General features: G+C 72.8%; 117 protein-coding genes and 3 riboswitches (2 of these 120 only partly in view). Of the genes, 37 read left to right on the top strand and 80 right to left on the bottom strand.

From position 1 onward, the window contains the following. The 3 genes in view from DPM19_RS21225 to DPM19_RS21235 are tightly spaced (at most 51 nt apart) and all read left to right on the top strand, a layout consistent with a single transcriptional unit that may run on beyond the window. On the top strand, positions 1-266 hold the end of the coding sequence (locus DPM19_RS21225) for a selenium-binding family protein (protein ID WP_111869724.1). The gene continues 1,132 nt to the left of window position 1, outside the view; the window shows 266 of its 1,398 coding nt (coding positions 1,133-1,398); its start codon lies off the left edge, out of view; its stop codon occupies positions 264-266. Further along, positions 263-925: a hypothetical protein gene (locus DPM19_RS21230; protein WP_111869725.1), complete on the top strand. Its 663-nt coding sequence runs from the start codon at positions 263-265 to the stop codon at positions 923-925. The genes DPM19_RS21225 and DPM19_RS21230 overlap by 4 nt, the downstream gene beginning before the upstream one ends. 51 nt (positions 926-976) lie before the next feature. Further along, positions 977-1,765: a hypothetical protein gene (locus tag DPM19_RS21235; RefSeq protein WP_146778934.1), complete on the top strand. Its 789-nt coding sequence runs from the start codon at positions 977-979 to the stop codon at positions 1,763-1,765. On the opposite strand, the gene DPM19_RS21240 is transcribed toward DPM19_RS21235, so the two are convergent. From DPM19_RS21240 to DPM19_RS21265, 6 genes are all read right to left on the bottom strand, one after another. Continuing rightward, positions 1,677-2,096 (bottom strand): PH domain-containing protein, encoded by a 420-nt coding sequence (locus DPM19_RS21240; RefSeq protein ID WP_233510620.1) that lies wholly within the window; start codon positions 2,094-2,096, stop codon positions 1,677-1,679. The two genes, DPM19_RS21235 and DPM19_RS21240, sit on opposite strands and share 89 nt — an antisense overlap. 16 nt (positions 2,097-2,112) lie before the next feature. Further along, positions 2,113-2,988 (bottom strand): ATP phosphoribosyltransferase, encoded by an 876-nt coding sequence (gene hisG, locus DPM19_RS21245; protein ID WP_111869727.1) that lies wholly within the window; start codon positions 2,986-2,988, stop codon positions 2,113-2,115. A 63-nt stretch (positions 2,989-3,051) separates the two neighbouring features. Further along, positions 3,052-3,567, bottom strand: a complete 516-nt coding sequence (gene ribH, locus DPM19_RS21250; protein WP_111869728.1) for a 6,7-dimethyl-8-ribityllumazine synthase — start codon at positions 3,565-3,567, stop codon at positions 3,052-3,054. Between the two features lie 31 nt (positions 3,568-3,598). Further along, positions 3,599-4,822, bottom strand: coding sequence for a bifunctional 3,4-dihydroxy-2-butanone-4-phosphate synthase/GTP cyclohydrolase II (locus DPM19_RS21255; protein ID WP_111869935.1), 1,224 nt, complete (start codon positions 4,820-4,822; stop codon positions 3,599-3,601). 35 nt (positions 4,823-4,857) lie between these two features. Beyond that, positions 4,858-5,451 carry a riboflavin synthase gene (locus DPM19_RS21260; protein WP_111869729.1) on the bottom strand — a complete coding sequence of 198 codons (594 nt, stop codon included), beginning with the start codon at positions 5,449-5,451 and terminating at the stop codon, positions 4,858-4,860. Positions 5,452-5,650: 199 nt separating this feature from the next. Beyond that, positions 5,651-5,781, bottom strand: a riboswitch (FMN riboswitch). 91 nt (positions 5,782-5,872) lie between these two features. Beyond that, the gene (locus DPM19_RS21265) at positions 5,873-6,295 is read right to left on the bottom strand and encodes a DUF6069 family protein (protein ID WP_111869730.1); all 423 of its coding nucleotides are present in this window, start codon (positions 6,293-6,295) and stop codon (positions 5,873-5,875) included. 113 nt (positions 6,296-6,408) lie between these two features. Here DPM19_RS21265 and DPM19_RS21270 point away from each other — a divergent pair, with 113 nt between their 5' ends. The 7 genes from DPM19_RS21270 (at position 6,409) to DPM19_RS21300 (ending at position 12,445) form a co-directional block, all read left to right on the top strand. After that, positions 6,409-6,876 (top strand): MarR family winged helix-turn-helix transcriptional regulator, encoded by a 468-nt coding sequence (locus DPM19_RS21270; RefSeq protein ID WP_111869731.1) that lies wholly within the window; start codon positions 6,409-6,411, stop codon positions 6,874-6,876. Between the two features lie 249 nt (positions 6,877-7,125). Then, positions 7,126-8,199, top strand: coding sequence for a hypothetical protein (locus tag DPM19_RS21275; RefSeq protein ID WP_146778935.1), 1,074 nt, complete (start codon positions 7,126-7,128; stop codon positions 8,197-8,199). Continuing rightward, entirely contained in the window at positions 8,196-9,032 is an 837-nt protein-coding gene (locus DPM19_RS21280; RefSeq protein WP_111869733.1) for an alpha/beta hydrolase, read from the top strand. The genes DPM19_RS21275 and DPM19_RS21280 overlap by 4 nt, the downstream gene beginning before the upstream one ends. Next, a complete protein-coding gene (locus tag DPM19_RS21285; RefSeq protein WP_111869734.1) occupies positions 9,025-9,645 on the top strand; it encodes an acyltransferase in 621 nt (206 codons plus the stop codon). Before DPM19_RS21280 ends, DPM19_RS21285 begins: the two co-directional genes overlap by 8 nt. Positions 9,646-9,655: 10 nt before the next feature. Then, the gene (locus DPM19_RS21290; RefSeq protein WP_111869735.1) at positions 9,656-10,468 is read left to right on the top strand and encodes a hypothetical protein; all 813 of its coding nucleotides are present in this window, start codon (positions 9,656-9,658) and stop codon (positions 10,466-10,468) included. A 299-nt stretch (positions 10,469-10,767) separates the two neighbouring features. Continuing rightward, on the top strand, positions 10,768-11,985 hold the full coding sequence (locus tag DPM19_RS21295; RefSeq protein WP_233510621.1) for a serine hydrolase domain-containing protein: 1,218 nt from the start codon (positions 10,768-10,770) through the stop codon (positions 11,983-11,985). A gap of 250 nt (positions 11,986-12,235) precedes the next feature. Continuing rightward, positions 12,236-12,445, top strand: a complete 210-nt coding sequence (locus DPM19_RS21300) for a hypothetical protein (protein WP_111869737.1) — start codon at positions 12,236-12,238, stop codon at positions 12,443-12,445. A gap of 101 nt (positions 12,446-12,546) precedes the next feature. On the opposite strand, the gene DPM19_RS34900 is transcribed toward DPM19_RS21300, so the two are convergent. Continuing rightward, positions 12,547-13,083: a hypothetical protein gene (locus DPM19_RS34900; protein ID WP_146778936.1), complete on the bottom strand. Its 537-nt coding sequence runs from the start codon at positions 13,081-13,083 to the stop codon at positions 12,547-12,549. On the opposite strand from DPM19_RS34900, the gene DPM19_RS21310 reads away from it, so the two are divergent. Continuing rightward, on the top strand, positions 13,073-13,960 hold the full coding sequence (locus DPM19_RS21310) for a protein kinase family protein (RefSeq protein WP_111869739.1): 888 nt from the start codon (positions 13,073-13,075) through the stop codon (positions 13,958-13,960). The genes DPM19_RS34900 and DPM19_RS21310 overlap by 11 nt on opposite strands. Positions 13,961-14,053: 93 nt before the next feature. Here DPM19_RS21310 and DPM19_RS21315 read toward each other — a convergent pair whose 3' ends face one another. From DPM19_RS21315 to DPM19_RS21335, 5 genes are all read right to left on the bottom strand, one after another. Next, entirely contained in the window at positions 14,054-14,353 is a 300-nt protein-coding gene (locus DPM19_RS21315) for a DUF397 domain-containing protein (protein WP_325050269.1), read from the bottom strand. After that, complete coding sequence (locus DPM19_RS21320) at positions 14,271-14,483, bottom strand: DUF397 domain-containing protein (protein WP_233510622.1); 213 nt, start codon at positions 14,481-14,483, stop codon at positions 14,271-14,273. The genes DPM19_RS21315 and DPM19_RS21320 overlap by 83 nt, the downstream gene beginning before the upstream one ends. Positions 14,484-14,589: 106 nt before the next feature. Next, a complete protein-coding gene (locus DPM19_RS21325; RefSeq protein ID WP_111869741.1) occupies positions 14,590-14,796 on the bottom strand; it encodes a DUF397 domain-containing protein in 207 nt (68 codons plus the stop codon). A gap of 198 nt (positions 14,797-14,994) precedes the next feature. Continuing rightward, complete coding sequence (locus DPM19_RS21330) at positions 14,995-15,204, bottom strand: DUF397 domain-containing protein (protein WP_111869742.1); 210 nt, start codon at positions 15,202-15,204, stop codon at positions 14,995-14,997. A gap of 6 nt (positions 15,205-15,210) precedes the next feature. Further along, the gene (locus DPM19_RS21335) at positions 15,211-16,080 is read right to left on the bottom strand and encodes a helix-turn-helix domain-containing protein (RefSeq protein ID WP_111869743.1); all 870 of its coding nucleotides are present in this window, start codon (positions 16,078-16,080) and stop codon (positions 15,211-15,213) included. Positions 16,081-16,198: 118 nt separating this feature from the next. Between DPM19_RS21335 and DPM19_RS21340 the strand changes: the two genes are divergently transcribed. Beyond that, complete coding sequence (locus tag DPM19_RS21340) at positions 16,199-16,831, top strand: ATP-binding protein (protein WP_111869744.1); 633 nt, start codon at positions 16,199-16,201, stop codon at positions 16,829-16,831. 129 nt (positions 16,832-16,960) lie between these two features. Here DPM19_RS21340 and rpe read toward each other — a convergent pair whose 3' ends face one another. Next, positions 16,961-17,629: a ribulose-phosphate 3-epimerase gene (gene rpe, locus DPM19_RS21345; RefSeq protein WP_111869745.1), complete on the bottom strand. Its 669-nt coding sequence runs from the start codon at positions 17,627-17,629 to the stop codon at positions 16,961-16,963. Positions 17,630-17,783: 154 nt separating this feature from the next. On the opposite strand from rpe, the gene DPM19_RS21350 reads away from it, so the two are divergent. Continuing rightward, entirely contained in the window at positions 17,784-18,299 is a 516-nt protein-coding gene (locus DPM19_RS21350; protein ID WP_111869746.1) for a hypothetical protein, read from the top strand. 194 nt (positions 18,300-18,493) lie between these two features. Here DPM19_RS21350 and DPM19_RS21355 read toward each other — a convergent pair whose 3' ends face one another. From DPM19_RS21355 to pyrR, 31 genes are all read right to left on the bottom strand, one after another. Continuing rightward, positions 18,494-18,727: a hypothetical protein gene (locus DPM19_RS21355; RefSeq protein WP_111869747.1), complete on the bottom strand. Its 234-nt coding sequence runs from the start codon at positions 18,725-18,727 to the stop codon at positions 18,494-18,496. Continuing rightward, positions 18,724-18,903 (bottom strand): hypothetical protein, encoded by a 180-nt coding sequence (locus DPM19_RS21360; protein ID WP_146778937.1) that lies wholly within the window; start codon positions 18,901-18,903, stop codon positions 18,724-18,726. Before DPM19_RS21360 ends, DPM19_RS21355 begins: the two co-directional genes overlap by 4 nt. 226 nt (positions 18,904-19,129) lie before the next feature. Then, on the bottom strand, positions 19,130-20,080 hold the full coding sequence (locus tag DPM19_RS21365) for a phosphatase PAP2 family protein (RefSeq protein ID WP_111869749.1): 951 nt from the start codon (positions 20,078-20,080) through the stop codon (positions 19,130-19,132). 39 nt (positions 20,081-20,119) lie between these two features. Next, the gene (locus tag DPM19_RS21370) at positions 20,120-21,538 is read right to left on the bottom strand and encodes an RsmB/NOP family class I SAM-dependent RNA methyltransferase (RefSeq protein ID WP_111869750.1); all 1,419 of its coding nucleotides are present in this window, start codon (positions 21,536-21,538) and stop codon (positions 20,120-20,122) included. Between the two features lie 31 nt (positions 21,539-21,569). Continuing rightward, complete coding sequence (gene fmt / locus DPM19_RS21375; protein ID WP_111869751.1) at positions 21,570-22,496, bottom strand: methionyl-tRNA formyltransferase; 927 nt, start codon at positions 22,494-22,496, stop codon at positions 21,570-21,572. A gap of 2 nt (positions 22,497-22,498) precedes the next feature. After that, complete coding sequence (gene def / locus DPM19_RS21380) at positions 22,499-23,044, bottom strand: peptide deformylase (protein WP_111869752.1); 546 nt, start codon at positions 23,042-23,044, stop codon at positions 22,499-22,501. A 12-nt stretch (positions 23,045-23,056) separates the two neighbouring features. Further along, the gene (locus DPM19_RS21385; RefSeq protein ID WP_146778938.1) at positions 23,057-23,833 is read right to left on the bottom strand and encodes a LuxR C-terminal-related transcriptional regulator; all 777 of its coding nucleotides are present in this window, start codon (positions 23,831-23,833) and stop codon (positions 23,057-23,059) included. Positions 23,834-23,837: 4 nt separating this feature from the next. Continuing rightward, positions 23,838-24,152: an antibiotic biosynthesis monooxygenase family protein gene (locus DPM19_RS21390; protein WP_111869754.1), complete on the bottom strand. Its 315-nt coding sequence runs from the start codon at positions 24,150-24,152 to the stop codon at positions 23,838-23,840. After that, complete coding sequence (locus DPM19_RS36805) at positions 24,149-24,838, bottom strand: SchA/CurD-like domain-containing protein (RefSeq protein ID WP_158566847.1); 690 nt, start codon at positions 24,836-24,838, stop codon at positions 24,149-24,151. The genes DPM19_RS21390 and DPM19_RS36805 overlap by 4 nt, the downstream gene beginning before the upstream one ends. Positions 24,839-24,881: 43 nt before the next feature. Then, positions 24,882-26,117, bottom strand: a complete 1,236-nt coding sequence (locus DPM19_RS21400) for a beta-ketoacyl synthase N-terminal-like domain-containing protein (RefSeq protein ID WP_111869756.1) — start codon at positions 26,115-26,117, stop codon at positions 24,882-24,884. After that, positions 26,114-27,382: a beta-ketoacyl-[acyl-carrier-protein] synthase family protein gene (locus DPM19_RS21405; protein WP_111869757.1), complete on the bottom strand. Its 1,269-nt coding sequence runs from the start codon at positions 27,380-27,382 to the stop codon at positions 26,114-26,116. Before DPM19_RS21405 ends, DPM19_RS21400 begins: the two co-directional genes overlap by 4 nt. After that, positions 27,379-27,771 carry a cupin domain-containing protein gene (locus tag DPM19_RS21410; protein WP_233510623.1) on the bottom strand — a complete coding sequence of 131 codons (393 nt, stop codon included), beginning with the start codon at positions 27,769-27,771 and terminating at the stop codon, positions 27,379-27,381. The genes DPM19_RS21405 and DPM19_RS21410 overlap by 4 nt, the downstream gene beginning before the upstream one ends. Before the next feature lie 94 nt (positions 27,772-27,865). Next, complete coding sequence (locus DPM19_RS21415) at positions 27,866-28,333, bottom strand: SRPBCC family protein (RefSeq protein ID WP_111869758.1); 468 nt, start codon at positions 28,331-28,333, stop codon at positions 27,866-27,868. Beyond that, positions 28,330-28,587 carry an acyl carrier protein gene (locus DPM19_RS21420; protein WP_111869759.1) on the bottom strand — a complete coding sequence of 86 codons (258 nt, stop codon included), beginning with the start codon at positions 28,585-28,587 and terminating at the stop codon, positions 28,330-28,332. Before DPM19_RS21420 ends, DPM19_RS21415 begins: the two co-directional genes overlap by 4 nt. Positions 28,588-28,832: 245 nt before the next feature. Further along, positions 28,833-29,153, bottom strand: a complete 321-nt coding sequence (locus DPM19_RS21425; protein ID WP_111869938.1) for a TcmI family type II polyketide cyclase — start codon at positions 29,151-29,153, stop codon at positions 28,833-28,835. 256 nt (positions 29,154-29,409) lie between these two features. Beyond that, entirely contained in the window at positions 29,410-31,140 is a 1,731-nt protein-coding gene (locus DPM19_RS21430) for a hypothetical protein (RefSeq protein WP_146778939.1), read from the bottom strand. 41 nt (positions 31,141-31,181) lie between these two features. After that, the gene (locus DPM19_RS21435; RefSeq protein ID WP_111869939.1) at positions 31,182-33,182 is read right to left on the bottom strand and encodes a primosomal protein N'; all 2,001 of its coding nucleotides are present in this window, start codon (positions 33,180-33,182) and stop codon (positions 31,182-31,184) included. 71 nt (positions 33,183-33,253) lie between these two features. Further along, on the bottom strand, positions 33,254-35,596 hold the full coding sequence (locus tag DPM19_RS21440) for an FGLLP motif-containing membrane protein (RefSeq protein WP_111869761.1): 2,343 nt from the start codon (positions 35,594-35,596) through the stop codon (positions 33,254-33,256). A 200-nt stretch (positions 35,597-35,796) separates the two neighbouring features. Then, the gene (metK, locus tag DPM19_RS21445) at positions 35,797-36,990 is read right to left on the bottom strand and encodes a methionine adenosyltransferase (protein ID WP_111869762.1); all 1,194 of its coding nucleotides are present in this window, start codon (positions 36,988-36,990) and stop codon (positions 35,797-35,799) included. A gap of 184 nt (positions 36,991-37,174) precedes the next feature. Continuing rightward, entirely contained in the window at positions 37,175-38,368 is a 1,194-nt protein-coding gene (gene coaBC / locus DPM19_RS21450; RefSeq protein ID WP_111869763.1) for a bifunctional phosphopantothenoylcysteine decarboxylase/phosphopantothenate--cysteine ligase CoaBC, read from the bottom strand. A 75-nt stretch (positions 38,369-38,443) separates the two neighbouring features. Beyond that, positions 38,444-38,713, bottom strand: coding sequence for a DNA-directed RNA polymerase subunit omega (rpoZ, locus tag DPM19_RS21455; RefSeq protein WP_111869764.1), 270 nt, complete (start codon positions 38,711-38,713; stop codon positions 38,444-38,446). 15 nt (positions 38,714-38,728) lie between these two features. After that, positions 38,729-39,421 carry a guanylate kinase gene (gmk, locus tag DPM19_RS21460; RefSeq protein WP_111869765.1) on the bottom strand — a complete coding sequence of 231 codons (693 nt, stop codon included), beginning with the start codon at positions 39,419-39,421 and terminating at the stop codon, positions 38,729-38,731. Then, entirely contained in the window at positions 39,408-39,734 is a 327-nt protein-coding gene (gene mihF, locus DPM19_RS21465) for an integration host factor, actinobacterial type (protein ID WP_111869766.1), read from the bottom strand. The genes gmk and mihF overlap by 14 nt, the downstream gene beginning before the upstream one ends. A 242-nt stretch (positions 39,735-39,976) precedes the next feature. After that, positions 39,977-40,675, bottom strand: a complete 699-nt coding sequence (gene pyrF, locus DPM19_RS21470) for an orotidine-5'-phosphate decarboxylase (protein WP_111869767.1) — start codon at positions 40,673-40,675, stop codon at positions 39,977-39,979. After that, positions 40,672-41,766, bottom strand: coding sequence for a dihydroorotate dehydrogenase (locus DPM19_RS21475; RefSeq protein WP_111869940.1), 1,095 nt, complete (start codon positions 41,764-41,766; stop codon positions 40,672-40,674). The genes pyrF and DPM19_RS21475 overlap by 4 nt, the downstream gene beginning before the upstream one ends. A 40-nt stretch (positions 41,767-41,806) precedes the next feature. Further along, complete coding sequence (locus DPM19_RS21480) at positions 41,807-42,703, bottom strand: dihydroorotate dehydrogenase electron transfer subunit (protein WP_111869941.1); 897 nt, start codon at positions 42,701-42,703, stop codon at positions 41,807-41,809. 17 nt (positions 42,704-42,720) lie between these two features. Next, positions 42,721-46,056: a carbamoyl-phosphate synthase large subunit gene (carB, locus tag DPM19_RS21485; protein ID WP_111869768.1), complete on the bottom strand. Its 3,336-nt coding sequence runs from the start codon at positions 46,054-46,056 to the stop codon at positions 42,721-42,723. Then, the gene (gene carA / locus DPM19_RS21490) at positions 46,056-47,210 is read right to left on the bottom strand and encodes a glutamine-hydrolyzing carbamoyl-phosphate synthase small subunit (protein WP_111869769.1); all 1,155 of its coding nucleotides are present in this window, start codon (positions 47,208-47,210) and stop codon (positions 46,056-46,058) included. The genes carB and carA overlap by 1 nt, the downstream gene beginning before the upstream one ends. Beyond that, positions 47,207-48,490 carry a dihydroorotase gene (locus DPM19_RS21495; protein ID WP_111869770.1) on the bottom strand — a complete coding sequence of 428 codons (1,284 nt, stop codon included), beginning with the start codon at positions 48,488-48,490 and terminating at the stop codon, positions 47,207-47,209. The genes carA and DPM19_RS21495 overlap by 4 nt, the downstream gene beginning before the upstream one ends. 14 nt (positions 48,491-48,504) lie before the next feature. Then, the gene (locus DPM19_RS21500) at positions 48,505-49,449 is read right to left on the bottom strand and encodes an aspartate carbamoyltransferase catalytic subunit (protein WP_111869771.1); all 945 of its coding nucleotides are present in this window, start codon (positions 49,447-49,449) and stop codon (positions 48,505-48,507) included. Continuing rightward, the gene (gene pyrR, locus DPM19_RS21505) at positions 49,446-50,018 is read right to left on the bottom strand and encodes a bifunctional pyr operon transcriptional regulator/uracil phosphoribosyltransferase PyrR (protein WP_111869942.1); all 573 of its coding nucleotides are present in this window, start codon (positions 50,016-50,018) and stop codon (positions 49,446-49,448) included. The genes DPM19_RS21500 and pyrR overlap by 4 nt, the downstream gene beginning before the upstream one ends. 514 nt (positions 50,019-50,532) lie before the next feature. Here pyrR and bldD point away from each other — a divergent pair. Then, complete coding sequence (gene bldD, locus DPM19_RS21510; RefSeq protein ID WP_103935631.1) at positions 50,533-51,027, top strand: transcriptional regulator BldD; 495 nt, start codon at positions 50,533-50,535, stop codon at positions 51,025-51,027. A gap of 408 nt (positions 51,028-51,435) precedes the next feature. On the opposite strand, the gene DPM19_RS21515 is transcribed toward bldD, so the two are convergent. Both DPM19_RS21515 and DPM19_RS21520 read right to left on the bottom strand, forming a co-directional pair. Further along, a complete protein-coding gene (locus DPM19_RS21515) occupies positions 51,436-51,924 on the bottom strand; it encodes an SAV_6107 family HEPN domain-containing protein (protein WP_111869772.1) in 489 nt (162 codons plus the stop codon). A 338-nt stretch (positions 51,925-52,262) separates the two neighbouring features. After that, the gene (locus DPM19_RS21520) at positions 52,263-53,072 is read right to left on the bottom strand and encodes a L,D-transpeptidase family protein (RefSeq protein ID WP_111869773.1); all 810 of its coding nucleotides are present in this window, start codon (positions 53,070-53,072) and stop codon (positions 52,263-52,265) included. A gap of 89 nt (positions 53,073-53,161) precedes the next feature. On the opposite strand from DPM19_RS21520, the gene DPM19_RS21525 reads away from it, so the two are divergent. The 4 genes from DPM19_RS21525 to DPM19_RS21540 are packed head-to-tail and all read left to right on the top strand — an operon-like array spanning position 53,162 to position 55,609. Beyond that, entirely contained in the window at positions 53,162-53,656 is a 495-nt protein-coding gene (locus DPM19_RS21525; RefSeq protein WP_111869943.1) for a YbaK/EbsC family protein, read from the top strand. Between the two features lie 58 nt (positions 53,657-53,714). Next, positions 53,715-54,653, top strand: coding sequence for a hypothetical protein (locus DPM19_RS21530; RefSeq protein ID WP_111869774.1), 939 nt, complete (start codon positions 53,715-53,717; stop codon positions 54,651-54,653). A gap of 10 nt (positions 54,654-54,663) precedes the next feature. Beyond that, positions 54,664-55,002 carry a hypothetical protein gene (locus tag DPM19_RS21535; protein WP_111869775.1) on the top strand — a complete coding sequence of 113 codons (339 nt, stop codon included), beginning with the start codon at positions 54,664-54,666 and terminating at the stop codon, positions 55,000-55,002. Between the two features lie 25 nt (positions 55,003-55,027). Further along, on the top strand, positions 55,028-55,609 hold the full coding sequence (locus DPM19_RS21540; protein ID WP_111869776.1) for a GNAT family N-acetyltransferase: 582 nt from the start codon (positions 55,028-55,030) through the stop codon (positions 55,607-55,609). Here DPM19_RS21540 and metF read toward each other — a convergent pair. Then, positions 55,546-56,481: a methylenetetrahydrofolate reductase [NAD(P)H] gene (metF, locus tag DPM19_RS21545; RefSeq protein ID WP_111869777.1), complete on the bottom strand. Its 936-nt coding sequence runs from the start codon at positions 56,479-56,481 to the stop codon at positions 55,546-55,548. The two genes, DPM19_RS21540 and metF, sit on opposite strands and share 64 nt — an antisense overlap. 104 nt (positions 56,482-56,585) lie before the next feature. Here metF and DPM19_RS21550 point away from each other — a divergent pair, with 104 nt between their 5' ends. From DPM19_RS21550 to DPM19_RS35380, 3 genes are all read left to right on the top strand, one after another. Continuing rightward, complete coding sequence (locus tag DPM19_RS21550; protein ID WP_111869778.1) at positions 56,586-57,650, top strand: polyprenyl synthetase family protein; 1,065 nt, start codon at positions 56,586-56,588, stop codon at positions 57,648-57,650. Between the two features lie 37 nt (positions 57,651-57,687). Continuing rightward, a complete protein-coding gene (locus DPM19_RS21555; RefSeq protein ID WP_111869779.1) occupies positions 57,688-58,713 on the top strand; it encodes a serine/threonine-protein kinase in 1,026 nt (341 codons plus the stop codon). A gap of 74 nt (positions 58,714-58,787) precedes the next feature. After that, entirely contained in the window at positions 58,788-61,292 is a 2,505-nt protein-coding gene (locus DPM19_RS35380; protein WP_158566848.1) for a bifunctional protein-serine/threonine kinase/phosphatase, read from the top strand. A gap of 5 nt (positions 61,293-61,297) precedes the next feature. Here the strand turns inward: DPM19_RS35380 and DPM19_RS35850 are convergent, their stop codons facing one another. Genes DPM19_RS35850 through DPM19_RS21585 form a run of 5 tightly spaced genes read right to left on the bottom strand, consistent with a single transcriptional unit; the run spans position 61,298 to position 64,807 of the window. Beyond that, positions 61,298-61,462 (bottom strand): hypothetical protein, encoded by a 165-nt coding sequence (locus tag DPM19_RS35850; protein ID WP_199485210.1) that lies wholly within the window; start codon positions 61,460-61,462, stop codon positions 61,298-61,300. A gap of 33 nt (positions 61,463-61,495) precedes the next feature. Further along, positions 61,496-62,440 (bottom strand): hypothetical protein, encoded by a 945-nt coding sequence (locus tag DPM19_RS21570; RefSeq protein ID WP_111869780.1) that lies wholly within the window; start codon positions 62,438-62,440, stop codon positions 61,496-61,498. Positions 62,441-62,453: 13 nt separating this feature from the next. Beyond that, the gene (gene thiE / locus DPM19_RS21575) at positions 62,454-63,128 is read right to left on the bottom strand and encodes a thiamine phosphate synthase (RefSeq protein ID WP_199485211.1); all 675 of its coding nucleotides are present in this window, start codon (positions 63,126-63,128) and stop codon (positions 62,454-62,456) included. Between the two features lie 44 nt (positions 63,129-63,172). Then, the gene (locus DPM19_RS21580) at positions 63,173-63,547 is read right to left on the bottom strand and encodes an Rv2175c family DNA-binding protein (protein WP_111869946.1); all 375 of its coding nucleotides are present in this window, start codon (positions 63,545-63,547) and stop codon (positions 63,173-63,175) included. A gap of 57 nt (positions 63,548-63,604) precedes the next feature. After that, positions 63,605-64,807: an NAD(P)/FAD-dependent oxidoreductase gene (locus tag DPM19_RS21585; protein ID WP_111869781.1), complete on the bottom strand. Its 1,203-nt coding sequence runs from the start codon at positions 64,805-64,807 to the stop codon at positions 63,605-63,607. 72 nt (positions 64,808-64,879) lie between these two features. Further along, positions 64,880-64,993: riboswitch (TPP riboswitch) on the top strand. Between DPM19_RS21585 and thiO the strand changes: the two genes are divergently transcribed. From thiO to DPM19_RS21610, 5 genes are all read left to right on the top strand, one after another. Beyond that, entirely contained in the window at positions 64,983-66,122 is a 1,140-nt protein-coding gene (gene thiO, locus DPM19_RS21590; RefSeq protein WP_111869782.1) for a glycine oxidase ThiO, read from the top strand. (Overlaps the previous riboswitch by 11 nt.) Beyond that, positions 66,113-66,313 carry a sulfur carrier protein ThiS gene (thiS, locus tag DPM19_RS21595; RefSeq protein WP_111869783.1) on the top strand — a complete coding sequence of 67 codons (201 nt, stop codon included), beginning with the start codon at positions 66,113-66,115 and terminating at the stop codon, positions 66,311-66,313. Before thiO ends, thiS begins: the two co-directional genes overlap by 10 nt. A gap of 3 nt (positions 66,314-66,316) precedes the next feature. Further along, complete coding sequence (locus tag DPM19_RS21600; RefSeq protein WP_111869784.1) at positions 66,317-67,120, top strand: thiazole synthase; 804 nt, start codon at positions 66,317-66,319, stop codon at positions 67,118-67,120. A 77-nt stretch (positions 67,121-67,197) separates the two neighbouring features. After that, positions 67,198-69,129, top strand: a complete 1,932-nt coding sequence (gene pknB, locus DPM19_RS21605; RefSeq protein ID WP_111869785.1) for a Stk1 family PASTA domain-containing Ser/Thr kinase — start codon at positions 67,198-67,200, stop codon at positions 69,127-69,129. Between the two features lie 340 nt (positions 69,130-69,469). Next, the gene (locus tag DPM19_RS21610; RefSeq protein WP_111869786.1) at positions 69,470-70,321 is read left to right on the top strand and encodes a deoxyribonuclease IV; all 852 of its coding nucleotides are present in this window, start codon (positions 69,470-69,472) and stop codon (positions 70,319-70,321) included. Positions 70,322-70,668: 347 nt separating this feature from the next. Here DPM19_RS21610 and DPM19_RS21615 read toward each other — a convergent pair whose 3' ends face one another. Then, positions 70,669-71,430, bottom strand: a complete 762-nt coding sequence (locus DPM19_RS21615; protein WP_111869787.1) for a LytR/AlgR family response regulator transcription factor — start codon at positions 71,428-71,430, stop codon at positions 70,669-70,671. A gap of 72 nt (positions 71,431-71,502) precedes the next feature. Beyond that, complete coding sequence (locus DPM19_RS21620; protein WP_111869788.1) at positions 71,503-72,108, bottom strand: sulfite oxidase-like oxidoreductase; 606 nt, start codon at positions 72,106-72,108, stop codon at positions 71,503-71,505. A 239-nt stretch (positions 72,109-72,347) separates the two neighbouring features. Between DPM19_RS21620 and aroF the strand changes: the two genes are divergently transcribed. From aroF to DPM19_RS21635, 3 genes are all read left to right on the top strand, one after another. Next, positions 72,348-73,394 (top strand): 3-deoxy-7-phosphoheptulonate synthase, encoded by a 1,047-nt coding sequence (aroF, locus tag DPM19_RS21625; RefSeq protein WP_111869789.1) that lies wholly within the window; start codon positions 72,348-72,350, stop codon positions 73,392-73,394. Positions 73,395-73,724: 330 nt separating this feature from the next. Next, entirely contained in the window at positions 73,725-74,636 is a 912-nt protein-coding gene (locus tag DPM19_RS21630) for a DMT family transporter (protein WP_111869790.1), read from the top strand. 99 nt (positions 74,637-74,735) lie between these two features. Next, positions 74,736-75,629, top strand: coding sequence for a DUF5954 family protein (locus DPM19_RS21635; protein WP_146778940.1), 894 nt, complete (start codon positions 74,736-74,738; stop codon positions 75,627-75,629). Between the two features lie 16 nt (positions 75,630-75,645). On the opposite strand, the gene thiI is transcribed toward DPM19_RS21635, so the two are convergent. The 7 genes from thiI to DPM19_RS21670 form a co-directional block, all read right to left on the bottom strand. Continuing rightward, entirely contained in the window at positions 75,646-76,896 is a 1,251-nt protein-coding gene (thiI, locus tag DPM19_RS21640) for a tRNA uracil 4-sulfurtransferase ThiI (RefSeq protein ID WP_111869792.1), read from the bottom strand. 209 nt (positions 76,897-77,105) lie between these two features. Further along, positions 77,106-78,131 carry a 6-phosphofructokinase gene (locus DPM19_RS21645; RefSeq protein WP_111869793.1) on the bottom strand — a complete coding sequence of 342 codons (1,026 nt, stop codon included), beginning with the start codon at positions 78,129-78,131 and terminating at the stop codon, positions 77,106-77,108. 155 nt (positions 78,132-78,286) lie between these two features. Further along, the gene (locus DPM19_RS21650; RefSeq protein ID WP_111869794.1) at positions 78,287-78,748 is read right to left on the bottom strand and encodes a hypothetical protein; all 462 of its coding nucleotides are present in this window, start codon (positions 78,746-78,748) and stop codon (positions 78,287-78,289) included. Next, positions 78,745-79,641: a DUF692 domain-containing protein gene (locus DPM19_RS21655; protein WP_199485212.1), complete on the bottom strand. Its 897-nt coding sequence runs from the start codon at positions 79,639-79,641 to the stop codon at positions 78,745-78,747. The genes DPM19_RS21650 and DPM19_RS21655 overlap by 4 nt, the downstream gene beginning before the upstream one ends. Continuing rightward, positions 79,638-80,546 (bottom strand): TIGR04222 domain-containing membrane protein, encoded by a 909-nt coding sequence (locus DPM19_RS21660; RefSeq protein WP_111869795.1) that lies wholly within the window; start codon positions 80,544-80,546, stop codon positions 79,638-79,640. The genes DPM19_RS21655 and DPM19_RS21660 overlap by 4 nt, the downstream gene beginning before the upstream one ends. Positions 80,547-80,730: 184 nt before the next feature. After that, the gene (locus tag DPM19_RS34905) at positions 80,731-81,162 is read right to left on the bottom strand and encodes a hypothetical protein (protein ID WP_146778941.1); all 432 of its coding nucleotides are present in this window, start codon (positions 81,160-81,162) and stop codon (positions 80,731-80,733) included. Between the two features lie 110 nt (positions 81,163-81,272). Then, entirely contained in the window at positions 81,273-81,965 is a 693-nt protein-coding gene (locus DPM19_RS21670) for a lysophospholipid acyltransferase family protein (RefSeq protein ID WP_111869797.1), read from the bottom strand. Between the two features lie 251 nt (positions 81,966-82,216). On the opposite strand from DPM19_RS21670, the gene DPM19_RS21675 reads away from it, so the two are divergent. Then, on the top strand, positions 82,217-83,002 hold the full coding sequence (locus DPM19_RS21675) for a hypothetical protein (protein ID WP_111869798.1): 786 nt from the start codon (positions 82,217-82,219) through the stop codon (positions 83,000-83,002). Positions 83,003-83,081: 79 nt separating this feature from the next. On the opposite strand, the gene DPM19_RS21680 is transcribed toward DPM19_RS21675, so the two are convergent. The 6 genes from DPM19_RS21680 to DPM19_RS21705 all read right to left on the bottom strand — a co-directional run bounded on the left by DPM19_RS21680 (position 83,082) and on the right by DPM19_RS21705 (position 87,522). Further along, positions 83,082-83,855, bottom strand: coding sequence for an endonuclease/exonuclease/phosphatase family protein (locus DPM19_RS21680; protein ID WP_111869799.1), 774 nt, complete (start codon positions 83,853-83,855; stop codon positions 83,082-83,084). A gap of 267 nt (positions 83,856-84,122) precedes the next feature. After that, a complete protein-coding gene (locus DPM19_RS21685) occupies positions 84,123-85,070 on the bottom strand; it encodes an ROK family glucokinase (RefSeq protein WP_111869800.1) in 948 nt (315 codons plus the stop codon). Positions 85,071-85,118: 48 nt separating this feature from the next. Further along, positions 85,119-85,451, bottom strand: a complete 333-nt coding sequence (locus DPM19_RS21690) for a hypothetical protein (RefSeq protein WP_111869801.1) — start codon at positions 85,449-85,451, stop codon at positions 85,119-85,121. 66 nt (positions 85,452-85,517) lie between these two features. Next, on the bottom strand, positions 85,518-85,955 hold the full coding sequence (locus DPM19_RS21695) for an SRPBCC family protein (RefSeq protein ID WP_111869802.1): 438 nt from the start codon (positions 85,953-85,955) through the stop codon (positions 85,518-85,520). 49 nt (positions 85,956-86,004) lie between these two features. Beyond that, positions 86,005-86,769, bottom strand: coding sequence for a metallophosphoesterase family protein (locus DPM19_RS21700; protein WP_111869803.1), 765 nt, complete (start codon positions 86,767-86,769; stop codon positions 86,005-86,007). A gap of 60 nt (positions 86,770-86,829) precedes the next feature. Then, positions 86,830-87,522 carry a copper homeostasis protein CutC gene (locus tag DPM19_RS21705; protein ID WP_111869804.1) on the bottom strand — a complete coding sequence of 231 codons (693 nt, stop codon included), beginning with the start codon at positions 87,520-87,522 and terminating at the stop codon, positions 86,830-86,832. A gap of 255 nt (positions 87,523-87,777) precedes the next feature. Between DPM19_RS21705 and DPM19_RS21710 the strand changes: the two genes are divergently transcribed. Continuing rightward, on the top strand, positions 87,778-89,568 hold the full coding sequence (locus DPM19_RS21710; protein ID WP_111869948.1) for an AMP-dependent synthetase/ligase: 1,791 nt from the start codon (positions 87,778-87,780) through the stop codon (positions 89,566-89,568). A 22-nt stretch (positions 89,569-89,590) separates the two neighbouring features. On the opposite strand, the gene DPM19_RS21715 is transcribed toward DPM19_RS21710, so the two are convergent. From DPM19_RS21715 to ctaE, 10 genes are all read right to left on the bottom strand, one after another. Next, positions 89,591-90,811, bottom strand: a complete 1,221-nt coding sequence (locus DPM19_RS21715; RefSeq protein WP_111869805.1) for a DUF1996 domain-containing protein — start codon at positions 90,809-90,811, stop codon at positions 89,591-89,593. 20 nt (positions 90,812-90,831) lie between these two features. Continuing rightward, positions 90,832-91,449 (bottom strand): DUF4142 domain-containing protein, encoded by a 618-nt coding sequence (locus DPM19_RS21720; protein WP_111869806.1) that lies wholly within the window; start codon positions 91,447-91,449, stop codon positions 90,832-90,834. Positions 91,450-91,545: 96 nt separating this feature from the next. After that, the gene (locus tag DPM19_RS21725; RefSeq protein WP_111869807.1) at positions 91,546-93,060 is read right to left on the bottom strand and encodes an NADH-quinone oxidoreductase subunit NuoF family protein; all 1,515 of its coding nucleotides are present in this window, start codon (positions 93,058-93,060) and stop codon (positions 91,546-91,548) included. Next, entirely contained in the window at positions 93,057-93,782 is a 726-nt protein-coding gene (locus tag DPM19_RS21730) for a hypothetical protein (RefSeq protein ID WP_111869808.1), read from the bottom strand. The genes DPM19_RS21725 and DPM19_RS21730 overlap by 4 nt, the downstream gene beginning before the upstream one ends. Next, positions 93,782-95,422, bottom strand: a complete 1,641-nt coding sequence (locus tag DPM19_RS21735) for a M23 family metallopeptidase (protein WP_111869809.1) — start codon at positions 95,420-95,422, stop codon at positions 93,782-93,784. Before DPM19_RS21735 ends, DPM19_RS21730 begins: the two co-directional genes overlap by 1 nt. 592 nt (positions 95,423-96,014) lie before the next feature. After that, positions 96,015-97,136, bottom strand: coding sequence for a glycosyltransferase family 4 protein (locus DPM19_RS21740; protein ID WP_111869810.1), 1,122 nt, complete (start codon positions 97,134-97,136; stop codon positions 96,015-96,017). Between the two features lie 64 nt (positions 97,137-97,200). After that, complete coding sequence (qcrB, locus tag DPM19_RS21745; protein WP_111869811.1) at positions 97,201-98,844, bottom strand: cytochrome bc1 complex cytochrome b subunit; 1,644 nt, start codon at positions 98,842-98,844, stop codon at positions 97,201-97,203. After that, positions 98,841-99,953, bottom strand: a complete 1,113-nt coding sequence (gene qcrA, locus DPM19_RS21750) for a cytochrome bc1 complex Rieske iron-sulfur subunit (protein ID WP_111869812.1) — start codon at positions 99,951-99,953, stop codon at positions 98,841-98,843. Before qcrA ends, qcrB begins: the two co-directional genes overlap by 4 nt. Continuing rightward, positions 99,950-100,822, bottom strand: a complete 873-nt coding sequence (qcrC, locus tag DPM19_RS21755; protein ID WP_111869813.1) for a cytochrome bc1 complex diheme cytochrome c subunit — start codon at positions 100,820-100,822, stop codon at positions 99,950-99,952. Before qcrC ends, qcrA begins: the two co-directional genes overlap by 4 nt. A gap of 25 nt (positions 100,823-100,847) precedes the next feature. Continuing rightward, entirely contained in the window at positions 100,848-101,501 is a 654-nt protein-coding gene (gene ctaE, locus DPM19_RS21760) for an aa3-type cytochrome oxidase subunit III (protein WP_111869814.1), read from the bottom strand. 120 nt (positions 101,502-101,621) lie between these two features. Here ctaE and DPM19_RS21765 point away from each other — a divergent pair, with 120 nt between their 5' ends. Continuing rightward, complete coding sequence (locus DPM19_RS21765) at positions 101,622-102,041, top strand: response regulator transcription factor (protein ID WP_111869815.1); 420 nt, start codon at positions 101,622-101,624, stop codon at positions 102,039-102,041. A gap of 43 nt (positions 102,042-102,084) precedes the next feature. Further along, the gene (gene trpD / locus DPM19_RS21770; RefSeq protein ID WP_111869816.1) at positions 102,085-103,134 is read left to right on the top strand and encodes an anthranilate phosphoribosyltransferase; all 1,050 of its coding nucleotides are present in this window, start codon (positions 102,085-102,087) and stop codon (positions 103,132-103,134) included. 7 nt (positions 103,135-103,141) lie between these two features. On the opposite strand, the gene DPM19_RS21775 is transcribed toward trpD, so the two are convergent. From DPM19_RS21775 to DPM19_RS21785, 3 genes are read right to left on the bottom strand one after another with little or no spacing between them, the layout of a single operon-like run. Further along, positions 103,142-103,423: an Lrp/AsnC family transcriptional regulator gene (locus DPM19_RS21775; RefSeq protein ID WP_111869817.1), complete on the bottom strand. Its 282-nt coding sequence runs from the start codon at positions 103,421-103,423 to the stop codon at positions 103,142-103,144. Between the two features lie 45 nt (positions 103,424-103,468). Beyond that, positions 103,469-104,218: a rhomboid family intramembrane serine protease gene (locus DPM19_RS21780; protein WP_111869818.1), complete on the bottom strand. Its 750-nt coding sequence runs from the start codon at positions 104,216-104,218 to the stop codon at positions 103,469-103,471. A gap of 37 nt (positions 104,219-104,255) precedes the next feature. Continuing rightward, positions 104,256-105,998: a DEDD exonuclease domain-containing protein gene (locus DPM19_RS21785; RefSeq protein ID WP_111869949.1), complete on the bottom strand. Its 1,743-nt coding sequence runs from the start codon at positions 105,996-105,998 to the stop codon at positions 104,256-104,258. A gap of 413 nt (positions 105,999-106,411) precedes the next feature. On the opposite strand from DPM19_RS21785, the gene DPM19_RS21790 reads away from it, so the two are divergent. From DPM19_RS21790 to DPM19_RS21805, 4 genes are all read left to right on the top strand, one after another. Then, a complete protein-coding gene (locus DPM19_RS21790) occupies positions 106,412-107,623 on the top strand; it encodes an NYN domain-containing protein (RefSeq protein WP_233510625.1) in 1,212 nt (403 codons plus the stop codon). A gap of 173 nt (positions 107,624-107,796) precedes the next feature. Next, the gene (locus DPM19_RS21795; protein ID WP_233510626.1) at positions 107,797-108,774 is read left to right on the top strand and encodes a C40 family peptidase; all 978 of its coding nucleotides are present in this window, start codon (positions 107,797-107,799) and stop codon (positions 108,772-108,774) included. Positions 108,775-109,093: 319 nt separating this feature from the next. Then, positions 109,094-109,236, top strand: a riboswitch (cyclic di-AMP (ydaO/yuaA leader). Positions 109,237-109,249: 13 nt separating this feature from the next. Beyond that, positions 109,250-109,954 carry a CHAP domain-containing protein gene (locus tag DPM19_RS21800; protein ID WP_111869820.1) on the top strand — a complete coding sequence of 235 codons (705 nt, stop codon included), beginning with the start codon at positions 109,250-109,252 and terminating at the stop codon, positions 109,952-109,954. Positions 109,955-110,009: 55 nt separating this feature from the next. Beyond that, positions 110,010-110,727 carry the 5' portion of a gluzincin family metallopeptidase gene (locus DPM19_RS21805; RefSeq protein WP_111869821.1) on the top strand. The gene runs 578 nt beyond the window's last position, so 718 of the gene's 1,296 nt are visible here — the first part of the coding sequence; the start codon lies at positions 110,010-110,012; its stop codon lies off the right edge, out of view.

Consider the following 110,727-nt stretch of genomic DNA (forward strand, 5'->3'; position numbering starts at 1 on the left):
ACCTGCCGCTGGCCGGCGGGCCGCAGATGGTCGAGGTCAGCCGGGACGGCAAGCGGGTGTACGTCACCAACTCGCTGTACGGCGCCTGGGACGACCAGTTCTACCCCGACGGGGTCGGCGCCTGGATGGCCAAGCTCGACTCCGGCACCGAGTTCACCTTCGACCAGCGGTTCTTCCCGCACGGCGACGCCTTCCGCGGCCTGCGCCCGCACCAGACCCGGTTGCAGGGCGGCGACGCCTCCTCCGACTCCTACTGCTACCCGTGACCGAGGGGTCGCTGGCCGCCCTGGTCGTGCTGGGCGCCTTCCACGGGCTGAACCCGGGGATGGGCTGGCTGTTCGCGGTGGCCCGCGGCTTCCAGGAGCGCTCCGGCGAGGACGGCCGGCGGCGCGGGCGGGCGGTGGTCTTACAGTCGCTGCCGGCGATCGCCGCCGGGCACGCCGCCGCCATCGGGGTCATCGCGATCCTGGTCGCGGTGACCCGGTCGGTGGTGGCCGGCCGGACGGTGGCGATCGCCGGCGGCGTGGTGCTGGTCGGCTTCGGGCTGTGGCGGCTGCTGTCGCGGCGGCACTTCCGCTGGGTGGGGATGCGCCTGTCGCTGGCGCAGCTCGCCGGCTGGTCGTTCCTGATGTCGTCGGTGCACGGCGCCGGGCTGATGCTGGTGCCCTTCCTCACCAACCTGGACGGCGCCGTCGCAGGCCACCACCACGGCGGGGTCGCCGCCGGGGCGGGCAACGCGCTCTCCGCCGGGATCTTCGTCACCGGCGTGCACACCCTGGCCATGTTCGTGGTGGCCGGGGCGATCGCGGTGGTGGTCTACGAGGTGGTCGGGCTGGCCGTGCTGCGGCACGCCTGGTTCAACCTGGACCGGATCTGGGCCATCGCCCTGATCGGCGCCGGCATCATCACCCTGGCCACCGCCTGAACGCGGAAAAAGACCTGGCGGTTCCGGACAAGCCGGGCCACCCTGGGCGGCATGCGCTTATCCAGGATGCTGTGGCGGCTGACCGGCGTGCTGCTCGGGGTGCTCGCACTGGCCGGCGGCGTCCGGTTCGGCGTGGACGACTACCGGGACGTGATCTCGTTCCGCCGGGCCGAGCCGTGCGCGCCGGGGGTCACCGAACCCTGGCGGGACTGCCTGGTCGCGGACACCGCGCTGGTGCGGAGCAGGAGGACCTACACGACGCCCGGCACCGAGGACTCCCCGCCGGAGACGCACTACCGGCTGACGCTGGAGCGCACGTCCGGGCGGGTGCAGACCAAGAATGTCGGCGAGGGGGTCTACGACGCCGCCGAGCCGGGCTCCCGGGTGGGCCTGCGGCTCTGGCACGGCTCGATCGTCGCCGTCCAGGCCGGCGGGCTGACCAGCAAGGCGAACCCGCCCTCGGCCGGCGGCCTGATGGCCGCCCTGATGCTGGGCTGGGCGGGGGTGGGCCTGCTGCTGTGGAGCCTGGTGTGCGACGGCAGCCCGCACAGCCTGTTCGGCGAGATGGGTCACCGCGCGTTCGGCTGGCTGTTCCTCGGCGGGTGGACGGTGATGATCTGGATCAACGCGCTGGCCTACGGCCTCGACTCCTGGTGGGGGGTCGCCTTCCTTGCGGTCTTCTGGCTGTTCGGCGCGAGCATCGCGATCGGGTTCATCCTTCCCATAGACACCCTGGCGTCCCGCTCGTGGTTCAGCGGTCGGGGGCTTCGCCGTGCGCGTGCATCAGGGTCCGGAGCTCGGCGAGGGCTCGGGCGGCGTCCTCGCGCTCGGCGCCGTTGATGCCCATCGCGCCCAGCGACTCGCCGTCGGCCAGGTCGAGGGTGGGCCAGGGCTCCCCCGTCCCCATCGAGACGCCGATCACCTCGGCCCACTCGAACCGGTGGGTGCGGAAGGCGTTGACGACGGTGAGGCCGTGCTCGTCGGCGGTGACCCGGCACCGCGCGAACATGTGCAGCAGCCAGCCGACGCCCAGGCCGAACAGCACCAGGCCGATCCGGTCGAGCAGGCCGAACTGGGGGGCCACCACGAAGGCGAGCACGATCATGCCCAGCACGATCGTGCCCGCCAGCGTGTAGCCGACGATCCTGGTGCGTCGCGGGCGCCAGGTCACCGGGAGGATCGGAGTCTCAGTCAACGATCTTGGAAATCGGGATCTCGAGGACGTCACGGGCACCCGCCGCCTTCAGCGCCGGGATCAGGGTGTTGACACCGCGCTTGGCGACCACGCTCTCCACCGCGTGGCCGTCGCCGCCGGCCAGCGAGGTGACGGTCGGCGACGCCATCGACGGCATGATCTCCAGGACCTGGTCGAGGTGCCCGGCCGGGACGTTCAGCTTGAGCAGCACGTTGCCGCGGGCCCGGATGGCGCCCTGGAGCAGCAGCGCGACGTCCTCCATCGCCGCCCGCTTCTCCGGGTCCTCGTAGGCGGCCCGGTTGGCGACCAGCTCGGTGTAGCTGGTCAGCAGCGTGGCGAGGATGCGCAGGCCGTTCTTGCGGAGCGAGGACCCGGTCTCGGTCAGGTCGACGATCGCGTCGACGATGTCGGGGACCTTGGCCTCGGTGGCGCCGTAGGAGGGCACCACCCTCGCCTTGACCCCGTGCTCCGCCAGGAACCGGTCGGTCATGGCCGGGAACTCGGTGGAGATCCGGACCCCCCCGGGCAGGTCGGAGACCTCCTGCCAGGGGGCGTCGGCCGGAACCGCGAGGATGACCCGCACCGGGTTGGAGGTGGCCTTGGAGTACTTGAGCTCACCGAGCGAGACCACGTCGGAGTCGGTCTCGGTGATCCAGTCGCGGCCGGTGATGCCGAGGTCGAACAGCCCCTGCTCCAGGTAGGTCGGGATCTCCTGCGGGCGCAGCACCCTGACCCGTTCGATCCGCGGGTCCTCGATCGAGGCGCGGTAGTCGCGGTCGGAGGAGCGGCGCACGGTCAGGTCGGCGGCGTCGAACAGTTCCAGCGTCGCCTTCTCCAGGGAGCCCTTGGGCAGGACGAGTGACAGCACGGTCAGAGCCTTTCGGTTTCGGTTTACGGAGTGTCCGGAACGACTCGGGCATACAGGCAGGCGTCAGCCCGCCTGGAAATGCTCCTGGACGTATCCGGCGTGACCGTGATGCCGCAGACCTCGCAGGGTCAGAGCCGTGTCTAGTGCGGCCACAGTCGCCTCCCAACCTTTGTCCTCATGGCTGCCCGGCAGCCCGCTCCGGTCGATTGCCTGCTCAATGGTGTCACAGGTGAGCACTCCGTTGCCCACCGGAGTGCTTTCGTCGAGTGCCACTCTGGTCAAGCCCGTGGTCACCGAGTCGCACACGTAGTCGAAATGGGCCGTCTCGCCCCGTACGACCGCGCCGAGGCAGACCACCGCGTCGTGATCGCGGGCCAGTTGCTGGGCGATCACCGGCAGTTCCAGCGCGCCCGCCACCCGCGCCACCACCGGCTCGTCGATCCCGCACGCCTTCGCCGCCGCCACGGCGCGCTCCAGCAGCAGGTCGGTGATCTGGCCGTGCCACCGGGTGCACACGATGCCCAGGGTCAGGCCCGCCGCCTCCACCGTCGTGTCGGCCGGCCGTCCGGCTCCGCTCACGGTCGTTCCTCCTCGAACTCTCGGTACGCGCTCACGCCAGCCCCTCGAGGGCGTGGCCGAGGCGGTCGCGCTTGACCGTCAGGTAGCGCAGGTTGTGCTCGGTGACGACGGCCGGCATGGCCACCCGGCCCCGCACCTGGAGGCCGAACCGGGCCAGGCCGTCCAGCTTGGCGGGGTTGTTGGTGAGCACCCGGGCCGACCGGACACCGAGGTCGTCGAGCATCTGGGCGGCGTCGCCGTACTCGCGGGCGTCGGCGGGCAGGCCGAGCTCCAGGTTGGCGTCGACGGTGTCGACCCCGGTGTCCTGCAGCGCGTACGCCTGGAGCTTGGCCAGCAGGCCGATGCCGCGGCCCTCGTGCCCGCGCAGGTAGAGCACCACCCCGCGGCCCTCCTCGGCGATGGCGGCCATCGCGGCGTCCAGCTGGGTGCCGCAGTCGCAGCGCTCGGAGCCGAGGACGTCACCGGTCAGGCACTCGGAGTGCGCGCGCACCAGCACGTCCTCGCCGTCGCCGAGGTCGCCGTGGACCAGGGCGAGGTGCTCGCCGCCGCCGTGCGGGGCGGCGAAGCCGATCGCGCGCCAGGTGCCGTACCGGTTGGGCAGCCGGGTCTCGACCACCCGCCGCACCGTCCGCTCGGTGCGCCTGCGGTACGCCACGAGCTGCTCGATGGAGATCAGCCGGAGCTCGTGCTCCTTGGCGAAGACCTGCAGTTCCGGCAGGCGGGCCATGGTGCCGTCGTCGTTGACCACCTCGGCCAGCACGCCGACCGGGGGCAGCCCGGCCAGCCGGGCCAGGTCCACCGCCGCCTCGGTGTGCCCGCGCCGGGCCAGCACGCCGCCCTCGCGGTAGCGCAGCGGGAAGATGTGGCCGGGCCGGACGAACTCGTGCGGCTCGGCGGCCGGGTCGGCCAGCAGCCTGATCGTGCGGGTCCGGTCGGCGGCGGAGATGCCGGTGGAGACGCCGTCGCGGGCGTCCACGCTGACGGTGAACGCGGTGCCCATGTGGTCCTGGCTCTGCGCCGTCATCAGCGGGATCTGCAGCCGGTCGAGGTCCGCGCCGGGCATCGGCACGCAGATCACGCCGCTGGTGTACCGGACGGTGAAGGCCAGCAGTTCCGGGGTCGCCGCCGCGGCGGCGAAGATGATGTCGCCCTCGTTCTCGCGGTCCTCGTCGTCGACCACCACGACCGGGCGGCCGGCCGCGATGTCCGCGAGCGCGTCCTCGATGCTGTCGAAAATCCCGTGCTCCGCGTCCATCGCGGCCACCTCACCCTGGTTCGTCGTCGTGCTGCTCATGAGCGGGCTCCGACCATCCGCTCGACGTACTTGGCGACCACGTCGACCTCGAGGTTGACCGGTTCGCCGGGGCCCTTGCGGCCCAGGGTGGTCAGGTCGAGGGTGGCCGGGATCAGGGAGACGCTGAAGCGGTCGTCGCCCGCCTCGACCACGGTCAGGCTGACCCCGTCCACGGTGATCGAGCCCTTGTCCACGACGTACCGGGCCAGGTCGGCGGGCAGCGAGATCGTCACGACCTCCCAGCGCTCCCCCGGCTCGCGGGCCAGGACGCGGCCGACCCCGTCGACGTGCCCCTGCACGAGGTGGCCGCCGAGCCGGTCCGAGAGGCGGACGGGGCGCTCCAGGTTGACCGGGGAGCCCGGCTCCAGCGCGCCCAGCGAGGAGCGGTCCAGGGTCTCCTTCATGACGTCCGCGGTGAAGGCGTCGCCGGTCAGGTCGACGACGGTCAGGCAGACCCCGTTGACCGCGATCGAGGCGCCGTGGACGGCGTCCTCGACCACCAGCGGGCCGCGGATCGTGAGCCGGGCTGAGTCGCCCAGTGGCTCGATCTTCGCTATCTCGCCGAGTTCCTCGACGATGCCGGTGAACATGGGCAGGTGCTCCTCTCGGGCGGGTGCCGGCCGCTGGAGGTCCGGCCCGGCGACGGCCAGCGGCGAGGTCCCGAGAGGCATGCGAACGGCCCGCCGCTGCGGCGGGCCGGCAAGGGGATGAGATGTCACCCCGGACCTCCACGAGAATCCTCATGGCTCCGGGGAACACAACAGACAGAGCACCCCATACAGGGGTGTACGGCGCGCTGCCTCCCATCCGGACTTTAACCGTCGGTCCCGGAGTTCCACCGGGTCAACCGGCCGATGGCTTCGGCCGGGTCGCGGACTATCACCGCCGGTTCGGAGTTTCACCGACCCCGGAGCACGCGTTTACTGACTAGTGAACCAGTGTGCCATGTCCACCATTCCCGGTCACATGTGACGAGCGCCACGGCCGGCCCCCCGAGAGCCGGCCGCGATCTCAGTCCGTCGTGCGCCAGAAACCGGGGATGAGCACCGCGGCCACCGCGACGTGCATCAACGCCAGGGCGACCTTGGTCTCGCCGGTGGCCTCGACGTCGAGCACCGGGGCCATGGACACCACCAGCACGACGATCGCCAGGATCGTCCAGATCAGCTTCGCCCGGGCCCTGGCCAGCCGTTCCAGGACGGCCAGCGCCGCCCAGCCCAGCAGCGACGAGACCAGCGCGAACACCAGGACCGCGCCGGCGGGGACCGCGCCGCTCTCCCGGCCCTCCGGCGCGACGACCATGTCGTCGCCGAGTATCGGCCCGGCCACCAGCCAGACCACCAGCGCGGCCACCACCGACCCGGCGACGGCGAGGGCCCGGTCTCTGCGCCGGACGGCGGGGGTGGGGCCGGGGTGGGTTTCGGCAGCCGCCATGATTCCTCCTTGAGCTAGAATATTGTTGACTGACCCAACTTTTGAGGAAGCCTAGCGTTAATACTTGACCGGCTCAACATTCGATACAGGAAACTTCGCTTAGGATTCGGCGTATGAGCACGTCAGCCGCGGGCCCCCGCCCGAACCAGGCCCCGGCCGAGATCCACGACATGGTCCTCCAACTGGCCGGGCGGCTGCGCGCCGCCTTCGAGACGGCCGCGGCGGAACTGAACCTGCCCCCCGTCCAGGCCGGCGTGCTGCTCCGGATGGAGGGGCCCAGCCCGATGCGCGAGATCGCGTCGATGCTGGCCTGCGACCCCTCCTACGTGACCGGCATCGTCGACGGCCTGGAGGAGCGGGGCCTGGCGACCCGGCGGCCCGCCCCGGCCGACCGCCGCGTCAAGCAACTGGTCTTCACCGAGGAGGGCGAGCGCTACCGCCGGTTGCTCCGCGAGCGGGCCGGCGCCCTGACCGCCGCCATCCTCGACCTCCCCGCCGCCGACCGCGAGACCCTGCACGCCCTGCTCACCCGGCTGCTGGCCAACCCGGCCCCGCCCGGCGCCCCGCCCGGCTCCTGCTGATCCCGGCCCGCGCCGCCGACCGGCGCACGGCACGGCCGGCGACGCGACATCTCCGACATAAGCCCGGGCGCCCGCCATTTTCCCGATTCGGTACGCGCCTTATACAGCCTTGGCGAACAATCCGATAACCGGATTCATCAATATCCTGACCATAAGTGGTCAAGGCTCGGTTCGACATCGAAACTTCTGTAAGGCTTGGGCTCCGGTTCGCACCGAATGCCGCCGACAAGCCATGATCGGAAACTGCGCATGTCCGCGACCACCGCCGAGGCCCCGAACTCCACACCACTCCTGCCGGATCACACATTATTACTGGAGTCCCCCCGGCACCGGAAGGGGGCCACCGGAAGTCGATCACGGGTGCAGGCGCGGGAAGCGCTTATCATCATCCCGACCACGGGCCGCCCCGATCTTCTCGCGGCCAGGATCTCCGAACTCCCGGAAGACCACCCCACTCTCGTCCTGGCGAGTTCCCGGGAAGACCTGCCCCCATCGGCCTTCTCCCGCAATGGCGCGGTGCGCGTCGTCACCGGCCCCGAGGAGTACCGCGACCCCGGGCCCGCGCCGTCCTTCCCCACGCCGCACCCGGACCTGGCGGCCAAGCGGAACCACGGCCTCGACTTCGCCAGGGACAACGGCTACAAAGTCGCGATCTTCGTCGATGACGACATCCGCATCAGCCGGCAACTCGTGGCGCGGCTCCTGGCGGGCATCGAACTGCACGAGATCGCCGGGGCCGTCCCCGCGGGATATCCCGACCACTCCACCCTGTACCGGTACCTCCGCCGGCTGGGGCCTGCCACGTCGTTCGTGTCGGGATCCTGCCTGGCGGTACGAGTCAGCCACGATTCCCGCTTTCCCTCGATTTACAACGAGGACTGGTTCTTCATGGTTTCCGCACTCTGCTCCAGGCAGGTCGCGCACGCGGGATTCTCGATCCAGCAGGAACATCGGGACGCCGAATTCGACAAGGCCGACAGAGCGGGCAAAGAAGAATTTGGAGATCTATTAGCAGAAGGCACACTAGTCGCCCTGCATCGGCTTGCCCGCCCCACCGGATATCGCACCGTACAACGAAATGACCTGCTCAACCTGGTGCGCGATGATAGGTTTTGGCGCCACGAGCACGCGCGAAGGCGATCAATATACGAGTGGATCATCGGCCGAACGAAGCACACCCACTGGGCCGACTCCAAAGAAGCCGAGAAAGTACTTTTCTCCGGACTGGAAATTCTGGAGTCGATAGATCCACGAAACCTCGCCCGCTACGCGGAAGAACTGCTTCTCCATGCCTGGCGACCATCTCGGGGGCGAGCCACGTGAGCACCTTCAGCGAAAAGCCCATCACCATGAGGACGGCCGACGACGTGACCCTGGCGGGCACCCTGGTGGTCACCGGCAAAAGCAGCGCATCGGCGGTGGTCATGCTTCACGGGATCAACGCGGACCGGCACGAGCATCTCGGTCTGTACGACCACCTCGCGGAACGCCTGGCGGGCCGGGGCACGGCCAGCCTGCGGTTCGACTTCCGGGCGCACGGCGAGTCCGCCTACCCCCAGGAGGAGATGACGATCGCCGGCCTGTGCCTGGACGTCAAGGCGGCGATCCGGACGATGATCGACAGGCTGCCGGACCTCTCCCGACTGACCCTCCTCGGGACGAGTTTCGGAGCGGCCCCGGCGGCTTACACAGCCGGTACCGAGCCCCTGGTGAAGAACGTCCTGCTGTTCGCCCCCGTGCTCGACTACGTCCTCACCTTCCTGCGGCCGACAACGGAATGGGCCAAAGCCTCGTTCACCCCCCAGACGCTGGCCGCGGTACCGGAGACCGGCCACCTCCTCCTGGACGGTGAGCGGCGACTGGGCGCCAAACTCCTGACGGAAATGGAGATCCTGCACCCCGCCGACGCCGTCCGCGCGGCGCGCGTCCCGACGGTGGTGATCCACGGCGACTCCGACTCGATGGTCCCCGCCGTCCAGTCACGCGGCGCCGCCGGCGCCAACCCCCTGGTCGACGTCCGGATCGTCCCGGGCATGGACCACGGCTACATGGACGTCTCCGACCCGGACGGCGTCTCGGCTCGATCGCTGGAGAACCGGACGATGATCGGAGACTCCCTGGTGTCCCTGGCCCTGGGAAAGGACGGCCATGACTAGGGTCGTCCTCGGCCGCGACTGCGTCATCCACTCCACCAGCAGGCTGGGCGGCCCCTTCCGCCAACTCCTCGACGGCTCCCGGGACACCGCCCGACACGACATCTCCCTCGGCGAGCGCTGCTGGGTCGGCGACTTCGCCTGGCTGGGCGAAGGCGTCACGATCGGCGACGGCAGCGTGGTGGACCACCACTGCCTGATCGAACCCGGCGTCTCCATCGGCGCCGGCGTGCTCGTCACCCACCGCGCCCAGATCTGCAGCGACGCGGTCATCGGCGACTCCTGCGTGATCGGCGGGTTCGTCGGCGACCGGACCCGCATCGAGGAGCGCTCCCGGTTCTTCGGCAAGGCGCTCCACGCCCAGACGGACCCGTCCCGCCCCTGGGACGCCGACGGGTCCCGCGAGGCGGCACCGACGATCAGGGCCGACTCGTTCGTGGGCTTCGGCGCGGCCGTCATCGGGGACGTGGTGGTCGGCCCGCGGGCCTACGTGTGCGCCAACGCGGTGGTCAGCCGAACGGTCCCGCCCGGCCACATCGCCAGCCACGTCAACCGGCTGACGCACTTCACCGACTGGCCGGGGCCCCTCGCGGACTGCCCGATCTTCGCCGGCTGAGGCCGCCACCGTGGAACTCGACTGGCTCGGCGACGCGCTCCAGATCGTCGGCATCGGCGCCAGCGTCGGCGCGTCCACGGTGGCCTCCATCAGCCTGAAGAAGAACTGGCGCTACCGCGCGCTGCGGAACGTCTGGGGCTTCGGCCGCAGGGACCGCGTCATGGTGGTGTGCACGGAACTGGACGATCCGGAGACGCGCCAGTTCCCCGAACCGCGCGAGTTCATCTACTCGTACAAGTACGGCGACCTCGACGCCCTGTTCGAAGTCGTCACGACGCTGCTCCGGCTGTTCCCCGCGCTGGAGCTGCGGGTGGTGTCCTACAACGAGCTCGACCGCAGCCAGCTGGACCTGGACTCCCATCTGGTCCTCATCGGCGGCCCCGACTACAACAAGGTGACCGAGCGGATCCTGGAAGAGGCCGACACCTGCTTCGACTACCTGAGCCCCTACTCCAGGCAGCCGTCCCGGCGGCATCCCGACGAGATCGTCCTGCTCGCCCGGGAGAGCGGCGACGAGCTCTTCTTCACCACCGACAAGCGCGACTACGGGTACTTCGAAACGCTCGACAACATCTACGCCGAAGGCAAGCGGATCGTGCTGATCGGCGGCTGCCACACGCTGGGGGTGACCGGCGCGGCGAAGACGTTCTCCGTGCTCAACGTCGCGCGCCAGGAGACCCGCGAGATCGTGCTGCGCAACGCCAACCGGGTGTGGCGGCACACCCGGCGCAAGAAGCGCTTCGCGGTGCTCGTCGAGGCGCACCGGGTCGGCACGTCCATCAGCACCCCGCAGGTGAAGACCCAGAACATCTGGTCGCCCTGAGCGAAGCGCCCCGGTCCGGCGGGCCACGGCCCGCGGCGAGATCACCGACGATCCCGGCTGGCCGGATCCGGCCAGGCCCGTGCGGCGTACGATTCGCCGCCCCGGCGTGAGCTGCGGTGGAGCGGAACGGCTCCTGCCGGCGGTGGTTTTCGGGCTCCTCCTCACGGTGGGGCGGGTTCGTCCTCTGGACGGGTGACAGCACGGGACGCGGCATCGAAGAATCGCGCCGAACGGACGTCGGCGAAAGGGCGAACGCGATGGCGCGGCAGCGACCCCCCAGGGCGAGAAGGCTCGGCGCGGTGGGAGCGGGCGTCGCGCTCGCCATCGCCCTGGTGCCCGCACCGGTCCAGGCGGCCGAGCGGCTGGACCGGCGGGCGTTGCAGGGCACCCTGGACGCGGTGCACCGGGCGGGCATGTACGGGACCTACTCGGCGGTCCGCGACCGGCGCGAGGAGTGGCGGGGCGCCGCCGGCGTGGCGGACGTGCGCACCCGGCGGCCCGTGCGCCCCGACATGGAGCACCGCGTCGGGAGCATCACCAAGACGTTCACCGCGGCGGCCGTCCTCCAGCAGGTCGAGCGGGGCCAGGTGGACCTGGACGCACCGATCGGCCGGTACCTGCCCCGGGTCGTGCCCGGCGAGCGCGGCCGGCAGGTCACCGTCCGGATGCTCCTCAACCACACCAGCGGGATCGCCGACTACATCGGCTCCGCCTTCCCCTCGCTGCAGGTGCCCTCCGGGGAGAGCCTGGACGCCCACCGGGTCCGCCGGTTCCGGCCCGAGGAACTGGTCCGGTACGGGCTGGCGGGCCCGCCCACCAACGCGCCCGGCCAGGGCTGGTCGTACTCCAACACCAACTACGTGATCGCCGGGCTGCTGCTGGAGCGGGTCACCGGCACGCCGGCCGAGGCGTACATCACCCGCCACGTCATCCGTCCCGCCGGCCTGAAGCGCACCTACTTCCCGGCCACCCCGTTCATCCGCGGCCCGCACGCGCGGATGTACGAGAACCTGTACGGGTACATCGACCCGCCCCGCGACTACAGCGTCTACGACATGTCCTGGGCCGGGACGGCCGGCGCCGTGGTGGCGACGATGGACGACCTCAACCGGTTCTACCGGGCCCTGCTCACCGGCCGGGTGATCGGCCCCGCCGCGCTGGCGCAGATGCGGCGGACCGTGCCCGTCACCGACCCGGACGGCAACGTCCTGATGCGCTACGGCCTCGGCCTGTACGCCCTGGACCTGCCCTGTGGCGAGTTCTGGGGCCACGACGGCGCCGTCTTCGGGGCCGGCACCCAGTCGCTGTCGGACGCCGCCGGAAACCGGCAGCTCTCCGTCGGCCTCACCCTGATGAAGTACCAACGGCTGGACGAGCCCGGGAATCCGCTGCCGCACCCCGCCGACAACGCGCTGGGCGTCCACATGCTCCAGGCCCTCTGCGGCGACCAGGGGGCCCAGATCACGGCCGGCGGCCCCGCCTTCCGTCCCCTCCCCCTCCAGCACCACCGCCGCTGACCCGCCCGCCCCGGCCCGCACGGGGGTTCGAGCCTGCGCGGGCCGGTCGGCGTTTCCCACCCGCGCGCGTCCGCCGCCGTCCTTCCGGACCTGCCGCCGCGTTCGCTACCATCGCCCCATGACTGCCGGGTCGGCCACGCGCCGTGCACAGAACGGTCACCCGGCCATCGCTTGATCACCGCGCGGGCGAGAGGCCCGCCCCCGTTACGAGGAGCGCGTACCGCCACTCGTAACGGAAGGAGGTGAGCACATGAGCTGGCAGGATTTCCTCGCCCGTCACCAGGTCGGCGACGTCATCGAAGGCGTCGTGACCGAGCAGGTGCCGTTCGGTTCGTTCATCGAGTCGGGCGGCTGCACGGGTCTGGCGTACCAGCAGACCTGGCCCGTCGGAGCCCGCGTCTCGGTCAGGATCCTCGCGATCGACCCCGAGCAGCAACGGTTCAGCCTGGCCCCAGCCTGAGTTGAGCGCTGGTCCGGGGGAACCGGACTCCCCCGGACCAGCCCCCACCGCATTATCGCGGCCCTCCCCGAACCCACATCCGGACGTGGACGGCGGAACTGTCAGATGTCTTCGAATTCGTAGATATGTGTTCCCTCATGTCCCTCGAACAAGAGGCAGCAGGTGTCCTCGATGTCATCCTCCGCGCGGCCCTTGGCCGGGCAGATCGGAAGGACGACGGTCCCGAACGCGGTGTCCGTCCAGCGGATCCAGTGGTCTCCTGCTTCGTCGGACTGCGCCAGCGAATGATGCGGACCAGCATGGCCCTTCTGCAGTTCACACCAGTTCTCGTGCTCCGTGATGTGCGCGCGCCACGGTCGGGATTCCAGTTCGGCCACTTGCTGATCGGTCAGTCTGATGCCGTGCGGACACGGTACGGCGAAATGCAGGCCACGCCCCATACGGACAACCTTGTCAGGTGGCCGGGCCGAACCAGGCCGCTTTGCGCGGACATCCCCCAAGCTCACCTGGATGACCCCAGGAACGAACCGATGCTTGAAACGATCGGCGTCGAACCCGTCAAGATGAAGAATGATCGGATCGCCGCGGTCGAAGCCTGCTGCGGCACCGCGTAGAGGGGACCCGCGCTTGGATACCACCGAGGTCGACGCCGTCCTGGACTGGTTACTGAACCAGTACGGAACGTCACTCTCCGATCGGCGGCCCATCCGGGTGTGGGGCCGCTCCGGGGTCGAGCGGCTGCGTCTGCGCAACGGGGCCACGGTGGTGTTCAAGTACGCTGAAGGCCCTTTCGCCGACGAGCACATCGCCTTGGGCATCGCCCAGGAGGCCGGGCTTCCCGTCCCGCGCCGCCTGGCCGTCGTCCGCCGGCCGGGCCTGCTCGGCATGTTCATGGACGATCTCGGCCCCGCTCTACGCGAGGCCACCGACGACGACGGAGCCAGGCTCGCCGCCGCCGTTCACCGGGTCACCGCCACCGGTTCCCTCCCGGTACTGGACGCGCGGCGCCTCGCCGGCATGCCCCGGTCGATCGCCGCGTGCCTGCGCCGCATCGGCGGCAGCACGGGCCTGGAAGCCGCCCACGCCCTCGACAAGGTCGCCGCGGACCGGGCGGCGGGCACCGATCTCCCACCGTTCGGCCTGTGCCATTCCGAATGGCACCCCACCTCGGTGCACCACGGCGAGTCGGGCGTTCACCTCCTCGACTTCGCCCGGGCGTTCCGCGGTCCCGGGCTACTGGACCTCGCCTCCTGGCACGGCACCGTCACCGCCCCCGACCCGCAACGACTCACCGAACTGCTGGAGGCGTACATCGCCGCGGGCGGCCCCGAGACCGCCCGTGCCCGGCGAGGCTCGCTGCCCGCGGCCCGCTGGGCCCTCGGCTGGCACCGCGTCTGGGCGGCCGACTGGTTCACCCACCAGCTGACCATCGGCTGGGCCGACGGAGCGGAGGAGACGTGGACGGCCGCGATCACCCGCCATCTCACCGACGCCGCCGACCTCCTGAACGCCTGACCCCGGTCCGCGACCGCTTCGAGTGGACCCGCGCCCGACATCGGCACGGGTAAAGACGGCCGCCCAGCGCTCCAGCCCGGTCTCCTCCGGACGTCAGCCGTCGTGAGCACCGGCCTTGGCAGCGCACAGGAAGGCCCGCCAATCCGCGTTACTGAACGACAGCACCGGCCCGTGCCGGTCCCTGGTATCGCGCACCCCGACCTGACCTGGCACGACGGCGACCTCGACACACTGATTGCTGTGCTCACTGCGAATGGACTTGAACCAGTGGGCCGTACTGAAGCCCGGTCGGCTCTGGAGCATGACGAGCTCACTCTCGTTCGTGGCTACCCGCCTTGATGCCCTGCAGGAATGCCCCCCACGCCACTCTGGTGAAGGACAGAACCGGGCCATGCCGGTCCTTGGTGTCACGCACGCCCACATGCCCTGATATGACGGCGACCTCGACACAATCCGCCAGGTTGGGACTACGGCTGCTCTTACGCCACTGTGCACCCATGAAACGAGAAGAGGTGGTCGACATGCTGGCCTCCTTGACTCACTCGTACTTCCGGGCGATCCCGGCGAGAAGGTCAACCGTGCCGACCAAGGACGACCGCCCGGCGCTCCGGCCCGGTCTCCGCCGGACGTCAGCCGTCGTGAGCGCCGGCCTTGGCGGCATACAGGAAGACCCGCCACTCCGTTTTACTGAACGACAGCACCGGGCCATGCCGGTCCTTGGTGTCACGCACGCCCACATGCCCTGGTACGACGGCGACCTCGACACAATCCGCCTGGCTCGGGCTATGACTGCTCTTGCACCACTGTGCATCGGCGAAACGAGAAGCAGTCGGCATATCTGACCTCCCCTGTCTCACTCGTACTCTCCTCCGGGCGATTTCGGCGAGAAAGTCGACTTGCCGGTCCTTTGGTGCCGTGTACTCCGACCTGGCACAACAGCGACCGCGATACAGCCTGCCCAGCTAGGGCCGTGGCTGTTCTTACGCCGATACTTGCTCGCGAAGGCTCCGAGGCTAACTCTCCCATACAGATTACTAGAAGTCGTATGCACCAGATTTGGCCGCTTGCAGAAAGGCTTGCCACTCCGCGTTAGTGAATGACAGCTGCGAACTGCCACGGTTCTTGGTATCGCGTACTCCGACGCGGCCTGGCACAACGGCGATCTCAACGCATTGATCACTCGGCTCGCTGCGAGCGGACTTGAACCAGCGAGCGGCGCTGAAGTCCGGCTGGACCTCGATCATGGGGCCTCACTTTCGGTCGTACTCGTCAGCGACGGCTTCGAGGAGGGCCCTGGAGTCGTCCTTGTTGAGCGCCGCCGCGATCAGGTGGTCGAAGGTAAGGTTAGCCGCCTTCACTTCCTCTTGGCGCTCCAGATAGAGGATGCCGGTGGCGGAGTCGATATAGGCAATGCCCCGGTCGTTTTCCTCCGGGAAGGTGAACACTCCGAAGGAACCCGCCATGGAAGGGTGGGCTCCTGCGGAGAACGGGATGACCTGAAGTGTGACCCAAGGGCTGTGTGCCTCCTGGATCAACCGGCGCAACTGGTCACGCATGACCAGGGCATCACCGATCTCACACCGCAGAGCCGCCTCATGCAAGATGAGCCACACGTCGAGTTTGGCGTTCTCTCGAAGGAACGCCTGTCGCTCCAGCCGGAGTGCCACGCGACGCTCGGTCTCCGCCTCGCGCAACTCAAGGGGGCCACCTCCGAGAATTACCGCCCTGGCATAGTCCTCGGTCTGGAACATGCCGGGGACGTTCAACGGACGGTACTCGCGCAGCGACTCAGCAGCCGACTCCAGACCTATGTAAGTAGCGCTGTTCCGCGACAACAGATCGCTGTAGGGCTGCCACCAACCTTGTTGCCTCGCATCGCGGGCAAGCTGAATGAGAGCGGCGCGGACACGCTGATCCGCAACCTCGTATAGATCGAGCATGTCCCGGACATCGCCATGATGCACCGACATCCGGCCAGTCTCGATCTTGGAGATCTTGCTGGGCGACCAGCCAAGTCGCCGCGCAGCCTCTTCGCCCTTCATGCCCAGGGCCTCACGAAGCCGCCTCAACTCCATGCCGAGCCGCCTGCGCCGCACCGTGGGATTGCTGCTCACCGACACGCCTCCAATCTAGAGGAAATTTCCTCAAGGCGCTTGCCGAGAGGAACAAACCAAAGCATGCTCTCAGTGTGCCGTAAGTTACGGTCTGCGAGGGGAGAAAGCGGCGATGAGCGGGTGCATGTCCGGGGAGCGGCCGTCCGCGCGGGGGCGGTGGGAGCAGGTCTTCCGAGCGGTGCGGGAGGAGGTGGGCGAGGCCCGGCGGTGGGCGCGCCGGTTGCTGCCCGCGCACTGCGACGTGGCCGCCGACACCGAGCTGGTGCTGGGGGAACTGCTGGCCAACGCCGCCGTGCACAGCCCGGTCGCGGCCGTGCTGGTGGTGCTGGCGCACGACCGGGACGGGCTGCGCGGCGAGGTGCACGAGCTGGGCGAGACCGGGGGCGCGGTGACGCTCGACTCGGCGGCGCTGGCGGAGATGCGGCAGCTGCGCGCGGTGCCCGAGCACGTCAGGGTCTCCGTGGACGATCTCCGGGAGAGCGGCCGTGGGCTGGCCATCGTCGCCCACCTGTGCGGGCGCGGCTGGGGCGTCACCGCGGCCCCGTACGGCCGGACGGCCTGGTTCGTCCTGCCGGGGTGCCGCTGCCAGCTGCGGACACGGCACCCGGCCTGGGGCATCGTGCCCGGAGACGACCTGAATCCCTGGCGGGCCGTCCGCAAGAACTACCCGAGCCTGGTCGCCCGCGACCCGCTGAAACTCATGGACGGCATGGCCGAAGCCGAACACCTCGGCCCGCTCACCCGCCGTGATCCTTGAGGATCCAGGGGGCCACAGCACCTCGAATCCTCAAGGATCACGGATCCTGGGGGCGGGTACGCGCTGATCCTCCAGCTTCCGGGGCGCTGTGACGCCTCGGATGCTGGAGGATCACGGCAGGTCGGCGGGTCAGGTGGTGGAGGCGCGTTCGGCGGCGGCGCGGAGGGCGCGGACGGACTCGGCGGGGTCGTCCTTGCCGTAGACGGCGTTGCCGGCGACGAAGACGTCGGCGCCGGCCTCGGCGCAGCGTTCGATGGTCTCGTCGCTGACGCCGCCGTCGACCTGGAGCCAGACGGACGAGTCACTGTTCCTGATCAGCTGCCGGGCGCGGCGGACCTTCGGGAGCACCACGTCCAGGAACTTCTGGCCGCCGAAGCCGGGCTCGACCGTCATCAGCAGCAGCATGTCGATCTCGCCCAGCAGGTCCTCGTACGGCTCCACCGCGGTGGCGGGGTTGAGGGCCAGCCCGGACCGGGCGCCCGCCGCCCGGATGGTGCGCAGGGTGCGAACCGGGGCCTTGGCCGCCTCGGCGTGGATGGTGACGCTGCCCGCGCCGGCCTCCGCGTACGCCGGCGCCCACCGGTCGGGGTCCTCGATCATCAGGTGGCAGTCGAGGGGCAGCGCGCTGTGCTTGAGCAGCGCCTCCACCACCGGCAGCCCGAGGGTCAGGTTGGGCACGAAGTGGTTGTCCATCACGTCGACGTGCACCCAGTCGGCGGCGTCGGAGATCCGCGCGACGTCCTCGGCGAGCCGGGCGAAGTCGGCGGACAGGATGCTGGGAGAGATCTGAACGGCCATGATGCCCAGAGTCTAGGAGCATCCCCCGCCGTATGGTGTCCCCCACTCGGGTGACGCCACGGGTGACCCGCCGTTCCCGCCCCGCGAGGAACCCCGGCCGCCGTCCGGCGGTCCGAGAGACGGCGGCTTCCACCGGGACGGACGGAGAACCCCTGTGCACGTCGACGACCAACTGGAGCGGGTCCACTGGCACCTCGTACGGGGCGATCAGCTTCGCGCCGGTGTCTCCGCACGGGCCGGTGCGGTCCTCAGCACCAACGCGCTGGTGCTCGCGGGGATCGCCCTGGCGTTCTCGCTGCGGAGCCCGCGACCGGACGCCCTCGTCGTGGCGATCGCGCTGGGGATCCTCGGTTGCGTGGCCCTTTCGGTGGGGAACGCCACGCTGGCGCTGGTGACCCTGCGGAGCTGGGAGCGTCAGTTCGGCGACCGGAACACGCCCACCGCGTTCCTGTACTGCCACGTCGAGGCCGACCAGGCGTCCAGCGCCTTCAAGGACTTCAGGCGCAGGGTGACCACGATGTCCCCCGAGGAGCATCTCGATCACGCGCTGGCCGAGCTGTGGCGGTGCGGGCGCCTGCACGGGTACCGGTACCGCAGGCTGCGCATCGCGGTGTGCTGGCTCCTGGCGGCGCTCGTCCTGTTCCCGGTGGCCGCCGCAGCGGCCATCTGAGGCGTGTTGCGAAGTGGGCGGATGCTGATCCCGGTGATCGTTGAGGATGGGCGGGGCTGGAGCCCCGCCCATCCTCAACGATCACCGTCCGGTGCGCCGCCGGGGACGGCGGCTTCCCCAGGGGACGGGGAGATCGTGTGGAGGTGATCGCCGGACGGGATCCGGTGACGGTCCGGGCGGGTCGCCCCGCGTCGTCAGGAGGGTGACGGGCTGGGGGTCGAAGGGGGCGAAGGGGCCGGAGACCGGGGGAACTCGCAGGAGATGTTCCCGACGTCCTTGTCGCCTTCCCAGTCCTCGACCATGACGTAGGTGCAGACGCGGCCGTGCCTGTCGGTGAAGGACCTCTCGATGGCCTTCTCGCCGCAGCCGCTCAGCGCGAGGCCGGCGGCCGCGAGCAGGAACGCCGTCCGGAGCGCTCGCCCGTTCATCTCCGTGCACCTCCGGTCGCCACAGGCGTGGGCGGGTAGTCGCAGTCGATGTTCTCGGCCTCGATGGCGCTCGAATCCTGGTCCTGCACGTACAGGTACGTGCAGGCTCGCCCGTACCGGTCGGTGAACGATCTCTCCACGACACCGTCGCCGGCGTTGCCGCATCCGCTCAGCATCGCGACACCCGCCATGACCGTGAGCGCCGCCGTCCACCGGGTCCGCACCGCACCACTCGCCTCCGCCGTCCGAGTGATCCCGATTGTCGGCTCCCCCGGAAACATCCGTCAAGGCGCCCGCCGCGCCGTGCGGAGGCGTCCGGGCGGGTCGCCGCCGGCATCGGGGACCTCGGGGGCCGGACAGCGGGAGCCGGCCGGACGATCCGGAACACGCAGGGAACGGGCGTCAGACCGGTGCTCGCTCCGGAGCCGGGGCGGGCGGGACGGCGGGGGCGGCGAGGCGCAGGTGGCGGAAGGTCTCCGGGGCGCCGGCGGTGAACCAGAGGCCGACGAGCGCCTGGGCGCAGAAGATCAGCACCGGTTCGGGGCCCGGCAGCAGGACGAACGTGCCGGCCGCCAGCGAACCAGCCAGGCCCACCGGCAGGCGGAGCAGCCGGCGGGCCGGCGGGCCGGCGGCGGCGAACCCGCCGCGGCGGTACAGCCAGGACAGCCCGACCAGCGCGCCGCACAGCGTGCCCGTGGCCAGCGCGCACCGGTCGGCGGTGACCGGGCCGCCGGTGCCGCCCGCCGCCACGATCGCCTGCCGCCAGGCGGCCGGCATCTGCCAGCCCTCCAGCCACCGGACGGTCAGTGCCGCGGGGGCAAGGAAGGCCGCCGCCACCCCGGCGACCAGGCCGAACTGGGTGGTGAGCGGGCGGGCCCGCCACCAGGCGAGCACCCGGGGCTCGGACCACAGCACGGCCGCCAGCAGCAGGGCGCCGGTCGTCCAGCCCGCCGCCACCTGCTCCGGCGTGTGCTGGCCGAGGTAGACCCGCGACACGCCCACCAGCAGGACCAGTACCACGGCGGTCCCGGTCGCCCAGGGCCGGAGCCGGGCGCCGAACGGCCACCGGGCGGCCAGGTAGCCCCAGGCGATCATCGCTCCCTGCGCGTGGCCGGACGGCATGCCGAACGAGGTCTGCGCCTCCAGCGCGGTGACGTCCCGGTCGGTCCAGTAGGGGCGGGGGTCCTGCAGGGAGAGCTGCAGCAGGGCGTTGAGCGCGGACCCCAGCAGCACCGTCACCAGCGCGCCCGCGCCGAACCTCGGCCGCACGCACCACAGCAGGACCACGAACACCGGCACGTAGAACGCGGCGCTGCCGAGGAAGGACACGGCATGCATGAAGTGGGTCAGCATCGCGTCACCACTTCCCGGGCGATCGCCCGGCACACGTCCTCACGGGGTCCGGCGGAACAGGGCCAGGAACATCGCGTCCGTGCCGTGCCGGTGCGGCCAGAACTGGGCGTAGGGGGTGCCCGCCACCGCGACGGGGGGCAGCTCGCCCGCCGTGACCGCGGCCAGTGCGGCGGGGGCGTCCAGCGCGGTGATGTCGGAACGGTCGCGCAGCGCGTCGTCGGCCACCACCCGGGTCTCGGCCAGGTGCGGCGAGCACGTCACGTACGCCACGACCCCGCCAGGCCGGGCCGCGTCCAGCGCGGTGGCCAGCAGCCGCCGTTGCAGCGGCCCCAGCTCCGCCAGGCTCTGCGGGCCGCGCCGCCAGCGCGCCTCCGGCCGGCGGCGCAGCGCGCCCAGGCCGGTGCAGGGGGCGTCCACCAGCACCCGGTCGAAGGCGCCGGGCCGCCAGGCCGGGGCGGTGCCGTCGGCGACGACCACCCCCGCCCGGGCGTCCACCGCGCGGCGGACCAGCTCGGCCCGGTGCGGCTGCACGTCGCAGCCGAGCAGCCGGGCGTCCCGGCCCGCGGCCAGCGCCGACAGCAGCCCGGCCTTGCCGCCGGGCCCGGCGCACAGGTCGAGCCAGCGCGTGTCGGCGCCCTCCACCGGCGCCCCGGCCAGCGCCAGCGCGACGAGCTGGCTGGCCTCGTCCTGGACGGCCGCGCGCCCCTCCCGGACGGCCGGCACCGCCGCGGGGTCGCCCTCGGCCAGCAGCGCCGCGTACGGCGAGTAGGGGGCGGGCTCGGCCCCGGCGGCGACCAGTTCGGCCAGTTCGGCCCGGCCGGGACGGGCCACCAGCGTCACCCGGGGGCGGGCGTTGTCGGCGGCGAGCAGGTCCTCGACCTCGGCCGGGCCGACAGCGTCGCGCAGCGCGGAGACGATCCAGCGCGGGTGGCTGTAGGACACCGACAGCCGGCCGAGCTCGTCGGCGGGCGCGGCGATCTCCAGCCAGGCGGGCAGGTCGCGGGTGGCCACCTTGCGCAGCACCGCGTTGGCGAACTTGGCCTGGCCCGGCCCGACGACCGCGCGGGCCAGTTCCACGGTGGTGGCGACGGCCGCGTGCGCCGGGATGCGGGTGGCCAGCAGCTGGTGGCAGCCCAGCCGCAGCACGTCCAGCAGCGGCGGGTCGATCCGGCGCAGCTCGCGGTCGCTGCACAGCGCCAGGATCGCGTCGTAGGTGCCCTGGCCGCGCAGCGTGCCGTAGGTCAGCTCGGTGGCCAGCGCGGCGTCCCGGCCGGTGATCCCCCGGTCGTGCAGCCGGGCGGGCAGCAGCAGGTTGGCGTAGGCGTCGCGGGTCTCCACCGCGCGGATCACGTCGAAGGCGGTGCGCCGGACCAGGTCCTCGGGGCGGCCGGTGCGGCGGGGCGCGCCGGGCCGGCGGTTGCGGTCGCGGCGGTCACGGGCGTTGCGGGCGGGCGACATCAGAGCGAAACCTTCTGGAGAGGGAGGGGCATCAGTGCACGGCGTCCTTGCCGATGAGGTTGACGCCACGGATCCAGTCGGCGGCGGGCATCCGCCGCTTGCCCTGCGGCTGCACCTCGCCGAGCGCCACCGGGTGGGTGGCGGTGCCGACCAGCACCTCGTGCTTGGCGGCGCGCAGCTCGCCGGGCGAGAGGGCGGGGCCGCCGGCGGCGAGCCGGACGGGGCCGAGCTTGACCCGGTCGTCGCGGAACATCGTCCACGCCCCGGGCGCCGGGGTGCAGGCGCGGACCAGCCGGTCGACGTGCATCGCCGGGGTCCGCCAGTCGACCCGGGCGTCCTCGGGGGTGAGTTTGGCGGCGTGCGAGACGCCCTCGGCCGGCTGCGGCCGGGCCGCCAGCAGCCCGGACTCGATGCCGTCCATGGTGTCGACCAGCAGCCGGGAACCGGCGCGGGCCAGCCGGCCGAGCAGGTCGCCGCTGGTGTCGGCCGGCCGGATCGGCTCGGTGAGCACCCCGTACACCGGCCCGGTGTCCAGCCCCTCCTCGATCAGGAAGGTGGCGGCGCCGGTGACGTCGTCGCCGTGCAGGATCGCGCGCTGCACGGGCGCCGCGCCGCGCCAGGCGGGCAGCAGCGAGAAGTGCAGGTTGACCCAGCCGTGCACCGGGATGTCCAAAGCGATCTTGGGCAGCAGCGCCCCGTAGGCCACCACCGGGCAGCAGTCGGGGGCGATCTCGCGCAGCCGGTCGAGGAAGTCGGGGTCCTTGGCCTTGGCCGGTTTGAGCACCTCGATCCCGGCCGCGACGGCCACCTCGGCCACCGGGCCGGCGGCGATCTTACGGCCCCGCCCGGTGGGGGCGTCGGGACGGGTGACCACGGCGACGACCTCGTGCCGGGACGCCAGCAGCGCCTCCAGCGAGGGAACCGCCGTCTCGGGGGTGCCGGCGAAGACCAGGCGCACGCTCAGATGGCCTTTCCGTAGGTGCGGTGCGGCGACTCGCGGACCACTGGGGCGGGGTCACCGAACCACTCGGCCTCGCGGATCGCCTTCATCGCGGCCTTGCGCTGCTCGGGATCCATCCGGTCGATGAAGATGACGCCGTCGAGGTGGTCGGTCTCGTGCTGCACGCAGCGGGCGAGCAGGTGCGTCCCCTCCAGGACGATCGGCTCGCCGTGCATGTTGAAGCCCTTGGCGACCGCGCGCACCGACCGGGGGGTCGGGAACGCCAGGCCGGGCAGCGACAGGCACCCCTCGTCGTCGGTCTCGGTCTCCTCGGAGAGGTCGAGCGTGGGGTTCACCAGATGCCCCAGCCGGTCCTCGATGTAGTAGGTGAAGACCCGGAGCCCGACGCCGAGCTGCGGGGCGGCGAGCCCGGCCCCGGGGGCGTCGATCATCGTGTCGGTGAGGTCTTTGACGAGCTGGCGCAGCTCCTTGTCGAAGTCCCGCACCGGCTCGGCCGGGGTGCGCAGCACCGGGTCGCCGAAGAGGCGGATGGGCTTGACGGCCAACAGTGGCTCCGATCATGGCTCTGACGGGTGATTCTGACAGTCTACGGAGACCACGAGGGGCAAATCCCGGCCCCGGCGCGGCGCGCCCGGCACCGCCCGGGCCGGGCGCGGGACGGGCGGGCGGCGGCAGGCGAGCACGGCGAGCTGGGTGCGGTCGCGCCGGCCGAGCACCCGCAGCAGGGTCGAGACGTGGGTCTTGACGGTGGGCACACCCAGCCCGAGCCGGCCGGCGATCTCGGCGTTGGTCAGCCCCTCGCCCACCAGGGCCAGCACCTCGCGCTGCCGTGCGGTGAGGCCGGGCCCCTCGGCCACGGCGGGGCCCGCCTCCTGGGCGAGGAACCGTTCGGTGAGCAGCCGGGCGACGGGCGGGGCGAGGAACACCCCGCCCGCCTGCACGGCGCGGACCGCGTCGACCACCTGGGTCACCGGCGCGGCCTTCAGCAGCAGGCCGCGCGCCCCGGCGCGCAGCACGCCGACCGCGGTGTCGGCGTCGTACGCCGACCGCACCGCGACGATCCCGGCCGGGTGACCGGCCGCCTCGTGCAGCTCCGCCAGCCCCGGGACGAGTTCTTCCAGATCGAGCAGGACGACCGCGGGCGGCGGCTCGGCGCGCAGCGCCCGGCGCAGGCCGTCGCCGCCGGGCCGCCCCACGACCCGCACCCCCGGGGTCCCCGCCATGACGGCGGCCAGTCCGGCGGTGAAGACGTCCGGGCCGCCGCAGACCGCCACCCGCAGCACCGCGCCGGGCGGGGGGTCCCCGTCCGCGCACCGGCAGGACGTCCCGCTCATCCGGTCAGACCGCGCCGGTCTGGGCGACGACGGAGAACCGCAGCGAGCGCGCCTCCGTCATGCACTCCCGCAGCGGGCGGACCAGCTCCCGGTGCTCGGGGCTGGCCTCCCACCGGCGGAAGTCCTCCAGCCGCGCCCACTCGCTGGTGATCAGCCACTGCTCCGGGTCGTCGTCGGACCGGCAGACCTGGTCGACCAGGTGGCCCGGCACGCCGTCCGCGACGAGGTGCCGCACCTTCTGGTAGGCCGCCAGGAAGTCCGCCTGCCGCTCGGCGGGGACCCGGACGAGGAAGACCACCCTCCCCCGGCCGGCGCTCACCGGCCGACCCTCCGGTCGGTCACGGTGGTCATCAGGCTCTCGGTGTAGAACTTCCGCCGGCCCTCGGCGGTCGCGAAATCGCCGGGGGCCTCGAAGATCTCGGCCATCTCCCGGGCGGCCCCGACCGGCACGGCGCGGGCGAGGTCCTCCACGAACCCGTCGATGTCACCGCCGATCTCGAAGACGCCGACGAGCACGTCGTCGCCCTGGCGGAACACCGAGGCCCCGTGCAGGGTGTCCACCCGGGCCAGGTCGCCGGGCCCGGCCAGGAACGCGGCGGCCCGGTCCATCCGGTCCGGCCTGACCGGGTAGCGCAGCGCGTGCCGGGTGCCCGTCCCCTCGGCCGAAGAGCTGCAGTGCATCAGCGGCTCGGTCCGCCGCCGGGCCATGAACTCCCCGCGCTGCCGGGGGTCGGCGGGGTCGTAGGTGTCCACCAGGTGGGGCAGCAGCCCGCGCTCCACCTCCAGCACGACCGGGTCCTGGGCCAGGTGGGCGGCCAGCGTCGGCAGATCGCCCTCGATCTCGATCGCCCGGACGGCGAGGTCGTCCTTGAGGAAGACGGCGGTGCTCAGCAGCCGGGTGCCGTCGTCGGTCTCCAGCCGGGGCGTGCCGTAGCCGGCGAGCAGTTCCCGGACGGCTTCGTGCGAGCCGGGCCTGATCCGGAAGGCGAGTGCGTGACGTTCCATCTTCATCCCCTCGGTCGGGTCGGGAGTGGATCGGGGCGGCCGGTCACGGGCCGTCCCCCGCGTGGCGCAGTACCAGCGCGCTGTTGAAACCGCCGTGTCCCCGGGCGCAGACCAGCACCGTCCCGACCCGTGCCGGGCGGGGCTCGCGGACCAGGTCCAGCCGGTACGCCGGGTCGGGGTCGTCGAGGTTGCCGATCGGGGGCAGCGTCCCGTGCCGCATCGCCAGCAGCGCGGTCGCGGCGCTCAGCGCCGATCCGCCGGCGCACAGCCGGCCGACGAGGCCCTGCGGGGCGGTGACCGGCACCCCGTACTCGCCGAAGACCCGGCGCAGGGCGCGCGCCTCGGCGGCGTCCAGGTCGGGTGAGCCCGCCCCGTCGGCCACCACCAGGTCGACCTCGCCGGGGGCGGCGCCCGCCGCGGCGAGGGCCCGTTCCATGGCCCGGGCGTACTGCCGCCCGTCCAGGGCGGGGTCCTCGAACCCGTGCGCGTCGTGGGTGGCCGCATGGCCCGCGATCTCCCCGTAGCCGCGGGCGCCGCGCCGGGCCGCCGCCGCGGCGTCCTCGACGAGGAGCACCGCGCCGCCCTCCCCGGGGACGTGGCCGCTCGCCCGCCGGTCGAACGGCTTGTAGCCGTCCCGCGGGTCGGTCGCGGCGGTCAGCCGCCGGCCGGTGATCTGGCAGGTCAGCGCGTAGGGGGAGATCGGTGCCTCGGTTCCGCCGGCGAGGACGGCCGGGGTGCCGCGCCGGATCACCCGGCATGCCCAGCCCAGGCTGTCGAGGCCGCCGGCCGCGTCGGAGACGAGCACCCCGGACGGGCCCTTGGTGCCGTGCCTGATCGAGATCTGTCCCGTGCTGGCGGCGTAGAACCAGGCGATGGACTGGTAGGCGCCGACCGCGCGCCGGCCCCGGGTCCACAGCGCCTGGATCTCGCGCTGGCCGAACTCGTTGCCGCCCGAGCCGCTGCCCAGGATGACCGAGGTGGCGTAGGGGTCCTGGTCGGCCGGGTCGTAGCCGGCGTCGGCCAGGGCCAGCCGGGCGGCGGCGAGCGCGGTCCAGGTCCACCGGTCCGTCTGCACCAGCAGCCGCTCGTCGACGTGCTCCTCGGGGCGGAACCCGGTGAGCTGGCCGGCCAGGGTCGTCGGGTAGCCGCCGGGGTCGAACGCCTCGATGCGCCGCACCCGGAGCTCGCCGGCGAGGGTGGCGGCCCAGTGCTCCGCGGCGCCGATGCCGGTCGGCGCCACCACGCCCAGACCGGTGACGACGGGCCGCCGCCCGGTCACCGGGCGCCGCCCGGGCGGGTGAGGACGATGGCCGACTGGAACCCGCCGAACCCGCTGCCCACCGAGAGCGCCACGTCGACCCGGTGGTCACGGGCGATCTTGGGCACGTAGTCGAGGTCGCACTCGGGGTCGCGCTTCTCCCAGTTGGCGGTGGGCGGCACCACGTCGTGCTCGATGGCCAGCGCGCACGCCGCGACCTCGATCGAGCCGATGGCGCCGAGCGAGTGGCCGACCATCGACTTGATCGAGCTGACCGGCACCTCGTGGGCGTGGGCGCCGAGGCTGCGCTTGAAGGCGGCGGTCTCGTGCCGGTCGTTCTGCCGGGTGCCGGATCCGTGCGCGTTGACGTAGCTCACCGCGGCCGGGTCCAGCCGGGCCTGGGCGAGGGCGTCGTCGATGGCCCGGGCCATCTCGACGCCGTCCCGGCGCAGCCCGGTCATGTGGTGGGCGTTGCACCGGGTGGCGTACCCGGTGATCTCGGCGTAGGCGTGGGCGCCGCGGCGGCGCGCGTGCGCGTACTCCTCCAGCACGAGCACGGCGGCGCCCTCCCCCATGACGAAACCGTCCCGGGTCGCGTCGAACGGCCGGGACGCGTGCTCGGGGTCGTCGTTGCGGGCGCTGGTGGCCCGGATGGCGTCGAAGCAGGCGATCGAGATCGGGGAGATGGGGGCGTCGGCCGCGCCGCTGACGACGACGTCGGCCTCGCCGTCCTGGATGAGCTGGAAGGCGTGGCCGACCGCGTCGATCCCGGAGGTGCAGCCGGTCGACACCACGGTCGCCGGGCCGTGCGCCCGGTACCGGCAGGCGACCTCGGTGGCCAGGCTGCTGGGCACCAGCGCGTGGTAGAGGAACCCCGACGCGTAGCGGGGGTCCACCAGCCAGTGCCGGCCGTGGTCGCTGGCGACGACGTACTCGTCCTCCAGCCGGGTGGTGGCGCCGACGGCGCTGCCCAGGCACACCGCGAGCCGGTCGTGGTCCAGCCCCTCGGCCGGCCGGCCGAGGCCGCTGTCGGCCATCGCCTCGTCGGCCGCGACTAAGGCGAACTGGGTGAACCGGTCGTTGCGGTGGATCTCCTGCGGGGTGAGGCCCTCCAGCAGCGGGTCGAAGTCGCATTCGGCCGCGATCTGGGACCGGAACTGCGCGGGGTCGAAGAAGGTGATCCGGCGGGTGGCGGAGCGGCCCTCGGTGAGCAGTTGCCAGAACTCCCGCCGGCCGGTGCCGCCCGGGGCGACCACCCCGACACCGGTCACCACCACCCGCCTCATCGCGCGGGCTCCGGTAGCGGCTCGGTGTCCACGTGCCCGAGTTCGGGGCGGGGTGCCAGCGGGCCGAGTTGGAAGACCACGAACGCGGTCTCGGCCGAGGTGTTCTCCAGGCGGTGCCGTACCCCGATCGGGATGAGCACGCCCGCGCGGGCGGCCAGTTCGCGGGGCTCTCCGTCCAGCCGGAGCGCCACCCGGCCGTTCACGCAGAAGAGGAACTCCTCCGAGTACGGGTGCCAGTGCTCGGTGACGACCTCGCCCGGCTCCAGGGTGAGCGTGCCGAAGAAGCCGGAGGTGGCGCCCACCGTGGCGGGCGACAGCAGGGTGCGGATGTCGCCGCCGCGCCGCCGGTTGGCCGGCACGTCGTCCATCGAAACGGTCTTGATGATCACGGTTGCTCCTCGACGGTCGGATCGGGCGGCGGGCGCGGCCGCCCGCCGCCCGGTGCGGAACGGACGCGGCGGGCGGGCGGGCGGACGAGGGCGCTCAGGCCGGCGTCTCGGCGGCGCGGGCGGCCCGCTCCACCTTCTGCCGGATGACCTCCATCTGGACCAGCGAGTTGGCGTTGATCCGGTCGGTCATCGCGGCGGTGTCGACGGGAGCGTCCGGGCGCATCCGGAAGTCCTGGACCCAGCGCATCCGGGTGCCGCCGTCCTCCTCGGCGTAGGTCCACTCGATGTTCATGTGCTCGAAGGGACCCGGTTCGACGCGCCGGGCGGTGACCCGCAGGCCCGACCGGTCCATGGTCCGCTCGGAGACCCAGCTCCAGACCCTGCCGTCGTCGTCGGGGTGCATGGTGAGCCGGAACCGGACGGTGCTGCCGGAGCGTTGCAGGATCTCCACCGCGGCGTACTCGGTGAACAGGACCGGCCACGACTCCAGGTCGTTGGTCATCTCCCAGACGACGTCCACGGGCGCGGCGATGAGCACGGAGTTGTCGGTGCGGCCGCTCATACGACGCTCTCCCGCAGGCCCAGCCCCTCGCGGATCAGCGCCAGGATCTCGCCGAAGGTCTCGTGTGGGCGCTCGTCGTCCAACTCGAAGCCGTAGCGGGAGTTGATCTCGGCTTGCAGTTGGAGGAAGGCCAGGGAGTCCAGGCCGATGTCGTCGAGGGTGGCGTCGGGATCGTCGGTGACGGCCTCGCGGGGCAGACCGGCCTTGCGGACGAGGATCTCCATGAGATCGCTGATCGTGAATTGCGCTGGCATTCATTACCCCCGTGAATTCGGTGAACCGGCCCGGGCCCCCGCCCGGTGCGTCCTCGCCGTCGGGACCGGTGCCCACCGGCCGCTACGACCGGATCCCGAAGGATCGTGCGATGCAACCCGATCGGGTGCCGACGCCCGCCTTGTACCCGGCACTTCACCAAGACATGCTCCACGACCTGGACCTATGCCCGGAAATTGACCGGCGGTTTCTCCCGTATTTTTTATGGCAATCTCTGGTAATTCGGTCAGGGTGCCCAGTGGTAGAAGCGGCGGGCCATCGCGTCCCGCGGCGAGCGCCACCGGTCGGGGTCGTAGGCGGAGACGTACTCCGACAGCCGGGCGCTGATCCGCCGGAAGTCGGGATGGCCCTGCACGGCGGCCACGCTCTCAGCGGGGTCCCCGGCGAACTCCACCAGGTGGATGTACAGGTCGTGGAGCGAGTAGAGCGACCGCTCCGCCACCCCGGCCTCGACCGGCAGCGGGCCCGCGTCGGACTCGGCGAAGATGCGCGCCACCTCGCGCTCGGCTCCGGGACGGATCTTCGCCACGATCAGTGTTCGATTCACGGAACCCTCCCCCATCGGACCTTCACGGCCCATTCGGTGACGGACCGATTAATGGTATGAAAGGGACGGATCATCTGTCTTCGCCCTGGAGGTTGAACGACCCCAGGGCGCAATTCGGTGCGAGCAGTCGGTATTTTTCCGGCATTTCGCCACACGTATCCACCGGCCGGCGGACGATCCCGGCCGGCCGGCCATTCCCGCGGATGAAGATGCCCGGCTCCCGCCGGTCGCGCGAACGAACCGCGCGAACCCGCGGTCAGCCGACCGAACGTGCCTTGAACGCCGCCGTACGCGCCTTCTTGGCCACCTTCCGGTCGGGATGGTGGTCGCCCAGCGCCGCCAGCACCACGACCACCTCCGGGTGATCGACCCGCCACAGGTCCTCGATCATCCCGCCCAGCTCGGCCCCGGCCGGGGCATCGGCCAGCACCGCCGCCACTGCCTCGCCGGGCTCGGCCACCTCGAGCATCCCGGCCAGGGTGTCGACGAACAGCCACCGCATCTCGCCCGGGTCCGGCTCGGCCACCTCGTAGCCGTGCTCGCGCAGCCAGAGCGCGGCGTACGGCCCCAGCGGCGGCCCGGACGGCACGGCGCGGACCGCGGGCTCGGCGGGGGCGCCGACCCGGTGCAGCACCGCGGCGGCCAGGTTCCGCGCACCCGGCGTGCCGTCGCGCATGACACCGATCAGGTCGGCCGCCGCGACGGCCGGGTCGCGGGTCGCCAGCCAGCCGTCGATCTCCTCGTCGGCGGTGTCGTCGTGGTGCCGGCCGAGCCCCTCGACCAGTTCCGCCGCGGACGCCCCGGCGAGGTCCCCCACCACCGGCGCCGCGAACCCGTCGGCGCGCAGCAGCTCGCGGACGCCCCAGACGCCGAGCGGGGTCAGCAGGTGGTCACCGTTCCCGGCGCGCCCCACCACGCCCCACCCGGCCAGCGTGCCGAGTTCCCCGTCGAGAGCGGCCACGACGGTCTCGGCCGGCGGGGCGTCGTACTCCTGGGCGAAGTGCTCCAGCAGCGCCTCGGCCAGCTCGTCCCGGGGCACCGGCTCCGCCCGCTCGTACAGGTGCAGCAGGACGCCGGGCAGCTCGGCGCGGACGGGCCCGGCCGCCGGGTCGGCGTCCGCGGAGACGGCCGCGTCCAGCAGCCGGAACCAGATCTCGCAGGTGGTCTCGTCGTCGGCACCGGTGAGCAGGTCCGGGCCCGGCACCACCCGGTCGTCCTCGGCCACCAGCAGCCCGGCGGCGAGCGCGGCGTACCAGATCCGGCGCACCCCGCCCTCCTCCGGGTCGTCCAGGCCCAGCGCGGCCGCCGCGGCGGCCGCGTCGGCACCGGCGGGCCCGTCCTCCGGGAGCGCCCGCTCCCCCGCCCACCCGGCCAGCCCGGTCGCCGCCGCGGTCAGGCCCGAGGCGCGGGCGGCGGCGGCCAGCTCGCCGGGCGGCGCCAGCCGGACGGGCGGCACCCACAGGTCCTCGGCCTGCTGGAGATGGCCGACGGTCCGGGCGAACCGCTCCCGCTCCGGGAGCGCGTCGAACGCCTCGACCCAGCGCTGCACCGCCGCGTCGTCACCGAGATCGACGCCGTCGGCGGTCATCATCTCGGCCAGCACCTCGGCCGCGGTCTCCCGCTCGGCCATGTCGATGTCGCCCAGCAGCTCGGTGAACTCAGGCGTCAGGTCGTCGAGCGCGGCCAGCAGCGCGGCGCCGCGGCCGGCGGGCACCCCGGCGGTCTCGGCCGCATACCCGGCCAGAGAGCGGCCCACCGCGAGGATGCCCGGCGCGTCGTCGGCACCGGCGATCACCACGTCGGGGAAGACCTGCAGGAACAGCTCCTCGATCACCTCGGGGGTCAGCTCGGCGAGATCCTTCAGGCCGAGCTCGCCCGCGGCCAGCTCCAGCAGCACCCGGGCGCCCTGGGCGTCGACGGGTTCCTCCCGGCGCGCCGCCCATCGCTCCAGCCCGGCAACGGTCTCGTCCACCCACGCATCGGCCACCCGAGCACCCTAGGGCACCGGGCGGGTCCGCCGTGGGCCGCTCAGATGAGTTCCAGCGGGTCGATCTGGACGCGGACCGCGTCGGGCGCCTTGCGGGCGCTGCGCACCCCCTGGGCGTCCTTGAGCGCCCGGGCCAGGGTGCGGGCGTCCGGACGGGGCGCCCGCAGCAGCATCCGCTCCCGCCCGTCGGCCGCCGGGACCGGGCCCATCGTCTCGACGGCGTCCGGCAGCCGGGCGGTGTCCAGCAGTTCCCGGATCGCCGCCGGGGCACCGGTCAGCGAGGCCATCCGGGCCACCGGCGGGAAGCCCAGCTCGCGCCGGTCGGCGAGCTCGCGCTCGGCGTGCGTGACCGGATCCCAGCGGATCAGCGCCTGGACGGGGGGCAGCCCGCCGTCGGCGAGCACCACCACGGGTGCGGCCGGGCGGACCAGCGCGGCGGCGTTCATCCACCGGCGCAGCGCCTCCTCGGCGGCCCGCAGATCGGCCCGGCCCAGCAGCGCCCAGCCGTCCAGCAGCAGCGCGGCTGCGTAGCCGCCCTCAGCCACCGGCTCGGCCCCCGGGGTGGCCACCACCAGGGCCCGCTCGGCACCGACCTCGGCGAGCACGCCGTCCCGGCCGGAGGTCCGCACGGTGACGCCGGGGAAGGCCCGGCCCAGCTCCTCGGCCGTGCGGCGGGCCCCGGTCACGACAGCGCGGACCCGGCCGTCGCCGCACCCGGGGCACCGGCGGTCGCCGGCGATCCGGCCGCACCACCGGCAGTACGGCACGGCGTGCGCGGAGGTGAGCGCCAGCGGGCCCTGGCAGGCCGCGCACCGGGCGGGCTCGCGGCACCGGGCGCAGGCCAGCGCCGGCAGGTAGCCGCGCCGCGGCACCTGGACCAGCACCGGCCCCTCGGCCAGCCCGGTCCGCGCGGTGCGGAAGGCCAGGTTCGGCAGCCGCGCGGACCGCGCCGCCTCGTCCCGGGCCAGCTCCGCGTCGTCGCCGGCCGGCCGGACCCGGGGCATCGCCGCGCGCAGCACGTCGCGGTACGGGACGAGCGGGTGCGCCCAGCCGGTCTCCACCAGGTGGGTGGCGTCGGTGGTGCGGGTCAGCCCGCCGATCAGCGCTCCCGCCGCCGACCGGTGGGCGCGCAGCGCCAGGACCTCCCGGGCGTGCGGGTAGGGGGCGTGCGGCTCGGCGTGCACGTCGTCACCGTCGTCCCACAGCACCACCAGGCCGAGGTCGCGAACGGGGGCGAACATCGCCGCCCGGGTGCCCACCACCGCCCGCGCGGTGCCCCGCAGCACCGCGAGCCACCGGCGGTACCGGGTCTCCGGGCCGGGTTCGGCCGTCAGCACCACGTGCCCGTCGGAGCCGGCGAGCTCGGCGGTGAGGGCGGCGCCGACGCGGGCGGCGTCCCGGCCGTCGGCCACCACGACCAGCGCGCCGCGCCCGCTCGCCAGCGTCGCCGCGACGGCGCGGGCGATGGCGGCGGGCCAGTCGGGGTTCGGCATCGCCGTCCACACGGCGCGCGGCGACCGCCCCTGCGCCAGCGCGGCGAGGAACGACGGGCCCGCCGGGTACGCCTGCCACGGGCCTGGCTCCGCCGGCGGCTCGACGGGCTCCCCGGCCGGGGCCGGGGCCCGGCCTTCGGCCCGGGCGTGGCGGGGCGGTACGGCCAGCCGCAGGACGTCGGCCAGGGTGCCCGCGTACCGGTCGGCGACCTCGCGGGCCAGCGCGGTGATCTCCGGAGTCAGCACGGGCTCGGCGGAGACGACGCGCTCCAGGAAGGCCAGCCGGCCCTCGTGGTCGCTCTCGGCCGCCCGCTCCAGCAGGAAGCCGTCGACGAGCTGCCCGGCGAACCGGACCCGCACCCGGCAGCCGGGCACAGCCCGCTCGTCTAGCCGGTCCGGGACGAGGTAGTCGAAGGGCCGGTCGAGGTGCGGCAGCGACACGTCCACCGCCACCCGGGCCACCGGCAGCGTCCCGGCGGGCCGGCGGGCCCCCTTCGCGGGCTCCTTGCGGGCGGGGGCGGCCGGGGGCTCCACCGGGAGGTCATCCATCCCGGGGATCAGGTCAGCCCCGCCGCCGTTCGTCACCTCCCCGTCCTACCAGACGGCGCCGACCGCGCGGGTCAGGGCGCGAAGTCGCAGGGCGGCAGTTCGGGCACCTCCCGGCCCGCCCAGGTGGCGGACACGAAAGACGCCGGGAACCAGCCCCAGCCCTCGTTCTCGTACTGGTCGTCGCCCTGGGTGTAGAGCCAGGTCCCGGGCCGGCCATCAGGGTCGGGGCCGCCGGGGAGCTGGCAGGCGAACCAGTTCTCGGCCGCCGACAGGTAGCCGGTGGCCGGACCGGTGGCGGGGGTCCGGTAGACCCGGCCGCGGCGCTCCGTCGGGCAGGTCCAGGTGGCGAACGTCCGGCCCTGCGGGTCGGTGACGTCGCGGTCCCGCCGCTCGCAGCGCAGCGCGCTCACCGTGGGGGTCGGGCCGGCGAGGGGGCTGGCGGCGGTGCTTGTGCCAGGACTCGTGACAGGGCTCGCGGCGGGCGACGAGGTGCCGGGCGGCTCCGGGGCGGCGGTCGCCGGCGGGGGCGCGGCGGCGAACCGGGCGGCGGCGGCCGTACCCGCGGCGATCACCAGCGCGAGGGGCAGCACCACCGCGACGGCGAACCAGGGCCAGCCCCGGGGGCCGGGCCCCGCCGGGTCGGGCCGGTACCGGAAGTACCCCCACACCAGCACCGAGACGGTTCCGAACACCGCGAACAGCCCCAGCCCGCGCAGCAGGTCGGCGCCGCGCGCCGTGCCCTCGGCATGCTTGAAGACCAGCACGTAGAAGAAGATCAGCAGCCCGGTGCCGTAGACCAGCGCCCACGCCGCGCGGCTCCAGGCGAACAGCCGCTGCCCGTCCAGGAACCGGAACGGCAGCAACCCGAAGACGATCCCCTGGACGCCGGTGACGAAGGTCGTCAGCAGCACCGCGTCGGCCAGCCGCAGCCAGATCGCGGCGTCCTCGCGGGTGGCCGCCGGGTGCACCTTGTCCAGCACCAGGTAGGCGACCACGCTCAGCAGCAGCACCGAGATCGCCCCGACCAGCACGGCCGCCCCGCCGCGTTCGGCGGTCAGGCCGCGTTCCCGGTCGCGCCGGCCCTCCCGCAGCACCACGAACCCGGCGATCAGGCCGTAGACGTAGCCCGGCCGGAAGTCCGCCAGCCGGGAGACGGCGGCGCACAGCACGGCGAGGGCGGCCGCCCAGCCCAGCACCGCGAGCGCGCCCCGGGTGTCGGAGAACAGCCGGGCGAAGACCTCGATCGTCCACGAGTACGCCAGGGTGACCAGGGGGATCGCCGCCAGGAACCCGGCGAACAGCACCAGGGCGTCCGTTCCGGCCGTCGTGACGTTGGCGTCGACCAGGACGGTGAGCCCGGCCGTCAGCACGCAGAACAGCGCGAACACCACCGGCCCGGGCAGCCGGCCGGAGCGCGGGCGCGGCTGCGGCGGCCGGCGCAGCAGGGCGCGCAGCCGCCGCCGGATCTCCTCCTCGTGCTCGTCGAGCGTCTGGTTGAACGGCTGGGACGGGAACCCGATCAGCAGCAGGAGCACCGCCATGGCGCCCAGGCTCAGCCCGCCCGTCACGGGGTCGGCGGGCAGGTCCGACAGGGTGGGCACCGAGTGCAGCACGACCGACCGGGACGGGTCCACGGAGGGCTGGGACGGGGCGGCCCGCCGGGGCGGCGGGGTGGCGAACCCGTTGCGGATCGGCACGGTCTGGCTCCGGCCGCCCGCCCGCACGGTCAGCACGCGCAGGCCCCGGCCGGTGCCGGCGGGCAGGCGTACGGACATCAGCCCGTCCCGCTCGCCGGGCACGACCTGGGCCGGGCGGCCGTCCACCTCGGCGGTGACGTCCTGGGTGCGGACCTGCGCCGGCTGGTTGTAGAGCGCCCTGATGTCCCCGACCCGGACCAGGCCGTTCTCCGCCACGGTGCTCACCTCGACCGGGAGCGTGTTCCCGTGTCCCCCGTAGGGGACGGCCCGGTCGATGACCGTCCGCCAGGTGCCGGAGCGGTCGGCGCAGTCCAGCCGCAGCGGTAAGGAGGTCGGGGCGGGCTGCCCGGGGCGGGCCAGGACGTCGATCAGCAGGTCGTCGGGGCCGGCGTACTCGACGCCGGCGGGGTAGACCTCCGTCGGGTCGGTGCCCGGGGGCGTGGGGTACACCCGCTCTCCGGCGACGAAGATCCGGATTCCCCTGGACCGCCGCGGATCGGGGCCGGTGACGCCGGCGGGCAGGGCACATTCGGTCGCGTCCCGCACCGTCACCAGCACGTAGGGCGCTCCGGGGTCGCCGCTGGCGGCGGCCCCGCCGGTGCCTGCGTAGCCGCGCACCTGGGGGTCGGCCGCCCCCGCGGGCGCGGACCATGCCGGGAGGGCGAGGCAGGCGGCCAGGAACAGCACGCCGCCGGCCCGCCGCATCGCGCCACGCATCAGGCTTCGTCCCTTCGCCCCGGAGCCGGCGCCTCCGCCGACATCCTGGGATAACCGCGACAAAGCTCTCCGTTCCACGTCCGACTCCACATATGGCCGAACGGTAAGAGGACGGTATCCGCCGGGAAAGGCCCACCCGACTTCGCCGCAGCACGCCGAGGGCCCCGGCGATGCCGGGGCCCTCGACGAAAAGGCGCGTGTTACAGGCCGGCGGCGGTGCGCAGCGCCTCGGCGCGGTCGGTGGACTCCCAGGAGAAGTCGGGCTCGGAACGGCCGAAGTGACCGTACGCGGCAGTCTTCTGGTAGATCGGGCGCAGCAGGTCCAGGTCGCGGACGATCGCGGCCGGACGCAGGTCGAAGACCGTCAGCACGGCCTGCTGGATCTTCTCCACCGGCAGCTTCTCGGTGCCGAAGGTCTCGACGAACACGCCCACCGGGTGCGCCTTGCCGATGGCATAGGCGACCTGGACCTCGGCGCGGTCGGCCAGGCCCGCGGCGACGATGTTCTTGGCCACCCAGCGCATCGCGTACGCGGCCGAGCGGTCGACCTTGGACGGGTCCTTGCCGGAGAACGCGCCGCCGCCGTGCCGGGCCATGCCGCCGTAGGTGTCCACGATGATCTTGCGGCCGGTCAGGCCCGCGTCGCCCATCGGGCCACCGATCTCGAACCGGCCGGTCGGGTTGACCAGCAGCCGGTAGCCGTCGGAGGAGAGGTCGAACTCGGCGAGCACCGGGTCGACCACGTGCTCCTTGATGTCCGGGGTGAGCAGTTCCTTCAGGTCGATGTCGGGCGCGTGCTGGCTGGACACGACCACGGTGTCGAGGCGGACCGCCCGGTCGCCGTCGTACTCGATGGTGACCTGGGTCTTGCCGTCCGGGCGCAGGTAGGCCACCGTGCCCTCCTTGCGGACGGCCGACAGCCGCTGGGCGAGCCGGTGTGCCAGGGTGATCGGCAGCGGCATCAGCTCGGGCGTCTCGTTGGTGGCGTAGCCGAACATCAGGCCCTGGTCGCCGGCGCCCTGCCGGTCGAGGTCGTCCTGGCCCTCACCCTCGCGGGTCTCGTAGGCGTCGTCGACCCCCTGGGCGATGTCGGGCGACTGCGCGCCGATCGACACCGACACCCCGCAGGAGTGACCGTCGAACCCCTTCTGGGACGAGTCGTAGCCGATCTCCAGGATCTTCTCCCGGATGACCCCCGGGATGTCCACATAGGTCTCGGTGGTCACCTCGCCGGCCACGTGCACCTGGCCGGTGGTGATCATGGTCTCGACGGCGACCCGGCTCTTCGAGTCATCCTTGAGCATCGCGTCGAGGATCGCGTCACTGATCTGGTCCGCGATCTTGTCGGGGTGGCCCTCGGTAACGGACTCTGAGGTGAACAGGCGACGGGACACGTACGTGCACTCCTTGCAGCGGCTGCTGACTGAATCAAGTAGCAGGATGGACTATTACCACCAAGGGGGGCCAACCGGCGCAGCACACGGCCCCGGCTGGTCCGGCGTTCCGGGCGAGTCTATCCAGATCCCGCTCGACGCCTGAGCACCTTCACCCGCGCACCCGCCCGGACCGGACGGCCGGTCACTCCAGCCGGGCCGCAACGAGGTCCCACACCACATCGGCGAGCGCCTCCTTGGGGCCGCGCGGCACCTCGACCGGAGCCGCGTCCGCGGTGAGCACGACGGCCGCGTTGTCGGGCCGCCCGAAGGCGAGGTCGGCGCCCACCTGGTTCACCACGAGCATGTCACAGCCCTTGCGGGCGAGCTTCGCCCGGCCGTGTTCGAGCACGTTGTCGGTCTCTGCCGCAAAGCCGACGATCACCTGGCCCGCACCGCGCCGGCGGACCAGTTCGGCCAGGATGTCGGGGTTCTTGACCAGCCGGATCGGCTCCGGCTCGGCCGACTCACTCTTCTTGATCTTGAAGTCGCGGTAGTCGGCGGGGCGGAAGTCGGCCACCGCGGCGGTCATCACCACGACGTCCGCGCCGTCGGCCGCCTCGATCATCGCCTTGCGCAGTTCCTCGGCCGAGGACGCCCGGACGGTCTGCGTCCCCGCCGGGTCCGGCAGCGCCACGTTGGCCGACACCAGGGTCACCCGGGCGCCGCGGGCCGCCGCCGTGCGGGCCAGCGCGTACCCCTGCAGCCCGGAGGAGCGGTTGCCGATGAAGCGCACCGGGTCGATCGCCTCCCGGGTGCCGCCGGCCGAGATCACCACGCGCCGTCCGGCCAGATCGCCGGGCAGGTCACCGCGGGTCAGCACCCGCCGGGCCACCTCGAACAGCTCCGCCGGCTCGGGCAGCCGGCCGGGGCCGCTGTCGGCCCCGGTGAGCCGCCCGGAGGCGGGCTCGACGACGACCGCGCCGCGCGAGCGCAGCGTCTCGACATTGGCCCGGGTGGCCGGGTGCTCCCACATCTCGGTGTGCATCGCCGGCGCGAACACCACCGGGCAGCGGGCGGTGAGCAGCGTGTTGGTGAGCAGGTCGCCGGCCAGCCCGTGCGCCGCCTTGGCGAGCAGGTCGGCGGTGGCCGGGGCGACGAACACCAGGTCGGCCTGCTGGCCCAGCCGGACGTGCGGGACCTCGGAGACCCCGTCCCAGACCTCGGTGGCGACCGGGTGTCCCGACAGCGCGGCCCAGGTGGGCTCGCCGACGAAGCGCAGCGCGTCGGCGGTCGGCACCACGTGCACGTCATGACCGGATTCGGTCATCCGACGGAGCAGGTCGCACACCTTGTACGCGGCGATACCGGCGCCCACGCCCAGCACGATCCGGCTCATCGCGCCTCCTCAGGCTCGCTCACGCCGCGCACACTACAAGCCTCCCGCGCATGGGGAGGTACCGGGGTGCTGCGGTCAGCCCTCGATGGGCTCGGAGTTGAGCAGGCCCTCGCGCGTCTCGCGCAGCGCGATCGACAGCGGCTTCTCCTGAACCTGGGTCTCGACCAACGGGCCAACGTACTCCAGCAGGCCCTCACCGAGCTGCGCGTAGTAGGCGTTGATCTGCCGAGCCCGCTTGGCCGCGATGCTCACGAGGCTGTACTTGCTGTCGACGACCTCGAGGAGCTCGTCGATCGACGGGTTGGTGATGCCTTCGACACTGGCTGCCACGCCGCGGCCTCTCATCGGGTGAATTTCGGGTCACTGAACAGCCATCAAGGCTACCAGCTCATGGCATACGTCCTGGACGGACGTGTTGACCAGGGTGACGTCGAACTCCTTTTCGGCGGCCAGTTCGACCTGGGCCGCGTCGAGCCGGCGTTCGATCACCTCGGGGGGTTCGGTGCCGCGCCCGACGAGGCGGCGCACCAGTTCCTCCCATGACGGCGGCGCCAGGAAGATCAGCTGTGCCCGGGGCATGCTGCGGCGCACCTGGCGGGCGCCTTGTAGGTCGATTTCGAGCAGCACGGGAACGCCCTCGGCGAGCCTTTCCTCGACCGGCCGGCGGGGGGTGCCGTAGCGATTACCGGCGAACTCGGCCCATTCCAGCAACTCCCCTTCGGCGACGAGCCGGTCGAAACCGGCGTCGTCGACGAAGAAGTACTGCACCCCGTGCGTTTCGCCCGGCCGGGGCCGCCGGGTGGTCACCGAGACCGACAGCCACACCTGCGGGTGGGCTCGTCGGATCTCGGCGACGACCGTACTCTTGCCGACGCCTGACGGCCCTGACAGAACCGTGAGGCGCCGAGGAGAGAGCTCAGCGCTGGAGCCGCCCGGTGCCGGAGAAGCACCGGAGCGGGGCGAGGTGGTGCCGGCCGGCGAGGGTACGCCGGAACCGGCCGCGACGGCTGCACCGTCGCGCCCGCCCGTGGGTCGCTCGTCAGCGGGTTGCACCGCCGCCGAACTCACGCTCCAGGGAGGCGCGCTGGTTGGCGCCGAGGCCCCGCACACGGCGGGACTCGGCGATGCCCAGGCGCTCCATGATCTGCTTCGCACGGACCTTGCCCACGCCGGGCAGCGACTCAAGGAGGGCCGAAACCTTCATCTTGCCGATGACGTCGTCGGCCTGCCCGTCCTTGAGAACCTCGGCGAGCGAGGTGCCACCGTGCTTGAGCCGGTTCTTGACCTCGGCCCGTTCCTTACGGGCCTTGGCAGCCTTCTCCAGGGCTGCGGCGCGCTGTTCGGGGGTTAGGGGCGGAAGAGCCACGCCGGTTACCTCGTGTTTCCACTCGACGGAGTCGGACGGGACGGGAAACTAGCGAGTTCAGACCCCATAAAGCAACGTGAAGCCCGGTTTAGTGCGCCATAAAATCACGAAAATCACACTCTGAGGTGACCTGAATACGGATTGTACATGATTCTCGGCCTCGCGTCACCCATTCACTCGCCTGCCAGGGCTTTTGCGCGATCGTGAAAAATCGCCTCTCCCGCCACTCTCGGCGGCACTCGTCACCCGCCCGCGGAGACCGCTCCGAGGGCGGCCGCGACGCCCGCCGCGGCGGCCCCCGGGTCGGCCGCCCCAGTGATCGGACGGCCGATCACCAAGAGGTCGGCTCCGGCCGCCAGCGCCCGCTCGGGGGTCGCCACCCGGGCCTGGTCCTGCGTCGCGGTGCCCGCCGGGCGCACCCCGGGCGTGACGAGAGTGATCTCGGGGCCCACCTCCGCGCGGACGGCAGCGGCCTCCTGCGGCGAGCAGACCAGCGCCCGGGCCCCTGCCCCCACCGCGAGCGTCGCAAGCCGTCGTACGGCCGCTGAGGGCGGTCCTGAGAGGCCGACAGCGTCGAGATCGGCCTTCCCCAATGAGGTGAGCACCGTTACCGCCGTGATCAAGGTCTCGGGCGCGGCCTCCAGAGCCGCCTGGATCATCGCCGGCCCGCCCGCGGCGTGCACCGTCAGGAGATCCGGGCGGAGCCCGGCGACCGCCCGCGCGGCCCCGGCCACGGTCGCCGGGATGTCATGCAGCTTGAGGTCCAGGAACACCCGTGCCGGGCCCGCCTCGCGCACCCGGTGGACGGCCTCGGGGCCGTACCGCAGGTACAGCTCCAGCCCGACCTTGACGGTGCTCACGTGCGGAGCGACCAGGCCGGCCCAGCGGGCCGCGGTGTCCAGGTCCGGTGCGTCCAGGGCGACGGCGACGGGGGCTTTCACGGTGACATCTCCTCGCTCTCCGCGGGCTCTGCGGGCCCTGCCTGGGGCTTTCCGGCCCGAACGGAACCGTCCCGCCGTATGGCTTCGGACGCATCGGATGCATCCGCATCGTTGACTGGGATGTCCGGAACGGGTTCCGGACGAATCTGCGGCGGAAAGAAGCCGGCCGGTTTGTGGGCCAGCCCGACGGCGTCCGCCAACCGCCCGATCCCGCGCTCGGCCAGCGCGTCCTCCAGCTCGCGCAGGATCCGCGTCCCGGCCGACGGGTCGTGGAACAGCGTCGTGCCCACGCCCACCGCGCTCGCGCCCGCCAGGACGAACTCCAGCGCGTCCAGCCCGGTGGCGACCCCCCCGATCCCGACGATCGGGGTGCGGGGCAGGGCGGCGTGCACCTGGTAGACGCAGCGGACGGCCACCGGGCGGATGGCCGGCCCCGACAGGCCGCCGGAGACCCCGGTCAGCGCCGGGCGCAGGGTGACCGGGTCGATCGCCATCCCGACCATCGTGTTGACCAGCGACAGCCCGTCGGCGCCCGCGTCCGCGCACGCCAGCGCAATCGTCACGATGTCGGTGACGTCGGGGGCCAGCTTGGCCAGCACCGGGATCTCCGGCCGGGTGTGCCGCCGCACGGCGCGCACCACCTCGGCGGCCGGACCGGGGTGCGAGCCGAACGTCCGCCCCCGGTCCTCGGCGTTGGGGGCCGAGACGTTCACCTCGACCGCCGCGACCCCGGCGACCTCGCTCAGCCGCCGCGCCACCGCCGTGTACTCGGCGACCCCGTTGCCGACGATCGACACCACGGTGCGGGCGCCCTGCCCGGCCAGCCAGGGCAGGTCCCGCTCCAGGAAGCCGTCCAGGCCGGGGCCGGGCAGCCCCGCCGCGGTCAGCATGCCGCTCGGGGTCTCGGCCGCCCGCGGGGTCGGCCGGCCCGCCCGCGGCTGCGGCGTCACCGAGGCGGTGACGAACGCGCCCAGCCGGGACAGGTCCACGAACCGGGCCAGTTCCCGGCCCGAACCGCCGCAACCGGCCGCGGTCATGATCGGGTTGGGCAGTTCCAGGGCGCCCAGCCGGGTGGTCATCGCAACGCTCATGGTGTGCCCCAGCCGGTCTCGCAGCGGTGTCTCGGTCCGGTCATCGCGGGCCCTCCGCACCGAAACGGACGGCGGCGTGGGCACCGGGGGCGCCGATGGCGTCGAACGGGATCGTCCCCAGATCGCCCCAGCGCACCCGCTCGCCGCGCAGCACCGGGCCGTCGGCGCAGGCCCGCACCATCCGGGTCACCCCGTCGTCCCCGACGATCGGCAGCACGCACGTCAGGCACAGCCCGGTGCCGCAGGCCCCGGTCTCCTGCAAGAACTCCTCCACCGAAACCTGCGAGGGGATGCCGTACTCGGTGGCGATCGCGGTCACCGTGCGCAGCAGCGCGGTCGGGCCACACGCGTAGACCACCTCCGCGGCGGCCTCGTCCACGGCCCGGGGCAGCACGTCGGCGACCGTGCCCGCCGTGCCCAGCGAGCCGTCCGCGGTGGCCACGGTCGCCGAGTCGCCGATGCGCTGCGCGGACCGCGCGCCGAACACCCGGCGCGCGTCCGGGCCGCCCAGCACGAAGTGCACCGGGCAGCCGCGCCGGCGCAGCACGTCGGCCAGCGCGAACAGCGAGGCCGCGCCCGGGCCGCCGCCGACCAGCAGGCAGCTCACCGGGTCGCGGGGCAGCCGGAAGGGCCGGCCCAGCGGGCCGACGAGGTCGACCGAGTCCCGGGACCGGCGGCCGGCCAGCCACGCGGTGCCCGGGTCACGGTCGGCGAACACGAACTCCACCGTGCCGCCGTAGTCGGACTTCACCTCGTACACGCCGAAGCAGCGGCGCATCAGCCGGGCCGTGTGCTCCCCGCCGACGGCGAGCGCGACGAACTGACCGGGCCGGAACCGCTCGGCGACCGCGGGGGCCACCAGCGTCATGGCGTAGTAGTCCTGCACCTGCCGGACCGTCAGGACCGTGGCCGAGGTCTGCACCGGCGCGTCCGACATCCGCATCTCTTCCTTTCTCAGCCCGGCGGCACCTGGCGCGCGTTCCGCAGCCGTTCGGCGTGCTCCTGCAGGGACCGCACGCCCACGTCGCCGCGGACGATCGCCTCGATGCCCTGCACGGCGGCGGCGAGCCCCTGGACGGTGGTCACGCACGGAACGCCGCGCAGCACGGCCGCGGTACGGATCTCGTAGCCGTCGAGCCGCGGCCCCGACTGACCGGGGCTGCCGAAGGGAGTATTGACGATGAGATCCACCTCGCCGTCGAGGACGCGCCGGACGATGGTCGGCTCGCCTCCGGATCCGGGTCCCTCGCTGTGCTTGCGCACGACCCTGGCGCGCACCCCGTTACGGCGCAGCACCTCGGCGGTTCCTTCGGTGGCCAGAATCTCGAAGCCCAGGTCCGACAGCCGCTTGACCGGGAAGATCATGTGCCGTTTGTCCCGGTTGGCGACCGACACGAACGCCCGGCCCTTGGTCGGCAGGGAGCCGTACGCCGCCTGCTGCGACTTGGCGAACGCGGTGCCGAACACCTCGTCGATGCCCATCACCTCACCGGTGGAGCGCATCTCCGGGCCGAGGACGGTGTCGACGCCCTGCCCCTCGCGGGTACGGAACCGGTCGAAGGGCAGCACCGCCTCCTTGACCGCGATCGGCGCGTCCAGCGGCAGCGTGCCACCGTCGCCCTCGGCCGGCAGCAGCCCCTCGGCGCGCAGTTCGGCGATGGTGGCGCCCAGCATGACGCGCGCCGCCGCCTTGGCCAGCGGCACCGCGGTCGCCTTGGACACGAACGGGATCGTCCGGGACGCCCGCGGATTGGCCTCCAGCACGTACACGACGCCCGAGGACAGTGCGTACTGAACGTTCATCAGGCCGCGCACACCGATCCCCGCGGCCAGCGCCTCGGTCGACTCGCGGATGCGCTTGACGTCGTCATGGCCCAGCGTGATCGGCGGCAGCGCGCAGGCCGAGTCGCCGGAGTGGATGCCGGCCTCCTCGATGTGCTCCATCACGCCGCCGAGGAACAGTTCCTCGCCGTCGTAGAGCGCGTCGACGTCGATCTCGATCGACTCGTCGAGGAACCGGTCGACCAGCACCGGGTGCTCCGGGCTCGCCGCGGTGGCCTTCTCCATGTACGCCGACAGCGTCTCGTCGTCGTAGACGATCTCCATGCCCCGGCCGCCCAGCACGTAGGAGGGGCGGACCAGCACCGGGTAGCCGATCTCGGCGGCGATCTCGCGGGCCTCGGCCGCCGAGGAGGCGGTGCCGTGCTTGGGCGCGGGCAGCCCGGCGCGGGCCAGCACCCGGCCGAACGCGCCGCGCTCCTCGGCGAGGTGGATGCTCTCCGGCGAGGTGCCCACGATCGGCACCCCAGCGTCCTTGAGCCGCTGCGCCAGCCCCAGCGGGGTCTGCCCGCCGAGCTGGACGATCACCCCGGCGACGGTCCCGGACCGCTGCTCGGCGTGCACCACCTCCAGGACGTCCTCCAGCGTCAGCGGCTCGAAGTAGAGCCGGCCGGAGGTGTCGTAGTCGGTGGAGACGGTCTCGGGGTTGCAGTTGACCATCACCGTCTCGTAGCCCGCCTCGGCCAGCGTGAACGAGGCGTGCACGCAGGAATAGTCGAACTCCACCCCCTGGCCGATCCGGTTGGGCCCGCTGCCCAGGATGATCACCTTGGGCCGGTCGCCGGGCGGGACCTCGGTCTCCTCGTCGTAGCTGGAGTACAGGTACGGCGTCCGCGCCGCGAACTCCGCGGCGCAGGTGTCCACGGTCTGGTAGACCGGGCGGACGCCGAGCGCGTACCGCAACTCCCGGACGACCTCCTCGGAGAGGCTGCGCAGCTCGCCGAGCTGCGCGTCGGAGAAGCCGTACCGCTTGGCGGCGAGCAGGTTCCCGCGGGTCAGCGCGTCCTCGGCCGACCTGACCCGGTCGGCCACCTCGTTGATCGCCGCGATCTGGTCCAGGAACCACGGGTCGATCCCGGTGGCCGCGTGCGTCTCCTCGACGGTGGCGCCGGCCCACAGCGCCCGCTGGACGTCCCGCAGCCGGCCCTCGTGCGGCAGGGCGGCGCGGGCCAGCAGTTCCGCCGGGTCGCCCGGCTCCCCCGCCCAGGAGAACGAGGAGCCCTGCTGCTCCAGCGAGCGCAGCGCCTTCTGCAGCGCCTCGGGGAAGGACCGGCCGATCGCCATGGCCTCGCCCACCGACTTCATGTGCGTGGTGAGGGTCCGGTCGGCGGCCGGGAACTTCTCGAACGCGAACCGCGGCACCTTCACCACGACGTAGTCGAGGGTGGGCTCGAAGGAGGCGGGGGTCTCCTTGGTGATGTCGTTGGGGATCTCGTCCAGGGTGTAGCCGATCGCCAGCCGGGCCGCGATCTTGGCGATCGGGAAGCCGGTGGCCTTGGAGGCCAGCGCGGACGAGCGCGACACCCGCGGGTTCATCTCGATGACGATCATGCGCCCGGTGCCGGGGTGGACGGCGAACTGGATGTTGCAGCCGCCGGTGTCGACCCCGACCTCGCGGATCACCGCGATGGCCACGTCCCGCATGTTCTGGTACTCGCGGTCGGTGAGCGTCATGGCCGGCGCCACGGTGATCGAGTCGCCGGTGTGCACGCCCATCGGGTCGAGGTTCTCGATGGAGCAGACGATCACTACGTTGTCATGCTTGTCGCGCATGACCTCGAGCTCGTACTCCTTCCAGCCGAGGATCGACTCCTCCAGCAGGACCTCGCTGGTCGGGGAGGCGTCCAGGCCGGCCCCGGCGATGCGCCGCAGGCCGGCCTCGTCGTAGGCCATGCCGGAGCCGGCCCCGCCCATGGTGAACGAGGGGCGCACCACCATGGGGTAGCCGAGGTCGGCCGCGGCGGCCAGGCACTCGTCCATGGTGTGGCAGATCACGCTGCGCGCCGACTCGGCGTTCAGGCCGTACTTGTCGGCGACCCGGGCGACGATCTCCTTGAACCGCTCGCGGTTCTCCCCGGCCTGGATGGCGTCGATGTCGGCGCCGATCAGCTCGACGCCGTACCGCTCCAGCACCCCGGCCTCGTGCAGGGCGACGGCGGTGTTCAGCGCCGTCTGGCCGCCCAGGGTGGGCAGCAGGGCGTCCGGGCGCTCCTTGGCGATGATCTTCTCGACAACCTCGGGGGTGATCGGCTCGACGTACGTGGCGTCGGCGAACTCCGGGTCCGTCATGATCGTCGCGGGGTTGCTGTTGACCAGCGTCACCCGCAGCCCCTCGGCCTTGAGGACCCGGCACGCCTGGGTGCCCGAGTAGTCGAACTCGCACGCCTGGCCAATGACGATCGGCCCGGAGCCGATGACCAGGACCGACCTCAGATCCGCGCGGGGGGACATCAGCCCTGCTCCTTCCGGTCCATCAGCTCGCAGAAACGGTCGAACAGGCCGGTGGCGTCGTGCGGGCCGGCCGCCGCCTCCGGGTGGTACTGGACGCTGAACGCGGGCCGGTCGATCAGCCGCAGGCCCTCGACGCACCCGTCGTTGAGGTTGACGTGGGTGACCTCGGCCCGCCCGTAGGGGGTGTCGAAGGCGCGGTCCACGGGGGCCTCGACGGCGAACCCGTGGTTGTGCGCGGACACGTCCACGCGTCCCGTCGCCCGGTCCTGCACCGGCTGGTTGATGCCCCGGTGGCCGAACCGCAGCTTGTAGGTGCCCAGGCCCAGAGCCCGGCCGAAGATCTGGTTGCCGAAGCAGATCCCGAAGAACGGGACACCGGCGTCGAGCACCCCGCGCAGCGCCGCCACCGCGTAGTCGGCGGCGGCCGGGTCGCCCGGGCCGTTGCTGAAGAACACCCCGTCGGGGCGCAGCGCCAGGATCTCCTCGGCCGTGCTGGTGGGCGGCAGGACGTGCACCTCGCAGCCGCGCTCGGCCATCCGGTGCGGCGTCATCGCCTTGATCCCCAGGTCCACGGCGGCGACGGTGAACCGCCGCGCGCCGATCGCGGGCACGACGTACGGCTCGGTGGTGCCGACCTCGCGGGCCAGGTCCGCGCCGACCATGGACGGGCTGGCCAGCACCCGCTCCAGCAGCGCCGCCGGGTCCGTCTCGGTGGTGGAGATCCCGGCCCGCATGGCGCCCCGATCACGCAGGTGCCGGGTCAGCGCGCGGGTGCCGGGCATCGCGATGCCGACCACCCCGGCCGCGGCGAGCTCGTCGCCCAGCGAGCGGCGGGACCGCCAGTTCGACGCGATCCGGGCAGGCTCGCGCACCACGTAGCCGGCGACCTGGATGCGCCCCGACTCGGGGTCCTCGTCGTTGACCCCGGTGTTGCCGATGTGCGGGGCCGTCATCGCCACGATCTGGCGGTGGTAGGAGGGGTCGGTCAGGGTCTCCTGGTAACCGGTCATGCCGGTGTTGAAGACCATCTCCCCGAAGGTCTCGCCCGCGGCGCCGAACCCGGTGCCGTGGAAGGTCCGGCCGTCCTCCAGGACGAGCATGGCCTCGTTCGTCGGGTGCGTCGGGTCCATCGCTTCCTTCCGCTGCATGCTCATACGAGCTTCCCGTCCAGGACGGTGGTGCGGCCGCGCAGGAACGTCGCCACCACGCGGCCGGGCAGTTCCAGCCCCACATAGGGGGTGTTGCGGCTCTTGGACGCGAACCCGGCCGGGTCCACCGAAAACCGGACCGACGGATCATAGAGGGTGACGTTGGCCGGGGAACCCACGGCCAGCGGCAGCCCCTGGCCGGTCAGCCGGCCGATCCTGGCGGGACGGACGGCCATCCGGTCGGCCACGCCGGCCCAGTCGAGCAGGCCGGTGTCGACCATCGCCTCCTGGACCACCGGCAGCGCCGTCTCCAGGCCGATCATGCCCATCGCGGCCTGCGCCCACTCGGTCTCCTTGGCCTCCACCGGGTGCGGCGCGTGGTCGGTGGCGACGCAGTCGATGGTGCCGTCGGCGAGGCCAGCGCGCAGCGCGGCGACGTCCTCGGCGGTACGCAGCGGCGGGTTGACCTTGTAGATCGGGTCGTAACCCTCGGCCCGGCGGTCGTCGAGCAGCAGGTGGTGCGGGGTCACCTCGGCGGTGACCTGCCAGCCCTTGCTCTTCGCCCAGCGGATGATCTCCACCGAGCCGGCCGTGGAGACGTGGCAGACGTGCAGCCGGGAACCGACGTGCGCGGCGAGCAGGCAATCGCGGGCGATGATCGCCTCCTCGGCCACCGCGGGCCAGCCGCGCAGCCCCAGCCGGGCCGACATCACGCCCTCGTTCATCTGGGCGCCCTCGGTGAGCCGGGGCTCCTGGGCATGCTGGGCGACGACGCCGTCGAACGCCTTCACGTACTCCAGCGCCCGGCGCATGATCACCGCGTCGGACACGCAGTGCCCGTCGTCGGAGAACACCCGGACCCGGGCCGCCGAGTCGGCCATCGCGCCCAGCTCGGCCAGCTGCCGCCCCTCGATCCCGCGGGTGACCGCGCCGACCGGGTGCACGTCGCAGTGGCCGGCCTCGCGGCCCAGCCGCCAGACCTGCTCGACCACCCCGGCGGTGTCGGCCACCGGCTCGGTGTTGGCCATGGCGTGCACGGCGGTGTAGCCGCCCCGCGCGGCGGCGCGGGTGCCGGACTCGACCGTCTCGGCATCCTCGCGGCCCGGCTCGCGCAGGTGGGTGTGCAGGTCGACCAGGCCGGGCAGGGCGATCAGGCCGGCGGCGTCGACGACCTCCGCGCCCGGTGCGGACAGCCCGGCGCCGACCTCGGCGACCATGCCGTCCCGCAGCAGGAGGTCGGTCGCGTCCCCGCCGAGGATCCGCGCGCCCTTGATCACGATGTTCACTTCGTTCGCTCCGCTCACTCGCCCGCCCCCGGTGTCCCGATCGCCGACTCCGACCCGCCCAGCAGCAGGTAGAGCACGGCCATCCGGACGCTGACGCCGTTGGCGACCTGTTCGACGATGGTCGACCGGGGTGAGTCGGCCACCTCGGCGGCGATCTCCACCCCCCGGTTCATCGGACCCGGATGCATCACGATGGCGTGCTCGGGCAGCTGCGCCATCCGGGGTGCGTCCAGCCCGTACCGGCGGCTGTACTCGCGCACGGTCGGGAAGTAGGCGGCGTTCATCCGCTCCTGCTGCACCCGCAACATCATGATCGCGTCGCTCTTGGGGAGCACCGCGTCCAGGTCGTAGGACACCTCGCACGGCCAGTCGCCCATCGCCACCGGCAGCAGCGTGGGCGGGGCCACCACCGTGACCTCGGCACCCAGGGTGGCCAGCAGCAGCACGTTGGAGCGGGCCACCCGGCTGTGCAGGACGTCGCCGACGATGGTGACCTTCCGGCCGGAGAGGTCGCCGAGCCGGCGCCGCATCGTGAACGCGTCGAGCAGCGCCTGCGTGGGGTGCTCGTGGGTGCCGTCGCCGGCGTTGACGACGCTGCCCCGGACCCAACCCGCCAGCCGGTGCGGGGCGCCGGAGGCGTTGTGCCGGATGACCACCCCGTCGGCGCCCATCGCCTCCAGGGTCAGCGCGGTGTCCTTCAGGCTCTCCCCCTTGGAGACGCTGGAGCCCTTGGCCGAGAAGTTGATGACGTCGGCCGACAGCCGCTTGGCGGCGGCCTCGAAGGAAATCCGGGTCCGGGTCGAGTCCTCGAAGAACAGGTTGACGACGGTACGGCCGCGCAGGGTCGGCAGCTTCTTGATCGAGCGGTCGGCGACCTGGGCGAGCTCCTCGGCGGTGTCGAGCACGAGCAGCGCGTCGTCCCTGGTCAGGTCCGCCGCGGAGATGAGATGGCGTTTCACTGTGCCCCCTGGAGACTGTCCTTCGGCCCGAGCAGGACCGCGTCGCGCCCGTCGTTCTCGGCCAGCAGCACGCGGACGGTCTCGCGCATGGAGGTGGGCAGGTTCTTGCCCACGTAGTCGGCGCGGATGGGCAGCTCGCGGTGGCCGCGGTCGACGAGGATCGCAAGCTGGACGGCGCGCGGCCGGCCCAGGTCGTTCAGCGCGTCCAGGGCGGCGCGGACCGTCCGGCCGGAGAACAGCACGTCGTCGACCAGCACCACGATGCGGTCGTCGACGCCCTCGCCGGGAAGTTCGGTGCGGCCGAGCGCGCGGGCGGGCTTCATCCGCAGGTCGTCGCGGTACATGGTGACGTCGAGGGAGCCGCACGGGACGGGCCGGCCTTCGACGTCGGCGATGCGGTCGGCCAGCCGGCGGGCCAGGGTCACCCCGCGGGTCTGGATGCCCAGCAGGACGACGTCGTCGCCGCCCTTGGTGCGTTCGAGGATCTCGTGCGCGATGCGGGTCAGCGCACGGCGGATGTCGGCCGCTTCGAGGACCGCCTTGCCGGGAGAACCGGCGACGTGTCGCAGATCACACTCCGCGGGTTCCTCGGCCGGCTCCGCCTGTTTGGAGGCAGCGTTCACCTCGGAAACCTCCTTCCCCGCCTCACGGGACGGACTTAAAGGACGTCTTGTCGGGTTCACGTTAGCAGCCCGCCCGCCCCGCTCAGCACCAGGTGGGGCCGCGTCTTCGCTGGTGAGAGGGGTCACATTCGGTCCGGGGCGGCGGGCCGGCCGCGGAGCCGCGCGGTGCCCGCCCCATCGGGCCTGCGCGCCCTTCGGAACTCTTCGGAGAGCGCATCGTCTCCCTCCCGATTCGACCCCTTTTTTCCAATCGGCTTGACCTTAAGCCGTCCCCGTTTTACCGTCACTGTCCGTAACCATCCCTGGAGACGGAATCCCTGGGCAGACCGGCCCCCTGGCCACTGAGCGTGCACCACCGCGGTGCACGCGCCCCGGGGAAAGGGGAGTCGTGGAACACTCCCCCGCTCTGTTTCCCGACACCTGACAACGACGACGAAAGTGAGCCTGGGGGGCCGCAAAGATGCCGTCTGAATACGCAAAGGCTCTCGGCGCGAGGCTTCGCGCCATCCGCACCCAGCAGGGTCTGTCCCTGCACGGCGTGGAAGAGAAGTCACGTGGCCGCTGGAAGGCCGTCGTCGTGGGTTCGTACGAGCGGGGCGACCGCGCCGTCACCGTTCAGAAGCTGGCCGAGCTCGCCGATTTCTACGGCGTGCCGGTCTCCGAGTTGCTGCCCGGCGGCGCCGCGCCGAGTCCGCTCGGGCCGACGCCGAAACTCGTCATCGATCTCGAGCGCCTGCAACAGCTTCCGAAGGACAAGGCCGGTCCCCTCGCCCGTTACGCCGCGACGATCCAGAGCCAGCGGGGCGACTACAACGGAAAGGTTCTGTCCATCCGGCAGGAGGACCTCCGGTCCCTGGCCGTCATCTATGACAAGTCCCCGACCGAGCTGACCGAAGAGCTCATCGGGTGGGGCGTGCTCGACCCCGAGGCGAGGCGCGCCGTAGAGGCGTTCTGACCCGTCCGCGCGGCCGGTCAGCCGGCCGCGCGGGCGGGCACCCCTGGGATCGTGACATGGGCCGGTTCCGGGCGGTGGCGGCACACACGATGTGCGCCGCCACCGCCCGGAACCGGCTCTCGTCATCTCCGGGATCTCCGGGATCTCCTGGCCGCCGGGCGAAGGTCCGCGGCCGGCGGTCGCCGGCCGCGCCGGTGGCCCGCCCCAGGGGGTGGGCGGCCACCGGCGCGACGGGCGCGAGCGCGCCCGTCCGTCGCCTGGACGGGCGGGCGTGCTCGTCTGGCCGGAGCCGCACCCGGGAGGGACGGACGGCTCCGGCGGCCGGGCTACCGCCGTGCCGGAGGGGAAGAGCACGTGGCGAAGGCCCGGTGCGACGCCGGGTCGGCGAGACCCGGCGGAACGGATCGGTCAGCTGGCCCGGATGTCGCGGATGGGCAGCGTGGGCTGGCCGGGCACACCGAGGGTGTCCTCGACCAGGGTCACGAAGATCTCGGCGTCGTGCAGCAGTTCGTCGGCCTCGCGTGCGCTGACCGCGCGCGGCAGACCAGCCTCGGCCGCGGCCCGCTTGTCGGCGCCGGCGGCGAAGAAGGCGGCCCACTCACGCAGTGCCGGTTCGGCCTCGGGCAGTAGCACCCACACGCTCCGGGGCCGGCCGCGGCGACGGGTGTCGACCGGTTCACGGCAGGTGAGGACCGCCGCGGCCGCGCGCAGCGCCGCCAGGTGCGCCTCGACGTAACGGGCGGCCGGAGAGGTCGCCTCGGCGGCCTCGGCCAGGCCCATCCGGGCGGCGTGCAGTTGCCCGATCGCCGTGTGACCGGTGCGGGGAGACGGCACCCGGCGCGGACCCGGCACGGGATCGGGCTGAGCGTTGCGTCGCGCGGTCGTCGATCCGGACATGGCGTATCTCCTTCCGGGGCGGCGGCGCCCAGTGCCCCACTGGCACGGCGGGCTCCGCCTCGGAACGCGAGCCGACGGGAGCCGGCCGGGCGGAGCGCTTCCCCACACCCCGCCCGGCCGTCACGCCCCACCCGGTTGCGCTGCCCGGGCGGGCCATGCCCGGCACGGTCCGCGAGTCCCGTACCACCTCGAACATGAGTTCGACGCATCTCCAGTAAACCCGGACACCCCGGATTCGTCAATACGTTCGAACATGCACCGCAGCCCCACGTGATCACGCCAGGTCAGCAGCACCCCTCAAGGAGAACAGAAGGGTCTGACAAAACGTCCCAGGAGGGTCAGGAGGGGCGACGGACGTGCACGGGGACGTTGGTGCCCACGAGCCGCGGGAAGACCTCCGCGACATGCATCGGCAGCCGGACGCAGCCGTGCGAGTCCGGATAGGACGGCACCGTCAGGGAGCCGTGGAAGGCGATGCCCCCGTTGAAGTAGATCGGGTTGTAAAGCTGCCCGAGCGGCGAGGTCTCCCAGCCGCTCGCCCGCCGGCCCGTCCGGAAGTCGCCCGTCGGGGTACCGGCGTACCGGCAGCGCGGCTTGGTGGCACCGAAGTCACGGGCGCAGTAGTACTCGCCGTTGCCAGACGAGATGGTCGAGATCAGCGCCACCTGGCCGGCCTGGTAGACGACCAGGTACTGGCGGCGCAGATCCACGTCGACCCGGGTCCGTTCCCGCTTGGCGCTGACGGGCCGTGGCGCCTTCGGGGCGTCCAGCGCGGCCCAGAACCGCTTGTCGACCGTCCCGCTCACCTTGAGGCTGTTCACCTTCTGGAAGGCCCACACGGCGCGCTGCAGCGTCGGGCCGTACTTGCCGTCGATCTTGCCCGGGTCGTACTTGAGCTCTTTCAGCCGCTGCTGCAGCGCCCGCACGTCGGCGTTCCGCGCTCCGGGTTTGAGGGTCCGCCGGACGAGCGGCGTCGGGGTGGGGGTGGGAGACGTGGGGGCGGGCGTCGCCGTCGTCGGCGTGGCCGGAGCGGATCGCGTCGCACCAACGCCGTCGGCGCGGGCCTGTGACGACCCCCCGGAACAGCCGGCGAGCACCATGATCCCACCGATCACCACAATTCCGGCCGAACCCGAACGCATACTCATATGTCGCCCCCTATCGCTGTCACCATCCTGACGTGTTCGTTGGATGTTTCAAACCGGCCCGCGGGTTCGGCACCCCTAGAGTGCGGACCATGCATCCCAACGTCGCACGCGTCGCCGCCGCCCTCGCCGAGCGCGGCGCGACCGGAGAGATCATCGAACTGCCCGAGCCCGCCCCCACCGCCCAGGCCGCCGCCGAGCAGCTCGGCTGCCCCGTCGGCGCCATCGCCAACAGCCTGATCTTCGACGCGGACGGCGCCCCGCTGCTGGTGCTCACCAGCGGCGCGCACCGGGTCGACACCGCCAAGACGGCGGCGCTGGCCGGGGTGTCGAAGCTGCGGCGGGCCACCCCCGAGTTCGTCCGGGCGGCGACCGGCCAGCCAATCGGGGGCGTCGCGCCGGTCGGGCACCCGGCCCCCGTCCGCACGCTGGTGGACGTGTGGCTGGAGCGGCACGAGATCGTCTGGGCCGCCGGCGGGCACCCGCTGACCGTCTTCCCCACCTCCTACGCCGAGTTGCTGAGCATCACCGGCGGCACCGCGGCGGACGTCGGCGCGACCTTGCAGACAGCGCCCGACGGAGCGTGATACACCTGAAAGCCGGGGACCTCCCGCAACGACCGCAAACGCGATCACCGGAGCGCCGATGGGCGGACACAACGGCGGCATGCGCACCGGTCCGGGTGCGCGCGACCCGAACTTCCGCGGCATCGACCCGGCCGCGCTGGCCCACCTGATCAAACAGATGCAGGCCGCGAGCTCGGCGGTCAAGGGCTGGCTGGCCGGGCATCCGCCGCCGCCCGGGGTGGCCGCCACCGGCTACCGGCAGGCCGCCGACATCGAGCGGTGGGCGACCGAGCAGCTCGGCATGCTGACCCGGCGGCACAACTACGCGGTCACCCACCCCGACGCAGGCGGCGGGGTCACCGCGCCCGCACCGCCACCACGGCGCACGGGCACACCCCGCACCGGCGCCACCCCGCCCGGCGGCGGGGTCACCGCGCCCGTACCACCCCCGCGGCGGAAGGAGACGCCCCGCACCGGTGCCGCTCCGCCCGGCGGCGGGGTGAGCGCGCCGCCACCCCCGCGGCAGGCACCCCGGCAGCCCCATGTCACCCCCCGTGGCGCGGGCGACCTGGGCGACTTCCCCGACCGGCCGAGCGCGCTGCGGGCGGGCCGGGCGGACGCGCTGGCCGCCGACCGCGCGCTCGCCGACCGGAAACCCGTCCCCGACCCGGTCTGGAAGCGCCTCACCGCGCACGCCGACGACCCCGACTACACCGAGGCCCTGTTCGACCGGCTCGGCCCGGCCGGCGCCGCGGGCCTGCTGCGCACCGCGCAGGGCCACCCCGAGCGGACGGCCGCGCTGCGCGAGTCGTTCGGCACGGTGGGCCGGCACGCCCCGCTGGACGAGAAGTGGCTGCGCACGTTCCTCGCCCAGGCCGAACGCGACGGCCTGCGCACCGAGGCCCTGGCCCTGCTCGCCCGGGCCGACCTCGGCGACCGGACGCAGGCGGCGCTGGTCCGGGCCACCGGAGAGGCCACGACCCCGCGGGTGGGCGCCGAGCGTCCCGCCGCCGGATGACAGGAGTGTGATGGGCGCGCTTCCGCCACCCCCCAGCAGCGTTCCGCTCCCGTTCGACGGCGCCGCGGCCGCCACGCTGCCGCCCGGGCAGTCCCCCAACCCGGCCTACCGGCAGCTTTACCAGGCCTACCAGAGCGCCTACGGCAGCATCGACGAGCTTCGCCGGGCCCTCGACTCCCCGGTGAAGACGCTGAACGGCACCGACGCGTGGCTGGGGCCGGAGGCCCGGCAGTGGGGCGACCAGCTCGAGGACGGCCGGCGCCGGCTGCGCTCGGCGGCTGACCGCATCCTGTGGGACATCTACACCGCGCTCTCGGCCACCGACCGGGTCGTCGGTATCGCCGGGTGACGGCCGAGACCCTAGGCTCTGCCCGATGAGGGAGCCGAAGCTGCGCGAGGTCGACGCCCGGGGCTTCCGGCGCCGGCTGGAGCCGGTCGTCTACGACGTGTACGCCGCCGCGATGCGTCCCCCGGCCGAGCAGCTGCCCGGCCGGTACGCGGTCATCGCGCGGCACACCGAGTACCCGGGGTTCCGCGCCCTCGTGGCCGAGCGGCGGCGCGCGGTGCACGGCTTCGGGTACGGGTTCCACGGCTCCCCCGGGCAGTGGTGGCACGACGTGGTCCGCTGGGCGCTGGCCGAGGTCGGCGGCCCCGAGCACGCCGACACGTGGATGGCCGACTGCTTCGAGGTCGCCGAGCTGCACGTCCACCCCGACCACCAGGGCCGGGGGCTGGGCCGGGCACTGCTCACCGCGCTGTGCGAGGGCCGCACCGAACGCACGGTGGTGCTGTCGACGCTGGACCGGCCCGGGTCGGTCGCCCGCCGGCTCTACCGCTCGGTGGGCATGGTGGACCTGCTCGCCGGGTTCCGCTTCCCGGGCGGCGGCCCGCCCTACGCCGTCATGGGCGCGACGCTGCCACTGGCCGCCGCGCCGTCGACGCCGAGCAGCTCGTAGACCTCGCGGGTCGCCGTCGACTGGTTGAAGGTGATGAAGTGGATGCCGGGCGCCCCGGCGTCCAGCAGTTCCCGGCACAGCTCGGCGGCGTGCTCGATGCCCATCCGGCGCACCGCGTCGGGGTCGTCGGCCACCGCCTCGAACTGAGCCGCCAGGTCGGGCGGGAACGGAGCGCCCGACAGCTGCTCGGAGCGCTCGATGGTGCTGATCTTGGTGACGGGCATAATGCCCGGGATGATCGGGATGTCGCAGCCGTGTGCCGCGACCCGGTCGCGCAGCCGGAAGTAGTCGTCGGCGCGGAAGAACATCTGCGTGATCGCGTAGTCGGCGCCGGCCCGGCACTTGGCCACGAAGTGGCGGGTGTCGCTCTCGATGTCGGGCGAGCGCGGGTGCTTGTAGGGGAAGGCCGCGACCCCGACACTGAAGTCGCCGTACGACCTGATCATGTGCACCAGCTCGGCGGCGTACTCGACCCCCTCTGGGTGCCGGATCCACTCGCCCATCGGGTCGCCCGGCGGGTCGCCGCGCAGCGCCAGGATGTTACGCACGCCCACCCCGGCGAACCGCCCGATCAGATGCCGCAGCTCGGCGGTCGAGTGGTTGACCGCGGTGAAGTGCGCCACCGGGGTGAGGGTGGTGTCGGTCGCGATCCGCTCGACGATGTCGACCGTCTTGTCGCGAGTCCCCCCGCCCGCCCCGTACGTCACCGACACGAAGGTCGGCCGCAACGCCTCCAGCCTGCGGATGGTGTCCCAGAGGGTGTGCAGGCCCTTCTCGGTCTTGGGCGGGAAGAACTCGAACGAGAACGATTTCTCCCCGGTGGCGAGCAGCTCGCGGATCGTGGGGGTGCGGGCGGGCTGTACGGAGCGCATTCCCTCAGCCTAGCGACACGGCCTCGACAGCCTCTGGTCCTTGGGGGTCCCAAAACCGGACGAATATGCCCTCCCTTCGCCAGTTGCTCGATACCCTCAGCCCCATGTCCACCACAGAGTTCACCGGTCGCGTGCGTAAAGAGATCGACGAGGCGCTGTTCTCGTGGATCGACGAGCAGCGGCCGGGGCTGCTGGCCATCACCGACGACCTGGCCCCGATGATGACCGCACTGGACGCGCTCCTCGCCGGCGGCAAGCGGCTGCGCCCGGCCTTCTGCTACTGGGGCTGGCGCGCCGCGGGCGGCCCGGACGGCCCGGCGATCATGTCCGCGGCGGCCTCGCTGGAACTGCTCCAGGCGAGCGCGCTCATCCACGACGACGTCATGGACGCCAGCGACACCCGGCGCGGGCAGCCGGCCGTGCACCGGCGCTTCGAGATGATGCACCGGGCCGAGGGCTGGCCCGGCGTCGCCGAGTCGTTCGGCGCGGGCGCCGCGATCCTGCTCGGCGACCTGTGCCTGGCCTGGTCGGGGCTGCAGTACGAGAACAGCGGGCTGGACGACGCGACGTTGCAACGCGGCCGCGGAGTCTACGACCTGATGCGCACCGAGGTGATGTGCGGCCAGTACCTGGACCTACTGGAGCAGGCGCGCGGCCGCAACACGGTCGAGTCGGCGCTGCGCGTGGTCGAGTACAAGAGCGCCAAGTACACCATCCAGCGCCCGCTGCACCTGGGTGCGGCGATGGCCGGAGCCGACCAGGCGTTCATCGACGTGCTGGGCGCGTACGGGCTGCCCCTGGGCATCGCCTTCCAGTTGCGCGACGACGTCCTCGGGGTGTTCGGCGACCCGGCCGAGACCGGCAAGCCCGCCGGCGACGACCTGCGGGAGGGCAAGCGCACGGTGCTGGTGGCGCTGGCTCTGGAGCACGCCACCCCCGCCCAGACCGCGGTGATCGACGACCGGCTGGGCGACCGGGAACTCGACGCCGAGGGCGTCACCGCGCTACGCACGATCATCACTGACACCGGCGCGCTGACCGAGTGCGAGAAGATGATCGAGCAGTACGCCGACGCGGCGCGCGCCACGCTCGCCGCCGCCCCGATCTCCGGTGAGCCCCGGGAGGCGCTCACCGAGCTGACCGTGGCGGCGACCGCCCGCCGCGGCTGAGACCCCCGTCCCCCTTTCGGCCCAGTCGGAGTGTCCAGTGCCGGACAGTGGTGCCCCGCGCGGGAAGGGCGGGAAGGCCGGGAAGGCGTCGCCTTCCTCGTCTTCTTCGTCTTCTTCGTCCCGCGCATCCTCGCGAGCCGCGGCCGGCCGGGACGCGCTCGGTCCCGACGACCCGCGCCGGCTGGGCGGCTACACCCTGCTGCGGCGGCTCGGCGAGGGCGGCCAGGGGGTGGTCTACCTGGGCCGTGACGGCGACGGAAACCCGGTGAGCGTGAAGGTGCTGCGCGGCGGGCGGGCGGCCGGGCAGCGCGCCCGTGCCCGGTTCGTGAAGGAGGCCGCCGCCGCCCGCCAGGTCACCGGCCCGCACACCGCCCGGGTGCTCGCCGCCGACGTCGCCGGCGACCGCCCCTACATCGTCAGCGAGTTCGTCGAGGGCCCCTCGCTCCAGCGGCAGGTCACCGAGCACGGCCCCCTGGCGGGGGCACGGCTGCGCAAGGTGGCGCTGCGCACGGCCGGGGCGCTGGCCACGATCCACCGGGCCGGAATCGTCCACCGTGACTTCAAGCCCGGCAACGTGCTCCTCGGCCCGGACGGCGCCAAAGTGATCGACTTTGGCATCGCGCAGGCACCGGACTCCGACACGCCGCTGACGACCTCGCCGGTCGGCACCCCCGCCTACATGGCCCCCGAGCAGATCGAGGACGAACCCGTCGGCCCGCCCGCCGACGTGTTCGCCTGGGGCGCCACCCTGGTCTTCGCCGCCACCGGCCGGCCGCCCTTCGGCACCGGCCCGAACGCCGCGGTGATGCGCCGGATCGTCTCCCGCCCGCCGGACCTCGGTGACCTCGACGGCCCGCTGCGCGAGGCCGCGCTGCGCTGCCTGGACAAGAACCCCGCCGCCCGCCCCACCGCACCGCAACTCGTCCGGCTGCTCCGCAACGGCGCCCCGTCCGCCAAGCCCGCCGCCCCCCGGCGCATCCCCCGCTACCGCTGGCGCATGATGGTGGCCCTCGCCGTGGTCATCCCCCTCGGCTTCGTCCTGGGCATCCTGGTACCCACCTGACCGCCCCACGGGGACCTTTTCCGATAACTTGAACCTGTCCGCGGGGTGTCGGCCGGGGGTCGGGTGACGAAGAGTTGACCAGGATCGGGCTCAGCTACGCCGCCCGCTCCGACGTCGGCCTCCTCAAGGAGGGCAACGAGGACTCGGCGTACGCCGGCCCGCACCTGCTGGCCGTCGCCGGCGGCCTGGGCGGGCACTCCGGCGGTGCGACCGCCAGCGCGCTGGTCGTCGGGGAACTGGCCGGCCTGGACACGCGACCACCGGAGAGCCACCGGCTGCTGGAAACCCTCGAACAGGCGGTCAAGTCCGCCAACGAGAAGCTGCACCACATCGTGGAGTCCGACCCGGCCCTGCAGGGGATGGGGACGACGCTCACCGCGATGCTGTGGGCGGGCAACCAGGTCGCGCTGGTGCACATCGGCAACTCCCGGGCGTACCTGCTGCGCGACGGCAATCTGTTCCAGATCACCCACGACCACACCCTGGTGCAATCGCTGGTCGACGAGGGGCGGATCACCCAGGACGAGGCGGCCTCGCACCCGCAGCGCTCGCTGCTACTACGCGCGCTGGACGGGTGGGGAGACACCGAACCGGACCTGTCGCTCCGCAAAGCCAAGCTCGGCGACCGCTACCTGCTGTGTTCGGACGGCCTGTCCGACATGGCCACCGCCGATGCCATCTTCCAGGTGCTCAGCGACTACACCGAGCCCGAGCAGGCGACCAGGTCGCTGATCGACCTGGCCAACCGCGGTGGCGGCCCCGACAACATCACCTGCGTGGTGGCCGACGTCATCGACCGGGACCGGCGACCCCCGCTGGTCATCGTCCCCCGGCTCGCGGGCGCCGCGGCGAACGCGAGCGTGGTCGACGACCGGGAGGCACCGTGGGCGGACACCTCCGCGCAGCCGGCCGCCCCGCCCATCATCGGGCGGCACCACATCCTCGGCGAACTGCGCTCGGACGGGCTGTCCATCACCTACCTGGCCCGCTCCCCCGAGGGGCGCCAGGTCGCCGTCGAGGCCCTCCGCCCGCACACGGCCGCCGACCCGGCGAACCGGCAGCGGTTCGGCCGGGCGATCCTCGCGATGAGCCGCGTCCGCTCGGCCCACACGGTCGGCGTCCTGGAAACCGCCCCCCACGGCGACCCGCCGCACGTCGTGCTGGAGCACCTGGAGGGCAGGTTCCTGAACGAGGTCGTCGAACAGGACGGGCCGCTGGCGCCGGAGCCGCTGGCACGGCTGGCGGCCGGGACGGCGACCGCACTCGCCGACATCCACCGGGCCGGTGTGGTCCACCGCGATGTCAAGCCGAAGAACGTCCTGTACACGGCCGATGGCCCCAAGCTCACCGGCTTTTACATCGCCCGGGCACTGGACCGCGACGACGCCGACATCACCACGCCGGGAACGTTCATCGGAACGCCCACCTACCTGTCGCCCGAAGTGCTCGCCGGAGAACCGGCCGGCCCGGCGAGCGACGTCTTCGGCTGGGCACTGACCGTCCTCTTCGCCGCCACGGGGTGGAACCCCTTCGAGGCCGACACGGTGGAGGAGACCCTGCGGCGGGTCTCCGGGCCGGCCCCGGCCCTGCCCAGGGTGCCCGGCCCCGTCGGCCCCCTGATCCGCCGGTGCCTGGACCGGGACCCGGCCCGGCGGCCGGGCGCCGCCGAGTTGCTTCCGGCCCTCGGCGTCGCGCCGCCGCCCACCCTGCCCCTCCCCGGAACGGAGGAGTTCACGGCGGCGACGCGGGACGACGCCCTCCGGCACGCCGACTTCTCACTGCCGGGTTACCAGGTCCAGGAGATGCTGGGCGAGGGCGGTTTCGCCACCGTCTACCGGGCTCGCCAGATTTCGCTGGACCGCGACGTGGCCGTCAAGGTGCTCGACCGCCGGCTCGGCGAGCGCGACCTGCGCCGGTTCCGGCGCGAGGTCGACGCGGCCGTCCGGCTCTCCGGGCATCCCGGGGTGGTGGCCGTCCACGACCGCGGCACGCTCGACGACGGGCGGCCCTTCCTCGTCATGGAGCTGTGCCCGGGCGGCTCGCTCGCCGACCGGCTCCACCGGGACGGGCCGTTGCCGCCCGGCACCGTGCGGCGGTTCGGCGTCCAGATCGCCGACGCCGTGGCCGCCGCGCACGAACTGGGCGTGCTGCATCGCGACATCAAACCGGCCAACCTGCTGCTGAGCCGGTTCGGCCTGGTGGCCCTGGCCGACTTCGGCATCGCGGTGCTCGCCGACCCCGGTCAGGATCACTCCGTGACGTTGTCGATGACGCCCGCCTACGCGGCACCGGAGATGTTCAAGGGCGCCGACCCGAGTCCGGCCAGCGACGTCTACTCCCTGGGCGCGACCCTGTACGCGTTGCTGGCCGGCCGAGCCCCGCACTCGCCCGACCGGCAGCTACGCCCCGAGGCGTTGATCGCCCACCTGATCCGGCAGCAGGGCGCGCCTCTGCCGAGAGTCCCCGGGGTGTCCGACGCGCTGATGGACGTCCTGCGGCGGGCTCTGGACCCCGACCCCGCGACGCGCTACCCGACGGCGGTCCGGCTGCGCGACGCGCTCACCGCCCTGGACCCGTAACGCCCTCACCAGTGCGGGGGGCGCTCCTCGAGGAGGTGGGCGTCGTCGGACTCGGTCGAGCGCCACTCGCCCCAGCCGGTGTCGGTGTCGTCGCCCGTCTGGTCGGGCAGGATCTCGAACTCGTCGTCGGCCAGGTCGACCGGACGCTCCTCATCGGGTTCGATGCTCATGGGCCCATTGTCGGGGATCACCACCGGCCGCTCTCACCCGGGCGGCGTGTCGCCGGCCACCCGCCCGCCGGCGACCGGGCGCCGCCGCGCCGAGAGCCCACGGGCGCGCGCGGACCTGACGTGCGCCACGCACTCGCGGGCCAGGGCGGTGCGGTCGATCCCGTCCCAGGTGAATCCGGCGTCGGCCGTGGCGAAGGCGTCGCCCGCCAGGTGCCACAGGTCCGCCAGGAGCTCCGCCTGGGCCTCCCGGTTGAACTCCGTCCAGCGGGTGCGGCCGCGGGTGAGCTCGGCCGCCCAGTCGTAGGCGTCCGGCAGCGCCCACTGCGCCCAGAGTGCCTCCACCGCGTAGCGGGCGCCCAGATGCCGGTACTGCCAGACGTGCGCGCACTCGTGCACGAACACCTCGGGCCGGCGGGCCGAGTCCACGGCCTTGAGGTAGATGGTGTCGCCGAGCACGAACGCCCGGTCGCTGAGGCCGAACAGGCCGGCGCGGCCCGGCACCACCCGCACCGTGTAGGGCGCGATCGAGTCGCCGTAGACCTTGCGCAGCAGGTCGCGTTCGACGTCGGTCAGCGCCCGCTCGCGCAGTTGCAGGAACAAGATCGCCTGCAGCAGGGCCAGGGCCTTGCCGAGGACGAGCAGCACGCCGCCCGCGACGCTCGCGACCAGGTCGGCCAGGCCTGCGGCGCGCAGCCGGGCGTCGCGCGTCACGACACCGCCGGCCAGCCGGACGGCTCCGCAGCCGGCACCCGCCACCAGGCCGAGCGCGGCCTTGACGGTCGTCGCGACGAGGTCGCAGGCCGCGGACACCACGCTGCCCCACCAGCGCAGCACGAACGCCGGCGCCGGACCGGCGACCGGGATCCGGCCGAGCGCGGCACCGGCCGCATGACACCCGTTCCGGCCCGCCGTCCCCATGCTCTGGAGCACGTCGGAGGCGGCCTCGGCAACGGCGTTCACCGCGCGCTGGACCGGCACCGGCCCTCCCAGGTCAGTACACCGGACGAAGGCGGCGGCACAGTTCCGCCGCCGCCGCGGCGGGATCGGCGGCCTCGGTGAGGGCGCGGACCACCACCACGCGGGTGGCGCCCGCGGCCAGCACCTGGTCGATGTTGCCGGCGTCGATGCCGCCGATCGCGAACCAGGGCCGGGTGCTGTGCCGGGCGGCGGCGTACTTCAGCAGGCCGAGGCCCGGTGCGGGCCGCCCCGGCTTGGTCGGGGTGGGCCACACCGGGCCGGTGCAGTAGTAGTCGACGCCGGGTTCGGCCGCCGCCGCGGCGGCCTCCTCCTCCGCGTGGGTGGAGCGCCCGATCAGCACGTCCTGCCCGACGATCGCCCGGGCGACCGGGACCGGCAGGTCGCCCTGCCCCAGGTGGAGCACGTCCGCCCGCGCCGCCAGGGCCACGTCCGCGCGGTCGTTGACCGCCAGGAGCGCCCCGTGCCGGTCACAGGCCTCCCGGAAGACCGACAGGTACTCGATCTCCTGCCGGGCCTCCAGGCCCTTCTGCCGGAGCTGCACGATGTCGACGCCACCGCGCAGCGCGGCGTCCAGGAAGCCGGGGAGATCGCCCTGGCGTTCCCGGGCGTCGGTGCAGAGGTAGAGCCGGGCCCGGTCGAGCCGGGCCCGGAGCGCGACGGCGCGATCGGACAGCAGGTGCCTGGGCACGGTGGGAGGCGTCCCTTTCTCCACGGGCCCCGCCGCTGGCGGGGTCAGAACGCGAGAGCCTGGGCCCGGCGGCGGATCTCGGTTCCCCGGTTCTCCAGGAGCGCCTGGGCAGGCGTTCCGGGCAGCGTGTCATCGGGGGTGAAGAGCCACCTCAGGGCTTCGATGTCGTTGTAGCCGGCGTCCGCCAGCAGGGTGAGGGTGCCGGGCAGACCCTTGACGACCTGCCCCTGCTGGACGAAGGCGGCGGGGATGCGGAAACCCTCTTCACGCTGGGCTCCCAGCAGTTTGTGGTCGCGCAGCAACTGCTTGACCCGGCTGTGGTTGACGCCGAGCCGCTCGGCCGTCTCCGTGGTGGTGAGCCAGTCGTCCACCAGGGCCGCCGTCGGGGAGTCGAGGGTGTGTTCAACGGTGGTGTGCATCTGCGTCACGCCCCCTGCGTACCACGTGTGAGGACTTCCGAAACCCGCGGGCGGCCCTCAGCCGCGGACCGCCTCGCGCAGCGGAACGTCGGGGTCGGCCAGCGCCTCGGCGTCGACGGCCACGCCATCAGCGATGATCTTGCGGGCCTGGACCAGGTCACGCGGCCGGCCGACGCTGATCAGGGCCACCAGACGGTCGTCGGCGAGCCAGCATCCCGCCCAGCGGGCGTCCCGCGGGTCGCCCCGGTAGAAGAACCGCTGCGCGGCGGGGTGGTACCCGACGTACTGCACCATGCGGCCGAACTGCTCGGACCAGAAATAGGGCACCGCGTCGTACACCGCCTCCCCGCCCAGCAGGGCGGAGACGGCCGTCTCGGGGGCGTTGAGGGCGGTGTCCCAGTGCTCGACGAGCAGCCTGCGCCCGTACCGGTCGGACCACCAGGCGGCGCAGTCGCCCACCGCGACCACGTCGGGACGGGTCTGCCCCGCCACGGAGGCGCGCAGCGAGGCGTCGGTCACCACGCCCCGCTCGACGTCCAGCCCGGATCCGGCCAGCCAGCCCACCTCGGGGCGCACCCCGATGCCGACCACGACCTCGTCGGCGTCGATCCGGCCGCCGTCGGCCAGGGTCAGCCCGCCGACGTCGACGGACGCGACCTTGACGCCATAGCGCAACTCGACGCCCGCCTCGGCGTACCAGGGGGCGGTGTGCGCGCCGATCTCGGGGCCGAGCGCGATGGCCAGGGGAGTGTCGGCGGCCTCGACCACGGTGACCCGGCAGCCCTTCTTGGCCGCCGTGGTGGCGACTTCGGCGCCGATCCAGCCCGCGCCGACGATCGCCACTCGGGTGCCCTCCACCAGGCGGTCGCGCAGTGTCCTGGAGTCTTCGATCGTCCGCACCACGTGCTGCGGGCCGTCTCCGGGCAGCCTGATCGGGGTCGCTCCGGAGGCGATCACCAGCCCGTCGAAGGGCAGGTCTCCGGCGGTGCTCTCGACGGTCCCGCCCCCGCCGGCGGAGAGCCGCAGCCCGGTGGCGCGCTCGCCGAACAGCAGGTCGGCGTTGAGGGCGTCCCAGTCGGCGTCCACCGTCGTGTCGTCGCGCTCGCCCATCAGGACGGCCTTGGACAGCGGGGGCCGGTCGTAGGCGCGGTGCCGCTCCGCCGACAGCAGGGTCAGCGACCCCTCGTACCCTTGCGCGCGCAGTGCCTCGACCGCTCGTAGCCCGGCCAGCCCGCCACCGACAACGATCACCCTGTTCATGGCCAAGGATGGTAGTACGCGGCATCCGACGGAGATCGGTGCAGGCTACCCGTAAGCGGGGATCTACCCTGGGGGAGACAGCGCGGGAGCCCGGTCCGACCGGGCTGAGAGGGCGGCTGAGCGGGCCGCCGACCGCTACGACCTGATCCGGATCATGCCGGCGAAGGGAGCGAACATGCACTCCGATGTGCTGATCGTCGGGGCGGGGGTGATCGGCCTCTCCGTCGCCTGGCGCGCCGCCGCCGGCGGCTTGGACGTGACGCTGGCCGACTCCGGTCATCCAGGCGCCGCCTCCGGGGTGGCCGCCGGGATGCTCACCCCGGTCAGCGAGCTCACCTACGGCGAGGAGCGCCTGCTGCACCTGGGCATCGCCTCGCGCGACCGCTACCCGGAGTTCGTCGCCGAGTTGGAGGAGCTGACCGGCCACGCCACCGACCACCGCCGCGACGGCGTCCTCCAGGTCGCCTACAACGCCGACGACCTGGCCTTCCTCGACGACCTGCGGCGGCTGCACGGGACGCTGGGCGTCCGCTCGCAGGCCCTGACCGGGCGCGAGTGCCGCCGGTTGGAGCCGATGCTGGCGCCGTCGGTCCGGGGCGGGCTGCTCGCCCCCGACGACGGCTCCATCGACCCCCGCCGGCTCACCGCCGCGCTGCTGGCGGCGGCCGGGCACGCCGGGGCCCGGCTGGTCAGGGAGCAGGTCGCCGAGGTGATCGTCGAGCGCGACCGGGCCGTGGGGGTCCGGCTCGCCGGCGGCACCGAGCTGCGCGCCGGGCAGATCGTGCTGGCCGCCGGCTGCTGGACCGGCGAGATCAGCGGATTGCCGCCGGACGCGCTGCCGGGCGTCCGGCCGGTCAAGGGACAGGTACTGCGGCTGCGGGCCGAGACGCCCTTCCTGCGCCGGGCCACCCGGGGCGTGGTCCGCGGCTCCTCGGTCTACCTGGTCCCGCGGGCCGACGGGGAGATCGTGATCGGCGCCACCCAGGAGGAGATGGGCCACGACGTGACGGTCACCGCGGGCGGGCTGTGGGAACTGCTGCGTGACGCCCGGGAGCTGCTGCCGGGCGTCACCGAGCTGCGGTTCGCCGAGGCCAACGCGGGGCTGCGGCCGGGCTCGCCCGACAACGCCCCGCTGCTGGGCCCCGGCGCACTGCCGGGGCTGGTGCTGGCCACCGGCCACTTCCGCAACGGAGTGCTGCTGGCCCCGGTGACCGCCGACTCCATCGCCGAGCTGCTGCTGGAGGGGACGTTGCCGGAGGTCGCCCGGCCGTTCACCCCCGACCGTTTCGACGGCAGGGTGGGCGCATGCAGGTGATCGTCAACGGGACCCCGCGCGAGGTCCCCGCCGGAACGACCGTCGCCGCCCTGGTCTCGGCGGTGACGACGGCCGCCGCGGGCGTCGCGGCGGCGCTCAACGACGAAGTGGTGCCGCGGGCGCTGTGGACGGAGACCGCGGTACGGGAGGCGGACCGGCTCGAAGTGCTGACCGCCGTGCAAGGAGGCTGAGACATGACCCGGAACACGACCACGGCCGAGCAGGGAAGCGACGAGCTGGTCATCGCGGGTGAGACGTTCGGGTCCCGGCTGATCATGGGGACGGGCGGGGCGCCGAGCATGCACGTGCTGGAGGAGGCGCTGGCCGCATCCGGCACCGAGCTGACCACCGTCGCGATGCGCCGGGTCGACCCCGCGGCCCGCGGCTCGGTGCTCGACGTGCTGCGCCGCCGCGAGATCCGGGTGCTGCCCAACACCGCCGGCTGCTTCACCGCGGGCGAGGCGGTGCTCACCGCCAAGCTCGCCCGGGAGGCGCTGGGGACGAACTGGGTCAAGCTCGAAGTGATCGCCGACGAGCGCACCCTGCTGCCCGACCCCGTCGAGCTGATCGACGCCGCGGAGCAACTGGTCGATGCCGGCTTCGTGGTACTGCCCTACACCAACGACGACCCGGTGCTGGCCCGGCGGCTGGAGCAGGTCGGCTGTGCCGCGGTCATGCCGCTGGGCTCCCCCATCGGCTCCGGGCTGGGCGTCCGCAACCCGCACAACATCGAACTGATCGTCGAGTCCGCCGGGGTGCCGGTCATCCTCGACGCCGGCATCGGCACCGCCAGCGACGCCGCACTCGCCATGGAACTGGGCTGCGACGCCGTGCTGCTGGCCACCGCGGTGACCCGCGCGCAGTCGCCGGCGACGATGGCCGCGGCCATGCGCCACGGCGTCCAGGCCGGCCGGCTCGCCCGGCTGGCCGGCCGAATCCCGGTCCGCCGGCACGCGCAGGCGTCCTCCCCGTGGGCCGGCCTCAGCCGGCCGGTCTAAATCACGTTTCGGAACTACCCATACCTCATACCGGAGGCCGATGGGAGCAACGGCGAAACGCCCGTACACTCACACCGATGGACACGACGGTTGCGGACCCACTCGTCGGGCAGGTGCTCGACGGGCGCTACCGCATTGAGTCCCGGGTGGCCCGCGGCGGCATGGCCACGGTCTACCGGGCCCGCGACCTCAAGCTCGGCCGGAACATCGCGCTCAAGGTCATGCACCAGAACCTGGCACAGGACGACGACTTCGTCCGCCGGTTCATCGGCGAGGCCAAGGCCGCCGCCGCGCTCTCCCACCCCAACGTGGTGGCGGTCTACGACCAGGGCACCGACGGCCACCACGTCTTCCTGGCGATGGAGTACGTCCCGGGCCGCACCCTGCGTGACCTCCTCGACGAGCGGGGCCGACTGGGCCCGCGCACCGCCCTGGAGATCCTCCAGCCGGCGCTGGCCGCGCTCGCCGCCGCCCACCGCACCGGGCTGGTGCACCGCGACGTCAAGCCCGAGAACGTGCTGCTGACCGACGACGGCATGGTCAAGGTGGCCGACTTCGGCCTGGCCCGGGCCGAAACCGCCAGCAAACAGACCAAGACCGGGCTGATCATCGGCACGGTCGGTTACCTGGCCCCCGAGCAGGTGGTCTCAGGGCACGCCGACGTGCGCTCCGACGTGTACGCCGCCGGCATCATGCTGTTCGAGATGCTCACCGGCCACCAGCCGCACCAGGCCGACACCCCCCTCGCCGTCGCCTACAAGCACGTCAACGAGGTCGTGCCGCCGCCGTCCAGCGCCATCCCAGGGCTGCCGCCGCAACTCGACGTGCTCGTCACCCGCGCCACCGGCCACGACCCGGCCCGCCGGCCCGCCGACGCCGGCCAGTTCCTCGCCGCCGTGACCGACGTCCACGCGACACTGCCGCCCGACATCGACCACCGGCTGCAGAACGCCCCGCAGAACGTCACCTCGGTGCTCGGGCACGCCCCGCCCCCGGCCGCCGCCCCGCACACCCGCGTCTACCAGCAGCCCGACACCCTCCCGCCGGTGGCCCGCGGCTCCTTCATGGACCGGCTCATCGACACCGTGACCGGGCGGTACGCGCTGATCGCGGTGGGCGCCCTCGCCGTCGTGGTACTCGGCTGGGCCGTCTGGTACCAGGTGTCAGGGCAGTACGACTCCATCCCCAAGAACATCATCGGGATGAGCGCCGAACAGGCGAAGACCGAACTGGCCGGCAACGGGCTCACCGTGCAGGTACGCAAGGGCGGCTACAGCAACACGGTCCCCCGCGACCGGGTGATGAGCACCGACCCCGCCCCCGGCACCGACGTCAAACAGGGCACGGCCGTCACCCTCACCCTCTCCAAAGGCCCCTACCCGCGCGAAATCCCCGACGTGTCAGGCAAGTCGCAGGACGAAGCCACCCAGGCCCTCAAGGACGACAAGTTCGAGGTCGGCGCCGTCCACCGCGAGTTCTCCCCCACCGGCCGGCCCGTGCCCAAGGACCAGGTGATCCGCACCGACCCGCCCGCGGGCAGGAGCCACCAACCCGACAAGCCCGTCACCCTCGTCCTCAGCAACGGCGTGCAACTCCCCGACCTGACCGGCCAGCCCCGGCAGAGCGCCGAGCAGCAACTGCGCGCCCTGGGCCTGGCCGTCAAAGTCGAGGAACAGGAACAGGACGGCAAACCGCCCGGCACCGTGCTCAGCCAGAACCCGCCCGGCGGCACCGGTGTCAACCCCGGCGACACCGTCACCCTCACCGTGCAGAAGGGGCGCGACTGCCCCTGGTGGAACCCGTTCTGCGGCAACGGCAACAACAACGATCCGAACCAGATCCCGGTACCGACCGTGCTGGGGCGAAGCGTGGACGAAGCCAGGAACATGCTGCAGGGAGCAGGCTTCCAGGTGGACGTGCGGCACCAGATCGGCAGCGGCCGGGTACTGCGCCAGCAACCCGCCAACGGCAACGCCCCACGCAACTCCCCGATCGTGATCTGGCACTGAGTTTGCTTGGCGCTCGTTCCTCGCGCTTGTCGCGGCGCCTTCGGCGCGCCGTCTTCCCTCGTCGCGGTGAAGATCGCTCGTTCCTCACGATCTTCACCGCTCCTCAGTCCAGACGGCGCGGGCGCCGCTCCCTGCTTGCCTGGCTCGCTTCGCTCGCTGGTCGCGGCGCCCTTGGCGCGCCGTCTTCCCTCGTCGCGGTGAAGATCGCTCGTTCCTCACGATCTTCACCGCTCCTCAGTCCAGACGGCGCGGGCGCCGCTCCCTTTTCGCCTCGCTGCGCATCGGCGCCTGTCTCGTCCTTCCCGGGGTGAGTTTGGGGCGGCGGTAGGGTTGCGGGTCTATGACTGCTGTGCAGAGCCCGATTGGGGCGCATGTGCCGGTGGCCGGGGGGTTGGCCACCGGGGGGTTGAAGTACGCGGCTGAGATCGGTGCTGAGGCCGTGCAGGTGTTCGTGTCGAATCCGCGGGGGTGGGCGCAGAGCGCTGGGAAGCCGGATGAGGATGCGCGGCTGGCCGAGAGTGAGGTGCCGGTTTATGTGCATGCTCCTTATCTGGTGAATGTGGGGTCGCCCAGTGCCGACACGCTGGAGAAGTCGCTGGGGTCGATTCGTAATGCGCTGAAGCGGGGGCGGGAGGTCGGGGCGCTCGGGGTGGTGGTGCATACGGGGTCGGCGGTCAGCCAGTCCTATGACGAGGCGATGCGGCAGATCCACGAGCATCTGCTGCCGGTGGTCGAGGAGATTCCCGAGGACGGGCCCGACCTGTTGCTGGAGCCGATGGCGGGGCAGGGGGCGATGCTCTGTGCGACCGTCCAGCAACTCGGGCCGTACTTCGAGGCGCTGGAGCGGCACCCTCGGGTGGGGGTGTGCCTGGACACCTGCCACGCGTTCGCGGCAGGGCACGACCTCGCCGCCGAGCGGGGAGTGGCCGAGACCATCGACGCGCTGGTGGAGACCGTGGGGGCGGGGCGGCTCAAGCTGATCCACGCCAACGACTCGATGGACGTCTGCGGGTCCGCCAAGGATCGGCACGAGAACATCGGCGCGGGGCACATCGGGGAAGGGCCGTTCGCCGAACTGCTGCGGCATCCGCAGGTGGCGGGGCTGCCGTTCATCATCGAGACGCCAGGGCGGTCGGCCGATCCGCATCGCAAGGACATCGAGACCCTCAAGCGGCTGCGCGACACCGAGTAGAGAAAAAACTCGGGCGCTGCCGGACAACCCCCCGACTGTCCAGCAGCGCCCGAGCGTCGCCAGCGGATCCCACCCCCCCGGTACGGGATCCACCGGCCCTGACCCGGCGGACGGCGGAACTCCTCGCGAAAGACGCGTCCGGTTTCCACCGTGCACGGCGCGGGACAGCTTCGCCGTCTCGCCAGATCTCCCGGTTTGTTCCGGTGAGTTCTGGTGACACGGAGAACACTAGGCGGCCTACCGCGCTCGGGGACCCCCGAAAACGCGATGCTCGATCAACGGTGCGTAGCCAGCGATATACGCACAGTGATCGAAAGATGAGCGGTCGGTTCCGCACGACGAACGGCTCACCCGACCGGGCCGCTCTCCTGGCGAAAGCCCCGGACGAGCAGGTCGCGGACCGCACGGGTGTGCCGGCGGCTCACCGGCAGCAGTTCCCCGCCCACCTGCACGGCGGCCCGGCCCGCCTCGAAGCGCAACTCCTGGATGTGCCCGGCGGCGACAAGGGTGCTGCGGTGGATCCGGATGAACCCCGCCCCCTCCCAGCGGCGGGCGAGCGCCGCGAGGGGCATGCGCACCAGGTAGCGGCCGTCGCCGGTGTGCAGCCGCACGTAGTCGCCGTGCGCCTGGACGTGGGTGACGGCCGAGCGCGGCACCAGCCGGGTCCGGCCGCTCAGCTCCACCGGGATCAGCTCGGCGTCCGCGGCGGGCGGCTCGGCGCCGTCGGGGCGGGAACCGGCGACGCGCTCGACCCGGCGGACCGACTCGGCCAGCCGCTCCGCCCCGACCGGCTTGAGGACGTAGTCGACCGCGCCGAGCTCGTAGGCGGCCAGCGCGCAGTCGCGGTGGGCCGTCACGAACACCACCGCGGGCGGGTCGGCGTACCCGGCCAGCAGCCGGGTGAGGTCGAGGCCGTCGAGGCCGGGCATCCGGACGTCGAGGAAGACCGCGTCCAGCCGCTCCCCCGCCAGCAGGGTGCGGCCGAGCCTGCTCAGCGCCCCGGCGGGCCCGGCGACGTCGACGTGCTCAACCCGGGGGTCCTCCCGCAGCAGTCGCACCAATCGGTCGAGTGCGGGGGACTCCTCGTCCACGGCCAGCAGGCGAAGCATACGAGGACCCTGCCCAGATCACTCTCCGCACGCAACCCGCTTCACCAGGTGAGCAGAATGTCTTGACCCGATCTACAGCGGCGGCGCCTCGCCGTCCTCCTCCTGGTAGGAGTAGCGCTGCTCGCCCCAGGGGTCGGCGACGTTGTGGTAGCCGCGCTCCTCCCAGAAACCACGCCGGTCCTTGATCAGGTATTCCACCGCCCGGGCCCACTTGACGCTCTTCCACGCGTACAGGTGGGGCACCACGAGCCGGACCGGGAAGCCGTGGTCGGGGCTGAGGCGCTCGCCGTCGCGGTGGGTGGCGAACATGGTCGCGTCGGCGAGGAAGTCCGACATCCGGACGTTGGCGCTGTAGCCGTAATCGGCCCAGACCATGACGTGGGTGGCGTCCGGATGGGGCGGTACCAGTTCCACCATGGTCGTGCCGGAGACACCGCGCCACAGGTTGTCGGGGATCGTGAACTTGGTGACGCAGTGGAAGTCGGCGACCGCCTCGGTTTGGGGCAGGCGCTCGAACTCGTCCCAGGTCCAGCGGTGGTGCTCGCCCGACTCCGTCGCACCGAAGACACGGAAGTCCCAGTCCGCGGGCCGGAACTTCGGCACCGGACCGTAGTGCAGCACGGGCCAGCCACGGGGGACGTACTGTCCGGGTGGCAGCCGCTTCTCGGATGGGGACATGACTCGCTCATCCTCCCATCTCCCGGAGACTGGCCGTATCCGGGCCCACCCGGGCGGCGGCTCCGCCTCATGGGTTACCCTGGCTCGCATGCGCAACGCCGTCTATTTCTTTTGGTACGGCCGGTCCGGGAATCCCCCGCCGGTCTGCCAGACGTTGCGCTGACAGACCACGCAGGAGAGCCCCGGACCGAGCGGTCCGGGGCTTTTCGCTTTTACGCATACGAGGAGACCCGCAGAACATGGTGATCGTGATGGCCCCGGAGGCCACCGAAGCAGATCTCACGGCCGTCGTCTCGCTGGTGGAGACGGCGGGCGGCGACGCCTTCGTCAGCCGCGGGGTGAACCGGACCATCGTCGGGCTGGTGGGCGACGTCGAGCAGTTCGGTTCGCTGAACCTGCGCGGCATGAGCGGCGTCGCCGACGTGGTGCGGATCTCCGTGCCCTACAAGCTGGTCAGCCGGGAGAACCACCCCGATCGCTCGGTGGTCCGGGTCGGCGGCGTGCCGATCGGGCCCGACACCATGACCCTCATCGCCGGGCCCTGCGCGGTCGAGACACCGGAGCAGACCCTGCAGGCCGCGCAGATGGCGCAGGCCGCGGGCGCGTCGCTGCTGCGGGGCGGCGCGTTCAAGCCGCGGACGTCCCCGTACGCCTTCCAGGGGCTGGGCGAGGACGGGCTGAAGATCCTCGCCGAGGTACGGGCCGAGACCGGCATGCCGGTCGTCACCGAGGTCGTGGACGCGCACGACGTCGAGCTGGTGGCCTCCTACGCCGACATGCTGCAGATCGGCACCCGGAACGCGCAGAACTTCGCGCTGCTCCAGGCGGCCGGCGAGGTGGGCAGGCCGGTCCTGCTCAAGCGCGGGATGAGCGGCACCATCGAGGAGTGGCTGATGGCCGCCGAGTACATCGCCCAGCGCGGCAACCTCGACATCGTGCTGTGCGAGCGCGGCATCCGCACCTTCGAGAAGGCCACCCGCAACACCCTCGACATCAGCGCGGTTCCGGTGGCGCAGCGGCTCAGCCACCTGCCGGTGATCGTCGACCCGTCGCACTCCGGCGGGCACCGCGACCTGGTGCTGCCGCTGACCCGGGCCGCGATCGCGGTCGGCGCCGACGGCGTGATCATCGACGTGCACCCGCACCCCGAGACCGCCCTGTGCGACGGCCCGCAGGCACTGGTGGACGGCGACCTGCGCGAACTGGCCCGGCTGGCCCGCGAACTGCCACCCGTCTTCGGCCGTTCCCTGACCCCGGCCACCAACCCCGACCCGCTCCCCGCCTGAGCCGAGGGAGGGAGCGGAGCGGCCCGTGAGGGACGAGCGGTCCGCGCAGCGACCGACCGAGGCGAGGGCGGCGGCAAACACTGTCTGAGCCGAGGGAGGGGCACGGCGATCACGTGGGGCTCCCCGCGTGGTCGCCGTGGCGATCGGTTAGTCTGCCGCCATGACCTACTGGCATGCCGTAACCCCGCCGCCGGCCCCCTGACCGGGGCAGCGGCCACTCGCTGAACGACCCGGCGCCGTGTCGCCGGGTTTTCGCATGCCCGCACGCGGCCTGCCGCCCTGCCCCGGATCCGAAGCCTCCCTTCCGATTCGTGGTCAGGAGACCTGTTCATGTCCGTGCGTACTCCCGAAATCCCTGCCTCCGCCCGGCTCGGCGGGGCCGGGTCGATCCTGCTCGCCGCGTCCCTGTGGGGGACGACCGGCACCGTCCGCGCGCTGGCGCCGGAGGGGGCGAGCCCGGTGTCGGTCGGTGCCGCCCGCATCGTCGTGGGCGGCCTGCTGCTGGTCCTTCTCGCGTCTCTGGTCGGGCGTGGGGCGGAACTGCGCCGGCTGCTGTCCTCCCGTCGCGCCCGGCTGCTGCTGGCCGTGGGGGTGATCTGCGTGGCGGTCTACCAGACGGCGTTCTTCGCCGGGGTCGCCCGCACCGGTGTCGCGACCGGGACCGTCGTCACGATCGGCAGCGCTCCCGCGTTCGCCGGGCTGCTGTCCTGGCTGACCGGTGGGGACCCGCTGTCGCGGCGGTGGCTGGCGGCCACCGCGGGCGCGGTGCTGGGCTGCGCCGCGCTGATCGGCGGCGGCCAGGAGGCCGGGGTCGAACCGCTCGGTGTGGCGCTGGCGCTGCTGTCGGGGCTGGGCTACGCGGTCTACGCCACCATCGCCTCCCATCTCATCGTCGGGGGTGGGGGTGACCAGGCCGTGGTCGCGGCGCTGTTCGGCGGTGCCGGGCTGCTGCTGCTCCCGGTGCTGCTGCTCGGCTCCTCCGGCTGGATGCTCACCGGGTCCGGCCTGCTGGTCGCGGGCTACCTGGGCGGGGTGACCACCGCGGTCGGGTACGTGCTGTACGCGCGCGGGCTGCGTGGTACCCCGGTGGCGGTGGCCACCACGCTGGGCCTGGCGGAGCCGGCGGTGGCCGCGCTGCTCGGCCTGGCGGTGCTCGGTGAGGATCTCGGCGGCGTCGCGCTGGTCGGGCTCGCCGGGATCGGGTGCAGCCTGCTCCTCCTGGTGCTGCCGGAGCGCCGCTGACCGATGCCGGGTTCCGGGCCGGTTCCGGCCCGGAACCCGGTTGTGACCCTGCGGTCATCGGCCTGCGCCGGACCCGTCCGAGAGGCCATCATGTCCCGCATGGTCGGTGGGGATGGCGATGCGCTGGCGCAGGAGTTCCGCGATCTGCTGGCCACGGTGGACCCCGTGGCGGCCGTCGCGGCGGCGGACGCCTGCCGGGCGAGCGACGCCTATCCCGGGCTGTCGCCGACGGGCCCGATGTTCACGGCGGCCGAGCGGGTGCCCGGCGGTTGGCGGGTGCTCCTGCCCTGCACCCCTGTGCCGCAGGACGCCCGGGAGGCGCTGGGCGGTCTGCTCCGGGCCGACGCGGCGGCCCGCCCCGACGCCGAGGGGCGGGGGTTGCGCGCGGCCGCCGCGCAACTGGAGGAACGGCGGCTCGACGCGCTCACGCTGGGCACCCGGCGGTTGCGCGTGGTCCGCGTCGAGCAGGTGCTGCGGATCGGGCTGGACGGCCCCGAAGCGCCCCGGCCCACCGACCACGACCCCGCGACCGGGCCGGGCCCGGCCGAGTTGCTGCCCGTGCCGCCGCCGGCCGGCGCCGTGGCGGCCGAGTTCGACGCCCGGCTGCTCGCCGCCACGACGGGCCGCGCGGACGACGCCGAGCGCCGGGCCTTCGAGGACTACCCCGAACCGGTGTTCCTGCGGCCGGCCTTCGCGGTGGCCGAGCACACCGAGGGGCGGTGGCGGATCACCTCGCGCGCCCACTCCGGTCCCGGGGCGGCCCGGGGTGCCCTGGCGTTCTACTTCCGGCATCTGGTGCCGGTGGTCGAGCAACCCGATGAGATCGACCGCCTGGAGTACTCGGCGGCCGCCGACCTGATGGACGACCCGGCCCGGCGGGCCGGGATCACCGTGCTGGGCCGGCGGTTCCGCATCGTCCGTCTGGAACGCGCCGTCCGGATGGGCCCGGACGGCCCCGAGCCACCCCGGCCGTCCGACTTCGACCCGCGCTGAGCCCGACGACCGCCGGTCAGGTGCTCTCGCCGTAGCGGGGACGGTGCAGCTGAACGCCCTCGGCGAGCTGCTCGGCGAGTTCGTCGGCGTCGAGCCGCCGGTCGATCTGCCGCAGGTCGTCGATCTTGGCACGGGTCTCGGCGCGGCGCGGTGCGAGGAGGGTGCAGCAGTCCTCGTCCGGCAGTTCGGAGATCGACAGGGTACGGACGCGACGGGCCTGGTCCATGATCTCGATCTTGTCGAGCCCGATCAGCGGGCGCAGGATCGGCAGCTGCACGGCGTCGTCGAGGGCGGTGATGTTGGCCAGGGTCTGGCTGCTCACCTGTCCCAGCGAGTCACCGGTGATCAGCGCCGCGCCGCCCAGCCTGCGGGCCAGGACCTCGCCCGTCCGCAGCATCAGCCTGCGCTGCGCGATGATCGCCAACCGGTCGGCGCCGGAGGACTTGATCTGCTGCTGGGCCTTCCCGAACGGCACCACGTACAGCCGGGAGTCGCCCTGGAACTTGTCCAGCTCCCGGACCAGCGCGTACGCCTTGTAGATCGACTCGGGCCCGGTGAAGGGCATCCCGGAGAAGTGCAGGTAGTCGACGCGCAGGCCGCGGCGCATCATCCGGTAGGCGGCGACCGGCGAGTCGATGCCGCCCGACATGAGCACCAGCGCCCGGCCGCTCATCCCGACGGGCAGCCCGCCCTGACCGGCCACACCGTCGGTGAACACGAAGGCCTCGTCGCGGTCGACTTCGATCGACACGGTGTGGTCGGGCGCGGCCAGCCTGACCTGCAGCCCGTAGGCGTCGACGATGCGCTGCCCGACCAGGCGGTCGAGCTCGGTGGAGGTGAGCGGGAAGCGCTTGTCGCGGCGGCGGGCGCGGACCGCGAAGCTGCCGCTCCGCCCGGCCATCAGGTCCAGGGCGGCCTGGACGACGCCGTCCACGTCCTTGTTCACCCGCCATGCGCGGTGCGCGCGCACGATGCCCATCACGTCGGTGGCACGGCGGACCAGCCGGTCGATCGTCGCGACGTCGGCGCCCTCGCTGCGCAGCACCATCACCCCGTACCGCCGGGCGATCTCGACCCGGGCGATGTCGCGGACCGCGGCGCGCAGGTTGTTCTGCAGCCGTCGCTCGAACAGCTCCCGGTTCTTGCCCTTGAGGACGAGTTCACCGAGTTTCAGCAGCACGCACGGCTCGCCCCCGACGCACTCCGCGGCGGGCGGCGGGGAGGCCTGCGGGATCGTCTCCGCACGGGTGACACCGAGCGTGGACATGCTGAAGACCTCCTGCGAACGGGGAAAACGACTGCGCTGACAGTGTCGCGCACGAGAGCAAACACCGCGAACGACTCAACGTGTTCCCGCAGCGAAAAGGGCCCCTTCACCGCACGGTGAAGGGACCCGCCCGCCCGCTCGGCTCGGCCGCGCCCGCCGCGACCGGGCCTCCGCTCCCGCGACACGGACCGCCCGGCCGCTCGCCCGGCTCAGCCGAAGAAGACCTCGGCCTCGGCGTACCGCTCGACCGGGACGACCTTGAGCTGCTCGGTGGCGGCGTCGAGACCGACCCGGACGATGTCGGTGCCCCGCAGCGCGACCATCTTGCCGTAGTCGCCGTCGTGCACCGCGTCGATGGCCTGCAGGCCGAACCGGGTGGCCAGGACCCGGTCGAAGGCCGTGGGCGTGCCGCCGCGCTGGATGTGCCCCAGGACGGTGCAGCGCGCCTCCTTGCCGGTGCGCTTCTCGATCTCGTCGGCCAGCCGCTGGCCGATGCCGCCCAGCCGGACGTGCCCGAATGCGTCGAGTTCGCCGGTCTGTAGCTCCATCTGCCCGTCGACCGGGTGCGCGCCCTCGGAGACCACGATGATCGGGGCGTACCGGGTCTTGAACCGGCTCTCGACGTACTCGACGACCTTCTCGATGTCGAACGGCTGCTCCGGGATCAGGACGACGTTGGCCCCGGCGGCCATGCCGGCGTGCAGCGCGATCCAGCCTGCGTGCCGGCCCATGACCTCGCAGATCAGCGCCCGGTGGTGGCTCTCGGCCGTGGTGTGCAGCCGGTCGATGGCCTCCATCGCGATGTTGACCGCGGTGTCGAACCCGAAGGTGTAGTCGGTCGCGTTGAGGTCGTTGTCGATCGTCTTGGGCACCCCCACGACGTTGACCCCGTTGTCGTACAGCTCACGCGCGACGCCGAGGGTGTCCTCGCCGCCGATCGCGATGAGCGCGTCGACCCCCAGGCCCGCCAGATTGTCCTTGATGCGCTCGACGCCGCCCTCGACCTTGATCGGGTTCGTGCGCGACGATCCGAGGATCGTGCCGCCGCGCGGCAGGATGCCGCGGACCGCCTGCACGTCGAGGGCGATCGTGTCGCCCTCCAGCGGACCGCGCCAGCCGGCCCGGAAGCCGACGAACTCGTAGCCGTACTCCTGGACGCCCTTGCGCACCACAGCGCGGATGACCGCGTTCAGACCGGGGCAGTCTCCTCCACCGGTCAGCACTCCGACGCGCATGTATTCCTCCCCATTGCTCACCCGGCCAGATTAGTGGCGCGGACATGCCTGCACCCGGCATTCACCGAGGTCTCCGGCGTGCCCTATTGGTCTAGACCATAGTGGTTCATCCGGAGTCTCCGGGTGAATGTTCGGTGACCCTCCGGCCACAGGCCCTACCCGGTGCGGCGGGCCACCACCCACACCCGTCCCGGAACCCGCACCACCACCCCGCCGGGCAGGCGCCGCAGGGCCAGCCGGCGAGGTCGGGGCTCCGCCCCCGCGGTAGGAGCCGCGGCATGGGCCCAGCACGCCTCGTGCACGGCGAGCTCGCGGCGGGCGGCGGGCGGCAGCGTCGCCGCGTGGGCGCGGGCGAAGCCCCACCCGTCCCGTCGCGCGCCGCCGGGCGGACGGCCCCGGGCCCAGCCGGCGAACGCGTCACGCCATCCGTCGCCGTAGGCCCGGGCCAGCTCCGGCCAGGCGCGGCCCACCTCCCCGGCCCGCTTGCCGAGCAGTGCCCGCTCGGCCGCGCCCACCGCCACCGGGTCGAACCCCGGCGGCAGCGGCCCGCCCGCCACCAGGGCACGCACCAGCGCCTCCTGTGCCGCCGCCAGCCCGCCGGCTCCGGGAGCGGTCATGTGATCGCGGGGAGGCCGGCGGTGGCGGCGAGGGCGTCGAGTTCGGCGCGCAGCTCGGCGGCGGGCGGGTAGCGGCCGTCGCGTTCCAGCAGCAGGCCGGGCGGGCGGCGGCGGGCGCACAGCTCGGCAGTCAGGGCAAGCACCCCGGCGGGCAGGGGGTCGGTGTGGGTGTCGTGGTAGAAGCCGTCGTGCTCCGAACCGCCCGCCAGGTGCACGTACGCGATCCGTTCCAGCGGCAGCCGGTCGAGCAGGGCGGTGGGATCCGCGCCGCGGTTGCGGGCGTTGGCGTACACGTTGGCCACGTCGAGCAGCAGCAGGACGCCGGTGCGGTCGAGCAGTTCGGTGAGGAAGTCGGCCTCGTCGTACTCGGCGTCCGGCCAGTCGAAGAGCGCCGCGATGGGCTCGACGGCAAGCGGCACCGGCAGCTCGGCGGTGGTGCGGCGGATGTTGGCGGTGAGCGCGTCGAGGGCCTCCCGGGTGCGGGGCACCGGCAGCAGGTGCCCGGCCTCCAGCCCGCCCGCGCGCACGAACGCGATGTGCTCGCTGACCAGCGGTGCGCCCAGCGCCTCGGCGCAACCGGCCAGGTGCGCCACCCGGGCCGGGTCGACGGGTTCGGCGCCGCCGAGCGAGAGCCGCACGCCGTGCGGCACCACCGCCACCCCCCGGTCGCGCAGTTCCAGGAGGCCCGGCCAGGGCCGGTCCGGATGGACCGACTCGGCGATGACCTCGGTGAAACCCAGCCCGGGCAGCTCGGCCACGAAACCGGCGATCTCCGGCCGCCAGCCGATGCCCACACCCAGTTCGGCGATCATCCCCCGCACCCTCCGCATCCTCCGCCGCAGGACGACGGGCATCGGCCGCCGGCCGATGCCCGTGCCCGGCCCGGCGGTCATCCGCCGCAGCCTCCACCGCCACCACCGCCGCAACCGCCTCCGCCACCGCCACACGAGGAGGTACCGCCGCCGTAGTAGCTGCTCGAACCACCCGAATCGCCCACCGCCAGGTTGCGCTGGATCTCGGCCTGGGTCGCGAAGTCGGGGTCGATGCTGCTGAGGGCCAGCCCGCCGTACAGGGCGACGCCGAGCGCCGCCCCGGACGGCCCGTACGTCGCCCAGGCCGGGGACATCGCGGGGTTGAGCGACTCGCCGCGCCGCCGCGCGTCGCGCAGCGCCCGCCGGCCCGCGCCGCTGGCCCGCGGCGTCGGCGCGAGCAGCAGCCCGAGGACGACGACCGCGAGAACGACCAGCGCGATCACCAGGAACAGGACCGGCCGGTCATTGGACAGGCCGGCCACCAGCCGGGCCACACCGATCGCGAACAGGGTGAGGAGCGGCAGGACCGTCCACCGCAACGCAGAGCGCTCCCGGGAACCGAGCGCGTAACCGTCGCGCTCCAGCCCCGCGGCGAGACCGTCCAGCACCTGCCGCACCTCGGGGACGGCCGGCACGGTGTTGACCCGGGCGCTGCCCTTGCGGCGCAGCGCGGCGACGAGGGCGTCGTCGAGGGGGTTGTCGAGCGGGGCCCGGACCGCCGGGGCGGCGGGGGCCAGGGCGACCCGGCCCCGGGCGGGAGAGGCGATCAGGCCCATCAGCCGAAGCCCGGCGAGGGCGGCGGCGGTGGCGCGGGACGCTCCCCCGATCAGATAGGCGATCTCGTAGGGGTGCAGTTCGCGGGAGGCCGACCGTCCCCGGCGCAGCAGGAACCGCAGCGCCAGCGTGACCACGAAGAGCACCGCTCCGGCCGCCGCGAACCCGGCGATGAACGCCGGGCCGGAGATCCCCCAGGTGTCGCCTTCCATACCGTTCCTCCCGCCGCCCGGACCCCACCGGGGTCGCCTTCCCGATAGATGCCGCCGGCGGGCCGGCGGTTCCCGCCCGATGTCGCGAAGGTGCCGTCAGGGTGCTTCGCCCGTGATGGTGAACGGTTCGCAGCGAAAGCACCAGACGTCCGCGCCCCGGCGGGCGGGGCGCGGACGGCGGCGATCAGTCGCTGGGCGAGGCCGAGGGAGCCTGCTGTGTCGGCCGCGCGGGGAACGGAACGCCCGGCGGGACCCTGTCCTCCCACGGCCGGGGGACCCGGTACCCGCGCGGCTGCCCCGGGAAGGCCGGCTGCCCCGGGAGGATCCAGTACCCCGGCCCCCTCGGGTGCTCGACGACGTAGACGTGCCTTTCCTCGTGGTCGTCCAGCAGGTCGATGAGGGCCACCAGGCCACCGCCGATGAGCGCCCCGGCGAGTCCGGCGGCGACCAGCTGGGCGGGGCGGGAACGGGCCCGCTCCCGCCACGCGCCGGGCGGCCGGGCCGGCGGCGGGGGAAACGGCGGGGCCGCTCCCGGCGGCGGCGGTGGGGGCGGGCTGTCAGGCCGGGGTTCTTGGGGGGCGGCTCCGCCCGCCACCCGCTTGTCGTCGTCTGCCATGGTGGTCCTTGTCTCGATGGTCGATTAAGGACATCATGCGCGCGAACTGCTAAGACCCTTGTAAACGCAATAATCCCCGTTGGCCGAAACAAGGGGATAAAGCGGTCATTTCACCCCGACTCGGTCGCCTCCGCCTTGGCATCGGCGGCGTACTTGTCGACGTACTCCTGGCCGGACAGCGCCTGGATGGCCTGCATGATCTCGTCGGTGACCTTGCGCAGCACGGCCCGGTCGTCGGCCATGTCGTAGTACCGGGAGAAATCGAGCGGCGCACCGAACCGCACCCCCGGCCGGATGCCGAGCCGGGGCAGCCGCCGCCCCGCGGGCATCAACTCGAAGGTGTTGATCATCGCCATCGGGATCACCGGGATGCGCGACTCCAGGGCCAGCCGGGCCACCCCCGTCTTACCCCGGTAGAGGCGGTTGTCAGGGGCCCGGGTGCCCTCGGGGTAGATGCCGAGCAGCCGGCCCTCGCGCAGCACCCGCAGCCCGGTCGTCAGCGCGGCGTCGCCGGCACCGGCACCGGTGCGGTCGACCGGGATCACCCCGACCCCGGAGAAGAACAGCCTGCTGACCAGTCCCTTGATCCCGCGGCCGGTGAAGTACTCGCGCTTGCCGATGAAGATGATCGGCCGGCGCAGCGGCAGCGGGCCGAAGAAATGGTCGGCGAAGGACAGGTGGTTGCAGGCCAGGATCGCCGGACCGGACTTCGGGACGTTCCCGATCCCGGAGTTCCGCGGCCGCCACAGGAGGTAGAGGACCGGCGTGAGGACCACCCTGAGCAAGACCCAGAACCAGTTCATGCGGACACCTTTCCTCCGTCACGCGCTTCCCGCGGCGGGGTGAACCGGGGATGATGGAACATCTTCCCATCCCGAACCATAGGCGCCCACACCACATCTCGGCCTCGTGCACGTCCAGCAACCGCCGGCGCGTAGGCTCGTCGTTGAACTCACATCTGGGGAGCGGAGGCCGACATGCCGTTGCCGCCGGGTCCGCCGAGGCCGGGGGCGAGCGTCCCGTCCCAGGAGCGCCAGGAAACGGAGCCGACCTCGTGAACCGCCGTGGCAACGGACTGACGGCCGACTCGTACGCCCCGCTGATCGACCTGGCGCCGCACCTCGCCGATGCCATGCTCACGGAGCTTCGCCAGGCGGGCGTCGCCGCCTACGCGGCCCCCCTGCCCGATCCGGCCGGCCCGGAACCGTCCGGCGATCCCCTCGACCGGCTGTACGTCGACACCGCGATGAAGGCGACCGCCGAGGGCATCCTGGAGACCCACCTGACCCGGCTGCACGACGTCGGGCCGTGGAGTTCCGACGGCTCCGACCCCGAGCCCCGGCCGAGCGAGGCGGGCGCCACGAGCACCGCCGAACGGGACGACGACGCCATCTGGGCCGAGATCGTGGCCGGCTACGACACCGCCCCCGAGGACGGCGCCACCCCCTGGCCCGAGCAGGAGAACCTCGACGAGCCCGACGACGCTCCTGACGACGCTCCCGGCGACCGCACCGGCCGGCTGCCGACGGTCCGAGTGATCAAGCCCGTCGACGAGGACCAGGACGACGAGGACGAGGACGAACCGCTCGAACCCGACGACGAGGGGCACTACGTCCCCCCGCCCCCACCCCCGCTGCCCAGCGGCGACCCCGTCAGCCGCGCCGCCTGGGCGGCTCTGGTCGGCGGCCCGCTCTACCTGCTGCTCACCGTGGTTCTCGGCTGGTCGGTGCCCGGCTGGGCCGCCTTCCTGGCGGTCGCCGCCTTCATCGGCGGCTTCGTCACCCTCGTGCTGCGGATGGGCGACGACCCCCGCGACACCGACGACGGCGCCATCGTCTGACAGCCCCCATGATCCTTCAGGATCCAGGGCGCTGTGGCGCACCGAAGGCTGAAGGATCATCCACGTGGGCTCTTCCGTGTCACGGCGCCGTGATGCCGGAGGGCCGGCCCGGCAGGGCGCGGCGGAGCGTGAGTTCGGCGAGTACCGGGCGGTGGTCGGTGGCCGCCGGATAGTCCGCGGCGAGCACCGGGTCGACCGGCACCCCGCAACCGGCGATCCCGATCTCCGGGTCGGCGAAGACCGCGTCGATCCGGGTCCGGGGGGAACGCGCGGTGGAGGTCGCCGCCTCCCCGGCCGGGGCCACGGTGTATCCGTCCCGTAGCCGCCGGGCCAGCAGTTCCCACGCCGGTTCACCGGGGCGCTCGTTGAAGTCACCGGCCAGCACCACGGGCGCGCCGTACCGGCGGCGGGCCCGTTCCAGCAGCACGACCAGCTGGCCCGCGTGCGCCCGCCGGGCCGTGGCGTCCAGGTCGAGGTGGGTGGACGCGACGATCAGCGGGGCCCGGTCGATCTCCACCACCGCGATCGCCAGCCCGCGCCGGTGCAGGCCGGGCACCCGGGCCAGCAGGTGGTACTCGCGGTGCAGCGGCCGGACCCGGGGACCGGCGAGCACCGCCAACCCGGCCGCGCGCCGCCCCGCAGCCGTGACCAGCCCGCACGCCCGGGCGAACCCGGTGCGGCGGGCCCGCCACCCCAGGAACCGGGGTGCCTCCTGCACGCAGACGAGATCGGGCCGGTAGCCGCGGACGACCCGGGCCAGCGCCGTGGTGTCGTCGCGCAGCGACCGGACGTTGTAGCTGAGCAGCCGGACCGGGACCCCGGATCCGGCCACCACCACACCCCGCCCGTTCATCCGGTGGTCCGCCCGTCCCGCTCCCCCGGTTCAATCACACCGACCATCTCCCCCGCACGTTCGCCGCGTAGCAGGCCGCGCGCTCCCCCGATCGGCGGCGCTCGCCGCCGCTTCGCCCCACTCGTTCACCACGCGACTCGCTCCGCCCGCTCCCCGCCGGTTCACCGGACGGGTCGCTCCACCCGGCTCCCCCGGCTCACGAGGCCCGGCGCCGTCTCGCCCGTCGCACGGTCACTCCGCCCACCGCACGTTCCGCCTGCTCCCGGCTCAGCGGTTGCGGGCGAGGTCCGCGGCTCCCACGATCCCGGCGGCCGGGCCCAGCTCGGCGATCCGGATGTCGGCGGTCACCCGGTAGCCGCGGCCGGTCAGCGCCTGCTCGAACGCCTCCCGGATGGGTTCGAGCAGCAGGTCACCGGCGTCCGACAACCCGCCGCCGATGATGAACGCGCCCGGGTCGAGGATCGCGGCCAGGTCGGCCAGGCCCTGACCGGTCCAACGGGCGACCGTGCGGAAACACTCCAGCGCGGCCGGGTCGCCTTCGCGGGCCGCCCGGGTCACCTCCGGGCCGCGGATGCCCTCCGGGCCGCCGCCGCCCAGTTCCAGCAGGCGGGCCGCCTGCACCGGAGCCACCCGGGCCAGGTCGCGCGCCTCGGCAACCAGCGCGTTGCCGCTGGCGTACTGCTCCCAGCAGCCGCGGTTGCCGCAGCCGCAGCGACGCCCCTCGGGCACCACCCGGAAGTGGCCGAACTCGGCGCCGATGCCGTACCGGCCGCGGTAGGGCTGCCCGTCGACGATGATGCCGCCCCCGATGCCGGTGCCCAGGGTGACGCAGACCAGGAAGTCCTCGCCCCGGCCGGCCCCGAACCGGGCCTCACCCCAGGCCATCGCGTTGGCGTCGTTCTCGACCACCACCGGCAGGCCGACCAGGCTCTCCACCTTCTCCTTGATCGGCTCGTCGCGCCAGGCGAGGTTGGGGGCGAACAGCACGGTGGAACGGGTCTCGTCGACGAATCCGGCGGCACCCAGCCCGACGGCCTCGACGGACCCGAACCGGCCCTTCAGCAGATCGACGACCTCGGCGATGACCGTGGCCGTCTCCTTGGGATTGGTGGACGGCGTGGGCCTGCGGAGCTTCTCCAGAATCCGGCCATCGTCGTCGACCACCCCCGCGGCGACCTTCGTTCCGCCGACGTCCACGCCGATGGTCAGGGCCATGTATGCATCCTCCTCCGCCGGGCGGCCCGGCCACCCGGTCACCGCTCGCTAGCCGATGTCGATGGGGTCCCCGTCGGCACCGGCCCGCGGCGGGGTGGAGCGGGTCCGCTCGTACGCCGCGGCGGCCTCCCGCAGCGCGGCGGCCAGCGACCGCCCGGCCTCCAGCACTTGGCCGACGACGTCGGGGCCGGACTCACGGGCCGCCGCGATCGCCCGGCAGATCGGGCAGTACCGGCATTCGGCCGTGCCCGGGGGGTGCTCTTCGCGTACGGCGCGGCTCCACACGTCACCGGCCGCCGTGTCGTCGCCGCGCATCTTCTCGCGCAACGTTTCGAAGAGCCGCACGGCTTCTTCGATCACCTGGCCTGGCTGCTCGGTCATAGGGACATCATCACCTGTCGTAGGCGAGAAACCGTACCGCTCCGGAACGGGTAGCGAAGGTATTACTCAGCGCTCGACGTGTCGCTTCAGGTCTTTCAGCGCCGAGTCGATGATCATCTTCTCTCCCCTGCGCTTGAGCAGGCCGATCATCGGCATGCTGGAGTCGAGGGCGAGCTCGTAGGTCACCTCGGTGCCCGCCCCCGACTCGGCCAGGGTGTACGAGCCGTGCAGCGCGGTCACCACGTTCCCCTTCTCGACGAGTTCCCAGCGCACCCCGGTGTCGTCGGGCTCCCAGTGGTAGACCAGCCCGTAGGTGTCCCGGATGGGCCCCGCGTCGATCGTCAGCCGGGCCCGGGCGGGCCGCCCGTCGGGGCCGGCCTCCAGCACCTCCACCGCGCGGATGCCACCGGCCCAGACCGGATAGTTCTCGAGGTCGGCGATGACCGCCATGACCTCGTCCCGCTTCGCGTGGATCGTGATGGAAGAACTCGTGCGGTCCGCCATCTGCGTCTTCCCTTCGAACTCGTCGCCCGTCCCTTCGCGGAGGGTACTCCTACAGGTCAAGCACGTAGGGGACCCCGGCCGACCGGAAGTGCCCCACGTTCACGCACTCGGTCCGGCCGATGCGGACCCGCCGGGCCAGCGGCTGGTGGACGTGCCCGAACAGCACGTAGCGCGGCCGGGTCTCGTGGATCGCCGCCAGCACGGCCTCGCTGCCCCGCTCGAACCGGCGCGCCACCGTGTCGTACAGCAGCTCCGGCACGGCCGGCGGGATGTGGCAGCACAGCACGTCCACCGCGCCGACCGCGGCGACCTTGGCCGCGTAGACCTCGTCGTCCAGTTCGTAGGGCGTGCGGTACTCGGTGCGCAGCCCGCCACCGACGAACCCGAACCGCACCCCGTTCACCTCGACGGCCTGGCCGTCGAGCACCTGGTGGCCGGCGCGCAGGTAGTCGTCCCACATCCGCGGGATGTCGACGTTGCCGTAGGTGAGGTAGGCCGGCTCCGGCATGGCCGTGAACAGTTCGGTGTACTGGCGCCGCACCGCCTTCTCGATGTGCGCCCAGGCGTCGTCGAGCGACCCCCACATCCGCCGGGAGAACTCGCGCGCCTCCTCGAACCGCTTGCTCGTCCGCAGCTCGATGAGGCGGTCGGCGTTCTCCTGCCCGAACAGCTCCGCGAAGATCCCCTGCCCGTGGTCGGCGTAGTCGATGAACAGGATCAGGTCGCCCAGGCAGATGAACATGTCGGCGCCGTCCCCGGCCCGCCCCAGCGCCGCCACGTTCCCGTGCACGTCGCTCACCACATGGATCCGCATGCACCAACAGTAAAGGTTGCGTTTCCGGTCCGGTCTGAAGGAGTCCGCCGGCGGGACCGGTCAGGGGGAGGCGGCGGAGACGAGGGTGTGCCAGGAACGGACGAGGTCCGGGGCGACCGGGGTCTGCCAGGACCCGTCGGGGCGGACGGGGCCGCCGACGGAGAAGGCCGAGACGCCCGCGGCGGCCAGGACGGCCACGTGCTTGCGGCGCAGGCCGCCGCCCGCCATCAGCAGGTCGGCGGCGCGGGGGCACTCGGTGGCGCGGCGGGCGAGCGCGCCGATTCCGGCGTCCAGCCCCCGGGCGGAGCCGGCGGACAGCACCGTGTCGAGGCCGGGCAGTTCGCCGATCGCCCGCCAGGCGGCGTCGGGGTCGGCGGCGCGGTCCAGCGCCCGGTGGAACGTCCAGGGCAGCGGGGCGACGTCCGCGGCGAGCTTGACCGTCGCGGCGACGTCGATCTGGTCGAGCGGGTCGAGGAAGCCGAACGCGAAGCCGTCGGCGCCGGCCTCGGCCAGGGCTTCGGCGGCCCGGCGCAGCCGGTCGAGTTCGGGTGTGGTGGTGCGGAATCCGGGGTTGGCGCGCAGCACGACCCGGAGCGGCAGCGAGGTGGCGGCGCGGACGCGCGCGACCGTGATCGGATCGGGGGTCAGCCCGTCGGTGGTCATGTCGGCGGCGACGGCGAGCCGGCCGGCACCGCCCTCTTCGGCGGCCTGCGCGTCGGCGGCGGTCAGGACGATCACTTCGAGCAGCGCCACGGCATTCCCCCCGGCTCCCTGGGCGCCGGACCGCGAAAAAGACGGCCCGGACCAGGCTAGGGCAACCGACTGCGCGGGGCGGGGCGAGGTGGAAAACGCCACCCGGCTTTGCCGTTCCATGGACGTGCGGTAACACGTGCGTCCCGGCAGCGGAAGAAGGTTGTGACGAGAATGTAAACGACACCTTCTACCGGCCGGTAGCATCCGGCGGGTAGCGTCCGTCAGGCCGTTTGCCATGTTCACGAAGGGATGACCGTGCGCGAGTTCAGCGTCCCCCTCATGGTGGAAGTCCCCGACTCCGCCACTCTGACCGACGCGCCGTTCGACCGGGCGGCCGAGGACCCCCGGAAGGTCGTGCTGCGCCGCAAGTCCGGCGCGGGCTGGCAGGACATCACCGCCCGCGAGTTCGCCGACCAGATCGCCGCGGCGGCCAAGGGCCTGATCGCGTCGGGCATCGAGCCGGGCGACCGGGTCGCCCTGCTCTCCGGCACCCGGTACGAGTGGACGGTCCTCGACTACGCCATCTGGGCCGCCGGCGGCGTCACCGTCCCGATCTACGAGACCTCCTCCGCCGAGCAGGTGGAGTGGATCGTGAGCGACTCGGGGGCCAGGGCGATCCTCGTCGAGACCGCCGGCCACGAGGCCGTCGTCGCCGAGGTGCGCGACAAGCTGCCCGACCTCGCCCACGTCTGGACCATCGACGCGGGCGCCCTCGGCACGCTGGAGGAGTCGGGCGCCGACGTCCCCGACGCGACGGTGACCGACCGCCGTACCGGCCGCACCGGCGCCGACCTGGCCACGATCATCTACACCTCGGGCACCACCGGGCGGCCCAAGGGCTGCGAGCTGACCCACGCCAACTTCACCGTCACCACCCGCAACGCCGTCCAGAGCGCGATGGCCGAGATCATCATCGACGGCGCCGCCACGCTGCTGTTCCTGCCGCTGGCGCACGTGTTCGCCCGGCTGATCCAGATCTCCTGCATCGAGGCCGGCATCATCCTGGGGCACAGCGACATCCCCAGCCTGCTGCCGGACCTGGCCTCCTACCGGCCGACGTTCCTGCTCGCCGTGCCGCGGGTCTTCGAGAAGGTCTACAACGGCGCCGAGCAGAAGGCCGCCGCGGGCGGCAAGGGCAAGATCTTCCACTCCGCCGCGGAGACCGCGATCGCCTACAGCCGGGCGCTGGAGGCGGGCGGTCCGGGGGTCGGGCTGCGCCTCAAGCACCGGCTCTTCGACCGGCTGGTGTACGGCAAGCTGCGCGAGGCCGTCGGCGGCCGGGTGGAGTACGCGGTCTCCGGCGGGGCGGCGCTGGGCGAGCGGCTCGGCCACTTCTTCCGCGGCGTCGGCATCACCATCCTGGAGGGGTACGGGCTGACCGAGACGACCGCCCCGGTGTCGGTCAACCGGCCCAGCGCGATCAGGGTCGGCACGGTCGGGCAGCCGATCCCCGGAGTGACCGTGCGGATCGCCGACGACGGCGAAGTGCTCGTCCAGGGCGTCGACGTCATGCGGGGCTACTGGCACAACGAGACCGCCACCAAAGAGGTCCTGGTCGACGGCTGGCTGCACACCGGCGACGTCGGCGCCCTGGACGAGGACGGCTACCTGCGGATCACCGGCCGCAAGAAGGAACTGCTGGTCACCGCCGGCGGCAAGAACGTCGCGCCCGCCCCGCTGGAGGACCGACTACGCGCCCACCCGCTGGTCAGCCAGTGCATGGTGGTCGGTGACGGCCGCCCCTTCATCGCCTGCCTCGTCACGCTCGACGAGGAGGCGCTGGCCGGGTGGAAGGAGGCCCACGGCCGCCCGGCGACGGCGACCGTCGCCGAGCTTCGCGACGACCCCGACATCGTGGCCGCCATCGACGCCGCGGTCGCCGACGCCAACACGTCGGTGTCGAAGGCCGAGTCGATCCGGAAGTACCGCATCCTGGACGTCGACTTCACCGAGGCGGGCGGCCACATGACCCCCAGCCTCAAGATCCGGCGGCATGCCGTCACCGCCGACTTCGAGGCCGAGATCGAGGCGCTGTACGCGAAGTGACCGGTGGACCGGCGGGCGGCGCTCAACAGCGCCGCCCGCTGTTGATGCAGTTCACGGCCCGGTTCATCAGGCCGACCGGCATCACGTTGGCGAAGTCCCCGTGGTCGGTGCCGGGGTTGTGCCGCTGCTCGGGGAAGCTGTCGAGCGCGAACGCCCCGACCCTGGCCGGCACGTTGTAGGCGATCGTCATGCGCAGTTGCGGCACCGCGCGGGTGCCGGCCGGGCAGGCGCCGGTCGCGGCGTCGGGGAAGACGATGTGGGTGCGGTGGTTGGCCGAGTCGAGGTTGCGGCCGTCCCAGCAGCTGGGGAAGTCCAGGACCCGCATCACCTGGGTGCCCCGCGGGCAGAGCGGGTACTGCGTGGTGACCCGGTTGGTGAACCCGCCGCAGGTCCACTGGGACCGGGCGTTGGCGGGACCGTTGGTGGCGGCCTTGGCGTCCCCGGTGATCACCCGGATGAAGCGCGGCATCGCGACCACCCTGCTCCGCGGGTTGCCGCGGAACTGCAGGTTCACCGAGGCGGGGACGAGCACCCGGCCGATGTTGCCGTCCTGCCTGCTCTGCTCGGCGTGCGGGGTGGTGTCCTGCCCGGCGCGCAGCCGCAGCACCGGCCAGTAGTAGCTGGAGCGGTCACCGGCCTGGCAGGTGGTGCCGCCCGCGGCGAGGCTCTGGTCGGTGGAGAAGCCGTCGGCCGTCAGGTTGCCCACGTAGTCGTGCAGGTGGTGGGCGCCGTTCTGCACGCCGGGCGCGACGATGAAGTTGTCGGGGTTGTAGTGGCCGTTCTGGTTGCGCCCGCACCGTGAGGTGAAGGTGCCCCGCGAGGCGTTGCGCCCGGGGCGGGGGGCCCGCGCGGTCCGGCCGACCTGCCGGATGTTCACGTAGTCCTGCGGGGTGGGTCCCTCCAGGTCGGCGGGGTCGCCGGGGCTCTGCGACGGGGCGGGGGAAGGTACCGGGTCACCCGGGTCCAGCGGCGGGTTGGAGGGGTCCGCGGACGGGTCGCCCGGGTCGAGGGGCGGGTTGGAGGGGTCGACGGGCGGTTCGCTGGGGTCGGCCGGAGCCGATGGTTCGCTCGTGGGCGGCTGGCTGGGACGGCCGGGGCGGCCGTGCGGGCCGGGGTGGCCGTGCGCGGCCGCGACCGCCGTGGACGGGCTCTGGGCGGGGGGCACCGCCGGGGTCCACTCGGCCGTGACGGCGACCAGCGCCAGCGCCGGCAGGAGCACGGCTATTCGCTTTCTACGGGCCATCGAAAATCTCCTTCGAGGTCTCACTTGAGGGTGGAGTAATTGACCAGGCCGGTGCTCTCCAGATATGACATGTGCCGCAGTACGGCCGCATTAGCCCGGGCCGAGAAATCCCGGACGAGCGCATTTCTGGTAGTCGACCTGACCTTGGCGATGGTGACGAAGACCTTTCCGTGTGCGGCCCGCAACAGATACACGAATGCACGGTCGTACTCGTCACCGGACTTGCGCGTGAGTTCGGCCATCCAGGTCTCCTGGTCCCGGTTCGGCCGGCTGGGCAGTACGACGTCGAGCCTGGCGGCGACGGCGCGCACGTCCTTGTCCAGTGCCAGGTGCTCGGCGGCGATGTGCCCCCCGATCTCCTTGACCCGGGGGCTGGATCCACGCTGCTGGGCCTGCTGACCTGTGGGAGCCTCCCACAGCCCGGCCCTGCGGACCGCCGCCAGCAGGTCCCGGTCCGCCGCGTCCAGCGGTCCCCAGCGGGTCTGCGTGGTCGCGCTGGTACCCAGGCTCGTCTGCCCGTCGGCGGGCACCGCGGAGGGGCGGGCGATGACATAGGCCGCCGCCCCGGCGAGGACCAGGGAAATGCCCAGAACCAGGAATTCGATAAGGCTGAGGCGCCTGGTCCGGTGCCTTCTCATTGCTCGGCATACCGCCTTTCAACCACCCGCCGGTGCCAGATCGCCGACGGCTCACCGGTAATACGCATCCCCTCCGGCCGAGGGTTCACCCGATAATTATTTTTTTCGTGATCCGGCTCCTCTGGACGCGGGAACTCCCAACGCACTCGTCACCCGCAATGCCAGCGCGGGGCACATGGACACCGCCCGCTGCACGTCCCGCTCCAACCAGACCGGGATCTCGGAGCCGAGCATGACCGGGTACCCGTACCGATCGAGCCGGACCAGTTCGGGGACGAGGTAGGCGCACAGCCCGTGCCCGTCACAGCGCGTCCAGTCGACCGACAGCCGGGTCTCCGCACCGGTGGGCACCGGCAGCGGCAACACCCCGAACACCGGCAGCCCGCACGAACCGCCGCGCCGGTGCGCCGCGATGTCGCCAGCGAACACGTCCAGCGCCGACAGCACGAACCGGGCCGTGCCGTCGGGGTGGGCGCACGCGCCCCGGCCCCTGCCGACCCCGGCGGCGTGCCGGATCTCCTCCACCCCGCCCGACCCGTCGGCCAGCGCGGCGAGGGCCCGCACCATGTCGGGCAGCCCCATCCGGCACGGCCCGCACTGGCCGGCGGACTGCCCGGACAGGTACTCGGCGATCCGGAGGACCTCGCCGAGCGGGCAGGTGCCGGGGGTCAGCGCCAGGATGATCCCCGCGCCCAGCACCCCGCCGGCCGCCTCCATTCCGGCCCGGGAGACCCGGGCCATCGGGATCGCCGCCGGCGTGATCCAGGCCCCGTGGTAGCCGCCGACCAGCAGCCCCTGGCCCACGGTGACGTCGCACCGCTCCAGGACGGCGCCGAGCGAAGTGCCCAGCGGAACCTCCACCACGCTGGTACCGCCGACGGTCAGCAGGGTGGTGCCCGGCTCGCTGTCAGTGCCGACCGAGGCGTACAGGTCGGGGCCGAGCGAGGCGAGCACGGCGAGCTGGGCGTAGGTCTCGGTGTTGCTCAGCAGCGTCGGCCGCCGGTCCACCCCGGAATCGGCGGCCAGCACCTTGCGGCCGGGCGGGATGGGGGTCTCGCCGTTGATAGCACGGATCACCGCGCCGCTCTCACCGGAGATGAACCGTTCGGGCAGCCGGACCACCCGCACCGACATCCGCCGCTCGGCCGCGGCCTTGCGCACCGAGCGGGCGGCGGCCTCGTCCTCGACAGCCAGCACGACGTCCTTGGTGCCGAGCGCGCGGGCGGCGACCGCGGCGCCGTCGAGCACCAGGTGCGGCGCCCGGGTGAGCAGCACCTTGTCCTTGGCGCTGCCCGGCTCGCCCTCCGCTCCGTTGACCACCACGACCGCCTTGCCGGGCCGGCCCTCGCGCCGCTCGCCGGGCAGCGTCACCTCGCTGGACCGCAGCCCGGCCCGGCGGGCGACCGCCATGATCTTGCGGGCGAACGGGAACGCCGCACCGCCCCGGCCGCGCATCTCGATCTTCTCGGCCATCTCGATCAGCTCGTCCAGGTCCAGTTCGGGCAGCCCGCCGTGCACCGCCCGGTGCCGGTCCAGGTCCAGCCGGTCGAACCGGTCGAAGCCCATGGTGAGGCGGGGCCCGCCGATGCTCAGGACGGTGGTCGTCGTCATCGCGGCACCTCCGCCCCCTGCTGCACGCCGCTCCGGGCGACAGCCCGCTCCTCAGCGGACGCGTACCGCGGCTCGGGCACGGTACGGGAACCGCGCGGGCGGACGGTCACCAGCAGCCGGGTGAGCAGCGACAGGGCCACCCCGGCAAGGCAGATCGTGTAACCCCACTCCACCCAGACGGCGGGCGCCCGGCCGGCGGTCAACCCGTGCGTGATCGCCACCGGCCAGGCCACGTACGCCAGCGCGTGCAGCGCCCGCCACAGCCACGGCCTGCCGCCCAGCGCGAACCGTCTGCGCAGCAGGCCGGTCACCAGGATCACCAGCAACAGGTCGAAGGCGAGCGCGCCGAAACCGATCGGCTCGGCCCGCGGGACCACGATCTGATCGGGCCGCACCTGCCCGCCGAGCGTCTGCACCAGGAGGTGCGCGGTCAGGAACGTCACCGCGAGCACCGAGGACGCGCGGTGCAGAGCCTGGGCGAGGACGCGGTGATGGACTTTCAGCAGCAGCCGCTCGGTGGCGAGCAGCCCGGTCATCACCGAGATCGACAGGGCGACCAGGGCGAACACCCCGGAGTAGTAGACGAGGAAACTCTGCACCACGACAGCCGCGGCGGCGCCGGGCGGCGTGGCCACCGCGACGAGCACGAAGGCCGCCGCGGCGACGGCCGTGTACGGCGCCCAACGGGGCAGCAGGGGCCGGTCACTGAGCTGGCTTTCCACTAGTCGGCTCTCCTGTCGAGAAGGTTGTCCAGCGGGTTGTCCGGTGGCGCGGTGGAGGGCTTGGGCGCGGGGGTCGGCTTGACGGCGGGGGGCGGCAGCGGCCCGAAGTTGGTCAGCGCCCCGCCGGGCAGCACCTGCTTGTCCCCCCGCTCGGCCCAGCCCATCGCGGGGCTGGCCCGCTCGCGCAGCCGCCAGCCGCCGAGGGCCGTCCCGTCGAAGGGCACGTCGTCGGCGCCGTGGCGCAGCGAGAACAGCACCTGGGGCAGGGCCGCCGAAGCGCCGCCGCAGGGCCGGTCGACCCCGGTCCGGCCGAGCAGGGTGCCGCGCCGGACCGGAGAGCCGTCGGGCACGGTGGTCACCTGCGTGAGCTGGTAGTACACCGACGCCAGACCGTTGTCGTGGATGATCATGACCAGTCCGCGCCCCGGGGTCGCCCCGCAGAACCGGTAGAGCCGGCCGTCGGCGGGGGCGAGCACCCGGCCGTCGCCACCGCGGAAGGCGATCACACCGAGCGGCCGGGTGCCCTGGCCGGTCTCGGCGGCCCCGGCCGTCATGGTCCAGGAACCGCCGATCCGCCAGGGCAGCATCAGCCCGGCGGGCTTCGGGACGGCCGCGGCCTCGCCGTAGCGGGTCAGGATCCGGCGCTCGGACGCCGGCATCATCTGCGCCGGGGCCTGGCCGAGCATTTCGGTGAACTCCGGGGTCCCCGCGAGGGCCGTCCGCCACTGCCCGTCCGACCAGCGTGCCAGGAACAGCGCGACCTGCGGCATCGCGGCCCGCTCGGCCGGGACGGGGATGGCCGTGGTCCCGAACGCCCAGGTGCGGTCGAGGCTGAAGCGGGTGGCGCCGAGCCGGGGCGGCTGGCCCGGGGCACCGTAGGCCTGGCGGGCGACGGGGCCGCGCTGGGTCAGGGTGAGGTTGCGGATCTGGTCGTTCAGGGTGTCGATCGGCGGGGCCTGCGGCGCCGGTGGAGCGGGCTTGCCGGTGCGGTCCGGGGAGGCTCGCGGCACGGGGGCGCCGAGCGCGGCCTGTTCCGGCGGCGAGCCGGGCAGCGGGCCCTCCAGCACGGAGCGCTCGACGACCGCGATCATGGCGAGGCCGACCAGTGCGACGACCGCGACGGTCCCGCCGGTCACCCGGTCCACCGGTGCGTGCGCCCGGCGCGGCGCGACCGCCCGCATCGGCCGGGTGTCGCGCCTGGCGGCCCGCTTCTGCTTGCCGCCGCGCGCCGGCCGCTCCCGGCGCGCCGGTTCGCTTCGCGACTCCGCCCGCGGCCCGCCGCGCCTGCCCCGCGGGGGCGCGGGACGCGCCGTCTCGCCCGTCGGGTCCGTCCGCGGTGCACCACGCCTGCCCCGCGGGGGCGGGCCCGGCCGGGCCGGGCGCGCCGGCTCGGCCGGCGGGTCCGTCCGGGGTGCGCCGCGCTTGGCGCCAGGGGGTGTCGTGGTGCGGCGGGGAGCCTGGGCACGGCGGCGGGTGCGGCGGGACGGGGACTCCCAGAAACGGTCCCAGTCGACCTGCTCGGCCTTCTCCCACCACAGGCCGGGCTCACGCCGGGATTCATGATCACGCCGGGATTCCTGCCACCAGACAGGCTCCGGTGGGGCGCCGCGACGCCGCCCCCGGCTCTCACGTCCTGCCATGACCTCTCCTCTGGCGAGGCGGAGTTCATGGCGATGCCGAACAGCGAGTATCTGCCTGCACCGGGCCGTGGCCCGGTGCACGCCGGACTGAGGTGCTCGGGACGACCGCCTCTTCTGCGGGCCCGCTCAGCCCGGCGGTCTTCCCGGGTGCCCGGGCGCCCCCTCGGGATGGCGGCGCGTCGAACACCAATCAGGCGGAAGCATACGCCTACCGGCGGAATTAGCTCACTTCAGTACTGAGATTTCTCCAGAAAAACCTGCTTTTTAGGGCACGGGAAGCCCGGTGGCACAGGGTGTCCAGAGGGGTGGATTAGGCCCGGCTGAGGTAATCCTTAACGCAGTCCTAAGAGCCGCCACAAATGCCTTTGCGGCGTCTAACGTCCTTTTTGCCCGTGGTCCTCCACCACGGGTCCGGTGGAGGAGGAGACCGGATGTGCCCACGACAGGCGGCGGCCGTCGCGGCCCTCGGTCCGCCTCCGGTCACGGCACTCGGCCCGGCCCCGGGCGTGGCTCATGCCCGGGGCGGTGCGGATCTCGCCGAAACGGTCCCTCCTCCGCCGGAAGGACGGGTGGCCGGAGCTACGGTTCCAGCCTACGGTTCCAGCAGGGTGGCCAGCCGGTCCGCCTGGATCTCCCAGCGCCACTCGCGCTCCACCCACGCGCGGCCCCGAGCACCCATCTCCTTCGCCCGGCCGGGATCCCGCAGCAGCCCGACCAGCGCGTCCGCCAGCGGGTTCACCCGCCGCCCGTCCACGACCAGGCCGGTCTCCCCGTCGAGCACCGCATCCGGCGCACCGCCCGAGTCGCCCGCCACCACCGGCAGGCCGGTCGCCGAGGCCTCCAGGTAGACGATGCCCAGCCCCTCGACGTCCAGCCCGCGCCGCCGGGTGCGGCACGGCATGGCGAACACGTCGCCGGCGTCGTAGTGGGCGGGCAGTTCCTCCCAGGGCACCCCGCCGGTAATGACCACCGAACCGGCCAGCGGGGCCGCCAGCCGCTCCAGTTCGGCCCGGTAGGGGCCGCCGCCGACCAGGAGCAGGGCGGCGTCCGGCACGGCGCGCAGCACCCGTGGCCAGGCGTGGATCAGCGCGTCCTGCCCCTTGCGCGGCACCAGCCGGGACACGCAGACCACCACCGGACGTCCCGCCAGACCGTACCGGCGCCGGATCTCCGCGCCGCCCGCCCCGGCCCGGAAGAGCTTCTCGTCCACGCCCGGCGCCAGCCGGGCCATCCGCCCGGTCGCCGCCGGCGACAGCGCGCGGGCCATCCGGGAGCGGGTGTACTCCCCCAGGTAGGTCAGCACGTCCAGGCCGTCGCCGATCCGGCGCAGCAGCCCGCGCGCCACCGGCAGCGCGGCCCAGCCGCTCTCGTGCCCGTGCGTCAGGCCGACCAGCCGCCCGGCCCCCGCCCGGCGCAGCGCGGGGGCCAGCAGCCCGAGCGGCGCCGCCGCGCCGAACAGCACGGAGTCGCACCCCTCGGCCCGCAGGACGTCCCCGGCCCGGCGCAGCACGGTCGGCTCCGGCAACATCAGCGACGTCGGGTGCCGCACCACCGGAAAGGGCTGCCCGGCGTCGAACTCCGCCGCCCCCCGCCAGGCCGGGGCGTAGACGACGACCGAGCCGGGTGGCCGCAGCCGGGCGAGGTTGTGCACGAACGCCTGGATCCCGCCCGGCCGGGGCGGGAAGTCGTTCGTCACCACCAGGGTCTTGGACACGCCGCTCCCCTCGATCGACGAAGCCCGCCACCGGGAACGGTGGCGGGCTCCGGTACCGCGCGTGCTAGCCGCGGGTGAGTTCCTTGCGCTCCTCTTTCTCGACGGCCTCGTGCTCGTCGTGGTGCCCGCCGTTGTGGGCGTGCTCCTCGACGGGGATGTCGTCGAAGGTCCAGAAGCGGTGCAGCCTCGTCCGCAGGAAGCCGAGCGGGCCGCGGCTGCCCGGTGCCGGGATGCCGCTGGCATCCTCGATCGCCGGTGCCGGGGAGGCGTTCTCCTTGCTGAGGAGCACGGCCCTGTCCTGCTCGTTCGCCGGGACGTGCACCTCGTAGAACTCGCCCTCGGGGGTCTGCCGGATGGTGCCGCTCTCGACGCCGTGGTGGAGCACGGCGGCGTCGCTGCGCTGCAGGCCCAGGCAGATCCGGCGGGTGATGACGAAGGCCAGGATCGGGCCGAGGAACACCGCGAACCGGAAGAACCAGGTGGTGGCGAACAGCGAGACCTGGAACTTCTCGGCGATCACGTCGTTGCCGCCGGCCAGCCAGAGGATGCCGTAGAAGGCGACGGCCGCCATGCCCACACCGGTGCGGACCGGGGCGTTGCGGGGACGCTCGTTCAGGTGGTGCACCCGCTGGTCACCGGTCACCCACCGTTCGATGAACGGGAACAGCGCGGCACCGGTGAAGATGATGCCGAGCGGGCCCAGTGCCGGGATCAGGACGTTCCAGCTCACCGTGTGCCCGAACGCCGAGGTCTCCCAGTTGGGCATGATCCGCAGCGAGCCTTCGAGGATGCCCATGTAGAAGTCCGGCTGCGAGCCCGACGAGATCGCGCCCGGGTCGTACGGCCCGAACAGCCAGATCGGGTTGATCTGGGCGAAGGTCGACAGCAGGGCCAGCGCCCCGAAGGTGAACATGAAGTACGCGCCGGTCTTGGCCATGAACACCGGGTACATCGGGTAGCCGACGACGTTCTCGTTGGTGCGGCCGGGGCCGGGCATCTGGGTGTGCTTCTGATGCCACATGATCATCATGTGCGCGGTGACCAGCGCCAGGATGATTCCCGGGATCAGCAGCACGTGCAGCGTGTAGAGCCGAGGAATGATCTCCTCGCCGGGGAACTCGCCGCCGAACAGGAACATGTAGATGTAGGTGCCGACCACCGGGATCGACTCGGCCACACCCTGGGTGATCCGCAGACCGGTGCCCGACAGCAGGTCGTCCGGCAGCGAGTAGCCGAACAGGCCCTCCACCATGCCGAGGGTGAACAGGCCGATGCCGATCAGCCAGTTGAGCTCGCGCGGCTTGCGGTACGCGCCGGTGAAGAACACCCGCAGCATGTGCGCCATGATCGACGCCATGAAGAGGATGGCGGCCCAGTGGTGGATCTGCCGCATCAGCAGACCGCCGCGCACGTCGAAGCTGATGTGCAGCGTCGAGGCGTACGCCTCGCTCATCATGACGCCGTTCAGCTTCGTGTAGGAGCCGTCGTAGGCCACCTCCAGCATGCTCGGCTTGAACCAGAGCGTCAGGAAGGTGCCGGTCAGCAGCAGGATGACGAACGAGTAGAGCGCGATCTCACCCAGCATGAACGACCAGTGGTCCGGAAACACCTTCTTCATGTTGCGCTTGAGGAAGGTGGTGGAACCCAGCCGGTCGTCGATGAAGTTCAGCGGAGCATCGACGGCCTTGGGGGCACTTTTCTCGCTCATCCCCGCTCCCAGAAGCTCGGGCCGACCGGCTCGGGGTAGTCCCCGGTGGCGATGAGGTAGCCCTCGTCGTCAGTGGTGATCGGCAACTGTGGCAGCGACCTCGCCGCCGGTCCGAAGATGACCTTGGCCGCGTCGGTGGCGTCGAAGGTCGACTGATGGCACGGGCACAGGATGTGGTGCGTCGTCTGCTCGTACAACGCCGCCGGGCAGCCCACGTGCGTGCAGATCTTGGAGTAGGCCACGATCCCGCCGACGTGCCAGTTCTCCCGGCCCTTGGCCGGCTTGAACTTGTCGGCCGGAACGTTGATCAGGATCGTGACCGCCTTGGCGATCTCGTTGAGCGCGTGGTCCGCGTGGTGGATGCCCTCGGGCAGCACGGTGATCATGCCGCCGGGCGAGGCGAAGTCGCTGGCCCGCAGCGGCTTGTCGGTGCCGTCCACGACCAGGCGGACGCCCTTCTTGCCACCGGCCTTGGCCTTGGCGACGGCCGGGCCCCAGTAGGTGCTGCGCAGCTTCTTCTCGGGCAGCGGGCCCAGGTCGCGCAGCAGCACCAGCGGCGCCAGCCCCAGCGGCGCGGCGGCCAGCAGGAGCGTGCGGCGCAGCAGGGGGCGCTTGGTGATCGCGCTGTCCTCGGCGCCGTCCAGGAAGTCCTCGGTGAAGGCCTGACGGGTCGGCTCGTCCGACCGCAGGTCGCCCCGCTGCTGGACGATCTGCTTGCTGGTCATCAGCCGGCGCACCCACAGGGTGATGCCGATCGCCATGGCCAGGAACGACACCGCCATGGTGCCGCCGAGCCAGAGGTTGGACTCCAGCGCCCGGTCGATGCCGTGCATGCCGCCGTTGCGGCCGCTCCACCCGATGTAGTACGCGATGAAGGCGACGCTGGAGGCGCTGGCCAGCAGGAAGAGCGAGGCGATGACGCGCTCGGCCCGCTTGGCCGACGCCTCGTCGAGCTCGTCCCCGGCGCCCTGCGGCGCGGGCTCCTCCTCGGCGGCCAGCAGCGTACCGGTCTGCGGCGGCGTGCCGATCACCTTGCGTGGTGTCCGGCCGTTCTCGGCGGCGGAGTCCTCGGGTTCGAGGGGGCCGCCCGTGTCCTTGTGATCGCTCATGACTTCTTCAGCTTCTTGGGCTTCTTGGCGGTGATCCACATCGCGGCCAGGACGAGCATGCCCATCCCGACCAGCCACCCGACCAGCCCCTCCGAGACCGGGCCGATGCGGCCCAGGCCGAAGCCGCCGGGGTTGGGCTCCTCACGCGTCTGGACGATGTAGGCGATGATCGCGCGCTTGTCCTTCTCGGTGAGCGTCGTGTCGTTGAAGATCGGCATGGCCTGGGGGCCGGTGAGCATCGCCTCGTAGATCTGCGTCGGCGTCGACTCGTGCAGCGGCGGCGCGTACTTGCCGCCGGTGAGCGCACCGCCCGCGCCGACGAAGTTGTGGCACTGGGCGCAGTTGGTGCGGAAGAGCTTGCCGCCGAGCGCGACGTCGCCGCCCTTGGGGTCGACCTGGGCGGCGCCCGGAATGGCCGGGCCGCCGCCGAAGGTGGCGACGAACGCCGTGAGGTCCTTGAGGTTCTGGGCCGCCTGGGCGCGCTGCTTGGGGTCCTCGACCGAGGTGTTGAAGTCGGTGACCGGGGTCTTGCGCGGCATCTGGGCGCCCGGGTTCATCGCCGGCATCCGACCGGTGCTGACCTGGAAGTCGACGGACGCGGCGCCGACGCCGATCAGGCTGGGCGCCAGCGGGTTGCCCTTGGCGTCCTTGGTGCCCTCGGCCTGCGGGCCGTGGCAGCTCGCGCAGTTCTTGTTGTAGAGCTGCCGGCCGTTCTCCAGGCTCTGCGCCGCCGCCGCGGCGTTGGCCGCCTCGGCGCGGTCGGTCTGCGGCGTGAACCCGGCGTACAGGACGCCGGTGGCCGCCAGTGCCGCCAGCACGACGGCGTAGCCCGCCCACGGGCGCCGTCGCCATGCGGTGAACCAGTTCACGGAAATCCCCGTTCGGGTCATGGGATCAGTGGAGGTCGAGCAGGTAGATGGTCGCGAACAGGCCGATCCAGACCACGTCCACGAAGTGCCAGTAGTACGACACGACGATGGCGCTCGTCGCCTGGCCGTGCGTCCAGCGCTTCGCGGCGTACGTGCGTCCCAGGACGAAGAGGAACGCGATCAGACCGCCGGTCACGTGCAGCCCGTGGAAGCCCGTGGTCAGGTAGAACACCGAACCGTAGGCCGACGACGAGAGCGTGACGCCCTCGTGGACCAGCTTGGTGTACTCGATGACCTGCCCGGCGACGAAGTAGGCGCCCATGAGGAAGGTGAGGACGTACCACTCGCGCAGACCCCAGCTGCGCGGGTTGAACAGGCTGCCGTCCCGGCCGACCTTGCCGGCCTCGGCCTTGAACACGCCCATCTGGCAGGTGACGCTGGACAGCACCAGGATCGTCGTGTTGAACCCGGCGAACGGCAGATCGAGGTGGGCCTGCGGCCACTCGCCGTTCTCGCTCAGGGTCACCGAGCGGATCGTGAAGTACATCGCGAACAAGGCCGCGAAGAACATGAGCTCGGACGACAACCAAACGATCGTCCCCACGCTCACCAAGTTGGGACGATTCACCCGGGCGTGGGGTGTTGTCTTAATCGCGGATGCTGTTGCCACGGGCCACATTATTACGTCACCCAAGCGGGGTACGGTGCAGGACCCCCCATTAGGGGGTTCACATCCGCGCTCTCCGCCGCCCCGCAAGCCCGGCTGACGGGCGCCGCGCGGGCCGGTAGCCTGCTAGCCATGACCACCGCCGACGCGCCCATGACGGTCCTCGTCTTCAGCGACGACGCCCGCACCCGCGCTCAGATCATCTCCGCGATCGGCCGCCGCCCCGCCGCCGACCTCCCCATGGTCGAGTACGCCGAGTGCGCGACCCAGCCCGCCGTGGTGGAGCGGCTCGACCACGGTGACATCGACGTCGCGGTCCTCGACGGCGAGGCCCAGCCCGCGGGCGGGCTGGGCATCTGCCGGCAGGCCAAGGACGAGGTCTACGACTGCCCGCCGGTGCTGGTGACCATCGCCCGCCGCGACGACGGCTGGCTGGCGACCTGGTCCGGTGCCGACGCCGTGGTGGCCGAACCGCTCGACCCGATGGCCGTGGCCGACGCGGTCGCCGCGCTGCTGCGGCAGCGCCGGGCCGGCCGGCTGCCCGTGCTCTGACCCGCTCTCTCCGCCCTCGATTCACCTGATCCCGAGGACACCCATGGACGCTCGCAAGACCTGGCCGGCGTTGCTCAACGCGCTGCTCGACGGCGATTCCCTCACCTCCGAGGAGACCGCCTGGGCGATGCACGAGATCATGTCGGGCGACGCCACCGACGTGCAGATCGCCGGGTTCGCGGTGGCCATGCGGGCCAAGGGCGAGAGCGTGGCCGAGGTGGCCGGGCTGGCCGAGGGCATGCTCGCCAACGCCACCCGCATCGAGGTGTCCGGCCACTTCGCCGACCTGGTCGGCACCGGCGGCGACCGGGCCCACACGGTGAACATCTCGACCATGGGCTCGATCGTGGCGGCCGCGGCCGGGCTGAAGGTCGTCAAGCACGGCAACCGTGCGGCCTCCTCCAGCTGCGGCTCCGCCGACGTGCTCGAGGCGCTGGGCGTGGCGATCGACCTGCCGCCCGGGCAGACCGCGCGGGTCGCCGAGGAGGTCGGCATCACGTTCTGCTTCGCGCCGTTGTTCCACCCGGCGCTGCGGCACGTGGCCAAGGCGCGCGGTGAGCTGGGCACCCCCACGGTCTTCAACTTCCTGGGGCCGCTGGCCAACCCGGCCTGGCCGCGGGCGCAGGCGGTCGGTGTCTTCCACCCGCGGATGGCGGGGGTGATGGCGGGCGTCTTCGCCGAGCGGGGCTGCTCGTCGCTGGTGTTCCGGGGCGACGACGGGCTCGACGAGCTCACCACCACCGGGCCCTCGACGGTGTGGGTGGTCCGCGAAGGCACCGCCACCGAGGTCTCCTTCGACCCCGCCGAGCTGGGCATCGCCCGGGCCGCCATCGAGGACCTGCGCGGCGCCGACGCCGTCTACAACGCCCGGGTGGTGCGCGACCTGTTCGCCGGGGCGACCGGGCCGGTCCGCGACATCGTGCTGCTCAACGCCGCCGCGCTGCTGGTGGCCGGCGAGGGCACGCCCGAGCCCGCCGCGCTCGTCGAGGCGCTGCGCGCCGCGTACGCCCGGGCCGGCGAGGCGGTCGACTCGGGTGCCGCCACGGCACTGCTGGCCCGCTGGGCCGAGGTCTCGCAGGCGCTTCGCCCCTAGAAGATCGTCACTCCGGCAGGCCCAGCGAGAACGCGGCCTCCAGGTCGTGCCGGGAGTAGGTGCGGAAGGCGATGTGCGTCTCGGTGTGCACGATGCCCGGGATCTTGTTGAGCCGGCCGGGGATGACCTCGGCCAGGTCGTCGTGCCGGCGCACGCGCACCATCGCGACCAGATCGTGCTCTCCGGTGATGGAGTAGACCTCGCTGACCCCGTCGAGGGCGGCGACGGCCTCGGCCACCTCGGGGATCTGGGCCACATCGGTCTTGATCAGCACGATCGCCGTGATCATTCGGCCTCCTTGCCTGGCGGATGAGCGCGTCCGACCCTACAAGCCTCACCGGGTCGACAGCGCCACCGGCCGGCGGCCCGGCCCTGCCCTGCGGGCCACCAGTGCGAAGGCCATCCCGGCGAGAAACCCCCAGATGTGCGCGAGGTAGGCGACGTTGCTGTCCGCGTCGCCCAGGGCCAGCCACTGGAACACGAACCAGTAGCCCAGCACCACCCAGACCGGCAGCCGGATCACGATCAGCGGGGGGACGAGGCTGACGATCCGGCCCCGCGGGTTGAGGATCAGGTACGCGCCGAGCACCCCGGCGATGGCCCCCGAGGCCCCGATCAGCGGGATCGGGGAGTCGGGCGAGGCGAACGCGTAGCCGTACACGGCGGCCAGCCCGAACAGCAGGTAGCTCAGCAGGTATCGCAACCGGCCCAGCCGGTCCTCCACCCCGGCGCCCACCACGAACAGGACGACCAGGTTGCCGGTCAGGTGCAGCCAGTCCGAGTGCAGGAACATCGAGGTGAAGGCCGACAGCCACGGCGTCTTCTCGTACGGCTCGACCCGGCACTGCGCGGTGGCCTGGGCCGGCACGGGTTGCTGCTCGTTGCTGGTGAGTTCCCGGGGGACGGCGCCGTGCTCCAGCGTGAACTGCACCTGCGCGCACTCGCGGGCCCGACCCTCGCCGTACCCGCCGGCGAGACCGGCCATGGGGGTGATCAGGAAGACCACGACATTGGCCGCCACCAGGAGGTAGGTGACCAACGGCGGGCGCCTGGTCGGCTGGCTGTCATAGAGCGGCAGCGCCACCCGGGCTCCTCTCGTCCCCTGCCGGTCCCGGCCTGAGTCACCTTAGAGCATGCCGCCCGCGCTCCCCCGGAACGTGATCGGCGTACGCCCGGTCGATCCAGGTGCGCCACCGCTCGGCGCCGCCCGCCGGGCAGCTCCAGGTGCCGTCGACCTCCACCAGCCGGGCGCCGGGCGGGTCGAGCCAGCGCAGCACGCACTCCATCTCCTCGGCGGTCGCGCTGCCCGCCGGGCCCGGCCCGGGGAAGACCGTCTCGGCGGCGGCGACCAGCGCGTCGACGTACGGGCGGGGGTGCGCCCCCGACGGGATGGTGCCGGTGGCGGCCAGCCTGCCGTACCGGACGACCGCCAGTTCCCAGCCGCCGTCGGCGGCCGGGCGGGCGGCGACGAACTCGGCGCAGCCCGACAGCGCGGTGAGCCGCTGGCTGCGCGCGGCGCCCCGCAGGAACGCGGCCAGCCGGTCGCGCTGCGCCGCGGCCTCCTCGTAGCGCAGTTCCAGCGCGAGCCGGTCGATGCGCACCCGGGCCGCCGTCACCACCGGGAGGACGTCGCCCGACATCACCGCCCGGGCCCGCTCGACGTGCCGGGCGTACTCCTGCGCGGACTCGCGGCCCACGCAGGGCGCCCCGCACCGGCCGATCTCGGCGAGGGCGCAGACGCGGGCCCGGCCCGCCGAGATCTTGCGGAGGGTCAGCGGCTGGGTGCACTGGCGCAGCGGCACCGCCTCGTGCAGTGCGGCCCGCGCCTCCTCCGCCGTCCGGGTGGCGGAGAAGGGGCCCAGGTAGTCGGCGCCGTCGTCGCGGCACTCGCGGACGATCGACAGCCGGGGGAACGGCTCGACGGTCAGCTTCAGCCAGAGCGCCCGCTCGGGATGCCGGGAGCGCCGGTTGTACCGGGGCTTGTGCTCGGCGATCAGGCGCAGCTCGCGGACCTCGGCCTCCAGCGCGGTGGCGCAGACGATCGGCCGTACCCGCTCGGCGATGCCCACCATCTCGCGGACCCGCCAGCGGGTCTCGGAGGCGGTGAAGTACGAGCGCACCCGGGTGCGCAGGTCTCGGCTCTTGCCGACGTACAGCACCTCGCCCCGCTCGTCCTCGAAGAGGTAGACGCCGGGGGCGTTGGGGATGGCGTCGGCCAGGTGACGCTTGCGGCGCTGTTCGGGGGTGGGCGTCCGGGCGAAGCCGCGCAGTTCCTCCAGGGAGTGCACGCCGAAGGAGCCGAGCCGCTCGATGAGGCCGTGCAGCACGTCGACGGTGGCGGCGGCGTCGGCCAGCGCCCGGTGGCAGGGTTCGGTGCCGGCACCGAAGAACCGGGCCAGGGTGCCCAGCTTGCAGTCGGGCACCTCGTCGCGGGTGAGCACCCGCCGGGCCAGGTCGACGGTGTCGACCACCGGGAACGCCGGCCAGGCGTACCCGCAGGCCGTGCAGGCCGCGCGCAGGAAGCCCGTGTCGAAGGGCGCGTTGTGGGCGACCAGCACGCAGCCCCGGGCGAACTCCAGGAAGGACGGCAGCACCGTCTCGATGCGCGGCGCCTGCACCACCATCTGCTGGGTGATGCCGGTCAGCACCGAGATGAACGGGGGGATCTCCCTACCGGGATCGACCAGGGTGGCGAACTCGCCCAGCCGCTCGCCGCCGCGGACCTTGACCGCCCCGATCTCGGTGATGGCCGACCCGGTCGGCGACCCGCCGGTGGTCTCCAGGTCGACGACCACGAACGTGACCTCGGACAGCGGGGTGCCCAGGTCGTCGAAAGTGCCCTGTGCCGGGTGCACGCTGGTCATGTCCGGACCGTACGTGATCCCACCGACATCCTCCGTCGTCACCCCGCCGTTCCCTCCTTCGCCCTTCCTTTCCTGTCCCGCTCCCGTTCCCGGCCGCGGTCGCGGGATGTCTCGGGATTCGGTCCGATCTCGGTTATCGCCGAGGGCGGTACGCGGGTCCACCGGGACGTCTAGGGTGGGCGGCGGGGCCGACCTGACGGGTTCGCCCTGCTCATACGCATGACACCCTGAAAGGGACGCTCGGTCGCCCTTGTCGGGGAGGCCGGTTCATTTCGGGGTGGCCTGGGAGGAGCACGACCATCGACAGCGGGGCCGAAGAGCATCTCGACCAGCCGCTCCCCGAAGCGGCCCGGCAGCAGGTCGTCGAGACCGCCGCCGAACTGATCGGCGCCCTCCCCCTGGACGACGTCCCGATGCCGCTGCGCAGGTTCGCCCGGTTCGAACGCCGCAAACGCGCCCGGCACGCGGGCCCGCACATCGCCACGCTGCTGGAGCGGGATCGTGACTTCCGGGCCCGGGTGGCCGAGCCGCTGCGCACGGCACAGCCCGAACTGGCCGAGGCGGTGACGGAGGGCTCGGTCCCCGCCGCCGCCGACCCCGTCCAGGTCGCCGTGCTCGCCTACCTGCTGCGGCCGCAGGGGTGGACCCGGCACGTGGCGACCGCCCGGAACGAGCTGGAACGCTCCGCCGGCGCCGCCGAGGAGAAGGCCGCCGAGCGCCGCATCTCGACCCTGCGCGCCGAGCTCGCCGCCGCCCGGAACACCCGTGGTGAGGAGATCGACCGGCTGCGCGGCGAGCTGCGCGAGACCAAGACCGAGGTCGCCGAGCTGCGGCGGAAGCTGCACGACGAGCGCACCAAGGCCAAAGCCGCGCGGATCAGGGCCGAGGAACTGGCCGCCGAGACCGAGCGCGAGCGGGTCACGGCCCGCGAGGCCACCGCCGCCGCGGAGAAGGAACTGCGCAAGCTCCGCGCCCGGCTCGCCCAGGCCGAGGCCGCCGCCGAGACGGCGCGCCGGGCCGGGCGGGAAGGCCGCAACATCGACGACCTGCGGTTGCGGATGCTGCTCGACACCCTGCTCGACGCGGCCCAGGGAATGCGCCGGGAGCTGGCGCTGCCGTCGACGATCGAACGGCCCGCCGACACGGTGGGCGCGATCGAGCCCGAGCGGGCGGCCCAGCGTGCCGCACCGGGGCGGGCGCTGTCCGACGACGACCCGGGGCTGCTCGACCAGCTACTGACGCTGCCCCAGGTGCATCTGGTGATCGACGGCTACAACGTGACCAAGACCGGGTACGGCGAGCTTCCCCTGGCCGACCAGCGTTCCCGCCTGCTGAAGGGGCTCGGCGGCCTGGCCGCCCGGACCCGGGCCGAGATCACCTGTGTCTTCGACGGTGCCGAGCTGGACGCGCCGGTCGCGATCAAGGCGCCGCGCGGGGTGCGGGTGCTGTTCAGCCGGCCGGGGCAGACCGCCGACGAGCTGATCGGGGACCTGGTGCGGGCCGAGCCGCACGGCCGGCCCGTGGTGGTCGTCTCCGCCGACCGCGAGGTCGCCGACGCCGCCCGGCGGGCCGGGGCGCGCCCGGCGTCCTCCACGCTGCTGCTGCGCAGGCTCGGCCGCGGCTGACCGCCGGACCCCGCACCCGACACCTCCGAGCGCGCATGGTGATCGACCGATTACATAACGAAGTTAAACCTAGAGAACGTTGACAAGAACGGATGAACCGGTTGTGACCGGTGGTGCTCGCTACTAATGTCATCCGGCGTACCCAAACTGGATGAGAGGAGCGTGCCGCAACCGTGGCCAGTGACCGCCCCCGCCGGATCTGGAGCACCGCCTGCCTCGCCGTGGCAGTTACGCTCGTGCTGCCCACCGGGGTTGCGCATGCCGAACCGTCCGTCACCGAGGCGCGCAAGAAGCTCGAGAAGCTGAACAAGCAGGTCGACCAGCTCGTCGAGAAGTACAACCAGGTCAACGAGGACCTCAAGGCCGCCAAGAAGAAGTACCTCGCCACCCAGAAGACCGCCAAGCGGGAGCTGGCGACGTACGAGCAGTTGCGCACCCAGATCGCCCAGATGGCCGCGTCGGCCTACAAGAACGGCGACATGGGCGAGGTCACCCAGTTCGTCTCGGCCGGCAACCCGCAGACGGTCCTCGACCAGGTGGCGGTCTTCACCCACCTCTCCGAGAACCGCAGCTCGCAGATCAGCCAGTTCCTCTCCGCCGCGCAGCGGGTGCAGCGCCAGCAGGCGCAGGCCAAGGGCGCCTACGACGAGGTGCTCGCCAAGGCCAACGAGCTCAAGACGCAGAAGACCAAGGTCGAGAAGTCGATCAAGACGCAGGAGGCGCTGATCCGCCGGCTCGGCGGCACGACGCCGTCCCGGAGCGGCCCGGTCGGCGCCACCTACAACGGCCCCGCCAGCGGGTCGGCCCGCACCGCGTTGAACTTCGCCTACGCCCAGATCGGCAAGCCCTACCAGTACGGCGCCGAGGGCCCGGGCTCCTACGACTGCTCCGGGCTGACCATGAAGGCCTGGGCCGCCGCCGGGGTGTCCATCACCCGGACCACCCACTCCCAGCACGCCGCCACCCGCCGGGTCTCCTACGAGAACCTGCAGCCGGGCGACCTGGTGTTCTTCTCCGGCCTCGGGCACGTGGGCATGTACGCGGGCAACGGCCAGATGGTCCACGCGCCGAGCAGCGGCAAGAACGTCCAGGTGGTCAACATCACGTCCGGCTACTACCGGCAGAACTTCCACAGTGCCGGACGCCCCTGAGGGCGGGGGCTGACCGCCACTTGACCACGAACGGGCCGGGGTTGACCCCGGCCCGTTTTCGTTTTGCGGATGATTTGCCAGGTCATAGGTGTTGGATACCCTGAGTGACATCGCGGCGCGTCCCACGCGTCGCCCGCGCATCACCCGGCCCGGCCGCGAACCTTCGCCACACGCGCCACGCAGCGCCAGGCACGCCGGCAGCCTTCAGGGCCGGACCATGTCCATCCGTTGATGCACGACCGCGCGCCGGGCACCGCATCCGGTGACCCCGCGCCCCTGCACAATCCCACTGCCCAGTGAACCGCGAGGCGTCCGTTCAGAACGCCTCCCGCCGAGTCCGCATGCGCGGAGCCGGGGACCCATGTGCCTTTTCCGGGGTGAATCGGCCCCTTGACCGGGGCCGTAGGGCGACTTCCACGCCCGAACCCGTCAGCTAACCCGGCAGGCGGATTGGAAGCCAAGGAGCACCTCACTCGTGTCAGGTAAACACCGCAAGACCTCTCTCCGCGAAGCTCTGGCGCTGCGCGCCGTCGGTGGCGTCGTCCTCGGCGCCACCGCCGTCGGCACCGTCGCGGCCACCGCACAGGCCACCGCGCCCATCATCGACCAGTCCCGCTCGGGCGTCGTCGCCCAGGACCGCGGGCACGCCCCGAAGGACGGCTCCCGGGGGAACGCCACCCAGCGGAAGGCCGTCAAGGCCGCCTCCGTGATCAGCCTGGCCAAGACCCAGGTCGGCGTCTCCGAGGACCACCAGGGCGAGAGCAAGTTCGGCAAGTGGTACGCCGAGACACCGCGCGCCAAGCAGACCACGCAGCGGGACGGCGGCGACTCCACGAGTTCCTACGACCGCGCGGCCTGGTGCTCGATGTTCATCACCTGGCTGGGCAGCAAGACCGGCTTCACCTACCAGATGGGCGCCGACGCCTGGACCGTCAAGCACGCCGAGTGGTTCAAGGACCAGGGCCGCTGGGGCACCAAGCCCAAGCCCGGCGCCGTCGTCTTCTACGACTGGGCGGGCGGCAAGCGGATCAGCGGCATCGACCACGTCGGGCTGGTCGTCAAGCCCCTGGGCCAGGGCAAGATCGAGACCGTGGAGGGCAACGTCGGCAACTCGGTCATGTCCAAGGTGCGCTCCACCGCCGACGTCGTCGGCTACGGATACCCCGACTACGCCCGGTGAGCCGCCCCCGGTGCGGCGGTCCGCGGGACGTTCCCGGATCAATAGGATCACCCGCATGGAGGCCGAGCCGCGCGAGCACAGCAGGGCGGCCGTCTCAGCCGTCCCAGCCATCTCGGCCATCGCGGCCGGAACCGCCCTCACCCTGGTCACGGGCCTGGTCGCCGCCGGGACACTCCACCGCGGCGACCGGGCCGGACCGGTGCCGGCCGCCCGGCCACCGGACCCGCAGGCCGTGGCGGCCGTCCTCGACCGCCGGGCCCGGGCGGTGCGCGACGGCGACCGGACCGCGTTCCTGGCCACCGTCTACACCGCCGAACCCCGGTTCCAGGACCGGCAGCGGCAACAGTTCGACAACCTGCGCCGGCTGCCGCTGCGGCTGTGGCGGGAGGAGACGACCGGCACACCGGTCGCGACCGGGCCCCGCGGCACGACGCTCCGGGTGACGGTGCGCTACCAACTGAGCGGCCATGACGGCGGCCCGGTGGCGCGCACCCGCTACCTGACGCTGGCGCCCCGCACCGGCGGCTGGTCGATCACCGGGGACGGCACCGCCCAGGGCCGCTCCGACGACGTCGAGATCTGGGACGGCGGGCCGCTGGCCGTGGTCCGCGGCCGGCACAGCCTCGTGATCGGCGAGAACGCCCCACCGGCCCGGCTGCACGAGATCGCCCGCCGGCTGGACGCGGCGGTGCCCGACGTCACCGACGTGCTCGGCCGCGGCTGGAGCCGGCGGGTGGTGGCCCTCGTCCCCGCCGACGGGAGCCGGGCCGCCG

Origin of the sequence: Actinomadura craniellae (assembly GCF_003289645.1) — a bacterium.
GTDB classification, from domain to species: Bacteria; Actinomycetota; Actinomycetes; order Streptosporangiales; family Streptosporangiaceae; genus Actinomadura_D; species Actinomadura_D craniellae.

Bases quoted from the DNA above. Each gene is read 5' to 3' on its own strand.
- DPM19_RS21235 (WP_146778934.1), top strand. From the start codon at position 977: ATGCGCTTATCCAGGATGCTGTGGCGGCTGACCGGCGTGCTGCTCGGG.
- DPM19_RS21255 (WP_111869935.1), bottom strand. From the start codon at position 4,822: ATGGACGCGGAGCACGGGATTTTCGACAGCATCGAGGACGCGCTCGCG.
- DPM19_RS21260 (WP_111869729.1), bottom strand. From the start codon at position 5,451: ATGTTCACCGGCATCGTCGAGGAACTCGGCGAGATAGCGAAGATCGAG.
- DPM19_RS21265 (WP_111869730.1), bottom strand. From the start codon at position 6,295: ATGGCGGCTGCCGAAACCCACCCCGGCCCCACCCCCGCCGTCCGGCGC.
- DPM19_RS21270 (WP_111869731.1), top strand. From the start codon at position 6,409: ATGAGCACGTCAGCCGCGGGCCCCCGCCCGAACCAGGCCCCGGCCGAG.
- DPM19_RS21275 (WP_146778935.1), top strand. From the start codon at position 7,126: ATGTCCGCGACCACCGCCGAGGCCCCGAACTCCACACCACTCCTGCCG.
- DPM19_RS21285 (WP_111869734.1), top strand. From the start codon at position 9,025: ATGACTAGGGTCGTCCTCGGCCGCGACTGCGTCATCCACTCCACCAGC.
- DPM19_RS21300 (WP_111869737.1), top strand. From the start codon at position 12,236: ATGAGCTGGCAGGATTTCCTCGCCCGTCACCAGGTCGGCGACGTCATC.
- DPM19_RS21315 (WP_325050269.1), bottom strand. From the start codon at position 14,353: ATGGCCCGGTTCTGTCCTTCACCAGAGTGGCGTGGGGGGCATTCCTGC.
- DPM19_RS21320 (WP_233510622.1), bottom strand. From the start codon at position 14,483: ATGTCGACCACCTCTTCTCGTTTCATGGGTGCACAGTGGCGTAAGAGC.
- DPM19_RS21325 (WP_111869741.1), bottom strand. From the start codon at position 14,796: ATGCCGACTGCTTCTCGTTTCGCCGATGCACAGTGGTGCAAGAGCAGT.
- DPM19_RS21330 (WP_111869742.1), bottom strand. From the start codon at position 15,204: ATGATCGAGGTCCAGCCGGACTTCAGCGCCGCTCGCTGGTTCAAGTCC.
- DPM19_RS21340 (WP_111869744.1), top strand. From the start codon at position 16,199: ATGTCCGGGGAGCGGCCGTCCGCGCGGGGGCGGTGGGAGCAGGTCTTC.
- rpe (WP_111869745.1), bottom strand. From the start codon at position 17,629: ATGGCCGTTCAGATCTCTCCCAGCATCCTGTCCGCCGACTTCGCCCGG.
- DPM19_RS21355 (WP_111869747.1), bottom strand. From the start codon at position 18,727: ATGAACGGGCGAGCGCTCCGGACGGCGTTCCTGCTCGCGGCCGCCGGC.
- DPM19_RS21360 (WP_146778937.1), bottom strand. From the start codon at position 18,903: ATGCTGAGCGGATGCGGCAACGCCGGCGACGGTGTCGTGGAGAGATCG.
- DPM19_RS21365 (WP_111869749.1), bottom strand. From the start codon at position 20,080: ATGCTGACCCACTTCATGCATGCCGTGTCCTTCCTCGGCAGCGCCGCG.
- DPM19_RS21370 (WP_111869750.1), bottom strand. From the start codon at position 21,538: ATGTCGCCCGCCCGCAACGCCCGTGACCGCCGCGACCGCAACCGCCGG.
- DPM19_RS21385 (WP_146778938.1), bottom strand. From the start codon at position 23,833: ATGAGCGGGACGTCCTGCCGGTGCGCGGACGGGGACCCCCCGCCCGGC.
- DPM19_RS36805 (WP_158566847.1), bottom strand. From the start codon at position 24,838: ATGGAACGTCACGCACTCGCCTTCCGGATCAGGCCCGGCTCGCACGAA.
- DPM19_RS21405 (WP_111869757.1), bottom strand. From the start codon at position 27,382: ATGAGGCGGGTGGTGGTGACCGGTGTCGGGGTGGTCGCCCCGGGCGGC.
- DPM19_RS21415 (WP_111869758.1), bottom strand. From the start codon at position 28,333: ATGAGCGGCCGCACCGACAACTCCGTGCTCATCGCCGCGCCCGTGGAC.
- DPM19_RS21420 (WP_111869759.1), bottom strand. From the start codon at position 28,587: ATGCCAGCGCAATTCACGATCAGCGATCTCATGGAGATCCTCGTCCGC.
- DPM19_RS21435 (WP_111869939.1), bottom strand. From the start codon at position 33,182: ATGGATGACCTCCCGGTGGAGCCCCCGGCCGCCCCCGCCCGCAAGGAG.
- DPM19_RS21440 (WP_111869761.1), bottom strand. From the start codon at position 35,596: ATGCGTGGCGCGATGCGGCGGGCCGGCGGCGTGCTGTTCCTGGCCGCC.
- coaBC (WP_111869763.1), bottom strand. From the start codon at position 38,368: ATGAGCCGGATCGTGCTGGGCGTGGGCGCCGGTATCGCCGCGTACAAG.
- rpoZ (WP_111869764.1), bottom strand. From the start codon at position 38,713: ATGAGAGGCCGCGGCGTGGCAGCCAGTGTCGAAGGCATCACCAACCCG.
- DPM19_RS21475 (WP_111869940.1), bottom strand. From the start codon at position 41,766: ATGAGCGTTGCGATGACCACCCGGCTGGGCGCCCTGGAACTGCCCAAC.
- DPM19_RS21480 (WP_111869941.1), bottom strand. From the start codon at position 42,703: ATGTCGGACGCGCCGGTGCAGACCTCGGCCACGGTCCTGACGGTCCGG.
- carB (WP_111869768.1), bottom strand. From the start codon at position 46,056: ATGTCCCCCCGCGCGGATCTGAGGTCGGTCCTGGTCATCGGCTCCGGG.
- carA (WP_111869769.1), bottom strand. From the start codon at position 47,210: ATGAGCATGCAGCGGAAGGAAGCGATGGACCCGACGCACCCGACGAAC.
- bldD (WP_103935631.1), top strand. From the start codon at position 50,533: ATGCCGTCTGAATACGCAAAGGCTCTCGGCGCGAGGCTTCGCGCCATC.
- DPM19_RS21515 (WP_111869772.1), bottom strand. From the start codon at position 51,924: ATGTCCGGATCGACGACCGCGCGACGCAACGCTCAGCCCGATCCCGTG.
- DPM19_RS21520 (WP_111869773.1), bottom strand. From the start codon at position 53,072: ATGAGTATGCGTTCGGGTTCGGCCGGAATTGTGGTGATCGGTGGGATC.
- DPM19_RS21525 (WP_111869943.1), top strand. From the start codon at position 53,162: ATGCATCCCAACGTCGCACGCGTCGCCGCCGCCCTCGCCGAGCGCGGC.
- DPM19_RS21530 (WP_111869774.1), top strand. From the start codon at position 53,715: ATGGGCGGACACAACGGCGGCATGCGCACCGGTCCGGGTGCGCGCGAC.
- DPM19_RS21535 (WP_111869775.1), top strand. From the start codon at position 54,664: ATGGGCGCGCTTCCGCCACCCCCCAGCAGCGTTCCGCTCCCGTTCGAC.
- DPM19_RS21540 (WP_111869776.1), top strand. From the start codon at position 55,028: ATGAGGGAGCCGAAGCTGCGCGAGGTCGACGCCCGGGGCTTCCGGCGC.
- metF (WP_111869777.1), bottom strand. From the start codon at position 56,481: ATGCGCTCCGTACAGCCCGCCCGCACCCCCACGATCCGCGAGCTGCTC.
- DPM19_RS21550 (WP_111869778.1), top strand. From the start codon at position 56,586: ATGTCCACCACAGAGTTCACCGGTCGCGTGCGTAAAGAGATCGACGAG.
- DPM19_RS35850 (WP_199485210.1), bottom strand. From the start codon at position 61,462: ATGAGCATCGAACCCGATGAGGAGCGTCCGGTCGACCTGGCCGACGAC.
- DPM19_RS21580 (WP_111869946.1), bottom strand. From the start codon at position 63,547: ATGCACACCACCGTTGAACACACCCTCGACTCCCCGACGGCGGCCCTG.
- DPM19_RS21585 (WP_111869781.1), bottom strand. From the start codon at position 64,807: ATGAACAGGGTGATCGTTGTCGGTGGCGGGCTGGCCGGGCTACGAGCG.
- thiO (WP_111869782.1), top strand. From the start codon at position 64,983: ATGCACTCCGATGTGCTGATCGTCGGGGCGGGGGTGATCGGCCTCTCC.
- thiS (WP_111869783.1), top strand. From the start codon at position 66,113: ATGCAGGTGATCGTCAACGGGACCCCGCGCGAGGTCCCCGCCGGAACG.
- DPM19_RS21600 (WP_111869784.1), top strand. From the start codon at position 66,317: ATGACCCGGAACACGACCACGGCCGAGCAGGGAAGCGACGAGCTGGTC.
- pknB (WP_111869785.1), top strand. From the start codon at position 67,198: ATGGACACGACGGTTGCGGACCCACTCGTCGGGCAGGTGCTCGACGGG.
- DPM19_RS21610 (WP_111869786.1), top strand. From the start codon at position 69,470: ATGACTGCTGTGCAGAGCCCGATTGGGGCGCATGTGCCGGTGGCCGGG.
- DPM19_RS21615 (WP_111869787.1), bottom strand. From the start codon at position 71,430: ATGCTTCGCCTGCTGGCCGTGGACGAGGAGTCCCCCGCACTCGACCGA.
- DPM19_RS21620 (WP_111869788.1), bottom strand. From the start codon at position 72,108: ATGTCCCCATCCGAGAAGCGGCTGCCACCCGGACAGTACGTCCCCCGT.
- aroF (WP_111869789.1), top strand. From the start codon at position 72,348: ATGGTGATCGTGATGGCCCCGGAGGCCACCGAAGCAGATCTCACGGCC.
- DPM19_RS21630 (WP_111869790.1), top strand. From the start codon at position 73,725: ATGTCCGTGCGTACTCCCGAAATCCCTGCCTCCGCCCGGCTCGGCGGG.
- DPM19_RS21635 (WP_146778940.1), top strand. From the start codon at position 74,736: ATGGTCGGTGGGGATGGCGATGCGCTGGCGCAGGAGTTCCGCGATCTG.
- thiI (WP_111869792.1), bottom strand. From the start codon at position 76,896: ATGTCCACGCTCGGTGTCACCCGTGCGGAGACGATCCCGCAGGCCTCC.
- DPM19_RS21645 (WP_111869793.1), bottom strand. From the start codon at position 78,131: ATGCGCGTCGGAGTGCTGACCGGTGGAGGAGACTGCCCCGGTCTGAAC.
- DPM19_RS21650 (WP_111869794.1), bottom strand. From the start codon at position 78,748: ATGACCGCTCCCGGAGCCGGCGGGCTGGCGGCGGCACAGGAGGCGCTG.
- DPM19_RS21655 (WP_199485212.1), bottom strand. From the start codon at position 79,641: ATGACCGCCGGGCCGGGCACGGGCATCGGCCGGCGGCCGATGCCCGTC.
- DPM19_RS21660 (WP_111869795.1), bottom strand. From the start codon at position 80,546: ATGGAAGGCGACACCTGGGGGATCTCCGGCCCGGCGTTCATCGCCGGG.
- DPM19_RS34905 (WP_146778941.1), bottom strand. From the start codon at position 81,162: ATGGCAGACGACGACAAGCGGGTGGCGGGCGGAGCCGCCCCCCAAGAA.
- DPM19_RS21670 (WP_111869797.1), bottom strand. From the start codon at position 81,965: ATGAACTGGTTCTGGGTCTTGCTCAGGGTGGTCCTCACGCCGGTCCTC.
- DPM19_RS21680 (WP_111869799.1), bottom strand. From the start codon at position 83,855: ATGAACGGGCGGGGTGTGGTGGTGGCCGGATCCGGGGTCCCGGTCCGG.
- DPM19_RS21685 (WP_111869800.1), bottom strand. From the start codon at position 85,070: ATGGCCCTGACCATCGGCGTGGACGTCGGCGGAACGAAGGTCGCCGCG.
- DPM19_RS21690 (WP_111869801.1), bottom strand. From the start codon at position 85,451: ATGACCGAGCAGCCAGGCCAGGTGATCGAAGAAGCCGTGCGGCTCTTC.
- DPM19_RS21695 (WP_111869802.1), bottom strand. From the start codon at position 85,955: ATGGCGGACCGCACGAGTTCTTCCATCACGATCCACGCGAAGCGGGAC.
- DPM19_RS21700 (WP_111869803.1), bottom strand. From the start codon at position 86,769: ATGCGGATCCATGTGGTGAGCGACGTGCACGGGAACGTGGCGGCGCTG.
- DPM19_RS21715 (WP_111869805.1), bottom strand. From the start codon at position 90,811: ATGGCCCGTAGAAAGCGAATAGCCGTGCTCCTGCCGGCGCTGGCGCTG.
- DPM19_RS21720 (WP_111869806.1), bottom strand. From the start codon at position 91,449: ATGAGAAGGCACCGGACCAGGCGCCTCAGCCTTATCGAATTCCTGGTT.
- DPM19_RS21725 (WP_111869807.1), bottom strand. From the start codon at position 93,060: ATGACGACGACCACCGTCCTGAGCATCGGCGGGCCCCGCCTCACCATG.
- DPM19_RS21735 (WP_111869809.1), bottom strand. From the start codon at position 95,422: ATGGCAGGACGTGAGAGCCGGGGGCGGCGTCGCGGCGCCCCACCGGAG.
- qcrB (WP_111869811.1), bottom strand. From the start codon at position 98,844: ATGAGCGAGAAAAGTGCCCCCAAGGCCGTCGATGCTCCGCTGAACTTC.
- qcrA (WP_111869812.1), bottom strand. From the start codon at position 99,953: ATGAGCGATCACAAGGACACGGGCGGCCCCCTCGAACCCGAGGACTCC.
- ctaE (WP_111869814.1), bottom strand. From the start codon at position 101,501: ATGTGGCCCGTGGCAACAGCATCCGCGATTAAGACAACACCCCACGCC.
- DPM19_RS21765 (WP_111869815.1), top strand. From the start codon at position 101,622: ATGACCACCGCCGACGCGCCCATGACGGTCCTCGTCTTCAGCGACGAC.
- trpD (WP_111869816.1), top strand. From the start codon at position 102,085: ATGGACGCTCGCAAGACCTGGCCGGCGTTGCTCAACGCGCTGCTCGAC.
- DPM19_RS21775 (WP_111869817.1), bottom strand. From the start codon at position 103,423: ATGATCACGGCGATCGTGCTGATCAAGACCGATGTGGCCCAGATCCCC.
- DPM19_RS21785 (WP_111869949.1), bottom strand. From the start codon at position 105,998: ATGACCAGCGTGCACCCGGCACAGGGCACTTTCGACGACCTGGGCACC.
- DPM19_RS21790 (WP_233510625.1), top strand. From the start codon at position 106,412: ATGCCGCTGCGCAGGTTCGCCCGGTTCGAACGCCGCAAACGCGCCCGG.